The sequence below is a fragment of the Cellulomonas sp. SG140 genome (assembly GCF_025770785.1).
Taxonomy (GTDB): Bacteria; Actinomycetota; Actinomycetes; order Actinomycetales; family Cellulomonadaceae; genus Cellulomonas.
The window spans coordinates 327,369-440,689 of the sequence record NZ_JANZLA010000002.1; the positions used below are offsets into that span (position 1 = coordinate 327,369).

General features: G+C 73.0%; 105 protein-coding genes, 3 tRNA genes, 1 other RNA gene and 1 riboswitch (2 of these 110 cut by a window edge). Of the genes, 53 read left to right on the forward strand and 56 right to left on the reverse strand.

The genetic code is table 11. From position 1 onward, the window contains the following. On the forward strand, window positions 1–640 hold the 3' portion of the coding sequence (locus tag N0B34_RS05320; RefSeq protein ID WP_263730271.1) for an ABC transporter permease. It extends 419 nt beyond the left edge of the window; only the last 640 of its 1,059 coding nucleotides appear in the window; its start codon lies off the left edge, out of view; the stop codon is at window positions 638–640. Window positions 641–656: 16 nt separating this feature from the next. Here the strand turns inward: N0B34_RS05320 and N0B34_RS05325 are convergent, their stop codons facing one another. The 5 genes from N0B34_RS05325 to galE are packed head-to-tail and all read right to left on the reverse strand — an operon-like array spanning window position 657 to window position 5,339. Further along, window positions 657–1,337, reverse strand: a complete 681-nt coding sequence (locus tag N0B34_RS05325) for a LysE family transporter (protein ID WP_263730273.1) — start codon at window positions 1,335–1,337, stop codon at window positions 657–659. Further along, window positions 1,334–2,071 (reverse strand): hypothetical protein, encoded by a 738-nt coding sequence (locus N0B34_RS05330; RefSeq protein WP_263730274.1) that lies wholly within the window; start codon window positions 2,069–2,071, stop codon window positions 1,334–1,336. Before N0B34_RS05330 ends, N0B34_RS05325 begins: the two co-directional genes overlap by 4 nt. Next, entirely contained in the window at window positions 2,068–3,108 is a 1,041-nt protein-coding gene (locus N0B34_RS05335; RefSeq protein ID WP_263730275.1) for a LacI family DNA-binding transcriptional regulator, read from the reverse strand. Before N0B34_RS05335 ends, N0B34_RS05330 begins: the two co-directional genes overlap by 4 nt. Window positions 3,109–3,152: 44 nt before the next feature. Further along, a complete protein-coding gene (gene galK / locus N0B34_RS05340) occupies window positions 3,153–4,346 on the reverse strand; it encodes a galactokinase (protein WP_263730276.1) in 1,194 nt (397 codons plus the stop codon). A gap of 21 nt (window positions 4,347–4,367) precedes the next feature. Further along, window positions 4,368–5,339, reverse strand: coding sequence for a UDP-glucose 4-epimerase GalE (gene galE, locus N0B34_RS05345; RefSeq protein WP_263730277.1), 972 nt, complete (start codon window positions 5,337–5,339; stop codon window positions 4,368–4,370). Between the two features lie 245 nt (window positions 5,340–5,584). Between galE and N0B34_RS05350 the strand changes: the two genes are divergently transcribed. Further along, on the forward strand, window positions 5,585–6,376 hold the full coding sequence (locus N0B34_RS05350; protein ID WP_263730278.1) for a class I SAM-dependent methyltransferase: 792 nt from the start codon (window positions 5,585–5,587) through the stop codon (window positions 6,374–6,376). Between the two features lie 122 nt (window positions 6,377–6,498). Here N0B34_RS05350 and N0B34_RS05355 read toward each other — a convergent pair whose 3' ends face one another. The 4 genes from N0B34_RS05355 to N0B34_RS05370 all read right to left on the reverse strand — a co-directional run bounded on the left by N0B34_RS05355 (window position 6,499) and on the right by N0B34_RS05370 (window position 8,464). Next, the gene (locus tag N0B34_RS05355; RefSeq protein WP_263730279.1) at window positions 6,499–6,798 is read right to left on the reverse strand and encodes a hypothetical protein; all 300 of its coding nucleotides are present in this window, start codon (window positions 6,796–6,798) and stop codon (window positions 6,499–6,501) included. An 878-nt stretch (window positions 6,799–7,676) separates the two neighbouring features. Continuing rightward, a tRNA-Asn gene (locus N0B34_RS05360) sits at window positions 7,677–7,749 on the reverse strand. 67 nt (window positions 7,750–7,816) lie between these two features. Next, entirely contained in the window at window positions 7,817–8,323 is a 507-nt protein-coding gene (locus N0B34_RS05365; RefSeq protein ID WP_263730280.1) for a hypothetical protein, read from the reverse strand. A gap of 67 nt (window positions 8,324–8,390) precedes the next feature. Beyond that, window positions 8,391–8,464, reverse strand: a tRNA-Ile gene (locus N0B34_RS05370). 109 nt (window positions 8,465–8,573) lie between these two features. Next, a riboswitch (cyclic di-GMP riboswitch) is annotated at window positions 8,574–8,649 on the forward strand. Between the two features lie 18 nt (window positions 8,650–8,667). Here N0B34_RS05370 and N0B34_RS05375 point away from each other — a divergent pair. After that, window positions 8,668–8,880, forward strand: a complete 213-nt coding sequence (locus tag N0B34_RS05375) for a BldC family transcriptional regulator (protein WP_263730281.1) — start codon at window positions 8,668–8,670, stop codon at window positions 8,878–8,880. Between the two features lie 91 nt (window positions 8,881–8,971). Here the strand turns inward: N0B34_RS05375 and N0B34_RS05380 are convergent, their stop codons facing one another. Genes N0B34_RS05380 through N0B34_RS05390 form a run of 3 tightly spaced genes read right to left on the reverse strand, consistent with a single transcriptional unit; the run spans window position 8,972 to window position 12,462 of the window. After that, the gene (locus N0B34_RS05380; protein WP_263730282.1) at window positions 8,972–9,508 is read right to left on the reverse strand and encodes a TetR/AcrR family transcriptional regulator; all 537 of its coding nucleotides are present in this window, start codon (window positions 9,506–9,508) and stop codon (window positions 8,972–8,974) included. Between the two features lie 13 nt (window positions 9,509–9,521). Then, the gene (locus N0B34_RS05385; protein WP_263730283.1) at window positions 9,522–11,654 is read right to left on the reverse strand and encodes a YhgE/Pip family protein; all 2,133 of its coding nucleotides are present in this window, start codon (window positions 11,652–11,654) and stop codon (window positions 9,522–9,524) included. A 46-nt stretch (window positions 11,655–11,700) separates the two neighbouring features. Next, window positions 11,701–12,462 carry an AAA family ATPase gene (locus N0B34_RS05390; protein ID WP_263730285.1) on the reverse strand — a complete coding sequence of 254 codons (762 nt, stop codon included), beginning with the start codon at window positions 12,460–12,462 and terminating at the stop codon, window positions 11,701–11,703. A 154-nt stretch (window positions 12,463–12,616) separates the two neighbouring features. Here N0B34_RS05390 and def point away from each other — a divergent pair, with 154 nt between their 5' ends. After that, window positions 12,617–13,105: a peptide deformylase gene (gene def, locus N0B34_RS05395; protein WP_263730286.1), complete on the forward strand. Its 489-nt coding sequence runs from the start codon at window positions 12,617–12,619 to the stop codon at window positions 13,103–13,105. Window positions 13,106–13,256: 151 nt separating this feature from the next. Beyond that, the gene (locus N0B34_RS05400) at window positions 13,257–13,757 is read left to right on the forward strand and encodes a DUF3145 domain-containing protein (protein ID WP_263730287.1); all 501 of its coding nucleotides are present in this window, start codon (window positions 13,257–13,259) and stop codon (window positions 13,755–13,757) included. Between the two features lie 103 nt (window positions 13,758–13,860). Here the strand turns inward: N0B34_RS05400 and N0B34_RS05405 are convergent, their stop codons facing one another. The 5 genes from N0B34_RS05405 to N0B34_RS05425 all read right to left on the reverse strand — a co-directional run bounded on the left by N0B34_RS05405 (window position 13,861) and on the right by N0B34_RS05425 (window position 18,849). Continuing rightward, window positions 13,861–15,105 carry a beta-ketoacyl-[acyl-carrier-protein] synthase family protein gene (locus tag N0B34_RS05405; protein WP_263730288.1) on the reverse strand — a complete coding sequence of 415 codons (1,245 nt, stop codon included), beginning with the start codon at window positions 15,103–15,105 and terminating at the stop codon, window positions 13,861–13,863. Window positions 15,106–15,199: 94 nt separating this feature from the next. Beyond that, window positions 15,200–15,448, reverse strand: a complete 249-nt coding sequence (locus N0B34_RS05410) for an acyl carrier protein (protein ID WP_263730289.1) — start codon at window positions 15,446–15,448, stop codon at window positions 15,200–15,202. Window positions 15,449–15,509: 61 nt separating this feature from the next. Further along, the gene (locus N0B34_RS05415) at window positions 15,510–16,517 is read right to left on the reverse strand and encodes a beta-ketoacyl-ACP synthase III (protein ID WP_263730290.1); all 1,008 of its coding nucleotides are present in this window, start codon (window positions 16,515–16,517) and stop codon (window positions 15,510–15,512) included. After that, on the reverse strand, window positions 16,514–17,488 hold the full coding sequence (locus N0B34_RS05420; RefSeq protein ID WP_263730291.1) for an ACP S-malonyltransferase: 975 nt from the start codon (window positions 17,486–17,488) through the stop codon (window positions 16,514–16,516). Before N0B34_RS05420 ends, N0B34_RS05415 begins: the two co-directional genes overlap by 4 nt. An 89-nt stretch (window positions 17,489–17,577) precedes the next feature. Further along, window positions 17,578–18,849 (reverse strand): PucR family transcriptional regulator, encoded by a 1,272-nt coding sequence (locus tag N0B34_RS05425; protein WP_412175697.1) that lies wholly within the window; start codon window positions 18,847–18,849, stop codon window positions 17,578–17,580. 148 nt (window positions 18,850–18,997) lie between these two features. Between N0B34_RS05425 and N0B34_RS05430 the strand changes: the two genes are divergently transcribed. Continuing rightward, window positions 18,998–19,684, forward strand: coding sequence for a hypothetical protein (locus tag N0B34_RS05430; RefSeq protein ID WP_263730293.1), 687 nt, complete (start codon window positions 18,998–19,000; stop codon window positions 19,682–19,684). 119 nt (window positions 19,685–19,803) lie between these two features. Here N0B34_RS05430 and aceE read toward each other — a convergent pair whose 3' ends face one another. Further along, complete coding sequence (gene aceE / locus N0B34_RS05435) at window positions 19,804–22,551, reverse strand: pyruvate dehydrogenase (acetyl-transferring), homodimeric type (protein WP_263730294.1); 2,748 nt, start codon at window positions 22,549–22,551, stop codon at window positions 19,804–19,806. Window positions 22,552–22,829: 278 nt separating this feature from the next. Between aceE and N0B34_RS05440 the strand changes: the two genes are divergently transcribed. After that, window positions 22,830–23,249, forward strand: coding sequence for a DUF3052 domain-containing protein (locus tag N0B34_RS05440; protein WP_263730295.1), 420 nt, complete (start codon window positions 22,830–22,832; stop codon window positions 23,247–23,249). Window positions 23,250–23,293: 44 nt separating this feature from the next. Here the strand turns inward: N0B34_RS05440 and N0B34_RS05445 are convergent. Continuing rightward, window positions 23,294–23,367: transfer RNA gene (locus N0B34_RS05445), tRNA-Val, on the reverse strand. 51 nt (window positions 23,368–23,418) lie between these two features. Here N0B34_RS05445 and N0B34_RS05450 point away from each other — a divergent pair. The 3 genes from N0B34_RS05450 to N0B34_RS05460 all read left to right on the forward strand — a co-directional run bounded on the left by N0B34_RS05450 (window position 23,419) and on the right by N0B34_RS05460 (window position 26,185). Further along, window positions 23,419–24,639, forward strand: coding sequence for a Nif3-like dinuclear metal center hexameric protein (locus N0B34_RS05450; RefSeq protein WP_263730297.1), 1,221 nt, complete (start codon window positions 23,419–23,421; stop codon window positions 24,637–24,639). Next, window positions 24,636–25,358, forward strand: a complete 723-nt coding sequence (locus tag N0B34_RS05455; protein WP_263730299.1) for a zinc ribbon domain-containing protein — start codon at window positions 24,636–24,638, stop codon at window positions 25,356–25,358. The genes N0B34_RS05450 and N0B34_RS05455 overlap by 4 nt, the downstream gene beginning before the upstream one ends. A 65-nt stretch (window positions 25,359–25,423) precedes the next feature. Then, on the forward strand, window positions 25,424–26,185 hold the full coding sequence (locus N0B34_RS05460) for a histidine phosphatase family protein (RefSeq protein WP_263730300.1): 762 nt from the start codon (window positions 25,424–25,426) through the stop codon (window positions 26,183–26,185). Window positions 26,186–26,239: 54 nt separating this feature from the next. Here N0B34_RS05460 and N0B34_RS05465 read toward each other — a convergent pair whose 3' ends face one another. Both N0B34_RS05465 and N0B34_RS05470 read right to left on the reverse strand, forming a co-directional pair. Then, a complete protein-coding gene (locus tag N0B34_RS05465; RefSeq protein ID WP_263730301.1) occupies window positions 26,240–28,801 on the reverse strand; it encodes an ABC transporter permease in 2,562 nt (853 codons plus the stop codon). Further along, window positions 28,798–29,589, reverse strand: a complete 792-nt coding sequence (locus N0B34_RS05470; protein ID WP_263730302.1) for an ABC transporter ATP-binding protein — start codon at window positions 29,587–29,589, stop codon at window positions 28,798–28,800. Before N0B34_RS05470 ends, N0B34_RS05465 begins: the two co-directional genes overlap by 4 nt. Before the next feature lie 102 nt (window positions 29,590–29,691). On the opposite strand from N0B34_RS05470, the gene rnpB reads away from it, so the two are divergent. Both rnpB and N0B34_RS05480 read left to right on the forward strand, forming a co-directional pair. Then, window positions 29,692–30,074: RNase P RNA component class A (gene rnpB, locus N0B34_RS05475), an RNA gene on the forward strand. Window positions 30,075–30,160: 86 nt separating this feature from the next. Further along, a complete protein-coding gene (locus tag N0B34_RS05480; protein ID WP_263730303.1) occupies window positions 30,161–30,769 on the forward strand; it encodes a PilZ domain-containing protein in 609 nt (202 codons plus the stop codon). Between the two features lie 28 nt (window positions 30,770–30,797). Here N0B34_RS05480 and ppgK read toward each other — a convergent pair whose 3' ends face one another. Further along, window positions 30,798–31,577 carry a polyphosphate--glucose phosphotransferase gene (gene ppgK / locus N0B34_RS05485; RefSeq protein WP_263730304.1) on the reverse strand — a complete coding sequence of 260 codons (780 nt, stop codon included), beginning with the start codon at window positions 31,575–31,577 and terminating at the stop codon, window positions 30,798–30,800. Then, window positions 31,574–32,446 carry a type I methionyl aminopeptidase gene (gene map / locus N0B34_RS05490; RefSeq protein ID WP_263730305.1) on the reverse strand — a complete coding sequence of 291 codons (873 nt, stop codon included), beginning with the start codon at window positions 32,444–32,446 and terminating at the stop codon, window positions 31,574–31,576. The genes ppgK and map overlap by 4 nt, the downstream gene beginning before the upstream one ends. A 55-nt stretch (window positions 32,447–32,501) precedes the next feature. On the opposite strand from map, the gene N0B34_RS05495 reads away from it, so the two are divergent. Then, complete coding sequence (locus tag N0B34_RS05495) at window positions 32,502–32,678, forward strand: SPOR domain-containing protein (protein WP_263730306.1); 177 nt, start codon at window positions 32,502–32,504, stop codon at window positions 32,676–32,678. Window positions 32,679–32,702: 24 nt separating this feature from the next. Here N0B34_RS05495 and panB read toward each other — a convergent pair whose 3' ends face one another. After that, complete coding sequence (panB, locus tag N0B34_RS05500) at window positions 32,703–33,512, reverse strand: 3-methyl-2-oxobutanoate hydroxymethyltransferase (RefSeq protein ID WP_263730307.1); 810 nt, start codon at window positions 33,510–33,512, stop codon at window positions 32,703–32,705. Next, on the reverse strand, window positions 33,509–35,203 hold the full coding sequence (locus tag N0B34_RS05505) for an NAD+ synthase (protein ID WP_263730308.1): 1,695 nt from the start codon (window positions 35,201–35,203) through the stop codon (window positions 33,509–33,511). The genes panB and N0B34_RS05505 overlap by 4 nt, the downstream gene beginning before the upstream one ends. A 92-nt stretch (window positions 35,204–35,295) precedes the next feature. Between N0B34_RS05505 and N0B34_RS05510 the strand changes: the two genes are divergently transcribed. Both N0B34_RS05510 and N0B34_RS05515 read left to right on the forward strand, forming a co-directional pair. Next, window positions 35,296–36,633, forward strand: a complete 1,338-nt coding sequence (locus N0B34_RS05510) for a glutamine synthetase family protein (RefSeq protein ID WP_263730309.1) — start codon at window positions 35,296–35,298, stop codon at window positions 36,631–36,633. A gap of 3 nt (window positions 36,634–36,636) precedes the next feature. Next, window positions 36,637–39,684: a bifunctional [glutamine synthetase] adenylyltransferase/[glutamine synthetase]-adenylyl-L-tyrosine phosphorylase gene (locus N0B34_RS05515; protein WP_263730310.1), complete on the forward strand. Its 3,048-nt coding sequence runs from the start codon at window positions 36,637–36,639 to the stop codon at window positions 39,682–39,684. 119 nt (window positions 39,685–39,803) lie between these two features. Here the strand turns inward: N0B34_RS05515 and glnA are convergent, their stop codons facing one another. Beyond that, a complete protein-coding gene (gene glnA / locus N0B34_RS05520) occupies window positions 39,804–41,228 on the reverse strand; it encodes a type I glutamate--ammonia ligase (protein ID WP_263730311.1) in 1,425 nt (474 codons plus the stop codon). 174 nt (window positions 41,229–41,402) lie between these two features. Here glnA and N0B34_RS05525 point away from each other — a divergent pair, with 174 nt between their 5' ends. After that, window positions 41,403–41,930: an RDD family protein gene (locus N0B34_RS05525; protein WP_263730312.1), complete on the forward strand. Its 528-nt coding sequence runs from the start codon at window positions 41,403–41,405 to the stop codon at window positions 41,928–41,930. Window positions 41,931–41,939: 9 nt separating this feature from the next. Here the strand turns inward: N0B34_RS05525 and N0B34_RS05530 are convergent, their stop codons facing one another. After that, window positions 41,940–42,680: a DUF4191 domain-containing protein gene (locus N0B34_RS05530; protein WP_263730313.1), complete on the reverse strand. Its 741-nt coding sequence runs from the start codon at window positions 42,678–42,680 to the stop codon at window positions 41,940–41,942. 50 nt (window positions 42,681–42,730) lie between these two features. Next, a complete protein-coding gene (gene lipA, locus N0B34_RS05535; RefSeq protein ID WP_263730315.1) occupies window positions 42,731–43,744 on the reverse strand; it encodes a lipoyl synthase in 1,014 nt (337 codons plus the stop codon). 180 nt (window positions 43,745–43,924) lie between these two features. Between lipA and N0B34_RS05540 the strand changes: the two genes are divergently transcribed. Further along, entirely contained in the window at window positions 43,925–44,443 is a 519-nt protein-coding gene (locus N0B34_RS05540; RefSeq protein ID WP_263730316.1) for a flavodoxin domain-containing protein, read from the forward strand. A gap of 67 nt (window positions 44,444–44,510) precedes the next feature. On the opposite strand, the gene lipB is transcribed toward N0B34_RS05540, so the two are convergent. Further along, window positions 44,511–45,188 carry a lipoyl(octanoyl) transferase LipB gene (gene lipB / locus N0B34_RS05545; RefSeq protein WP_263730317.1) on the reverse strand — a complete coding sequence of 226 codons (678 nt, stop codon included), beginning with the start codon at window positions 45,186–45,188 and terminating at the stop codon, window positions 44,511–44,513. A gap of 60 nt (window positions 45,189–45,248) precedes the next feature. On the opposite strand from lipB, the gene N0B34_RS05550 reads away from it, so the two are divergent. Both N0B34_RS05550 and N0B34_RS05555 read left to right on the forward strand, forming a co-directional pair. After that, window positions 45,249–46,277, forward strand: a complete 1,029-nt coding sequence (locus N0B34_RS05550; RefSeq protein WP_263730318.1) for a Gfo/Idh/MocA family oxidoreductase — start codon at window positions 45,249–45,251, stop codon at window positions 46,275–46,277. Window positions 46,278–46,336: 59 nt separating this feature from the next. After that, window positions 46,337–47,689: a hypothetical protein gene (locus tag N0B34_RS05555; RefSeq protein WP_263730319.1), complete on the forward strand. Its 1,353-nt coding sequence runs from the start codon at window positions 46,337–46,339 to the stop codon at window positions 47,687–47,689. Here N0B34_RS05555 and N0B34_RS05560 read toward each other — a convergent pair. Genes N0B34_RS05560 through lpdA form a run of 3 tightly spaced genes read right to left on the reverse strand, consistent with a single transcriptional unit; the run spans window position 47,664 to window position 51,823 of the window. Further along, window positions 47,664–48,563, reverse strand: a complete 900-nt coding sequence (locus N0B34_RS05560) for a TIGR01777 family oxidoreductase (RefSeq protein WP_263730320.1) — start codon at window positions 48,561–48,563, stop codon at window positions 47,664–47,666. The two genes, N0B34_RS05555 and N0B34_RS05560, sit on opposite strands and share 26 nt — an antisense overlap. A 29-nt stretch (window positions 48,564–48,592) precedes the next feature. Continuing rightward, window positions 48,593–50,416: a 2-oxoglutarate dehydrogenase, E2 component, dihydrolipoamide succinyltransferase gene (gene sucB / locus N0B34_RS05565; RefSeq protein WP_263730321.1), complete on the reverse strand. Its 1,824-nt coding sequence runs from the start codon at window positions 50,414–50,416 to the stop codon at window positions 48,593–48,595. 27 nt (window positions 50,417–50,443) lie between these two features. After that, on the reverse strand, window positions 50,444–51,823 hold the full coding sequence (gene lpdA / locus N0B34_RS05570) for a dihydrolipoyl dehydrogenase (RefSeq protein WP_263730322.1): 1,380 nt from the start codon (window positions 51,821–51,823) through the stop codon (window positions 50,444–50,446). A 176-nt stretch (window positions 51,824–51,999) separates the two neighbouring features. Here lpdA and N0B34_RS05575 point away from each other — a divergent pair, with 176 nt between their 5' ends. Next, entirely contained in the window at window positions 52,000–52,374 is a 375-nt protein-coding gene (locus tag N0B34_RS05575; RefSeq protein WP_263730323.1) for an oxidoreductase, read from the forward strand. 29 nt (window positions 52,375–52,403) lie between these two features. Here the strand turns inward: N0B34_RS05575 and N0B34_RS05580 are convergent, their stop codons facing one another. Next, entirely contained in the window at window positions 52,404–53,882 is a 1,479-nt protein-coding gene (locus N0B34_RS05580; RefSeq protein ID WP_263730324.1) for a leucyl aminopeptidase, read from the reverse strand. Window positions 53,883–53,945: 63 nt separating this feature from the next. Here N0B34_RS05580 and N0B34_RS05585 point away from each other — a divergent pair, with 63 nt between their 5' ends. From N0B34_RS05585 to N0B34_RS05600, 4 genes are read left to right on the forward strand one after another with little or no spacing between them, the layout of a single operon-like run. Then, on the forward strand, window positions 53,946–54,305 hold the full coding sequence (locus N0B34_RS05585; RefSeq protein ID WP_263730325.1) for a hypothetical protein: 360 nt from the start codon (window positions 53,946–53,948) through the stop codon (window positions 54,303–54,305). Then, complete coding sequence (locus tag N0B34_RS05590; RefSeq protein WP_263730326.1) at window positions 54,302–54,691, forward strand: hypothetical protein; 390 nt, start codon at window positions 54,302–54,304, stop codon at window positions 54,689–54,691. The genes N0B34_RS05585 and N0B34_RS05590 overlap by 4 nt, the downstream gene beginning before the upstream one ends. Before the next feature lie 9 nt (window positions 54,692–54,700). Beyond that, complete coding sequence (locus tag N0B34_RS05595; protein ID WP_263730327.1) at window positions 54,701–55,750, forward strand: quinone-dependent dihydroorotate dehydrogenase; 1,050 nt, start codon at window positions 54,701–54,703, stop codon at window positions 55,748–55,750. 3 nt (window positions 55,751–55,753) lie between these two features. Further along, complete coding sequence (locus tag N0B34_RS05600; protein ID WP_263730328.1) at window positions 55,754–55,960, forward strand: hypothetical protein; 207 nt, start codon at window positions 55,754–55,756, stop codon at window positions 55,958–55,960. Between the two features lie 51 nt (window positions 55,961–56,011). Here N0B34_RS05600 and N0B34_RS05605 read toward each other — a convergent pair whose 3' ends face one another. Then, window positions 56,012–56,617, reverse strand: a complete 606-nt coding sequence (locus tag N0B34_RS05605; protein ID WP_263730329.1) for a DUF3043 domain-containing protein — start codon at window positions 56,615–56,617, stop codon at window positions 56,012–56,014. An 89-nt stretch (window positions 56,618–56,706) separates the two neighbouring features. On the opposite strand from N0B34_RS05605, the gene N0B34_RS05610 reads away from it, so the two are divergent. Next, entirely contained in the window at window positions 56,707–58,059 is a 1,353-nt protein-coding gene (locus N0B34_RS05610; protein ID WP_263730497.1) for a dipeptidase, read from the forward strand. Window positions 58,060–58,089: 30 nt separating this feature from the next. Here N0B34_RS05610 and N0B34_RS05615 read toward each other — a convergent pair whose 3' ends face one another. Both N0B34_RS05615 and nadA read right to left on the reverse strand, forming a co-directional pair. Next, window positions 58,090–58,689, reverse strand: a complete 600-nt coding sequence (locus N0B34_RS05615; RefSeq protein WP_263730330.1) for a DJ-1/PfpI family protein — start codon at window positions 58,687–58,689, stop codon at window positions 58,090–58,092. Between the two features lie 11 nt (window positions 58,690–58,700). Then, the gene (nadA, locus tag N0B34_RS05620; RefSeq protein WP_263730331.1) at window positions 58,701–59,906 is read right to left on the reverse strand and encodes a quinolinate synthase NadA; all 1,206 of its coding nucleotides are present in this window, start codon (window positions 59,904–59,906) and stop codon (window positions 58,701–58,703) included. 70 nt (window positions 59,907–59,976) lie between these two features. Between nadA and N0B34_RS05625 the strand changes: the two genes are divergently transcribed. Together N0B34_RS05625 and erpA are read left to right on the forward strand one after the other, a co-directional pair. Further along, window positions 59,977–61,164: a glycerate kinase gene (locus N0B34_RS05625; RefSeq protein ID WP_263730332.1), complete on the forward strand. Its 1,188-nt coding sequence runs from the start codon at window positions 59,977–59,979 to the stop codon at window positions 61,162–61,164. 138 nt (window positions 61,165–61,302) lie between these two features. Continuing rightward, entirely contained in the window at window positions 61,303–61,653 is a 351-nt protein-coding gene (gene erpA, locus N0B34_RS05630) for an iron-sulfur cluster insertion protein ErpA (RefSeq protein ID WP_263730333.1), read from the forward strand. 83 nt (window positions 61,654–61,736) lie between these two features. On the opposite strand, the gene N0B34_RS05635 is transcribed toward erpA, so the two are convergent. Then, a complete protein-coding gene (locus N0B34_RS05635; RefSeq protein WP_263730334.1) occupies window positions 61,737–61,985 on the reverse strand; it encodes a sulfurtransferase TusA family protein in 249 nt (82 codons plus the stop codon). Continuing rightward, window positions 61,982–63,136: a cysteine desulfurase family protein gene (locus N0B34_RS05640; RefSeq protein ID WP_263730335.1), complete on the reverse strand. Its 1,155-nt coding sequence runs from the start codon at window positions 63,134–63,136 to the stop codon at window positions 61,982–61,984. Before N0B34_RS05640 ends, N0B34_RS05635 begins: the two co-directional genes overlap by 4 nt. 186 nt (window positions 63,137–63,322) lie before the next feature. Between N0B34_RS05640 and coxB the strand changes: the two genes are divergently transcribed. From coxB to N0B34_RS05655, 3 genes are read left to right on the forward strand one after another with little or no spacing between them, the layout of a single operon-like run. After that, window positions 63,323–64,192: a cytochrome c oxidase subunit II gene (gene coxB / locus N0B34_RS05645; RefSeq protein WP_263730336.1), complete on the forward strand. Its 870-nt coding sequence runs from the start codon at window positions 63,323–63,325 to the stop codon at window positions 64,190–64,192. Then, entirely contained in the window at window positions 64,192–65,994 is a 1,803-nt protein-coding gene (ctaD, locus tag N0B34_RS05650; protein WP_263730337.1) for a cytochrome c oxidase subunit I, read from the forward strand. Before coxB ends, ctaD begins: the two co-directional genes overlap by 1 nt. Further along, window positions 65,991–66,389, forward strand: coding sequence for a cytochrome c oxidase subunit 4 (locus N0B34_RS05655; RefSeq protein ID WP_263730338.1), 399 nt, complete (start codon window positions 65,991–65,993; stop codon window positions 66,387–66,389). Before ctaD ends, N0B34_RS05655 begins: the two co-directional genes overlap by 4 nt. A 17-nt stretch (window positions 66,390–66,406) precedes the next feature. On the opposite strand, the gene N0B34_RS05660 is transcribed toward N0B34_RS05655, so the two are convergent. The 6 genes from N0B34_RS05660 to N0B34_RS05685 form a co-directional block, all read right to left on the reverse strand. Continuing rightward, window positions 66,407–67,111 (reverse strand): class I SAM-dependent methyltransferase, encoded by a 705-nt coding sequence (locus N0B34_RS05660; RefSeq protein WP_263730339.1) that lies wholly within the window; start codon window positions 67,109–67,111, stop codon window positions 66,407–66,409. A 120-nt stretch (window positions 67,112–67,231) separates the two neighbouring features. Beyond that, on the reverse strand, window positions 67,232–67,852 hold the full coding sequence (locus tag N0B34_RS05665; protein WP_263730340.1) for a superoxide dismutase: 621 nt from the start codon (window positions 67,850–67,852) through the stop codon (window positions 67,232–67,234). A 171-nt stretch (window positions 67,853–68,023) separates the two neighbouring features. Further along, window positions 68,024–69,718: a cytochrome b gene (locus N0B34_RS05670; RefSeq protein WP_263730341.1), complete on the reverse strand. Its 1,695-nt coding sequence runs from the start codon at window positions 69,716–69,718 to the stop codon at window positions 68,024–68,026. Then, window positions 69,715–70,737 (reverse strand): ubiquinol-cytochrome c reductase iron-sulfur subunit, encoded by a 1,023-nt coding sequence (locus N0B34_RS05675; RefSeq protein WP_263730498.1) that lies wholly within the window; start codon window positions 70,735–70,737, stop codon window positions 69,715–69,717. Before N0B34_RS05675 ends, N0B34_RS05670 begins: the two co-directional genes overlap by 4 nt. A gap of 5 nt (window positions 70,738–70,742) precedes the next feature. After that, entirely contained in the window at window positions 70,743–71,528 is a 786-nt protein-coding gene (locus N0B34_RS05680) for a c-type cytochrome (protein ID WP_263730342.1), read from the reverse strand. Window positions 71,529–71,580: 52 nt separating this feature from the next. Continuing rightward, on the reverse strand, window positions 71,581–72,219 hold the full coding sequence (locus tag N0B34_RS05685; RefSeq protein ID WP_263730343.1) for a heme-copper oxidase subunit III: 639 nt from the start codon (window positions 72,217–72,219) through the stop codon (window positions 71,581–71,583). 179 nt (window positions 72,220–72,398) lie between these two features. On the opposite strand from N0B34_RS05685, the gene N0B34_RS05690 reads away from it, so the two are divergent. Both N0B34_RS05690 and trpD read left to right on the forward strand, forming a co-directional pair. Further along, window positions 72,399–72,827 carry a hypothetical protein gene (locus N0B34_RS05690; RefSeq protein WP_263730344.1) on the forward strand — a complete coding sequence of 143 codons (429 nt, stop codon included), beginning with the start codon at window positions 72,399–72,401 and terminating at the stop codon, window positions 72,825–72,827. Next, window positions 72,824–73,882 (forward strand): anthranilate phosphoribosyltransferase, encoded by a 1,059-nt coding sequence (gene trpD / locus N0B34_RS05695; protein WP_263730345.1) that lies wholly within the window; start codon window positions 72,824–72,826, stop codon window positions 73,880–73,882. The genes N0B34_RS05690 and trpD overlap by 4 nt, the downstream gene beginning before the upstream one ends. 109 nt (window positions 73,883–73,991) lie before the next feature. On the opposite strand, the gene N0B34_RS05700 is transcribed toward trpD, so the two are convergent. After that, complete coding sequence (locus N0B34_RS05700) at window positions 73,992–74,273, reverse strand: Lrp/AsnC family transcriptional regulator (protein ID WP_263730346.1); 282 nt, start codon at window positions 74,271–74,273, stop codon at window positions 73,992–73,994. Between the two features lie 7 nt (window positions 74,274–74,280). Beyond that, window positions 74,281–76,173 carry a DEDD exonuclease domain-containing protein gene (locus N0B34_RS05705; RefSeq protein ID WP_263730347.1) on the reverse strand — a complete coding sequence of 631 codons (1,893 nt, stop codon included), beginning with the start codon at window positions 76,171–76,173 and terminating at the stop codon, window positions 74,281–74,283. Between the two features lie 84 nt (window positions 76,174–76,257). On the opposite strand from N0B34_RS05705, the gene N0B34_RS05710 reads away from it, so the two are divergent. Continuing rightward, window positions 76,258–76,455 (forward strand): hypothetical protein, encoded by a 198-nt coding sequence (locus N0B34_RS05710; RefSeq protein WP_263730348.1) that lies wholly within the window; start codon window positions 76,258–76,260, stop codon window positions 76,453–76,455. 13 nt (window positions 76,456–76,468) lie between these two features. Here the strand turns inward: N0B34_RS05710 and N0B34_RS05715 are convergent, their stop codons facing one another. Beyond that, window positions 76,469–78,280, reverse strand: a complete 1,812-nt coding sequence (locus tag N0B34_RS05715; protein ID WP_263730349.1) for an AMP-dependent synthetase/ligase — start codon at window positions 78,278–78,280, stop codon at window positions 76,469–76,471. A 197-nt stretch (window positions 78,281–78,477) separates the two neighbouring features. On the opposite strand from N0B34_RS05715, the gene N0B34_RS05720 reads away from it, so the two are divergent. Continuing rightward, window positions 78,478–79,428, forward strand: a complete 951-nt coding sequence (locus N0B34_RS05720; RefSeq protein ID WP_263730350.1) for an ROK family glucokinase — start codon at window positions 78,478–78,480, stop codon at window positions 79,426–79,428. A 13-nt stretch (window positions 79,429–79,441) separates the two neighbouring features. Here the strand turns inward: N0B34_RS05720 and N0B34_RS05725 are convergent, their stop codons facing one another. Next, the gene (locus tag N0B34_RS05725) at window positions 79,442–79,948 is read right to left on the reverse strand and encodes a hypothetical protein (protein WP_263730351.1); all 507 of its coding nucleotides are present in this window, start codon (window positions 79,946–79,948) and stop codon (window positions 79,442–79,444) included. A 99-nt stretch (window positions 79,949–80,047) separates the two neighbouring features. Between N0B34_RS05725 and N0B34_RS05730 the strand changes: the two genes are divergently transcribed. The 3 genes from N0B34_RS05730 (at window position 80,048) to N0B34_RS05740 (ending at window position 83,489) form a co-directional block, all read left to right on the forward strand. Beyond that, the gene (locus N0B34_RS05730; protein WP_263730352.1) at window positions 80,048–80,842 is read left to right on the forward strand and encodes a lysophospholipid acyltransferase family protein; all 795 of its coding nucleotides are present in this window, start codon (window positions 80,048–80,050) and stop codon (window positions 80,840–80,842) included. A 74-nt stretch (window positions 80,843–80,916) separates the two neighbouring features. Next, the gene (locus tag N0B34_RS05735; RefSeq protein WP_263730353.1) at window positions 80,917–82,140 is read left to right on the forward strand and encodes a pyrophosphate--fructose-6-phosphate 1-phosphotransferase; all 1,224 of its coding nucleotides are present in this window, start codon (window positions 80,917–80,919) and stop codon (window positions 82,138–82,140) included. Next, window positions 82,137–83,489 (forward strand): class II 3-deoxy-7-phosphoheptulonate synthase, encoded by a 1,353-nt coding sequence (locus tag N0B34_RS05740; RefSeq protein WP_263730354.1) that lies wholly within the window; start codon window positions 82,137–82,139, stop codon window positions 83,487–83,489. Before N0B34_RS05735 ends, N0B34_RS05740 begins: the two co-directional genes overlap by 4 nt. A gap of 108 nt (window positions 83,490–83,597) precedes the next feature. Here the strand turns inward: N0B34_RS05740 and N0B34_RS05745 are convergent, their stop codons facing one another. Continuing rightward, the gene (locus N0B34_RS05745; protein ID WP_263730355.1) at window positions 83,598–85,667 is read right to left on the reverse strand and encodes a Stk1 family PASTA domain-containing Ser/Thr kinase; all 2,070 of its coding nucleotides are present in this window, start codon (window positions 85,665–85,667) and stop codon (window positions 83,598–83,600) included. Between the two features lie 59 nt (window positions 85,668–85,726). Continuing rightward, on the reverse strand, window positions 85,727–86,938 hold the full coding sequence (locus N0B34_RS05750) for a LysM peptidoglycan-binding domain-containing protein (RefSeq protein ID WP_263730356.1): 1,212 nt from the start codon (window positions 86,936–86,938) through the stop codon (window positions 85,727–85,729). 192 nt (window positions 86,939–87,130) lie between these two features. Here N0B34_RS05750 and N0B34_RS05755 point away from each other — a divergent pair, with 192 nt between their 5' ends. Then, window positions 87,131–87,544: an Rv2175c family DNA-binding protein gene (locus N0B34_RS05755; RefSeq protein WP_263730357.1), complete on the forward strand. Its 414-nt coding sequence runs from the start codon at window positions 87,131–87,133 to the stop codon at window positions 87,542–87,544. A gap of 51 nt (window positions 87,545–87,595) precedes the next feature. Here N0B34_RS05755 and N0B34_RS05760 read toward each other — a convergent pair whose 3' ends face one another. Then, on the reverse strand, window positions 87,596–88,705 hold the full coding sequence (locus N0B34_RS05760) for a polyprenyl synthetase family protein (RefSeq protein ID WP_263730358.1): 1,110 nt from the start codon (window positions 88,703–88,705) through the stop codon (window positions 87,596–87,598). A 39-nt stretch (window positions 88,706–88,744) separates the two neighbouring features. Then, window positions 88,745–89,221 carry a hypothetical protein gene (locus tag N0B34_RS05765; protein ID WP_263730359.1) on the reverse strand — a complete coding sequence of 159 codons (477 nt, stop codon included), beginning with the start codon at window positions 89,219–89,221 and terminating at the stop codon, window positions 88,745–88,747. 252 nt (window positions 89,222–89,473) lie between these two features. On the opposite strand from N0B34_RS05765, the gene N0B34_RS05770 reads away from it, so the two are divergent. The 3 genes from N0B34_RS05770 (at window position 89,474) to N0B34_RS05780 (ending at window position 92,878) form a co-directional block, all read left to right on the forward strand. Further along, window positions 89,474–90,595, forward strand: a complete 1,122-nt coding sequence (locus N0B34_RS05770) for a DUF4192 domain-containing protein (RefSeq protein ID WP_263730360.1) — start codon at window positions 89,474–89,476, stop codon at window positions 90,593–90,595. A 103-nt stretch (window positions 90,596–90,698) separates the two neighbouring features. Further along, window positions 90,699–91,094: a universal stress protein gene (locus N0B34_RS05775; protein WP_263730361.1), complete on the forward strand. Its 396-nt coding sequence runs from the start codon at window positions 90,699–90,701 to the stop codon at window positions 91,092–91,094. Window positions 91,095–91,315: 221 nt separating this feature from the next. Next, complete coding sequence (locus N0B34_RS05780) at window positions 91,316–92,878, forward strand: RNA polymerase sigma factor (RefSeq protein ID WP_263730362.1); 1,563 nt, start codon at window positions 91,316–91,318, stop codon at window positions 92,876–92,878. A gap of 190 nt (window positions 92,879–93,068) precedes the next feature. Here the strand turns inward: N0B34_RS05780 and N0B34_RS05785 are convergent, their stop codons facing one another. Next, window positions 93,069–93,329, reverse strand: coding sequence for a hypothetical protein (locus N0B34_RS05785; protein WP_263730499.1), 261 nt, complete (start codon window positions 93,327–93,329; stop codon window positions 93,069–93,071). Between the two features lie 211 nt (window positions 93,330–93,540). Between N0B34_RS05785 and N0B34_RS05790 the strand changes: the two genes are divergently transcribed. From N0B34_RS05790 to N0B34_RS05830, 9 genes are all read left to right on the forward strand, one after another. Continuing rightward, on the forward strand, window positions 93,541–95,670 hold the full coding sequence (locus N0B34_RS05790) for a DNA gyrase/topoisomerase IV subunit B (RefSeq protein ID WP_263730363.1): 2,130 nt from the start codon (window positions 93,541–93,543) through the stop codon (window positions 95,668–95,670). 34 nt (window positions 95,671–95,704) lie between these two features. After that, window positions 95,705–96,514: an ABC transporter ATP-binding protein gene (locus N0B34_RS05795; protein ID WP_263730364.1), complete on the forward strand. Its 810-nt coding sequence runs from the start codon at window positions 95,705–95,707 to the stop codon at window positions 96,512–96,514. Window positions 96,515–96,625: 111 nt separating this feature from the next. Then, a complete protein-coding gene (locus N0B34_RS05800) occupies window positions 96,626–97,105 on the forward strand; it encodes an NfeD family protein (RefSeq protein WP_263730365.1) in 480 nt (159 codons plus the stop codon). A gap of 38 nt (window positions 97,106–97,143) precedes the next feature. Next, on the forward strand, window positions 97,144–98,379 hold the full coding sequence (locus N0B34_RS05805; RefSeq protein WP_263730366.1) for an SPFH domain-containing protein: 1,236 nt from the start codon (window positions 97,144–97,146) through the stop codon (window positions 98,377–98,379). Between the two features lie 87 nt (window positions 98,380–98,466). Next, window positions 98,467–99,162, forward strand: coding sequence for a TetR/AcrR family transcriptional regulator (locus N0B34_RS05810; protein ID WP_263730367.1), 696 nt, complete (start codon window positions 98,467–98,469; stop codon window positions 99,160–99,162). Window positions 99,163–99,226: 64 nt separating this feature from the next. Further along, window positions 99,227–100,966 (forward strand): ABC transporter ATP-binding protein, encoded by a 1,740-nt coding sequence (locus N0B34_RS05815; protein ID WP_263730368.1) that lies wholly within the window; start codon window positions 99,227–99,229, stop codon window positions 100,964–100,966. Window positions 100,967–101,016: 50 nt separating this feature from the next. Continuing rightward, window positions 101,017–102,942, forward strand: coding sequence for an ABC transporter ATP-binding protein (locus N0B34_RS05820; protein WP_263730500.1), 1,926 nt, complete (start codon window positions 101,017–101,019; stop codon window positions 102,940–102,942). A 110-nt stretch (window positions 102,943–103,052) separates the two neighbouring features. Then, entirely contained in the window at window positions 103,053–104,411 is a 1,359-nt protein-coding gene (locus tag N0B34_RS05825) for an MFS transporter (RefSeq protein ID WP_263730369.1), read from the forward strand. Window positions 104,412–104,423: 12 nt separating this feature from the next. Then, a complete protein-coding gene (locus tag N0B34_RS05830; RefSeq protein ID WP_263730370.1) occupies window positions 104,424–105,263 on the forward strand; it encodes a TrmH family RNA methyltransferase in 840 nt (279 codons plus the stop codon). 4 nt (window positions 105,264–105,267) lie between these two features. Here the strand turns inward: N0B34_RS05830 and N0B34_RS05835 are convergent, their stop codons facing one another. Further along, window positions 105,268–105,834 carry a YbaK/EbsC family protein gene (locus N0B34_RS05835; RefSeq protein ID WP_263730371.1) on the reverse strand — a complete coding sequence of 189 codons (567 nt, stop codon included), beginning with the start codon at window positions 105,832–105,834 and terminating at the stop codon, window positions 105,268–105,270. A 22-nt stretch (window positions 105,835–105,856) separates the two neighbouring features. Next, window positions 105,857–106,399, reverse strand: a complete 543-nt coding sequence (locus tag N0B34_RS05840; protein WP_263730372.1) for a YbhB/YbcL family Raf kinase inhibitor-like protein — start codon at window positions 106,397–106,399, stop codon at window positions 105,857–105,859. Between the two features lie 188 nt (window positions 106,400–106,587). Here N0B34_RS05840 and N0B34_RS05845 point away from each other — a divergent pair, with 188 nt between their 5' ends. The 3 genes from N0B34_RS05845 to dnaE are packed head-to-tail and all read left to right on the forward strand — an operon-like array spanning window position 106,588 to window position 112,569. Continuing rightward, entirely contained in the window at window positions 106,588–107,403 is an 816-nt protein-coding gene (locus tag N0B34_RS05845) for a hypothetical protein (protein WP_263730373.1), read from the forward strand. After that, window positions 107,400–109,139, forward strand: coding sequence for a DNA polymerase Y family protein (locus tag N0B34_RS05850; RefSeq protein WP_263730374.1), 1,740 nt, complete (start codon window positions 107,400–107,402; stop codon window positions 109,137–109,139). The genes N0B34_RS05845 and N0B34_RS05850 overlap by 4 nt, the downstream gene beginning before the upstream one ends. Further along, a complete protein-coding gene (dnaE, locus tag N0B34_RS05855; protein ID WP_263730375.1) occupies window positions 109,132–112,569 on the forward strand; it encodes a DNA polymerase III subunit alpha in 3,438 nt (1,145 codons plus the stop codon). Before N0B34_RS05850 ends, dnaE begins: the two co-directional genes overlap by 8 nt. A 66-nt stretch (window positions 112,570–112,635) precedes the next feature. On the opposite strand, the gene N0B34_RS05860 is transcribed toward dnaE, so the two are convergent. Beyond that, window positions 112,636–113,321, reverse strand: the 3' portion of a protein-coding gene (locus N0B34_RS05860) for an AI-2E family transporter (protein WP_263730376.1). The gene runs 562 nt beyond the window's last position; only the last 686 of its 1,248 coding nucleotides appear in the window; its start codon lies off the right edge, out of view — the gene reads right to left on this strand; the stop codon is at window positions 112,636–112,638.

Consider the following 113,321-nt stretch of genomic DNA (forward strand, 5'->3'; position numbering starts at 1 on the left):
GGCGCTCTCGCTGCGGACCGCCCAGGTCGAGGACACCTCGCTGCGAACCATCCAGTTCGTCACCCCGGGCCTGCTGGGCTGGGCGGTGGCCATGAGCGCGACCTTCGGGGCGGCGGTCAACCTGGTGGCGTGGCGCACCAACGGGCTGCTGCGCCGGATGCGGCTCGCTCCCGTGTCGACCGCCTCGGTGGTGCTCGCGCGCGTCGGCGTCAGCCTCGCCGTCGCGTTCGGTCAGGTGGTGATCTTCCTCGCCGTGGCGGTGGCCTTCTTCGGCCTGAAGCTGACCGGGTGGTGGCCGATGGTGTTCCCTCTGACCCTCGTGGGGACGCTGGCCTTCCTGTCGATCGGTCTGCTCGCCGGTTCGGTCGCCAAGACGGAGGAGGCGGCCGTGGGCCTCGCCAACGTCATCGTGCTGCCGATGGCGTTCCTGTCGGGGTCGTTCTTCTCGCTGGCAGCCGCGCCCGGCTGGTTGCAGGGCGTGTCCCGGGTGCTGCCCCTGCGCTACCTGAACGAGGCGATGCTCGACACGATGGTGCGCGGCAGGGGCCCGTCGTCCGTGGTGGCGCCGGTGCTCGTCCTGCTCGCGTTCACGGCGGTGCTGACCGTGGTCTCCGCGCGGCTGTTCCGCTGGGAGCCGTGAGGGCGGCCGACGCCCGTCAGCCGCCCACGGCCGTCGCCACGGCCAGGGTCCCCACGGCCAGGGCCCCTGCCGCCGCCGTCCAGCGTCGCGCTCGCGGGCCCGCCAGCACGCCTCCGACTGCCGATCCCGTACCGGCGAGCAGCAGCTGCCAGCAGGCCGAGGCGAGCATCGCGCCGACGACGAACGCGGTCCGCTGGGGCGGGTCCGTGACGGTCCGGGCGGCCGGACCCGCCACCAGCGCCGCGAAGTACACCACCGTGGCCGGGTTGACCGCCGTCAGGCCGAGCACCGTCAGGTACGCCCGCCCGGGCCCGAGCGTGGGCCGTTCCTCCGCGGCGGTGGCCGGCGCGGCAGCGGCGGGACGCCAGGCCGGCCGGGCCAGCATCACCGCCACCACCGCCAGCACCACGGCGGACGACCAACGCAGCGTCGCGCGGTGGGCCTCGATCAGCGGGGCCAGCGCCGCGCCCGCCACCAGAGCGACCGTCGCGTACGCACCGTCGACCGTCGCCGCACCGAGCCCTGCCGCGGCGCCCACCCGCCACCCCCGCTGGGCGCCGACCATGACGATCAACGTCGACACGGCACCGACCGGCACCGCGATCGCCAGCCCGGCCACGGCTCCCGAGGCGAACGCGGTCGCAAGCCCGCTCGGCGTGCCGGCGAGCGCCACGACGGTGCTCGGCAGCCCGCTCATGGTCCGCCGACCGCGACCGCCAGGTACAGGGCGTACTCCAGGTCCCGCCCGTCGCGCTGCACGTGCAGCGTCACCTCGCGGCAGTCGGCGCCGACGGTGCGCAGCGCGTCCGCGAGGGTCGGTGCCCGGTCGGCCGACCACACGGCCAGGACGCCGCCCGGCGCCAGCAGGTGCAGCGCGGTGCGCAGGAACCGCGGCTGGTAGACGACCGCGTTCGGTGGGTGGATCAGGAAGGTCGGGCCGTTGTCCACGTCCAGCAGCAGGGCGTCGAACGAGCCGGCCGCCAGCCTCGGCAGCACGTCGACCACGTCACCCACGGTGACCGTCAGGCGGGGATCGCTCAGCGCAGCGGCGGGCAGCGGGAGCATGCCGGCGCGCGCCCACTCGACGATCGCCGCGTGGAGCTCCACCACGTGCACGGTCGCCACCCGTGGGTCGGCGAGCAGCGCCGCCGTGGTGAACCCCAGGCCGAGCCCACCCACCAGCACTCGGGCCCCAGGAGGCCCGCCCGGGTCGTGCTCCTCGAGGCCCTGGCCGTCGTCCCCCTGCCAGCAGTCGAGCGCCAGCCGGGCGAGGGCACGTTCCGTCCCGGTGTCGACCGTGTCCATCGCGAACACCCCGTCGACGATCAGCTCGGTCACCGCTCCCCGCCGCGCGAGCGCTACCTCCGCGCGCTCGTCCTGCGCGCGCGCGACGACGACGCGGTGCACCTCCCGTGCGTCGGGCGTGCTCACGAGGTGGTCCGGGCTCGGGGAGGCGCGGTGCTCGCCCGCACGACCAGCGGGGCGGGCACCACGACGCGCTCGGTGCTCAGGTCGGACCCGTCCCGGATCTGCCGCACCAGCAGCTCGACCAGCGCGGCGCCGACCCGCTCGAAGTCGTGCACCACCGTGGTCAGCGGCGGCCAGAGGTAGCCGGCGAGCGGGATGTCGTCGAAGCCGACCACCGACACGTCATCGGGCACCCGTCGTCCCGCCTCGAACAGGGCGCGCACCACACCGACCGCCATCTCGTCGTTGGCGGCGAAGACGGCTGTCACCGAGGGGTCGCGCGCCAGCCTGCGGCCGGCCTCGTACCCGGACTCCGCGCTCCAGTCGCCCACCTGAGGGGCGGGCGTGCCGACGCCGGCGGCCGTGCAGGCCGCACGCCACGCGTCGCGGCGCAGGCGTGCCGGCACGGAGTCCTCGGGGCCGGCGACGTGGTGCACCGGACGATGACCGAGGGCCAGCAGGTGCTCGACGGCCGACCGCGCACCGGCCGTCTCGTCGGCGCCCACGGTGGCGTGCCGACCGACCTGACGGGGATCGGCGACCACGACCGGGAGGTGGGACGGCAGCGCCAGCGTCTCGGGGGTCGCCGTCTCCGCGCGGATCACCACCAGCCCGTCGACGGCCTGGTTGTCCAGCCGCTGCACGGCGTCGCTCACGTCGTCCGGTGACGGCGTCAGCACGTCGACCAGGGAGATCGTGAAGCCCTCGCGCCGGGCAGCCTCGACGACCGCCTCGACGATCCGTGTCTCGCCGGTGCGTGGCAGGCGGTGCGCCACCACCCCGATCGCCTGGAAGCTGCCGTACCGCAGGGCCCGCGCCGCGTGGTTGGGGGCGTAGCCCAGGCTGGACATCGCCTCGAGCACCCGCGCCCGCGTCCCGGGCCGGACGGAGGCCGAGCCGTTCGACACCCGGGACACCGTCTGCAGCGAGACGCCGGCGAGGCGCGCGACGTCACCGATGGACGCGCGGCCGCCTCGGCCGGAACCGGTCGGGCTGGGCATGTGCCGAGCATAGGGAGGGTGCGGGGCACCCTCCGCCGTGGTGCTCAGACGACCCGCGCACCCGGTGCGGCGGTGTCCGCCACCAGGAAGCCCGGCTCACCCCACCCGCGTGCGGCGTAGGCCGCCGAGACGGCATCGGCCACCGCGGCCACGTCGACGGCCCGGACCAGGGCGATCGCCGACCCGCCGAAGCCCCCACCGGTCATCCGCGCACCCAGGGCCCCGGCCGCCCGAGCGGTCTCCACCGCCACGTCGAGCTCCTCGCACGAGACCTCGTAGTCGTCGCGCAGCGAGGCGTGCGACGCGTCCAGCAGCGGACCCGTGCCCGCCAGGGCCCCGGAGCGCAGCAGCGCGACGAACTCGCGGACGCGGGCGATCTCCGTGACGACGTGCCGCGTGCGGGCCCGCTCGACGGGGTCGGTCAGGGCGAGCAGTGCCGCGTCGAGGTCGGTGACCTCTCGCAGCGAGCCGAGCCCCAGCTTCTTCGCGGCGGACTGGCACTGCTGCCGACGCAGCCCGTACTGCCCGTCGTTCAGGCTGTGCGGCGCCCGGGTGTCGATCACCAGGATCGCCAGGCCGTCGGCCGCAGGAGCGAACGGGATGTGGTCCACCGAGAGGTCCTGGCAGTCCAGCAGCAGGGCGTGGTCGGCGCGGGACCGCAGGCTGGCCGCCTGGTCCATGCCGCCCGTCGGTGCGCCGGCGATCTCGTTCTCCGCGCGGACGCACGCAGCCGTCAGGTCGGCACGCGCGCCGTCGTCCAGCGGGCCGACGCCGGCCAGCTCGCGGACCGCCAGCACGACTGCACCCTCGATGGCGGCCGACGACGACAGCCCGGCACCGAACGGAACGCAGGACGTGACGGCTGCGTCGAAGCCGCGCACCGGCACGCCCTCGTCGCGCAGCACCCACGCCGGACCACCCGCGTAGGCGGTCCACCCGGTCGCCCGGCCGGGGCCGAGGTCGTCGAGCGACCCCTCGAAGACGGACCCGGGCGCCTGTGCCGAGACCAGCCGCACCCGGTCGTCGTCCCTCGCCCGGACCGCGGCGAACGTGCGGTGGGGCAGGGCGAGCGGCAGGCAGAGCCCGGCGTTGTAGTCGACGTGCTCACCGATCAGGTTGATGCGACCGGGGGAGGCCCACACACCGTCCGGCGGGGTGGCGAACGCCTGCGTGAAGAGCTCGGTGGCGCGGGCGGCGCCCGTGGGGTCGTCCCAGGAGGGCTGGATGGCGCTCGGCATCGGTGGCGGCGTCCTCTCGTGTCAGTCGGTGGTGGGGTGGGTCTGACGTGCGTGCCACGCGCTCGCCACCATGTCGGTGAGCGTGCGGTGGGGGTCCCAGCCGAGGTCGCGCGCGGCGAGCGCCCCGGAGGCGACGATGCGTGCCGGGTCACCCGCACGGCGCGGGCCGACGACGGGCTCGAACGGCGTCCCGGTCACCTGCGCGATGGCCGTCATGATCTGCCGCACCGAGACACCGTCGCCGGCGCCGAGGTTGTAGACGGCCTGCAGCGGGGTGCCGGCCGCGAGCGCCTGCGCGGCGGCGACGTGGGTCTCAGCCAGGTCCTGAACGTGCACGTAGTCGCGCACGCACGTTCCGTCGGGGGTCGGGTAGTCGTCGCCATTGACCACGGGCGTACGCCCGGCCAGGAGCGCGTCGAACACCAGGGGGAACAGGTTGTGCGGCGACGTGTCCACCAGGTCGTCGTGGCCGGATCCGACCACGTTGAAGTACCGCAGGGACGTGTGCCGCAGGCCGGTCGCGGTCGCCTGGTCGGCCAGCAGCCACTCGCCGATCAGCTTGCTCTCGCCGTACGGGGACTCGGGCCGCGTCGGGGTGGTCTCGGTGACGACGTCGACGTCGGGCGTGCCGTAGACCGCCGCCGACGAGGAGAAGACGATCGCCGTCACGTCGGCCGCCGCCATCGCCCCGAGCAGGTGCGCGGTGCCGGTGACGTTCTGCTCGTACGTGTGCAGGGGGCGCTGCACGGACACGCCGGCGTACTTGAACCCGGCGAGGTGCACGACGCCCTCGACGCGGTGCTCGCGCAGCGTGCGCGTCACCAGCTCGGTGTCCAGCACGGAGCCGACCACCAGGGGAGTCCCCTCGCTGACGAAGCGGCGGTGCCCGGAGGAGAGGTCGTCCAGGACCACGGCCTCGACACCGGCCGACTGGAACGCCCGAACCACGTGCGAGCCGATGTACCCGGCTCCGCCGGTGACCAACCACGTCATGTGCGTTGCGCTCCTTCCCGAGGTCGACGCCGTCATCCGAGGCTGTCGTGTCTGCCGTCACCGGACCAGGACGACCGTGTGCGAACCGTCCGTCCCGATGCGTGGCAACGTTAACACGGCGGCCGGACCGGTAGCGCGCAGCCGCGCCGAACGTCCGTCCGGACAGCGAAGAACCCCCACCAGGCAGACGACTGGTCGCCGCCCCCGCCTTCCCGCGCGCGAGGCGGTGAGCGAAGACTGGGCCGATGAGTGAGGAACGCGAAGCTCTGGCCAGGACGTTCGATTCGGCGGCGGATCTGTACATGGGCGCGCGGCCCGACTATCCGGCCCAGCTCTTCGACCGGTTGATGGTGACGACCGGTCTGAGGCCGGGTGATCGAGTCCTGGAAGTCGGCGCCGGGCCTGGCAAGGCCACGTCGGCGCTGGCTCAGCGCGGGCTGCGTGTCACCGCACTCGAGCCCGGGCCGGCGTTGGCCGCTCGCGCACGGGAGTTGCTGGCGGACTATCGGGTCGACGTCGTCGAGACAACCCTCGAGGACTGGCACGGCGAGCGGAGCGCCTACGACGCCGTGGTCGCCGCCACGTCGTGGCACTGGGTCGATCCGGAGATCCGGTACGCCGCTGCGGCGCGGGCTCTTCGTCCTGACGGGCACCTCGCGGTCTGGGGCACGGAGCACGTCTTCCCCGTCGGCGGCGACCCGTTCTTCGCGGAGCTTCAGGAGGTCTACGACGCCATCGGCAAGGGTGGACCGGCCGAGCCCCGGCGTCCGGCTCCGGGCGAGCTACCGGACCTTCGCGAGGAGATCGAGGCGTCCGGGCTGTTCCACATGGTCACGGTCGACCACTTCGACTGGACGGTCGACTACGACGCGGACAGCTACATCCGGCTGCTGCGCACCTTCTCCGGCCACATCGCGATGGCGCCCGACGACCGCCAGCGCCTCTTCAACGAGATTCGCCGTCGACTGGCCCGCCGCACGGACGGAAGGCTCCGCAGGGGCTGGGGTGCGGTCCTCAACGTTGCCCGGCGGGCCTGAGCAGGACCACGGGGAGCCCCAGAAGTCCCTAGACGTTCGCATTTGCGGAACGAAGTTGACCCAAGGCGTCTACATGCCTCGTGACGTGGCGGACCGGTGGACGGCGACGGTGCTCTGACGCGCTAGTGCCCGCCGAAGGCAGACAGCACGGTGCCGATGCCTACGAGCACCAGCCCGAGGAGTTCCAGTCGGACGCTGCCCGTGGCGACATCAGTGAGCTGTTCGCGAACGTCCGTAACGTCCCTCGCGATCGAGTCCCGATCGTTCTCGAGTTCGCGGAACTTGGCGCTGGCCTCGTCATGGTGCTCGGCCTCTCTCAAGGACAGGAGGTTCACGCTGCGGTTGAGCAACCACAGTTGCTCGTGCACATCCGCGTCGGCGTCCCACCCGGTCGTGAGCTCCGCTGTCACAGCGTCAGTCACCAGGACATCGTCTGCAGGCGTCCCGCTTCCGCGCCACGGCCGACCAAGGAGGCGCCGTGCGCGCGATACCCAGCGCCGCACGGGGACGATGGGTTCGCCACGCCGGTGCTTGCGCCAGTCTCGCCAGAGGACGTACCCGGCGAGCATCGTGCCGGCCAACGTGGACATCACCCCAGCTAGGAACACCCGCCGAGACTATGACCGGGGTGGTGGATCACCCGCGAACTACCTCTCCGGCGCGAAGACGCCGCTCTACGTTCGCCATATGGACGCAACGTCTGGCGTCGCCCGGACCATCGGCGGGACTCTCGCCGTGGTGGGATCGATCGCGTCAACGATCTGGGGTCTGTGGTTCACGTGGGTCACGTTCGCGGGCGGGCGGCTTCCTTTGCCCGGGGACGTTAGGACGAGCGGATCACTCACCCTCGGCTTGCTTGTGCTTCTCTTCGGCGTTCCCATCCTTGACACCGTCGTGTACTGGGCGGTCATGGCCATGGTGACTGTGCTGATAGCCCCCTTGTTCGCCAAGTCGCTGCTAGATGAGGCACGCGCCTCGCGAGCGAGCTCCAGCCCGCGCCGCCGCGCTCGTCGCCTCCCTGCGGCACCGCGGACGGCGCAGACGCGTCCCGCCCGGGCCGTAGTCGTACTGGAGGGAGGACAGGCGGAGTTCACGAGGGACGCGGCGGGCCACGTCAGAATCGTCGTGTCCGGGTACGGCGATCGGTTGCCGCCTGGCCTCGTGCACCGCGCAAAGGCAGCGCTGGCTACTCAGCAGGCCAAGCGTGGCGAGCGTCCGTGGTTCCCTGTGTCCAACTAGGGGGTGAACGGGGGACCGACGCTGTCGGTGACCGGTCACGACACTGCGACCTGGGGGTTTGCTCCCCCGACTGGACTCGAACCAGTAACCCTCCGATTAACAGTCGGATGCTCTGCCAATTGAGCTACGGGGGATCGCGGGCAGAACTGTATCAGCCGGCTGGGTGCGCCCCGACACGACCGGAGCCCGGCCCGGTGTCGCTCAGCGAAGCCCGGCAGCCTCGCGCACCCGCGCCTCGGCCTCGTCCAGGAGGCGTCGCACCTGCGGGTCCGTCAGGTCGACGCGCGGGCCGCCGAGCACCTGCGTGAACAGCTCGCCGTCCTCCCCGCGCCGCAGCGCCACCTGCACCTGCCCGCCTCCGGGGACGGTGACGCTCGTCGTGTGCACCACCGACTGCTGGACGCGCTCCCGGAACGTGCGGGCGAACGCCTTGCCGTCGGCGTCCTCCGGAAGCTCGACGGCCGCCGTGGCGCCCGTCACCCAGTGCACCGTCAACGTGTGGCTGGCGGTGTCCAGCGTGCCGCGCTCGATCGTCGACCACGGCACGTGCGCCACCTCGCCGACGGCCGGCACCAGGTGCAGCGCCCGGCGGCTCGCCACCGCCCACCGGTCGTCGGTCATCCGCACGGCGACCAGCAGGGCGTCCCCGTGCGCCAGGTCCAGCCGTCGGCGGACCTCGGCCGGGGGACGGTGCGAGAGCAGGGACATCGGTACCTCCGTACCGTCGGCGGGGACGCGGATGGCGTCCGGGGTGAGGCCCTGGGCGGGCCGTGCGTGGGGCAGGTGGGGCTTGAACCCACGACCGACGGATTATGAGTCCGCTGCTCTGACCGGCTGAGCTACTGCCCCTGGTGCGAGGGCAGGCTACCGCTGCGCACATTTCACCCGGTATCGGCGGTGCGTGGAGAGGGCGGTTGTTGCGCAGATGTCCTGTTTTCGGGCATAGTCCCCTGCTGTCAGCGAAAAACGGCAAACCCACCGCAAGGCGGGGACGCAAAGCCACGGGACCCACGCAGGTCAGCCGAGCTACCGAACGACAAGGAGTGCCACAGATGGCAACCACCCACACCACGCTCCCGCAGGGCGCACTCCTCACCCCTGGTGAGGTCGCGGTCATGTTCCGGGTCGACCCGAAGACCGTCACCCGGTGGGCGCAGGCGGGCAAGCTCTCCGCGGTCCGCACGCTCGGCGGGCACCGCCGGTTCCACGAGGACGAGGTCCGTCAGCTGCTCGAGGGTGTCCCGCAGCAGCGCGTGGCGGACTGAGGCCCCCGGTCGCGCAGACCGAGATCCCGCACAGCAGTCGAACGCCGGTGGTGACCGCGAGGGTCACCACCGGCGTTCGTGCGTCGACGGGTTACCGGATGGTGGCCAGGACGGCGTCCCGGACGTCCTCCAGCGAACGGTCCGGCTGGAAGACGAGCCACTCGAGCCCCGTGATCACCGTGGCGCCGAACAGCGCGGCCGCCGTGAGCGTCGAGTCCCGCTCGGGCCACGCCTGCGCGACCACGGTGCGGAACGCGCCGATCGAGTCCTCGCGGATGTTGCGGATGGACTCCTGCCACTGACGTCCTGTCCGGAACACCTCGGCGACCGCCAGCTTGGCGAAGTCGGGGTGGTCGCGGATGTGCACCAGCAGCTGCGTCACCATCGCCTCGACGGCCGCCCGACCGGTCAGGCCGTCGCTCGCCGCCTGCAGCGCGGCCGTCAGCCGGGCGACGCCCTCGGCGATGATCGTCTCGAACAGAGCCGACTTGCTGCCGAAGTTGTAGAACACGCTGCCCTTGGCCACGCCCGCGGCCGCCGCGATGTCGTCGATCGACGTCGCGGCGATGCCGCGGTCCGCCACGAGCGCGAGTGCTGCCGAGACGATGTGGTCCCTCGTGGCCGCCATGTGCGGAAGCCTGTCAGATGGACAGCACGGGGTGCAGGCGTGACAGCGTCCACGTGCGCATCCGGCCGGCACGCCACGCGGTGATCGCGAGCGACCCGACCAGCACACCGACCAGGACGAGCACCGCGACCAGCAGCCGCCCGTCGGCGCCGCCCGTGATCACCTCGCGCAGCCCGCTGACCGCGTAGCTCATGGGGAGCCACGGGTGCACCGCCTGGAAGAAGGCAGGGGTGGTCTGCACCGGGTAGGTGCCACCGGAGGAGGCGAGCTGCAGCATCAGCAGCGCCAGGACGGCCACCTTCCCTCCCGCGGGGCCGAGCACGGCCACCAGCATCTGCTGCAGGGCGAGGAACGCCGCGACGACCAGCAGCGTGAACGCCACGGTGCCTACCGCCGACGCCGGCTGCAGCCCCACCCCCCAGTGGATGACGGCGAGCATCACCGCCACCTGGGCGACGCCGATCACCATCGCCGGCAGGAACCCGGCGAACGTCGCACGCCAGCCCGACGCCGGCGTCGCCAGCGCCCGCGAGGGCAACGGCCGCAGCAGCAGCCAGGTGATCAGGGAGCCGACGAAGAGCGCCAGCGGGATGAAGAACGGCGCGAACCCCTCGCCGAACCCGGCGGCGGCGTGCACGTCGGTGCTGGCCAGCCGTACGGGCGTGCTCAGTGTCGCGGCGCGCGCCGTCTGCGTCCCCGGGTCGTCCGCCGGGATGGACGAGGCACCGGTCTGCAGCGCGCCTGCCAGCGTGGCGGAGCCGGCTCCGAGCTGGTCCGAGCCTGCGGCGACGCGCGAGGCGCCGGACGCCAGGGTGCTCGTGCCGCCCGCGAGCGTGGTGGCACCTGCTGCGAGCGCGGCGGTGCCGGCGGCGAGCTGGTCCGCACCGGCCGCGAGGTCGTGCGCCCCGGCGGCGGCCGACACCGCTCCGCCGGACACCTGCGAAGTCCCGCCGGCCAGCGCGGTGGCACCGGAGCTGAGCTGGGAGGCGGACGTGCTCAGCGTGCTCAGCCCGGAGCTCAGCTGGGCTGCACCGCCGGCGACCTTGGCCGCACCCGCCTGGAGCTGGGACAGCTGGTCGGTGGTCTGGGCGAGCTGGTCTGCCGAGGGCAACGCGGCGGCGTCCTTCTGCAGCCCGCTCAGGAGCGCGGCAGCGGTGGGGTCGACCGGCGCCCGGGCGGCGAGGTACATCATGACGGACGTGAGGCCGCCGGACAGGTCGCCGAGCTGGCTCGCCAGCGCGGAGACCTGCCCCGCGGTGCTGGTGACGCCGGCGGACACCTGTGCGGCACCCGTGGCGAGCGCGGTTGCCGACGTCGCGGCCGTCGCGCTGCCGTCGGCGAGCCGGGCGGCCCCGTCGGCGAGCGTGCGTGCGCCCGCGGCGCTGGCCTGGGCGCCCGTCGCGAGGGTCGCCGTGCCCTCCGCGAGGGCGTGCGCCCCCTTGTCCAGCGTGGCCGACCCGCTCGCTGCCGCCGAGCTGCCGGAAGCCAGGCTCGCGGCGCCCCCGGCGGCCGCGTCCGCACCGGAGGCCACCTGGTGCGCGCCCGACGACAGCGTCCCGGCTGCCGCCTGCAGCGTCAGCGCACCGTCCGAGGCGCGGGCGAAGCCGTCGCGGGCCGACCCGAGCCCGACCAGCACCTGGTCGGCGGCCTGCTGACCGATCGTCGCCCGGACGGCGTCGGACACCTGCGCCATCGCGCTCCGGCCGAGCGTCGTGGCGAGGAACGAGTTGGTGTCGTCGTACGTCACCTGCAGCTGGGCGGGATGCGGGTCGCTTCCACCGGCGGACACGACGGAGGCGGAGAAGTCGGCCGGGACGGTCAGAGCGAAGTAGTAGCGCCCGTCCCGGACGCCCGCCGCCGCGTCCCCGGCGTCCGTGCGGACCCACTTCAGCGCCTTCGAGTCGACCAGCGCCGTGGTGACCTCGTCACCCGCGTGCACGGGTGCGCCGTCCCGCACCGTGCCCGTGTCGGCGTTCACCAGGGCGACGGGCAGTCGGTCGAGGTGCCCGGTCGGGTCCCAGAAGGCCCACAGGTACAGGGCGCCGTACAGCAGCGGGACCAGCACCATCGCGGCGATGGCGAGCTTGGGCAGCAGCCCGTGGCGGAACCGGCGCAGCTCGGTGCCGGTGGAGGTGAGAGACGTCATCACAGTCCTCGGAAGTCGTGGTCGGGGGAGGCGCACCGGGTCGGTGTCAGGCGGCCGCGGGCACCGCGTGGGGGCCTGAGGCGAGCGCCACCCGCGTCGGTGGCGACGTCCAGTGCATCCGCGCGAGCTCGTCGAGGGACGCGACGGCCGCGACGACCGTGGTGCCCGACGTCGTCAGCGCCTCGAGGCAGCTCCAGACCGTCTGTCGCCGCGTGCTGTCGTGCACCTGGTCGACGTCGTCGACCAGCAGGAGGTCGGGTCGCTGCGCCATGGCCAGCGTGACGCGCAGCAGCATGGCGTCGACCTCGTCGAGGTCCCAGACCAGGGTGTCGACCTGGGGGAGGGGACGCGGCCCGAACACCGGAGCGGCCAGCCGGCCGAAGGCGGTCTGGTCGACCCGCGGCGAGCGCGCCCACCACGGTCGCAGCCACGCCAGGCGTTCGCGCACGGTCGCACCGACCGTCACCGAACCGTCGAGGTCGTCGATACCGGCGAAGCCGGCCACGGCGGCCCGTCGCTGCACAGCTCGGCGTCGCCGGGGGAGCGGCTCGCCGAGGACCTCCAGCTGCGACCCGGCGTCGGGCACCATCCGGCCCGCGAGCGTGAGGAGCAGGCTGGACCGCCCGCCACCCTGCGGCCCTTGCACCACGACCAGGCCACCGCTCGGCAGCTCGAGGTCCACCGGTCCGTAGACGACGCCCCTGCTGCCGTGCAGGGCGAGCCCGGTGGCCCGTACGGCAGTCGGGACCCGCCCGGGCGCGGAGGCGAGAGCGGTGGGGTCGGACGGATGGCGTGCGTCGGTGTTCATACGACCTCTCTCACACTGACCAGTCAGTACAAAGACCACAGTACGCCGCCCGGACGCTCCGGCCTACGTCGGGGTTCGTCTGGTGCGTCACACCCGGCAGGCGACGCAGCCGAGGGCTCACCGGCGCCCCGTCGCTTCATGGGAGGATCGAGCCATGGCCCTGCGTGAGATCCGGATCGTCGGCGACCCCGTGCTGCGCACCCCGTGCGACCCCGTGACGACCATCGACGCCCGCGTCCGCGGGCTCGTGGAGGACCTGTTGGAGACCGTCGACCAGGAGGGACGTGCCGGCCTGGCCGCCAACCAGATCGGCGTCAGCCTGCGCGCCTTCTCGTGGAACATCGACGACGAGATCGGCTACGTGCTGAACCCCGTGATCGCCGAGCTGTCGGAGGACGAGTACCAGGACGGCGACGAGGGCTGCCTCTCGGTGCCCGGCCTCTGGTACCCCACGCGGCGCGCCTGGTACGCGCGGGTGGTCGGCACCGACCTCGACGGCCACGAGGTCGTCGTGGAGGGCACGGAGCTCATGGCGCGCGCCCTGCAGCACGAGGTGGACCACCTCGACGGGATGCTGTACCTCGACCGCCTCGAGCGGTCCGTGCGCAAGAAGGCGATGCGGGCGATCCGCGAGCAGCTGTAGCCCGTCGGAGCGGGGCGCGCCGCGGTGGCGCTGGCGCACCCGGCGTGTCGTCAGGCATGCTGGCCCCGTACGCCGCGAGCGCCACGCAGCCTCCCGGGTGCTGAGCGAGGTCGTTGGGGAAGGCGAACCTCGATCCGCCCAGGAGGATGACATGGCCGGTGCTCTGACCCGCGGTGTTCTTTTCGTGCACTCAGCACCCCGCGCGCTGTGCCCCCACGTCGAGTGGGCGGCCGGCAACACGCTCGGGGTGCGCGTCAGCATGGACTGGACCGTGCAGCCGGCGGGGCCGGGCTTCTACCGCGCGGAGCTGTCCTGGCAGGGTCCGCAGGGCACCGGTGCGCGGCTCGCGTCGGCTCTGCGCGGCTGGGCGCACCTCCGGTACGAGGTGACCGAGGAGGCGAGCCACGGCGCCGACGGCGCGCGATGGAGCCACACTCCCGAGCTCGGCATCTTCCACGCCGCGACAGACGTGCACGGCAACATCGTCGTGCCGGAGGACCGCATCCGTGCCGCGCTCGAGCACGCCGGCGACGCTGCCCGGCTCCGTGCCGAGCTGGACCTCGCGCTGGGGCAGGCGTGGGACGACGAGCTCGAGCCGTTCCGGTACGCCGGCGCCGGGGCACCCGTCCGCTGGCTGCACCGCGTCGGCTGACGCAGGCGACCGAGGCCCTCTCCCGACCTGAGAACGACGACGGGCGCCGGACGACCTGGGTCGTCGGGCGCCCGTCGTGCGTCGCTGTCAGGCGGTGCCGCGGTCAGGCGGAGGTGACCACCAGGGCCACGTTGTGCCCGCCGAAGCCGAACGAGTTGTTCACGGCGGCGATCTGACCGTCCGGCAGCGGCCGCGGCTCGGACCGGACCAGGTCCAGCACCAGCTCGGGGTCGGGCTTGTCGACGTTGATCGTCGGCGGCGCCTGGCGGTCGTGCAGCGCCAGGACCGTGAAGATCGTCTCCAGCGCTCCCGCGCCGCCCAGCAGGTGCCCCGTCATCGACTTGGTGGCGGACAGGGCCACGTGGTCCGCCTCGTCGCCGAGGAGCCCCCGGATGGACCGCGCCTCGATCAGGTCGCCGACGACGGTCGAGGTGGCGTGCGCGTTGACGTGCACCACGTCGCGGGCAGCGACACCGGAGTCCTTCAGCGCGGCGCTCATCGCGCGGATCTGGCCGTCACCGCTCGGCTCGGGCGACGTGATGTGGTAGCCGTCCGAGGACAGCCCGACACCGGCGATCCGGGCGTAGACCCGGGCACCGCGGGCGGCGGCGTGCTCGGCGCTCTCCAGCACCACGATGCCGGCCCCCTCGCCGAGCACGAACCCGTCGCGGTCGACGTCGTACGGCCGGGACGCCGCCTGCGGGTCGTCGTTGCGGAGCGACAGCGTGCGGGACGCCGCGAAGGCCGCGACGGGCATGGGGTGGATCGAGGCCTCGGTACCGCCGGCGACCACGACGTCGGCCCGGCCGCTGCGGATCATCTCCACGGCGTAGCCGATCGCCTCCGCGCCGCTCGCGCACGCCGAGACCAGGGCGTGCGCACCGGCGCGCGCCCCGAGCTCGAGCGACACGAATGCCGTCGGCGAGTTCGGCATGAGCATGGGCACCGTCATCGGCAGGACGCGACGGGCGCCCTTCTCGCGCAGCGTGTCCCAGGCGTCGAGCGTGGTCCAGATGCCGCCGATGCCCGACGACACCACGACGCCGAGCCGCTCGCGGTCGACCTCGGGCGAGCCGGCGTCCGCCCACGCCTCGCGGGTCGCGATCATCGCGTACTGGGCGGAGGGGTCCAGCTTCTTCAGCTCCGGTACCGGGAGGACGTCCCGGGGCGAGACCTTGATGGTGGCCGCGAAGGTGACGGGGAGCCCGTACCGCTCCACCCAGTCGTTGTCGAAGGGTCGTGCCCCCGACTCACCGGCGAGCGCGGCGTTCCACGTGCTGGTGAGGTCACCGCCGAGGGGCGTGGTGGCCCCCATCCCGGTGACGACGACGTCGGGTACGGGTGTCATCGGATGCTCCTGGTCGTGAGGGGGACGGGGGTGTCACCGGCCGGCGCGGGCCCCGAGGGCCTCGGCACCGGCCGGTGACAGCGGCCGGAGCCGATCAGGCCTGTGCGCCGGCGATGAACGACACGGCGTCGCCGACGGTGGCGAGGTTCTTGACCTCGTCGTCGGGGATGGTGACCGAGAACTTCTCCTCGGCCAGCGTGACGATCGTCATCATCGAGAGCGAGTCGATGTCGAGGTCGTCGGTGAAGGACTTCTCGGGCAGGACGGAGTCGGTCGGCAGGCCGGTCTCCTCGCTGACGATCTCGGCCAGGCCGGCCAGGATCTCCTGCTCGGTGTACGCCATGGGGGTTCTCCTCGTGTCGGTGGTGCGGGTCGGACGAAACCTACAGCGGGTCGCGACGGCGTCAGGGCAGCACGACGACCTGGGCGGCGTACACGAGCCCCGCGCCGAAGCCGATCTGCAGGCACAGGTCGCCGGACTTCGCCTTGCCCTCGCGGCGCAGACGCTCCGTCGCCAGGGGGATCGAGGCGGCCGACGTGTTGCCGGTGTCGGCGATGTCACGTCCGACCACGACGGTCTCGGGCAGCTTCAGCTGCTTGATCAGCAGGTCGATGATCCGCATGTTCGCCTGGTGCGGCACGAAGACGTCGATCTGGTCGGCCGTCACGCCGGCGGCGTCCAGCGCCTTCTGCGCGATCGGGGCCATCTGCCAGACGGCCCACTTGAACACCGACTGACCCTCCTGCCGCAGCGTCGGCCAGCCGAGCGAGGAGTCCTCGCGCCACTGCAGCCACGAGTGCGTCTGCCGGATCAGCTGGGACTGCCCGCCGTCGGACCCCCACACCGTCGGGCCGATTCCCGGGAAGTCGGACGGACCGACGACGACGGCGCCGGCGCCGTCGCCCAGCAGGAACGAGATCGACCGGTCGGTTGGGTCGACGAACTCGCTCATCTTCTCGGCGCCGATCACCAGCACGTTGCGTGCGGCTCCGGCCCTGACGAGGGCGTCGGCCTGGCCGATGCCGTAGCAGTAGCCCGCGCACGCCGCGGAGATGTCGTACGCCGCCGCGGGCGTCGCGCCGATCCGATCGGCGACGATCGCGGCGCCGGCGGGCGTCTGGTGGAAGTAGGTGACGGTCGACAGGATCACCGCGTCGATGTCCGCGCCGGTCAGCCCCGCGTCGGCGATCGCGGCGCGGGCCGCCTCCTCGGCGAGGTCGAGCACCGAGACGTCGGCACCGGCCCGGCGCCGGGTGACGATGCCGGTGCGCTGCTGGATCCACTCGTCGGACGAGTCGATCGGGCCGACCAGCTCGTCGTTCGGCACGACGCGCTCGCCGCGTGCGCCTCCGAGACCGAGGATCCGGCTGTGCGCGGCACCGCTGGACTGCGTCAGGGTGGGACGGGTCACTGCTGCTCCTTCGCGGTGGGCGCGGCGTGCCGGAGCACGAGGTCCCGCGCGGCGTCCAGGTCGGCCGGCGACTTCAGCGCGACGGTCTCGACCCCGGGCAGCGTACGCCGGGCCAGTCCGGTCAGGACGCCGCCGGGGGCCACCTCGAGCAGCCCGGTCACGCCCTGCTCCGCCATCGTCTGCTGGCACAGGTCCCACCGGACCGGCCGCGCGACCTGCGCGACCACGCGGGCGAGGGCGTCGGCGCCGGACGAGACGAGCTCGCCGTCGGCGTTGCTCAGCAGCGGGGTGGTCGGGTCCGCGGGCACCACCTGGTCGGCTGCCGCCTGCAGGTCGGCCACCGCTGGGGCCATCACGTCGGTGTGGAACGCTCCGGCGACCTGAAGGGCGATGATCCGGGCCTTGGCCGGCGGATCTGCGGCCAGCGCAGCGAGGCGGTCCAGCGGGCCTGCCGCGACCACCTGGCCGCCACCGTTGACGTTGGCGGCCACGAGCCCGTGCCGGGCGATCGCGGCCAGCACCTCCTGCGGGTCCCCGCCGAGCACGGCGCTCATCCCGGTGGTCGGCCCGGCAGCGGCTGCCCGTGCCATCGCGGCGCCCCGGACGGCGACCAGGCGCAGCGCCTCGTCGTCGGACACCACGCCCGAGATCGCCAGTGCGGCGAGCTCTCCGACCGAGTGCCCCCCGACCCCGCCCAGCCGTCCGGCGGTCGCCCCGGTCCAGCCGCTCGTGGGCTCGAAGGCGCCGAGGACCGCTCGCAACGACGCGAGCGCCGAGGCGACCAGCAGGGGCTGGGCGACCGCCGTGTCGCGGATGGTGTCGGCGTCCGACGTGGTGCCGTGGCGGACCAGGTCGACGCCCGTCACCTCTGCGGCACGGTGGAGCGCAGGGGCCACGCCGGGCACCTCGAGCCAGGGGGCGAGCATGCCGGGGGACTGGGCACCCTGGCCGGGGCAGACGACGACGAGCACCCGACCACTGTGCCGGGTGACGTCAACCCGTCCCGGTCACGGCGGGCACCAACCTCATCGGACGCCCTTGTGAGAGTCCTACAAGGCCGTCAGCTCGAGGGCACCACGCCGTCGAGGCGTCCGAGCGCGACCGACGTCTGGAGCACGTACGAGTCGCGAGCGTCGAGCGGGTCCCAGCCCGTGATCTCCGCGACCCGGCGCAGGCGGTACCGGACCGTGTTCGGGTGCACGTAGAGCGACCGCGCGGCCGCCTCGAGCGAACGTCCGGTGCCGAGGTAGGCGGTCAAGGTGTCGAGCAGGGCGCCCTGCCCGGCGGCGAGCGGCGCGTAGGCGCGGGCGACCAGCTGGCGACGGGCGGTGGCGTCCCCGACCAGGACACGTTCGGGCAGCAGCTCGTCCGCCTGGACCGGTCGTGGGGCGTTCGCCCAGGCCGCGGCCGCCTGGAGGCCGGCCAGCGCCGCCCGCGCCGAGCGGGCGCAGTCGGCCAGGTCCTGGGCCGGCGGCCCCACCACGACGGGCCCGGGACCGAACCGGGGCAGCAGGCTGGTCACCACGGCACCGAGGTCGCCGTCGCCGGAGAGGAACACGACGAGACGGTCACCCTGGATGCCGACCAGGACGTCGGCCTCGCGACGCGTCGCGCGACGCAGGTCGGTGGCGCGGACCTCCTCCAGCGAGGACGTCGTCGTGCCGACCACCACGAGCATCGCGCCGTGGCCGCGCCAGCCGAGCGCGGCGACCCTGGACCGGAGCGAGTCGTCGACGTCGCCGCGGACCAGGGAGTCGACGACGAGCGCCTCGAGGCGGGCGTCCCACGCGCCGCGCACCTCCGCCGCACGGGCGTACACGTCCGCCGCCGAGAAGGCGACCTCCCGGGAGTAGCGCAGCACCGCCTCACGCAGCTCCCTCTCCTCGCCCGGTGCGGCGAGACGGTCGCTGTGCGCCTCGACGACGTCCACGCCGATGCGCACCAGCTGCAGCGTGTGCTGCAACGAGATCGACCGGGTGAGCTCGGGCGGCGCGCCGGAGAAGATCTCCCCGGCTCCGGCGGGTGCGCGGGTCGGGTCCGAGAACCACTGGACGAAGGCCGTGATGCCCGCCTGGGCGACCAGTCCCACCCACGACCGGTCCTCGGCGGGCAGTGCCCGGTACCACTCCAGGTCGGCGTCGAGGCGGCGCATCGTCGCCGCGGCGAGATCGCCTGCGGCCTCCCGCACGCGGCGCTGCGTCTCCGGGCTGGTGGAGGGGGACGGGGCCACCCGTGGTCCGCGCGGCGGGCGGTGCGTGCCGTCGGGGCCCCGTCCCGCTGTCGTCGACGTACGACCGTCAGCGGGTCCACCACGGGGGCTCGCAGGGTTCATGCCCGGAGCATACGGGCGCACTTGTGGGGAGTCGACAAAGCGCCCCGAACGTGTCGTCGGGCCGCGGCGGCGACCGGTGGCACCGGACGGCCCCTTGCGGTCTCCGCGTAGCCGGGTGCGGCGAGACGCCCTCGGCTATGGTCGCTGCATGGCACTCCTGCCTCGTCTCCGTCAGCTGATCCGACGCCCGTCGTCGGCATCACGCGTCGGAGCGCGTCGTCCGACGTCGAGCCAGCGTCGCGGCGACACCCTCCACGAGGACGCGCTGCGGTCCATGCTGGCGGACGACCCGAACAACGAGCGGGCCTTCCAGGCGCTCGCCGAGATCGTCCGGCGCCGGGCGTCGGAGTCGGTCGCGGACCAGGACCCGCTGACCGCACCTGCGGACGAGCAGGAGCGGCGGCACGCCGCCGACCTCGCCGTCTGGGCGCTCGCCGAGGAGTTCGCCGGCAACCCGCGCGGGTGGTACCCGCTCATCGAGCTGGCCCGGCTGTCGGTGCACGACGACCACGACGGGACCATGCGGCGCGTCGTGACGGCCGCCGAGCGCGACCCCTCGGGGCGCGCCCTGGCCCAAGGCCTGGCGCTGCTGCGCGAGGCCGGTCAGCCGGTCGAGGCGCTCGGGCTCGGCGTGGGCCACTGGCGGCCCCGTGAGCACGACCCGGAGGTGGCGCGCGAGCTCGTGCTCGCGTCCATCGAGGCGGGACGGCCGCTGGACGCCAAGCAGCACCTCGACGCGTTGTCGCTCTACCCGGACCAGGCGGCCGTGCAGGCGATGCGGGCGGAGCTGACCCAGGCGGTCGCCGAGGCGGAGCAGGCTCTCCCAGGCACGTGACCCTGGACCCCGGGTGCGCGTGCGGCTGCCCGGGTCGCAGACCGTGGCGCGCTGCGGCTGGAAGCACCGCGGCCCGCCCGGAAGCACCGGACGGGCCGCGACGGACGACGAGGTAGCCGTCAGCTGTCGCCGCCGGTGGAACCGGAGGTGCCGGCCGTGACGTCGTGGAGCCGGTACCGCTCGATGGCCTGGCCCGGCAGGGACGGGTCCACCGCACCCTCGGCGACAAGCTGCTGCAGCACCCGCACCGCGACCGACGGACCGTCGATCTTGAAGTGGCGGCGTGCGGCGGCGCGTGTGTCGGAGAAGCCGAAGCCGTCGGCACCGAGGGTGGCGTACCGGCCGGGGATCCAGGCGCGCACCTGGTCGGGGACCAGGTGGTCGAAGTCCGACGTGGCGACGAACGGACCCTCCGCACCGGCGAGCTTGGCGGTCAGGTACGGCACGCGTGCCGGCTCACCGGGGTGCAGGAAGGCGTGCTCGTCCGCGGCGAGGCCGTCGCGGCGCAGCTCGTTCCAGCTGGTCACGGACCACACCGCGGCGCGTACGCCCCAGTCCTCGGCGAGCAGCTGCTGCGCCTCGAGCGCCCACGGGACGCCCACGCCGGAGGCGAGGATCTGGGCGCGCGGGCCGTCGCCCTCGGCAGGCTGCAGCAGGTAGATGCCGCGCAGGATGCCCTCGACGTCCACGTTCTCCGGCTCCGCGGGCTGCGGCATCGGCTCGTTGTAGACGGTCAGGTAGTAGACGACGTTCGGATCGCGCCCGTCGGTCCCGTCGCCGTACATGCGCTCGATGCCGTCCCGCACGATGTGCCGGATCTCGTACCCGTACGCGGGGTCGTAGTGCACGACGTGCGGCATGGTCGCCGCGATCACCGGCGAGTGGCCGTCGGCGTGCTGGAGCCCCTCGCCGGTCAGCGTGGTGCGGCCGGCGGTGGCGCCGACCAGGAACCCGCGGGCCATCTGGTCGCCGGCGGCCCAGAACTGGTCGCCGGTCCGCTGGAAGCCGAACATCGAGTAGTAGAAGTAGAACGGGATCAGCGGCTCGCCGTGCGTCGCGTAGCTGGTGCCCGTCGCCTGGAACGCCGAGGCGGAACCGGCCTCGTTGATGCCGGTGTGCATGATCTGGCCGGACGGCGACTCCTTGTAGGAGAGCATCAGCTCGCGGTCGACCGCCATGTAGTGCTGGCCGAGCGTGTTGAAGATCTTGGCGCTCGGGAAGATGGCGTCGAGACCGAAGGTGCGGGCCTCGTCCGGGATGATCGGCACCAGCCGCGAGCCGATCGACTTGTCCTTGACCAGGTCCTTGAACAGCTGGACGAGCGCCATCGTGGTGGCCACCGGCTGCGAGCCGGAGCCCTTGGCGAGCCGCTCGTACACCTTCGGCTCCGGCAGCGTCAGCGGCTTGTACGTGGACCTGCGCTCCGGCACGAACCCGCCGAGCTGGCGACGCCGCTCCAGCATGTACTGGATCGCCTCGTCGTCCGGACCCGGGTTGTAGTACGGCGGCAGGTACGGGTTCTCCTCGAGCTGCGCATCCGTGATCGGCAGGTGCAGCGTGTCCCGCAGCGTCTTCAGCTCGTCGACCTTGAGCTTCTTCATCTGGTGCGTCGCGTTGCGGCCGGCGAACCCGGAGCCCAGGCCGTAGCCCTTGATCGTGTGGGCGAGGATCACCGTCGGCTGGCCGGTGTGCTCCCGGGCGGCCTTGTAGGCGGCGTACACCTTGCGGTAGTCGTGGCCGCCGCGCTTGAGGGCCCAGATGTCGTCGTCCGTCATGTTCTCGACGAGCTTCTTGGTCCGCGGGTCGCGACCGAAGAAGTGCTCCCGGATGAACGCGCCGTCCTCCGCCCGGTAGGTCTGGAAGTCGCCGTCCGGGGTGACGTTCATCAGGTTGACCAGCGCGCGGTCCTTGTCGGCGTTGAGCAGGACGTCCCACTCACGGCCCCAGATCACCTTGATGACGTTCCAGCCGGCGCCGCGGAACTGCGCCTCCAGCTCCTGGATGATCTTGCCGTTGCCGCGCACCGGTCCGTCCAGCCGCTGCAGGTTGCAGTTGACGACGAACGTCAGGTTGTCCAGGCCCTGCGACGACGCGAGCTGCAGCATGCCGCGCGACTCCGGCTCGTCCATCTCGCCGTCGCCGAGGAACGCCCACACGTCCTGCTGGCTGGTGTCCTTGATGCCGCGCTCGTGCAGGTACCGGTTGGTCCACGCCTGGTAGATCGCCGACGACGGGCCGAGGCCCATCGACACGGTCGGGAACTCCCACAGGTCGGGCAGCAGACGGGGGTGCGGGTAGGACGGCAGACCGCCTCCCGGGTGGGACAGCTCCTGGCGGAAGCCGTCGAGCTGCTCAGCGGTCAGGCGGCCCTCGAGGAAGGCACGGGCGTACACGCCGGGGGAGGCGTGGCCCTGGAAGTACACCTGGTCACCGCCGCCCGGGTGGTCCTTGCCACGGAAGAAGTGGTTGAGGCCGACCTCGTACAGCGTCGCCACGGAGGCGTACGACGAGATGTGGCCGCCGACCGCGACGCCCGGACGCTGCGCGCGCGTCACCATCACGGCCGCGTTCCAGCGGATCAGCCGCCGGTACTGGCGCTCCATCACCTCGTCGCCGGGGAAGTACGGCTCGTTGTGCACCGCGATCGTGTTCACGTACGGCGTGTTGAGCGAGGCCGGGATCGCCACGTTCCGCTGGCGCGCGTGCCGCAGCATGCTCATCAGCACGTAGCGGGCGCGCGGGCCGCCCTCCGAGTCGATCAGCCCGTCCAGCGACTCGAGCCACTCCCCGGTCTCCTCGGGGTCGATGTCCGGAACCTGGCTGAGAAGTCCGCCGATGAGGGGACCCGTCTCGTCGATCGACGCCACCTTCGCTCCTTGCGCTCTCGTGCGCGCTGGGACGTTGGTCGCCCCGGCGCGCATCCGGTCCCTCCGCGGGTGGCGGCTGTGGCCGCGGCGCATCGGGCAGTGTTCGACATTCTCCGCCGTCCGTGGGCCGAAAGTCACACGAGGACCCGTGCAGCAGCGTGACGTCGGCGACACCGGACGGCGCGCGGCGCCTGAGACCTCTTGCCGGGGCCAACCCGAGGTGCGTGGGCTAGCGTGTGCGGTCATCAGCAGGTCGGCCCGAAGGGAGCAGTCAGGTCGTGTCATCCACCGCGGACGACGCAGCCGCGCAGGCGGCGCATCTGGGTTTCATCTCCGGGCAGGTGATCCAGGAGTTCGGCTACGACGACGACGTCGACGAGGACCTGCGCCGGGGGCTCGAGGCCCTGACGGGTTCGGAGCTGGTCGACGAGGACTACGACGACGTCACCGACGGCGCCCTGATCTGGTTCCGGGAGGACGACGGGGACCTGACCGACGCCCTGGTGGACGCCATGACGGTGCTGGACGGCGCGGGACCGATCTGGGTGCTGACGCCCAAGGCCGGCCGTGCGGGTCACGTGTCGCACAGCGACATCGAGGAGGCCGCCACGACGTCGGGCCTGCACGCGATGTCGACCTTCTCGATCGCCCCGGACTGGTCCGCCACCCGGCTCGCGACCCGCGGCCGTGGTCGCTGACCGTTCCGCAGGGACGCGGAGCGGCGACGACGGAGCGACGAGGGTGGGCCCGGCCGGTCTCGAACCGACGACCTCCGCGGTGTAAGCGCGGCGCTCTGACCAACTGAGCTACAGGCCCCGAGGACGCCACAGCCTAGCGGTGCCCCGACCGGGCGATAGGTTGGCGGCGATGAGCGCCTCGAGCCCGCCGCCCCCAGGTACGCCGACCCTGGCGCACGTCGTCCGCGCGCTGGACCGGCGGTACCCACCGGCGACGGCACAGCCGTGGGACTCGGTGGGCCTGGTCGTCGGGGACCCGGAACAGGCCGTGCGGCGCGTGCTGTTCGCCGTCGACCCCGTCGCCGCCGTCGTGGACGAGGCGCTGGAGTGGGGCGCCGATCTGGTCGTCACCCACCACCCCCTCTTCCTGCGGCCCGTGCACTCCGTCGCCGCGACGACGTTCAAGGGGTCGGTCGTGCACCGGCTGCTGCGCGGCGGCACGGCGCTGTACAACGCCCACACGAACGCCGATGCGGCCGCCGACGGCGTCGCCGACGCCCTGGCGGCCGCGGTCGGCCTCGTGGACACCCGGCCCCTGGTTGCGGACCCGGGACCCGCGCTCGACAAGCACGTGGTGTTCGTGCCGGTAGGAGATGCGGAGCGGGTGGTCGACGCGATGGCGGCCGCGGGCGCGGGGGCGCTGGGCGAGTACAGCCGGTGCGCGTGGTCGAGCACCGGCGAGGGCACGTTCGTGCCGTCCGACGCGGCGCGGCCCGCTGTCGGGGCACCCGGGGAGCGGGCGCGCGTCGTGGAGGCGCGGGTCGAGATGGTCGCGACCCGGGACCGGCGTGCGGCGGTGGTCGCCGCGATGCGCTCGGCGCACCCGTACGAGGAGCCGGCGTTCGACGTGCTGGAGCTGGCCGCGCTGCCGGGTGGCACAGGTCTCGGTCGCGTCGGGCGACTGCCCACCCCGACGACCCTCGACGCCTTCGCACGAGCGGTCGCGTCGGCCCTGCCCGCCACACCCCAGGGTGTGCGGTACGCCGGTGCGCCCGACCTTCGCGTCGAGCGTGTCGCCGTGCTCGGCGGCTCGGGCGACAGCGAGCTCGATGCCGTCCGCGCGGCCGGGGTCGACGTGTACGTGACGTCCGATCTGCGCCACCACCCCGCCTCGGAGCAGCGTGAGCGCGCGCTCTTCGAGTCGCCGACCGGCGTCCCCGCGCTGGTCGACACCGCGCACTTCGCGTCGGAGTGGCCGTGGTTGACCCGCGCCGCGGCGGCGCTCGAGCAGGACCTCGGCGCGGCGGGCGCTACCGTGAGCACCCGCGTCAGCAGTCTGCGCACCGATCCGTGGACCGCCCGTGTGGACGGTCCGGCGCCGCTGGGCGGCGCACCCGAAGGAGACTCGTGACCACAGCCCCCGCCGCCGACCAGCACCGCCTCCTCGAGGTGCAGGAGCTCGACACACGCCTGGACCAGAACGCGCACCGCCGCCGGACCCTGCCGGTGCTCGAGCGGATCCGCGAGCTGGAGGCACAGCTCGCGGACCTGGACACGGCGCTGGTCACGTCGCGCACGGCGGCCGGCGACCTGCGCCGGGAGCTGTCGAAGGCGGAGACCGACGTCGAGCAGGTGCGCAGCCGGGCGGTGCGGGACCAGGCGCGCCTCCAGGCGGGCGCCGGCGCCAAGGACGCTCAGGCCCTGACCAGCGAGATCGAGAGCCTGGCCCGGCGGCAGGCCGACCTGGAAGAGGTCGAGCTGGCGGTGATGGAGCGCCTGGAGGCGCACACGGCCGCGCTGGCGGAGCTCGAGAAGGCGCACGAGGCGCTGGTCGAGCAGCAGTCGGCGTCCGCGACCGAGCGGGAGCAGGCGGAGCGCGAGCTCGACGACGAGGCAGCCCGGCTCCGGGAGGAGCGGCAGCGCGCGTCGGCCGGTCTGGATGCCGGTCTGCTCGCGGTGTACGAGCGGCTCCGTGCGCAGCTCGGTGGTCGAGGCGCGGCGGCGCTGCGCGGCCGGCAGTGCGACGGGTGCCGGATGGAGCTCAACCCGCTCGACCTCGAGCGGATCCGGTCGGCGCCGGAGGACCAGGTGGTCCGGTGCGAGGAGTGCGGGCGGATCCTCGTCCGCTGACGGGTGCCGGTGCCCGGCCGGGGCACCGGGTGGCGTCGCCGCCCGACCACCGTCAGAGTTCGTCCGTGAGCTCCGTGCGCCCCTCGTCAGGGGACCCGTCGTCGTCCCCGGCAGCCGACGGCTCCTCGGCTCGGCGTGGTCCTCGCCCGTCCGGGGCGGGCGTGCGGTTCGACGAGGAGGAGCCGGTCACCGTCGTGCTGGTGCGGCACGGGCAGACGGCGATGACCGTCTCACGCGGCTACTCCGGTTCGAGCGAGCCGGGACCGCCGCTGGACGAGACAGGGCGGCGCCAGGCTGCCGACGTGGCCGCGCTCGTCGACCGGGTCGGGCGCGACCTGTGGGGTGACATCGCCTACCCGAGCCGGGTGGTCGCGTCGCCGATGGTGCGCACGCAGCAGACCGCCGCCGTCGTGGCGGGACGGCTGGGGCTGCACGTCGAGACCGACGCCACGTTCCGGGAGGCAGACTTCGGAGCGTGGCAGGGGCTGACCGCCGAACAGGTCGAGGAGCGCTGGCCCGGGCAGCTCGAGCCATGGCACACGCTCGGCACCGTCCGGCCACCCGGCGGCGAGTCGATCGCGGACGTGGGTGGGCGGGTGCGCGCCGGGCTGGACCGGCTCCAGGCGGCCGGCGAGGGCCGCACCGTCGTCGTCGTCAGCCACGCGGTGGCGATCCGGGCGATGCTGGGCGTGACGATGGGGGCCGCACCGGGGTCGTGGTCGCAGCTGCGGGTGGCGCCGGCGTCCGTCAGCATCATCCGGCTGTTCAGCGACAAGCGCGACGAGATCGCGGTGGCCGGGGTGCCGAGCGAGGGCTGGGCGCGCTGAGCCGCGACGGCCGGTGGACGCGCCCCCTGTCGCGCCACCGGCCGCCGTTCCTGGCTACTCCTGCGCGACGGCGTCCAGCACGGGGAGCCGAGCCGCGCGCACCGCGGGCCAGACCGCGGCGACCACACCCACCAGCACGGCCAGCACGAGCATCCCGGCCAGGCTCGACCCCGGCACCGAGAGCTGCGACAGCCCCTGGTCGGCGTAGAGCCGGGGCAGCGAGGCGGCCAGGCCGATGCCGACCGCGAGACCGATCACCGTGCCGCACACGGCCGTCAGGACCGACTCCACGGTGATCACCCCCGACAGCTGGAGCCGTCCCAGACCGACCGCCCGCAGCAGTCCGATCTCCCGCGTCCGCTCGATCACCGAGAGCGCCAGGGTGTTGACGATCCCGAGGACGGCGATCGCCACCGACAGGCCGAGCAGCGCGTACAGGATGGCCAGCATCTGGTTGACCTGCGCGGCGAGCCCGTCGACGAACTGCTTCGAGTCCATGACGGACACGACGTAGTAGGGGCGTGAGAGGTCGGTCAGCTGCGTTCGCAAGGCGTTCAGGTCCGCGCCGGCGGCGGCCTTGACCAGGACGGTCGTGTCCGGCTGCTGCGCGGCGGGCACCAGGGTGTCGACCACCGAGGGGGAGGCCCAGAGCGCCTGCCCGACGGCGCCCGACCGTGCGATCGCCCCGATCCGCAGGGACTTCTCGCCCAGCGGGCCGGTGACGGACACGGTGTCGCCGATCTTCCAGCCCTTGTCCTTGGCGAGCAGCTTGTCGGCGACGAGCTCGCCGCCGGTGAGGGCCTGCGTCACCGAACCCTCGGTCGACGACGGCCGCAGCAGCGACCCGACCATGGTCGGCGCGACGGCGACGAGAGCCTGCCCGTCCGCGCCCGTCGGTGCGCGACCCACCGCCGCCAGCACGTGCGTCCACGGGAAGCCCTCCGCCTGCTGCACGGACGGCAGCGCCTGCACCTTCTGGAGCAGTGCGGGCGCGACCGTGTCGCTCATGCCGGTGCGCAGCACGTAGTCCGCGCTGACCTCCGAGCTGACCAGCGATCCGACCGACGCCTGGGTGCTCGCCGCGATGACGGCGGCCGCACCGACCAGCGCCATGCCGATGGTCAACGCTCCGGCGGTGTTGGCGGCGCGGCGCGGGTTCCGCACCACGTTCCCGCGGGCGAGCCGGCCGACCGGACGCAGCCACGCCACCGCGGGCGCGGCGAGCAGCCGCACGACGGCCGGCACGACGACCGGACCGACCACGAGCGTCCCGATCAGGACGAACCCCGCCCCGACGCCCAGCAGGGTGCCGGCGGAACCGAGGTGCGGGCGGACGGCCGCCAGCACCACGGCGGCCGCACCGGCGACGACGAGCACCAGGCCCGCCCAGGCGCGCAGCCGCAGCGACCGCTCGTTCACGGTCACCTCGTCGCGCATCGCCTCGACGGGCGGCACGACGGCGGCACGCCGGGCGGGCAGCGAGGCCGCGGCGACGGAGACGCCCGTGCCGACCACCAGCCCGATGAGCACGGTCGACGTGGACAGCGGCACGCGGGTGGACAGCGTCATGTCCATCCGCTGCAGCACCACGCCGATCAGCTCGACGAGGCCGAGGCCGCCAAGGACGCCGATGGCCGAGCCGATCACCCCGACGAGGGCGGACTGCGTGAGGATCGACCCGAACACCTGCCGCGGCGACGCGCCGACGGCCCGGAGCAGGGCGAACTCCCGCATCCGCTGCCGCACGGACATGGTGAACGTGTTCGCGATGATGAAGGCGCCGACGAACAGCGCGAGCAGCGCGAAGACGAGCAGGAAGGTGGACACGAAGCCGAGCTGCTTGGAGATCTGCGAGCTGGTCTCGGTGCGCATCGCCGCACCGGTCAGCGCCTGGGCGTGCGCCGCGCTCGCGACGGGGGCCAGGCGGTCCACCAGCTGCTGCTCGGTCAGTCCGGCCGACCTGTCGGCGTACACCTGGAACGAGGACGTCGTCCCGGCCGGCGCGAAGGCGGCCTGCTCCACGGTGGGGTCGAGGAGCACGATCGTCGCCCCGGCCATCGGCGCACCGAAGTCGACCGCACCGACCACGGTGACGTCGTGGACGTCCCCGAGGAGCACGACCTTGGTGCGGTCACCGACGTGCAGGCCGGAGGAGTCCAGGGTGTGCCGCTCGACGGCGATCTCGTCGCGTCCGACGGGTGCCCGGCCCGTCAGCCCGGCGACCGAGGGGTCCCGGCGGTCGTAGGCCAGTGCGAAGCTCGGCGCCTGCGTGCTCCGGACGGCGGTGCCGTTCGCGCCGACCAGCGTGATCGGCCCGGACAGCGACGGGATCACCGCCTGCACGCCGGGGACCCGCTCCAGCGTGCCGGCCAGGGAGAGCGGGAGACCGGGGGCGGCCGACCGCTCGCCGGACACGACGTTCGAGCCGTCGTCGGGCACCCGGACGTAGGCGTCGGCGGTGGTGGAGGCGCCGACGATCTCGTCGAACGTGGACGAGAGCATCTCGCGCAGCGAGAAGGTGCCGGTGACGAACGCGACGCCGAGGGCCACCGCGACGATCGACATGGCGAACTGGCCGAGGTGCGCGCGCACGGCGCGCCAGGCGATGCGCCTCATGACCGCGGCCGCGCGGCGAGGCCCTCGAGGCCGGCCAGCGTGTCGAGCACGCCGGCGGCGGTCGGGTCGGTCAGCTCGGCGACGAAGAGCCCGTCCGCGAGGAACAGCACGCGGTGCGCGTACGAGGCCGCGCGCGGGTCGTGCGTCACCATGACGACCGACTGGCCGAGCGTGTCGACGCTGCGCCGCAGGAAGCCGAGCACCTCGGCGGACGCGTGCGAGTCGAGGTTGCCGGTCGGCTCGTCGGCGAAGACGACCGCCGGCCGGGACACGAGGGCGCGCGCGCACGCGACGCGCTGCTGCTGGCCGCCGGACAGCTCGGCCGGCTTGTGCGTCAGCCGGTCCCGCAGGCCGACGGCGTCCACGACCTCGTCGAAGAGCTCCCGGTCGACGGGCCGTCGCGCGATGTCCAGCGGCAGCGTGATGTTCTCGGCCGCCGTCAGGGTCGGCACCAGGTTGAACGCCTGGAAGATGAAGCCGACCCGGTCCCGCCGCAGCTTGGTCAGCCGGCGCTCCGACATCGCCGACACCTCTTGCCCGTCCACGACCACCGTGCCGGAGGTCGGCCGGTCGAGACCCGCGAGGCAGTGCATCAGCGTCGACTTGCCCGATCCCGAGGGCCCCATGATCGCGGTGAGCTCGCCGCGGCCCAGCTCGACGTCGATGCCGCGCAGGGCGTGCACCTCGGTGGACCCGGATCCGTAGACCTTGGTCAGTGCGCGGGCGGAGGCGATGGCGTCGGCGGCCGGTGCGGCCGCGGGCGCAGGGGAGAGCTCGGAGCTCGTCATGGGGGTCACGGGACCATCTTTCCGGCGGCGCCGCCCACGATGGATCCGGGAAGTCCCTGGACGAACCCTGAGATCGTCGTCGGCTACCCTGGTCAGCGCGGATGAGTCAGTCAGGCGGCCGCGTCGGGACTCCGCAGGGAGGCCCGCCGAGGAACGTCCGGGCTCCGTAGGGCAGGGTGGTGGGTAACACCCACCCGGGGTGACCCGCGGGACAGTGCCACAGAGAACAGACCGCCGGCCCCTCCGGGGACCGGCAAGGGTGAAACGGCGGTGCAAGAGACCACCAGCGCACCGGGCGACCGGTGCGGCTCGGCAAACCCCACCCGGAGCAAGGCCAGACAGGGAGCGTTCGAGGGCTGCCCGCCCGAGCTCCCGGGTAGGCCGCTGGAGGCGTGCGGCAACGTACGTCGTAGATGGATGGCCGCCACCCGGTCGCGGGAGACCGTGACCGGGCACAGAACCCGGCGTATCGACTGACTCATCCGCAGCACCGCCGGTCCCGACCGGGGCGCGCGCCGCCGCGCGGTGGACGCTGTCGTTCGCCGGGCATTCGGCGCGCGAGGATATGCGGGTGCACGAGCTTGCCGGCTGCCGGGTCGCGACGCCGAGCGGCGACGTCGGCGGCTACGTCACCGAGTACGCCGACGGCGTGCTGCGGATGCGCGCCGACGGTGCCCTGCCCGGCCTGCACCCCGGCGACACCATCGGGGTGACGGTGCTCGACCCCGTCCGCGGCGTGTGCTCGTACGCCGGCCTGGTGGCGGCCGTCGAGGCACGTGATGACGGTGCCGCGGTCGACGTCGTCGTCGTGGAGGACCTCGCCCGTCACCAGCGCCGGGCGGCGGCCCGCGCGGCCTACCGCTGCAGCTGCGTCGCGACGCTCGAGGGCGGTGCGAGCCCGGCGAGCCTGAGGGTCACCGTGCTCGACGTCTCGGCCACGGGCGCGCGGTTCATGGCGCCCGAGGAGCTCCGCGAGGGTGCGACGCTCCGGCTGGGGCTGCCCGTCGGCGAGGAGCTCGTCGACCTCCGGCTCCGCGTGGTACGGCATGAGCCGTCCAGCACCGGGACCCGCTACGGCGCGACGCTCGTCGACCCCTCGGAGCGGACCCGGGACGTGCTCTACCGGCTCGTGCTGCGGCTGCAGCGGGAGCAGGCCCGGCACGCGGCCGAGCACCGGTAGGTCCCGGGCCCGGCGCCGCGGGGTCCGCTCAGTGCGCCCGGGCAGCCAGCCGGGCCGCGCCGACGATGCCCGCCGCGTTGCGCAGGGCAGCCGGGACGATGGGCGCCCGCAGCGTCAGGCGGGGGAGGAACTCCTGGTACTTCTTGCTCACCCCGCCGCCGACCACGAACAGCTCGGGCCAGAAGAGCTTCTCGACCACCGAGAAGTACCTCTGCAGGCGTTCGGACCACTGCTCCCAGCTGAGGTCCTCGCGGTCCCGAGCAGCGTCGGACGCGCGGGTCTCGGCGTCGAACCCGTCGATCTCCAGGTGGCCGAGCTCCGTGTTGGGCACCAGCACGCCGTCGTTGATCAGCGCGGTGCCGATCCCCGTGCCGAGCGTGACGACGATCACGAGGCCCGGCACCCCGCGGGCGGCCCCGTACTCGACCTCCGCGAAGCCGGCGGCGTCCGCGTCGTTGACGGCCAGCACGCGCCGGCCGGTGGCCGCCCGCAGCGTCTTCTCGATGTCGGTGCCGATCCACGACGGGTCGACGTTCGCCGCGGACTGCGCGACGCCGTGCAGCACCACCGCCGGGAAGGTGACGCCGATCGGCACCGTCCGGCGCAGCTTGAACGAGTCCACCACCTCGGCCACCGTGCGCGCGACGGCGTCCGGCGTGGCGGGCTGCGGTGTCGGGATCCGCACCCGGTCCGCGGCGAACTCGCCCGTGCGCAGGTCGACCGGGGCGCCCTTGATGCCGGACCCGCCGATGTCGATGCCGAACGCGGTGTGGATCTTGCTCTTGCCGAGGATCGAGTTGTCGCTCATGGCAGCGTCAGGATCTCCGCTCCGGTGTCGGTGACCAGCAGGGTGTGCTCGAACTGCGCGCTGCGCCGGCCGTCGGCCGTGACGACCGTCCAGTCGTCGTCCCACATCAGCCAGTCCGGGGTGCCGAGGTTGAGCATCGGCTCGATGGTGAACACCATGCCGGGCTCGATCACGGTGTCGTACGCCGGTGCGGCGTCGTAGTGCGGCACCACCAGGCCTGTGTGGAAGGCCGGCCCGACTCCGTGGCCGGTGTAGTCGCGGACCACGCCGTACCCGAACCGAGCCGCGTACCGCTCGATCACCCGGCCGATCACGTTGAGCTCGCGCCCCGGTGCGACGGCCTTGATGCCACGCGCGAGCGCCTCGTGCGTCCGCTCGACGAGCAGCCGTGACTCCTCGTCCACGTCACCGGCCAGGAACGTCGCGTTGGTGTCGCCGTGCACGCCGCCGATGTAGGCCGTGATGTCGATGTTGACGATGTCGCCGTCCTCGACGACCGTCGAGTCCGGGATGCCGTGGCAGATCACCTCGTTGAGGGACGTGCACAGCGACTTGGGGAAGCCGCGGTAGCCGAGGGTCGACGGGTAGGCGCCGTGGTCGAGGAGGAACTCGTGACCGACGGCGTCGAGCTCGTCCGTCGTCACCCCGGGCGCCACGTGGCGCCCGACCTCCGCCAGCGCCTGCGCCGCGATGCGCGAGGCGATGCGGACGCGCTCGACCGTCTCCGGCTCCAGCACGTTGCTGCCCGTCCAGGGTCGAGGTGCCGGCCGACCGACGTACTCCGGTCGCTCGATGGATCCGGGGACGGTCCGGCGCGGGCCCAGCCGCCCCGGGGTCAGGGGGGCTCGTGACGCGTGCACCGGCGGCATACCTGGCAGTCTACGAAAGACGACCCCACCGCCGATCCCTCGGAGGGAGCCCGCCATGGCCACCGAGTTCTACTTCAACACCCAGACGCACGAGGTGGAGGAGGGACGGCACAGCGACTGGAGCGTGCTGATGGGCCCCTACCCGACGCGCGAGGCAGCGGCCCGGGCCCTGCAGACCGCGCACGAGCGCACCGAGGCGTGGGACCGCCAGGACGAGGCCGATCGCGGCTGACCGGCACGGCCGACGGGCCGGCGCTCAGGCGCCGAACTCGTGCTCCGCGTCCGGGAAGGCGCCGGCCCGGACGTCGTCGGCGAACGCGCGTGCTGCAGCACCGAGGGCGGAGCCGAGCTCGCCGTAGCGCTTGGCGAACCGCGGCGTCCAGTCGGTCATGCCGGCCATGTCCACCCAGACGAGCACCTGGCCGTCGCAGCCTGCGCCCGCGCCGATCCCGATGGTCGGCACGCGCAGCATCGACGTGACCGACGCAGCGACCGGCGACGGCACCATCTCGAGCACCACGGCGACGGCGCCGGCGTCCACCACGGCGACCGCGTCCTCGCGCAGCCGGTCGGCCCCGTCGTCGCCGCGCCCCTGCACCCGCGGACCGCCGAGCAGGTTCTCGGACTGCGGGGTGTACCCCAGGTGCGCCACCACCGGGATGCCGGCGTCCGTCAGCGCCCGGATCTGGGCTGCCACCCGCCGGCCGCCCTCGAGCTTGACCGCTGCGGCACCGGTCTCCTTGAGGACGCGGACGCCCGTGGCCAGGGCCTGCTCCGGTCCGGCCTCGTAGGTGCCGAACGGCAGGTCGACGACGACGAAGGCCCGGTGGGCGGCACCCGCGACGGCACGTCCGGCGACGACCATCTCGTCGAGCGTGACGGGCAGCGTGCTGGTGTACCCGTGCATGGTGTTGCCGATCGAGTCGCCGACCAGCAGCAGGTCCACGCCCGCCTCGTCGAAGATGCGCGCCGTGACGGCGTCGTAGGCGGTGAGCATCACCAACCGCTCGCCGCGGTCCTTGGCGGCCTGGAGGTGCTGGACCCGCACGCGCTGCGGGGCGTTCACAGCTCGCGCCAACGCGTGGTGACGGGCAGCCGCCGGTCCCGGCCGAACGCCAGCGCGGTCACCTTCGGACCGAGCGGGTACTGCCGGCGCTTCCACTCGGCTCTGTCGGTCAGCTGAAGCACCTTGTCCACCACCTCCGGTGCGAAACCACGAGCGAGCAGCTCGGCCCGTCCCTCGGCGTTCTCGACGTACGCGTCGAGCACCGTGTCCAGCAGGTCGTACGGCGGCAGCGAGTCCTGGTCGACCTGTCCCGGCCGCAGCTCCGCCGACGGCGGCTTCGTGATCGACGACTCGGGGATCGGCGGCACCTCGTCGGGCCGGAACACGCCGTCGAGCGCGGCGTGGTTGCGCCAGCGGGCGAGGGCCCACACGCGTGACTTGTCCACGTCCTTCAGCGGCGCGAACCCGCCGACCGCGTCGCCGTAGATCGTCGAGTAGCCGACGGCCAGCTCGGTCTTGTTGCCCGTGGCGAGCACCAGGTGGCCCTCGGCGTTGGAGAGGGCCATCAGCGTGACGCCGCGGACCCTGGCCTGCAGGTTCTCCTCGGCGAGCCCCTCGAGGTGCAGCTGCCCCTGGAACGCGTCCACCATCGGCGCGATCGGCTGCACGCGGTAGTCCGCACCGATCCGTTGTGCGAGGTCGGCGGCGTCGTCCTTGGAGTGCCCGCTGGAGTAGACGGACGGCATCGAGACACCGACGACGTGCTCCCCGCCGATCGCGTCGGCCGCGATGGCGGCGCACAGCGCCGAGTCGATGCCACCGGACATCCCGAGCACCACGGAGCGGAAGCCGTTCTTGCGGACGTAGTCCGCCAGCCCTAGGACGAGCGCCCGGTACACCTCCTCGTCCGCGGTCAGGGGTGCCGCGCGCGGGCCCGGCACCTCGGGCTCGTCGTCCTCCGCCAGGTCCCAGACGAGCAGGTGCTCCACGAACTGCGGTGCATAGGCCAGCACCTGGCCGTCGCGCCCGACCACGAACGAGCCGCCGTCGAACACCAGGTCGTCCTGGCCGGCGACGAGGTTGACGTAGGCGACCGGCGCCCCGACCTCGTGCGCGCGACGCGCAGCCAGCGCCGTGCGGACGTGCCCCTTGCCCTCCTCGTACGGCGAGGCGTTCAGCACGAGGAGCAGCGAGAGGTCCTCGTCTGCGAGGGCCGTCACAGGTCCGCCGTCCTGCCAGATGTCCTCGCAGATCACCACGGCGACACGTCGGTCCAGGACGTCCAGCACGCACACCTCGTGCCCCGGGGTGAAGATCCGGCTCTCGTCGAACACGCCGTACTCGGGCAGGTGGTGCTTGTCGTACCGGGCCAGCACCTCCCCGCCCTGCAGCACCACCGCCCGGTTGGTGGCCCGGACCGCGGCCCGAGCCGCCGCGTCCGCCTGGGCGTCGTTGCGTGGGCCGAGCCGCCGTTCGCCGATGGTGCCGACCACCACGGTCAGCTCGCCCAGCCCCTCCTCGACGAGCCGGGAGGCCAGTCGTTCGAGCCCCGCCTGGGCCCCGCGCCGGAAGGACGCCCGCAGCGCGAGGTCCTCGATCGGGTAGCCGGTGAGGGTCATCTCGGGGAAGACGACCACGTGGGCACCGGCCGCGGCAGCGCGACGGGACCAGGCGAGCACCGTCTCGACGTTCCCGTCGACGTCCCCGACGCACGTGTCGATCTGGGCCAGGGCGATGCGAGGTCGGGCCATGGCTGGGAGCCTATCGAGGGGTCCGGACGGCGACCGCCGCGCCGACGTGCCAGGGGCGGCTGCACGCCTGGTCATAGGGAAGGATGTGACCCATGGACAGGCAGCAGGAATTCGTGCTCCGGACGGTCGAGGAGCGGGACATCCGGTTCGTCCGGCTGTGGTTCACGGACGTGCTCGGCATCCTCAAGTCGGTCGCCGTCGCACCCGCCGAGCTGGAGCAGGCCTTCTCCGAGGGCATCGGCTTCGACGGCTCGGCCATCGAGGGCCTGACCCGGGTGTACGAGGCCGACATGATCGCCCGCCCGGACCCGTCCACGTTCCAGGTGCTGCCGTGGCGCGGTGAACGGCACGGCACCGCCCGGATGTTCTGCGACCTGCTGACCCCGGACGGTGCGCCGTCCCTCGCGGACAGCCGCCAGGTGCTCAAGCGCGCGCTGGACCGTGCCAGCGACAAGGGGTTCACCTTCTACACGCACCCCGAGGTCGAGTTCTACCTGTTCGAGGCGCCGGCCGACCCGACGCAGACCCTCGTGCCCGTCGACCAGGGCGGCTACTTCGACCACGTCCCGCGGGGCACCGCCCACGACTTCCGTCGGGCCGCGATCACGATGCTCGAGTCCATGGGCATCTCGGTGGAGTTCTCCCACCACGAGGCCGGTCCGGGGCAGAACGAGATCGACCTGCGCTACGCCGACGCGCTCACTACTGCGGACAACATCATGACGTTCCGCACGGTGGTCAAGGAGGTGGCCCTCGAGCAGGGGGTGTTCGCGTCCTTCATGCCGAAGCCGCTGTTCGCGGCGCCCGGGTCCGGCATGCACACGCACCTGTCCCTGTTCCAGGGAGACAAGAACGCGTTCCACGAGGCCGGCGCCGACCTCGAGCTCTCCAAGACCGGCCGGTCGTTCATCGCCGGGTTGCTGCGGCACGCCGCGGAGATCACCGCGGTGACCAACCAGTTCGTCAACTCCTACAAGCGGCTGTGGGGCGGTGCCGAGGCGCCGAGCTACATCTGCTGGGGCCACAACAACCGGTCCGCGCTCGTGCGGGTGCCGCTCTACAAGCCGGGCAAGGGCAACTCGAGCCGGGTGGAGTACCGCGCGGTCGACTCGGCAGCGAACCCGTACCTGGCGTTCGCGGTGCTGCTCGCCGCCGGTCTCAAGGGCATCGAGGAGGGCTACGAGCTGCCTGAGGGTGCCGAGGACGACGTCTGGGAGCTGACCGATGCGGAGCGGCGTGCGCTCGGCATCGAGCCGCTGCCGACGTCGCTCGAGGCGGCCATCGAGGTGATGGAGCGGTCCGAGCTGGTGGCCGAGGCGCTGGGGGAGCACGTCTTCGACTACTTCCTGCGCAACAAGCGCGAGGAGTGGCGGGAGTACCGGGCGCAGGTCACCCCGTTCGAGCTGCAGCGGTTCCTGCCTCTGGTCTGACCGATGACCGTCGGCACCACGCACGGCCGCGGCCAGTCGCTCGCCGCCCGGCTGTCCCGGGCAGGCGTTGCCGACGTGCCACGAGGTGAGCGGCTGCTGACGGACCGGGCGCTGCTCGCCGTGTGGCCGCAGGCCGCCGACGACCTGCCCGAGCTGCTGGGCGCGGTCGCGGACCCGGACCAGGCGCTCCTGACCCTCGCGAAGGTGGCCGGTGCGGTCGGCCCGCACCCGGACCTGACGGCGGCCCTGGTCGCCGCCGTCACCGAGGCCGGCCCCGCGCGCGAGCGCCTGCTCTCCCTGGCCGGCGCGTCGGCGGCGCTGGGCGACGTCGTGGTCGCGCGGCCGGAGGGCCTGCGTGTGGTGCTCGACGACGTCCCGGGCGTCGAGGTCGATGCGACCTCCGTCCGCGCCGACCTGCTGCGCGCGGTGGAGGCGGACCCGTCCGCCGCGGTGCCCGTCGCCGGCCTGGCCGGCGCGCCCGGCGTCGACGCGATGCGTCGGGCCTACCGCCGGCACCTGCTCGGCATCGCCGCGGCGGACGTCACGAGCCACGACCCGCTGACCCGGCTTCCTGCGGTGGCGGCCGCGCTCGCCGACCTCGCCGGCGCCGCCCTCGAAGCCGGTCTCGCGCTGGCACGGGCGGAGTTCCCGGACGGGGCGCCCGGCGTGCGGCTGGCTGTCATCGGCATGGGCAAGGGTGGCGGTCGCGAGCTGAACTACATCTCCGACGTCGACGTGGTGTACGTCGTCGAGCCGGTGGAGGGCACCGCCGAGGACGAGGCGATCGCGGTCGGCGCGCGGCTCGCCGCGGGGCTGGCACGGGCGTGCTCGACACCGTCCGGAGAGCCTGCGCTGTGGGCGGTCGACGCGGCGCTCCGGCCGGAGGGCAAGGACGGGCCCCTGGTCAGGACCCTGGCCAGCCACCGCGCCTACTACGAGCGGTGGGCCCGGACCTGGGAGTTCCAGGCGCTGCTGAAGGCACGGCCCGTCGCGGGGGACGTCGAGCTGGGGCGCGCGTACGTCGAGATGACGCAGCCGATGGTCTGGGCCGCCGTGCGGCGGGAGAACTTCGTCGAGGACGCGCAGGCGATGCGGCGCCGGGTGGAGCGCCACGTGCCCGCCGCGGAGGCGGACCGTCAGATCAAGCTGGGCGTCGGCGGTCTGCGCGACGTCGAGTTCACCGTGCAGCTGCTGCAGCTGGTGCACGGCCGCGCCGACGAGTCGATCCGCAGCGGCAGCACGCTGACTGCGCTCGCGGCCCTGGCGGCGGGCGGGTACGTCGGGCGCGAGCACGCCGCGCAGCTGGCCGCCTGCTACCGCTTCCTGCGGGTCCTCGAGCACCGGGTGCAGATGTGGCGGATGCGGCGGACCCACCTGCTGCCGCAGGCCGAGCCGGACCTGCGCCGTCTGGCCCGGTCGGTCGGGATGCGCACGGAGGGGGCCGAGGGTCTCCTCGAACGGTGGCGGTCCGTGCGTCGCGACGTGCGGCGCCTGCACGAGGAGCTGTTCTACCGGCCGTTGCTCCCCGCCACCGCGCGGCTGTCCGAGGCGGACGTCACCCTGGCGCCGGAGGCGGCGCGGCACCGGCTGGAGGCGATCGGCTACCGGGACCCCGGGGGTGCCCTGCGGCACATCGCCGCCCTCAGCGAGGGGTTGTCCCGACGGGCGGCCATCCAGCGCCAGCTGCTGCCCGTGATGCTCGGGTGGTTCGCCGCGGGGCCGGACCCGGACGGCGGCCTGCTCGCGTTCCGGCGGCTGTCGGACGAGCTCGGCAGCACCCACTGGTTCCTCAAGCTGCTGCGCGACTCCGGCACGGCGGCCGAGCGGCTGGCTCGCGTGCTGTCGACCTCCCGCTACGTCGCCGACGCGTTGACGCGGTCACCCGAGTCGGTCGTCTGGCTGGACGACGACGCCGAGCTGGAGCCGCGCGACGCCCAGCGCCTCGAGGGGGAGGCCGACGCGATCCTGACCAGGTCGTACGAGCGCGTCGCGGCAGCCACGGCGCTCCGCGCGCTGCGCCGGCGGGAGCTGGCCCGCACGGCGACGGCCGATGTGCTCGGCGTGACCACGGGGATCAGGGCGTCGCACAGCCTCACGGTGGCGGCCGACGCGGTCCTGGCGGGTGCGCTGCGGGTGAGCCGGTGGGAGGCGCGCGCCGAGCGGGGACTGGATGCCGACCCGACCCGGATGCTCGTGGTCGCCATGGGTCGCCTCGGCGGGCGCGAGATGGGCTACTCGTCGGACGCCGACGTCCTCTTCGTCCACGACCCGCTCCCGGGGGTCGAGCCCACCCTCGCTCAGGACTTCGCCACCGCCGTGGCCAGCCAGCTGCGCGCCCTGCTCGGGGACGTCGGCCCCGAGCCGGCGCTCGCGGTGGACGCCGACCTGCGGCCCGAGGGCCGCAACGGTCCGCTGGTTCGCACGCTCGACTCCTACGCGGAGTACTACGGCCGCTGGTCCGCGACGTGGGAGGCCCAGGCGCTGCTGCGTGCGCGACCGGTCGCGGGCGACGTGGCGCTCGCCGGGCGGTTCCGCGCCCTGATCGACCGCGTGCGGTACCCCGCCGGAGGTCTGGACCCGGCGGCGGTCCGTGAGGTCCGGCGCATCAAGGCCCGGGTCGAGGCGGAGCGGCTGCCGCGCGGAGTCAGCCCGGCCCGGCACCTCAAGCTCGGGCGGGGCGGGATCAGCGACGTCGAGTGGACCGCTCAGCTGCTCCAGCTGCAGCACGCGCACGAGGTCGAGGGCCTGCGCACCACGTCCACCCTCGAGGCGCTCACGGCCGCGACCGCTGCCGGTCTGCTGGCGGAGGAGGACCGTGCGGTGCTCGCGGCGGCGTGGGAGCTCGCCTCCCGGCTGCGCGACGCGAACGTGCTGTGGTCCGGGCGCACCGACGGCCCGCACACGGACGTCCTCCCGCACGACCACACCGCGCTGTCAGGCGTCGCCCGCGTGATGGGGTACCCCGCCGGCTCGGGCGCGACGCTCGAGGAGGAGTACCTGCGCACAGCACGCCGGGCCCGGGCGGTCGTCGAGCGCGTCTTCTACGGCTGACCGTCCGGGGCAGCCGCGGGGTCAGCCGTAGACGCACGCCGGCCCGGGCACCACGAGGGTGGCCGGGCCGGCGGTACCGCTGGTCAGGGGCTCACGGGAGCAGCCGCGGCCCCTGACGATCAGACGTCGTAGTAGAGCTCGAACTCGTGCGGGTGCGGCCGCAGCCGGATCGGGTCGACCTCGGCGGAGCGCTTGTAGTCGATCCAGGTCTCGATCAGGTCCGGGGTGAACACGTTGCCGGCGGTCAGCCAGTCGTGGTCCGCCTCGAGGTTGTCGAGCACCTCGGGCAGCGAGCCCGGCACCTGCTGGATGAGCGCGTGCTCCTCCGGGGGCAGCTCGTACAGGTCCTTGTCGACCGGCTCCGGCGGCTCGATGCGGTTCTGGATGCCGTCGAGACCAGCCATCAGCATCGCCGAGAAGGCGAGGTACGGGTTGCTCGACGGGTCCGGCACGCGGAACTCGATGCGCTTGGCCTTCGGGCTCGAGCCCGTGACCGGGATGCGGATGCATGCCGACCGGTTGCGAGCCGAGTAGACCAGGTTGACGGGCGCCTCGAAGCCGGGCACCAGGCGGTGGTAGCTGTTCACCGTCGGGTTGGTGAAGGCGAGCAGCGACGGCGCGTGCTTGAGCAGGCCGCCGATGTACCAGCGGGCGATGTCGGACAGGCCGCCGTAGCCCTTCTCGTCGAAGAACAGCGGCTCGCCGTCCTTCCAGAGCGACTGGTGGACGTGCATGCCCGAGCCGTTGTCGCCGAACAGCGGCTTCGGCATGAAGGTGGCGGTGCGCCCGTTCTGGTGGGCGACGTTCTTCACCACGTACTTGAACAGCTGCACCTTGTCGGCCGACTTGGCCAGCGTGTCGAAGCGGTAGTTGATCTCCGCCTGGCCCGCGGTGCCGACCTCGTGGTGCGCGCGCTCGACCTGCAGGCCGAGCTCGTCGAGCAGCAGCGAGATCTCGTCGCGGATGTCCCCGAACTGGTCCACCGGCGCGACGGGGAAGTAGCCGCCCTTGTAGGGCGTCTTGTGGCCGAGGTTGCCACCCTCCTCCTCGCGGCCGCTGTTCCACGCGGCCTCGATGGAGTCGATGAAGTAGAAGCCGGCGTCCTGGCGAGTCTGGAAGCGCACGGAGTCGAAGATGTAGAACTCGGCCTCCGGTGCGAAGAAGGCGGTGTCCGCGATGCCGGTCGAGCGCAGGTACGCCTCTGCCTTGGCGGCGATCTGGCGCGGGTCGCGGCTGTAGGGCTCGTCGGTGTAGGGGTCGACGATCGACATGTTGATGTTCAGCGTCTTCTCCACGCGGAACGGGTCGACGTAGGCCGTCGTCACGTCCGGGATCAGCTTCATGTCCGACTCGTGGATCGCCTGGAAGCCGCGGATCGACGAACCGTCGAACATCTGACCGTTGACGAAGAAGTCGTCGTCGACGGACGCCGCGGGGACGTTGAAGTGCTGCATGACGCCGGGCAGGTCACAGAACCGGACGTCGACGAACTTGACGTCCTCGCTCTTGATGAACGCCAGGACTTCCTCTGGCTTGCTGAACATCCGCTGCTCCTCGGTTGAGTCCAGCCCGTGTGCTCGGGCCTGCGCAGAGGCTAGGCGCACGTGATGACGCGCCGGTGCCACGTCTGTTTCGGCGGTGTTACGTGAGGACGCCCGGTGTGACCGCCGTGCGACGACCCGGACGGTCGTCCGGGACCTTTCTCCTAGGCTGGCGGCGTGGCACGACGTGAGGACATGGGCTCGGGGCTCGAGGGCGACGTGACCTCCGGGGCCGGTGCCGGCACCAGGCTCGGGCTGCCCGTGTCCGGTCCGGGGTCGCCGGCACGGACCGGCCGCCGGCTGCTCGCCCTGGCGGTGGACTGGCTCGCCTGCCTGCTGATCTCGGGCGCGCTGTTCCCCAGCTCTCGGGCCGCGACGTTCTCGCTGGTGCGGGGTGACCCCACGGCGACGCTCGGCATCTTCGCGCTGGAGAACGTGCTGCTGGTCGGCACGGTCGGTCACACCCTGGGGCACCGGCTGCTCAACCTGCGCGTGCGGACGGCGCCCGCCGTCGGGGCCGGAGCGGGCACTGACCGCCGCGTCTCTTCGGGTAGTCCGGTATCCGACCCAGGCCGCCCACCAGGGCTCGTCCGGGCCGCCGTGCGGACCGTCCTGCTGCTCCTCGTGATCCCCGCCGTCGTGCAGGACGGGGAGGGCCGAGGCCTGCACGACCGCGCGGGCGGGACGGTGATCGTCCGGCGCTGAACCGGTCGGTCAGCGCCCGCGCAGACCGCGCCGGTCGGGGCGCATCCGGGTCGGGTCGATGCCCTTCGGCATCGGGAGGCGCATCCCACCCAGTGCCGTGAGCCGCTTGCTCACCTCGGCGACCTCCGCCTTGGTCAGCTGGGGACGCAGCTTCTGCACCGCACGGGGCAGCTTGCGCAGGGGTACCTGGCCGGGCTCGTCGCCCATCTGCATGACGGTGATGGGGGCGCCCGAGATCACCCGCGCGGTCCGCTTGCGCTCCTGCTCGAGCAGCTTGCCCGCGCGGCTCGCGGGCCCCTCGCTGACCAGCACGACACCGGCTCGGCCCAGGCCGCGGAACACCAGGTCCTGCGTGCGGGGGTCCACCGCCACGGGCTCCTCGGTGAAGGTCCAGCCCTTGCGGATCGTGCCGAGCGCGGCGCGCGATGCACCGGGCTGACCCTCGATCTGGGTGTAGGCAGCGGTCTCCGCGCGCCTCGCCAGCACGAACATCGCGCCCAGCGCCGCGAACGGGATGCTCAGCACCAGCATGTAGATCAGCGAGTGCACGAGGAGCCCGACCACGAGGCCGATCGCGACGATGCCGAAGAACACCGCGAGGATCAACCAGGTGATCGCCGGGTCGTGCTTCCGGGTCATCTGGTAGGCGGTCCAGACCTGGGTGTACCAGCGGACCTTCTTGGGGGCGGTGTCGGTGGTGCCGGCGGCGCCCTTGGCAGGGCGTGACGGCGGTGTGCTCGCGCGGGCCATGGGACGCGAGTCTACCGACGGCCGAACGGCCTCCTGCGCAGCGGAGAGGCTCAGCGACCAGCGGTGCGGGCGAGCACCGAGGCCGCCTCCTGGCGCGCCGTCGTGGGTTCCGCCAGGTGCTCGAGGCCGGCCGGGACGGTCGCGCCGCGCCGCGCCATGGCCTGGGCCCACAGTCGCCCGGCCCGGTACGACGAGCGCACCAGCGGGCCGGCCATCACGCCGGCGAACCCGATCCGGCGGGCCTCGTCGGACAGCTCGACGAACTCCTCGGGCCGCACCCACCGGTCCACCGGGTGGTGCCGCACCGACGGCCGCAGGTACTGGGTGATCGTGATCAGGTCGCACCCGGCCTCGTGCAGGGCGACCAGTGCCTCCCGCACCTCGTCCGTCGTCTCGCCCATCCCCAGGATCAGGTTGGACTTGGTGACCAGCCCGGCCTCACGCGCCGCGGTGAGCACGGACAGCGACCGCTCGTAGCGGAATCCGGGCCGGATCGTCTTGAAGATCCGCGGCACCGTCTCCAGGTTGTGCGCGAGCACCTGCGGGGCGGAGCCGAACACCTCGGCGAGCCGCTCGGGACGGGCGTCGAAGTCCGGGATCAGCAGCTCGACGCCGGTCCCGGGGTTGACCGCACGGATGCGGCGCACGGTCTCGGCGTAGAGCCACGCACCGCCGTCCGGCAGGTCGTCGCGGGCGACGCCCGTGACCGTGGCGTACTTCAGGCCCATTGCCTGGACGGACTCGGCCACGCGGCGCGGCTCGTCGGCGTCGAAGGGCTCCGGCCTGCCCGAGTCGATCTGGCAGAAGTCGCATCGCCGGGTGCACGTGCCGCCCCCGATGAGGAAGGTCGCCTCGCGATCCTCCCAGCACTCGAAGATGTTGGGGCAGCCGGCCTCCTCGCACACGGTGTGGAGGCCCTCGCGGCGGACGAGGTGCTTCAGCTCGTCGTACTGCGGGCCCATCGTCGCGCGGGTGCGGATCCACTCGGGTTTGCGCTCGATCGGCGTCTCTGCGTTCCGGGCCTCGACCCGCAGCATCCGGCGTCCCTCGGGTGCGATCGTCACGAAGGTCAGACTAACGCCGGCCTCGGCCGTGCCTTCCCGCGGTCCGCGGCCCGGACCCGTCGCAGGGACCTCGCAGGGACCTGGGTCCCGCGCACCCCGCCCCACCTCACGACACGCTGGAGAGGTTGGGCGCGGCGTCAGGGGAGGCCGAGCGGGGGGATCGCCCGGGAGGAGGCACGCATGCGCGTCTTGGTGTCGGTGTCGTCGCGCCACGGCGGTACGCGGGAGATGGGTCAGGTCGTCGCGGCGGTGCTGCGCGACGCGGGCCACGACGTCGCGGAGATCGGTCCGGACGAGGTCGAGGACGTCACCGGGTACGACGCCGTGGTGCTGGGTTCTGCGGTCTACGTCGGGCGGCTCGCGCTCGGTGTGCGCGACCTCGTCGACCGGCGCGCCGGGCAGCTGCGGGAGCGACCCGCGTGGCTCTTCTGGTCGGGCCCTGTCGGAGAGCCGGCGAGCGCCCCGGTGGTCCCGGACGACGTGACGGAGGTGGCCAAGGCCGTCGGCGCCCGTGGTGTGCGGATGTTCCCGGGCCGCCTCGAACGCGCCGAGCTGAACATCTCCGAGCGCGCGCTCGTCGCGCTGGTGCACGCCCAGCCGGGCGACTACCGCGACCTGGAGGAGGTCCGCGACTGGGCGCTCGGCATCGACGAGGAGCTTCGAGCGCTTGCGCGGGAGGCCGACAGCGACACCTTCTGAGGCGGCGGCCGCCGACCGGTGGTCCGGAGCGGACCGCCGCGCCGATGCGGTCGCACCAGGCGACGATCTACCCCCGTGCGAGAGCCGGCGCCGCGAGGAGCGGATCGAGCGCGGTGACGAGGTGACGGCCGACCAGGGGGGCCACCTCGTCGATCGTCACGGTGCGACCGGCCTCGGCCGAGAGGCTGGTGACGTCGGCGTCGGCGATGCCGCACGGCACGATCCGGTCGAACTGGTGCAGGTCGCAGCAGCAGTTCAGCGCGAAGCCGTGCATCGTGACACCGCGAGCGACCCGGACCCCGATCGCGGCGACCTTCCGCTCGCGTCGAGCCGACGGAGTCCCGGGCGGGTCGGCCGGGAACCACACGCCGCTGCGCCCCTCCACCCGCACCGCGGTGAGATCGAGATCGGCACAGGTGCGGATGAGCGCCTCCTCCAACGCACGGACGTACGCGACGACGTCGACCGGCTCCGCCAGCCGCACGATCGGGTAGCCGGTGAGCTGACCAGGGCCGTGCCACGTGATGCGGCCTCCGCGGTCGACGTCGACCACCGGGGTCCCGTCGACCGGGCGGTCCGCCGTGGCCGTGCGCTTGCCTGCCGTGTACACCGGCTCGTGCTCGACCAGCAGGACCGTGTCCTCCTGCTCGTCGTCGGCCACGCGGGCATGGACCCGACGCTGCAGGTCCCACGTCGGCACGTAGGGGGAGAGGGTGCCACCGAGGTCCAGGGGTTCGAACCGCATGCCGGCAGGCTAACCCGCGCCGCGCGTCGGACCCTGCGGGGGTCCCCGTAGGCTGGGTGGATGGAGTCCTTGCGGGTCGGTCTGGTCGGGTACGGCGGCTCGGGTCGGGGGATCCACGGGCGTCTGCTGCGCGAGCTCGGGCAGCGGGTGACCTGCGTGGTGACCCGGGGGCGGGCGGAGCAGGTGCACGCCGACTGGCCGGGTGCTCGCGTGGTGCCGGACGTCGCATCCCTCGTGCAGCACGCCGCGGAGCTGGACCTCGTCGTCGTCGCGAGCCCGACGGGGGACCACGTCAGCAGCGTCGCGCCGCTGCTGCAGGCGCGGCTGCCCGTCGTGGTCGACAAGCCGCTCGCACCGCGGGAGCACGAGGCGGCGGAGCTGGTGCGCCTCGCGAACGAGGTCGGTGGTCGGCTGACGGTCTTCCAGAACCGACGGTGGGACCCCGAGCAGCTCACGCTGCGCGCGGTGCTGGCCGCCGGGGAGCTGGGCCGGGTGCACAGGTTCGAGCGCCGGTGGGAACGGTTCCGGCCCCAGCCCCAGCACCGTTGGAAGGAGCAGGACGTCCAGGCGGGTGGTCTGCTGCTGGACCTCGGCGCGCACCTGGTGGACTCCGCGATCCAGCTGTTCGGCCCCGCGGTGTCCGTGACGGCGGAGCTGCGCACGCTGACCACGCCCGCGTTCGACGACGTGTTCATGGCGCTCACGCACGCCCCTGACGCCGACGGGCACTCGGTCATCAGCCACCTGCAGGCCGGCAGCCTCGTCGGTGCACCGGGGCCGCGTACCCGGGTGCTCGGTGACGAGGCTGCGTACCTCGTGACGCACTACGAGGGTGAGCCGACGCCGTTCGAGCTGCTGGACCTGTCCGTCGGCCGTCCGGGATTCGAGGGTTGGCTGGTGCGCGGCGACGAGCGGACGCCGGTCCCGCGGGCGCCCGGTGGCCACGTGGACCTGTACCGCGACGTGGTCCGTTGGGTGACGGACGGAGGTCCTCCGCCGGTCGACCCGTGGGACGCCGTCCGCACCGCACGGGTGCTGGACGCCGCCCTCGTGTCGGCGCGCGAGCACCGGGCCGTGCCGCTCGCCTGAGGCCGAACCCTGTGGACGGGGGGGCACCGTCCCGGTCGGCGCTCCGCTTTCATGTCGGCGTGCCCGACATGCCCCCGATCGACGTCGACCGTGCCCTGACGGCGCTCGGACTTCTCGCGACGGGCGGTACGGGCACGGCGGGCGGGTGGCTGGCGCGGCGACCGGAGGACGAGTCGCCGGCCTTCGAGCTCCTGGTCCTGATGGCGGCCGCCGACGAGCGGCTGGTCGACCGCGTCCACCGGTTCGCGGAGCTCCAGCACCCGCACCTGGGTCAGGTGCGTGCCGTGACACCGATCGATCCCGGCCGCACTGGGGTGCTGGTCGACCACGTCGTCGGGGTGAGCCTGGGCGCGGTCCGGCGTGCGCGCGCCCCGATGACGGACGGGGAGTGCGTGACGCTGCTCGTCCCCCTGTGCCAGGTGCTGTCGGCGCTCGGCGCCGCCGGCCTGGCGCACGGTGCCGTCGAGGCGGACAACGTCGTGGTCCAGCCGGACGGTCGGCCCGTGCTCGTCGCACCGCGACCGGGCCTGGTGGGCACCGCGCTGCCTGAGGACGACCTGTCGCGTCTGCTCTCGACGGTCGTCGGCGTGATGCCCGAGGAGGACGGTGCCCTGCTCGCGGGGCCAGCGTCCGTCCCACGGCTTCGCCCGGTGCTCGACGAGCTGCTGGCCGGCGGCTGCTCGGCGGACGAGGTCGTGGCACGGTGCTTCGCCACCGCGGAGCCGGAGGCCGTGCGGCTGCCGGACGCCGCCGCGCTGGCGGGCGCCTCCCTTGTCGCAGGGATGCGGCGTCCGTTCCCGGTCTCGGGAGGGACCGAGCGCCGACCGTTACCGCGCTCGTCGGGCGGCACGACGAGAACCACCCGACGTCGACCACCTGCCGCTGCGCCGCGGTCCGCGCGGCGCCGGGTCGTCGTCTCAGTCGCCGCCAGCGTTCTGCTGGTCGCCGCCGTCGGGATCGGCCGGCACGTCCTCGCGCACCCTGCGACGAGGGAGGTCTCGGCGACCCCGGAGCCCTTGCTCGACCGCAGCGACCCGGCCGGGGCCGCGGCGGAGCTGACGCGGCGCAGGGCCGACGTGCTGCGATCGGGTTCGGCCGACCGGGTGGCGGACGTCGCGGTGACGGGCGGGCCGGCGGCCCGGGCCGACGCCGACGTGATCGCATCGCTGGGCGGGGGCGGCGCCGAGGGGCTCAGCGCGCGTGTCGACTCCGCCTCGGTGACCGGGACGCCGACGCAGGACGAGGCTGACGTGTCGGTCAGCTCGGCGACGTCCGGCTACGTGGTCGTGGGAACCGACGGACGACGCACCACCGCCGCAGCTGCGGCGCCCCGAACCGTGCTGCTCCACCTGCGGTGGACGGCCGCCGGTTGGCGGGTGTGGTCCGTCAGCCAGCCGGGAGCTGCGCCCTGAGCCACGAGGCGGCCGTGGCGATGTCGGGGTGCTCCGGCAGGAAGCCCGACGCCGCGAGAGTCGTCGGAACGGCGCGCACCGAGCCGAGGACCTCGGGGGCGAAGTCACCGAGGACCAGCCTCAGCGCCCACGCCGGCGCCGGCAGGACGGCCGGCCGGTGCCACTCCGCCGCGAGGGCGGCGACCACGTCACGGTTGCGTGCCGGCTCGGCGACCAGGTTGGCCGGCCCCGCGACGTCGCTGCTCAGCAGGTGGGTGATCGCCCGCACCTCGTCGAGCAGCGTGATCCAGGCCCAGAACTGCCGTCCCGAGCCGAGCGGGCCGCCCAGCCCCCACCGGATGAGGGGGAGCAGCCGCCCGAGCGCCCCGCCGTTCGGGCTGAGGACGATGCCGGTCCGCAGGTGGACGACCCGGACGCCCGCGTCCGTCGCCGGCTGCGTCGCCGCCTCCCAACGGCGCACCACCTCGGCGAAGAAGGTGCTGCCGAACGGCTCCGCCTCGCTGAGCACGTCGTCACCACGGTCGCCGTAGGCGCCGATCCCCGAGGCCTGCAGCAGGATCCGCGGGGTGTCCGGGTCTGCGGCGAGCGTCGCCGAGATCAAGCCGGTGGTGCGCAGCCGCGAGCCGATCACCTGTCGTTTCCGAGCGGGTGTCAGCGGTCGGCTGCCGACGTTGACGCCGGCCAGGTTCACCACTGCGTCGACGCCGTGCAGCAGCGCTGGGTCGAGGCGGCCCCGGTCCGGGTCCCACGGCAGCTCGTCGGGGCCGGCGGGACGTCCGCGAACCAGACGGAGCACCTCGTGGCCGGAGTCCACGAGGTGGGGGAGCAGGGCGCTGCCGATCAGGCCGTGCGAACCGGCGACGACGACGCGCACGCCCTGCTCCTCCCCTCGTCCGTCGGGGCCTAGAGCCCCACCTCGGCCTCGAACGCGCCCTCCTCGATGCGGCGCTTGATCGCCATCAGGTACCGCGACGCGTCGGCCCCGTCGACCAGCCGGTGGTCGTAGGACAGGCACAGGTAGCACATCGAGCGGATGGCGATGACGTCCGCGCCGTCCTCGCCGGCGACGACGACGGGACGCTTGACGATCGCCCCGGTGCCGAGGATCGCCGAGGTGCCCCCCGGGACGATCGGCGTGTCGATGACCGCGCCGCCGGAGCCGGTGTTCGTCACCGTGAAGGTGGCGCCGCTGAGCTCGTCCGGGCCGACCTTGTTGGCCCGTGTGCGACCTGCGAGGTCCGCGATCTTGCGGGCGACGCCCGCGAGGTTGAGGTCACCGGCGTCACGGATCACCGGCACCACGAGCCCACGCTCGGTGTCCACGGCGATGCCGACGTTCTCGCTGCCGTGGTAGGTGATCTGGTTGCCCTCGAGGACCCCGTTCACCTTGGGGTAGGCCTTCAGCGCCTCCACGGCGGCCAGCACGAAGAACGGCAGGAACGTCAGGTTGACGCCTTCCCGCGCCTTGAACGAGTCCTTGGCCCGTGCGCGCAGCCGGGCCACCTTGGTGACGTCGACCTCGACCACCGTGGTCAGCTGCGCCTGCGTGTGCAGCGCCTCGACCATCCGCTCCGCGATGATCTGCCGCAGGCGGCTGGCCTTCTCGGTGGTCCCGCGCAGCGGCGAGACGGCCGGGACGGTCGCGGGCGCCGCTGCTGCGGCGGCCGGCGCTGCGGCCGGTGCGGCCGCCTGCTCCACGGCGCGTCGCGCCGCCTCCGCACGCTCCGCCTCGGCACGGGCGGCGGCCTCCAGGACGTCCTCCTTGCGGATGCGCCCTCCGACCCCGGTGCCACGCAGTGCGGCCGTGTCGACGCCCTTCTCGGCGGCGAGCTTGCGCACCAGCGGCGTCAGGTAGGCACCGGACGCGGTCTGCTCGACGGCGGGGGCGCTGACGGCAGGAACCGGGGCAGCGGGGACCGGTGCCGGGCTGGGTGCCGGCGCCGGTGCCGCGCTCGGCGCAGGTGCAGTTGCCGGTGCAGGGGCAGGGGCCGATGCCGGCGCCGGAGTCGCGGCCTGCGGTTCCGGCGTGCTGGGCGCCGGAGCCGCGGCGGCAGCGCCGCTGCCGATCACCGCGAGGACAGCGCCGACCTGTGCCGTCTCGTCCTCCTGGACCAGGATCTGCTGCACGGTGCCGGCGAACGGTGACGGGACCTCGGTGTCCACCTTGTCGGTGGAGATCTCCAGCAGCGGCTCGTCGACCTCGACGGAGTCGCCGACCTGCTTGAGCCAGCGTGTGACGGTGCCCTCGGTGACGGACTCGCCGAGCGCCGGCAGCCGCACCTCCTGGCCCGGACCGCCGGTCGACGGCGCCTCGTCGGCCGCGGCTGCGGGTGTCGGCTCGGGGGTGCCGGCGGGTGCCGACTCCTCGTGCTGCTCGGCCGGCTGCTGCGGCGGCTCCTGTGCCGTCGGCTGCTCCGCGGCGGGCTCCTCGGCAGGCGCCTGCGTGGCTCCCTGACCCGCGTCGCCGCTCGGTGCGGGTGCCGAACCGGTGCCGTCGCCGATCACGGCGAGGACCGCGCCCACCTGGGCCGTCTCGTCCTCGGGGACGAGGATCTGCTCCACGACGCCGGCGAATGGCGACGGGATCTCGGTGTCCACCTTGTCGGTGGAGATCTCGAGCAGAGGCTCGTCGACCTCGACGTGGTCGCCGACGTTCTTCAGCCAGCGGGTGACGGTGCCCTCGGTGACCGATTCACCGAGTGCGGGAAGCTGCACGTTCTGGGACATGACGACTCCGGTCTCCTTCGACTCTGCTCAGTTGTGCGCGTGCAGCGGCTTGCCGGCCAGCGCGAGGAATGCCTCGCCGATGGCCTCGTCCTGCGTCGGGTGGGCGTGCACCAGCGCGGCGACGTCCTCCGGGTAGGCCTCCCAGTTCACGATCAGCTGGGCCTCGCCGACCAGCTCACCGACGCGGGCCCCGATCATGTGGACGCCGACCACCGGACCGTCGACCTTCCGGACCAGCTTGACGAATCCCTGCGTTCCGAGGATCTGGCTCTTGCCGTTGCCGCCGAGGTTGTACTCGAGCGACACGACGTTCTCGGCGCCGTAGAGCTCGCGCGCCTTCGCCTCGTTGACGCCGACGGAGGCCACCTCGGGGTTGGAGTAGGTGACGCGGGGGATGCCCGACTCGACGATCGGAGCGGGGTTCAGGCCGGCGATCTCCTCGGCGACGAAGATGCCCTGGGCGAACCCGCGGTGCGCCAGCTGCAGCCCGGGGACGATGTCGCCGACGGCGTAGATGTTCGCCACCCCGGTGTGCAGCCGCTCGTCGGTCAGGACGAAGCCGCGGTCCACCCGCACGCCCTGCTCCTCGTAGCCGAGGCCCGAGGTGGCCGGTCCACGGCCCACGGCCACCAGCAGCACGTCGGCGTCGAACGCCTTGCCGTCCTCCAGCCACACGTGCACGCCGTCGTCGTTCTGCGTCACGCCGGCGAACCGGACGCCGACGGAGAAGTTGATGCCGCGCTTGCGGAACGCACGCTCGAACGCCTTGCAGACGGCCTCGTCCTCGTTGGGCACCAGGTGCGGAAGTGCCTCGATGATCGTCACGTCCGCACCGAACGACTTCCAGACGCTCGCGAACTCCGAGCCGATCACGCCACCACCGAGGATGATCGCGCTCTTGGGGATCCAGTCCAGCTGCAGCGCCTGGTCGGACGTGATCACCCGGCCGCCGATCTCCAGGCCCGGCAGCGAGCGGGCGTAGGACCCCGAGGCGAGGACGATGTGCTCACCGGTGAGCGTGCGGTCGCCGACCTGGACGGTGTTGGGTCCGGTCAGTGTGCCCCAGCCCTGCACGACCTCGATCTTGCGCGAGGACACCAGGCCCTGCAGGCCCTTGTACAGGCGGGAGATCACGCCGTCCTTGTACTGGTTGACCTCGCCCATGTCGATGCGCTCGAGCGTCGCGTGCACGCCGACGTGCGCCCCGTCACGCGCCTCGTCCGCGACCTCGGCTGCGTGCAGCAGCGCCTTGGTGGGGATGCAGCCGCGGTGCAGGCACGTGCCGCCGACCTTGTCCGCCTCGACGAGTGCCACGCTCTTGCCGAGCTCCGCAGCGCGCAGGGCAGCGGCGTAGCCGCCACTCCCTGCGCCTAGGACGACGATGTCGAAAGCGTGGGTGTCGGCCACAGGCTTGCTCCTCGGTTGACAAGGGATCTAGGTCCAACGTCCATCTTGTCATCACCGACCCTGGTGATCGAACCGGCGTCGGACCCGTGCTGGTGTGATCCCTGAGACATTCGTCCCATGTGTTTCTACCACCGGGAACGCCCGAAGTGCGCGCGTTGCGCCGTTAGGCTCGCCGCATGTCCTGGTTCCGTCGATCTCGCCCGGCGCGCACCGCCGGACCCGCGGCGGCGCTCACCGACCGCAAGGCGCGCGAGGCGACGGTGGCCTACCTGCGCGAGTTCGTCGCGACCCGGGTGGGGGTCGAGGCGTACGTCGAGCCGGCCACCCACGTGACCCCGAGCACCGTGATGCTCGTGGCGACGGACGGGGAGTGGACCCGGCGGCGCGTCCCGGACGCCCGGGCGGCCGGCGCGATCGCCCGAGAGCTCGGCATCCCGGTGTACGACGTGCAGCGGACCGGCTATCCCCAGCGCATGCGGGACTGGACCTCCCGCACCAGGGCGGCGCAGCGCCGCGGCGGCGCCGAACCGGCGGAGCGTCCGGGAAGCTGATCGGCCGCCGTCCGCGCGTGGCCGGGGCCTCACCGGTCGGCGCGCGCCTCGATCAGTGCGAGCAGCGTCCGGATCCCGGCACCCGTCCCGCCGAGCGGTGTGTAGCCGTGCGGCTCGCGGGAGTTGAAGGCGGGGCCTGCCACGTCGAGGTGGGCCCACGGGGTGCCCCCGACGAACTCGCGCAGGAAGATCCCGGCCGTCAGCATGCCGCCGAACCGCTCGCCGATGTTGGACAGGTCGGCGACCTGCGACTTCAGGCCTGCGCGCAGCTCCGCGGGCAGTGGCATGGGCCAGAACGGCTCACCGGACCGGTCCGCGGCCGCCACGACCTCGCCACGGACCTCGTCCGATCCCATCACCGCCGACACCCGGTCACCGAGAGCCACCACCTGGGCACCGGTGAGCGTGGCGATGTCGAGCACGACGTCGGGCTTCTCCTCGACGGCCGCCACCAGCGCGTCGGCCATGACCAGCCGGCCCTCGGCGTCGGTGTTGAGCACCTCGACCGTGGTGCCCCCGCGCATCGTCAGCACGTCCGAGGGGCGCTGCGCGGTCCCGGAGGGCATGTTCTCGGCGACGGCGAGCCAACCCGTCACCGCGACCGGCAGCCCGAGGCGCGCGGCCGCCAGCACGGTGTGCAGCACGGCGGCGGCTCCCGCCATGTCGGACTTCATGCCGACCATGCCGTCCGCCGTCTTGATCGACAGCCCGCCGGAGTCGAAAGTGATGCCCTTGCCCACCAGCGCCACGTGGCCGCGGGCCCGGGACGGTGCGTAGGTCACCTTCACCAGACGGGGTGGTCGCACCGATCCCTGCCCGACGCCCAGGATCCCGCCGAAGCCACCGGCGGCCAGGGCCTTCTCGTCCAGGACCGTCACCTTGACGCCCTTGACCTCCCGCGCCGCGGCTCGGGCGGCGTCGGCGAGCGCCGCGGGGTAGAGCTCGTTCGGCGGCATGTTGACCAGGTCGCGCGCGGCGTGGACGGCGGCCGCGAGCACCTGCGCACGGTCCAGCGCGGCAGCCGCCGCCTTGTCCTTCGCCAGCCCGGTGACCACCTGGATCTCGGCGACGGGCGACGCGGCGGACGCCGAGGTGGCCGTGCCCCGGTAGCGGGTGAAGGTGTAGGCGCCGAGCAGCGCACCTTCGGCGACCGCGGCGACCCGGGCGACGTCGTCCGCGGGCAGCGCGAGCGCGACCGAGCCGACCCCGGCGAGCTCGCGGGTCGCCGCCCCGGCCGCGCGGCGCAGCGCCTCGGCATCCGGAGCCGCGGTCCCCGTCCCGGTCAGGACGAGCACGCGAGCCGACAACCCCGTCGCCGGGACGCGCCGCACCTCACCCGTCGCACCCGTGATGCCGAGCGCCCGGGCGTCCGACGACAGCGAGGCGCGCAGGGACTCGGGCAGCCAGTCGGCGCCGAGCAGCCGGGGAGCGCCGTCGCGCTCTGCGGTGGCGACCACCAGGGCGTCGACGGACAGGCGTGCGGGGTCCTTGCCGGTCAGCGAGATCACTCCCGCATGCTAGTGCGGGCGTCGCGACTGCCCTCGCCCGGACGACGGGTACCGTGAGCCGCCGTGAGCATCCCTCTGGTCGTCCTGCTGGGCGTGCTGTGCCTGCTCCTGGCCTCGTGGGCGGGTTGGTACACCGTCCGCGACCGGCCGGTGGTGGCCCGGCAGCTGCTCGCAGCCGCCGTGGTCGAGCTGGTGCTCCTGGTGCAGGCGGCGATCGCGGGCACCCGTTGGTCGGGGGTCGCCGCTCACGTGTCGCCCGGGCTGTTCTGGACCTATGTGGCCGTGCAGCTGTTCGTCCTGCCGCTGGCGGCCACCTGGGCGTTCGCCGAGCGGACCCGGTGGAGCTCGGTGGTGCTGCTGGCGGCAGCGGTGACCGTGGGCGTGATGGAGTGGCGGCAGTGGCAGATCTGGAGCGTGGCATGAGGCGGACCTCCACCGGGCCGGGCCGTGCCCTGGTGGCCGTGTACGGCGTGCTCGCGCTGTCGGCCACGGCGCGCGCGGTGTTCCAGGTGGCCACCAAGCTCTCGCAGGCGCCGTTGGCCTATCTGCTCTCGCTGTTCGCGGCGCTCGTCTACATCGTCGCGACGGTGGCGCTGGCCACGTCGCGGCGGCGGCTCGCCTGGGCCGCCGTGCTGACCGAGCTGACCGGCGTGCTGGTCGTCGGCACCGTCTCGCTCGTCGCGCGCCAGGACTTCCCTGATGCGACCGTCTGGTCGGGTTACGGACAGGGCTACGGCTACGTCCCGTTGCTGCTGCCCTTCCTGGGCGTGCTCTGGCTGGTGCGCACAGGGCGTGGCGACGGCCGATAGGTTGGGGCCGTGTACCGGCTGCTCTTCGACCTCGTCCTGCGGCGGCTGGATCCCGAACGGGCGCACGCCTGGAGCTTCGCGCTGATCCGTGGCGTCTCGGACGTGCCCGGCCTGCGGTGGTTGGTCGGTCGGGTGCTGGGCGGACCGCCGACGGGCGCGCTGACTCTGTGGGGTCGGCGGTGGCCGTCCCGGCTGGGGCTGGCGGCGGGCTTCGACAAGGACGGGCACGGCGTCCTCGGCATGACGATGCTCGGCTTCGGGTTCGTCGAGGTCGGCACCGTGACCGCGCAGCCGCAGCCGGGCAACGAGCCGCCCCGGCTCTGGCGCGTGCTCGACCAGCAGGCGTTGCGCAACCGGATGGGGTTCAACAACGAAGGGTCGGCGGTGGTGGCCGAGCGTCTGCGGCGGCTGCGTGCGACCCGGCGCGGCCGGGCCGCTGTCATCGGCGTCAACATCGGCAAGTCACGCGTGACCCCCGTCGAGCACGCCGCGACCGACTACGCGACCAGTGCCGGCCGGCTGGCGCCGTACGCCGACTACCTGGTGGTCAACGTCTCGTCGCCGAACACGCCCGGCCTGCGGGACCTGCAGGCCGTCGACGCGCTGCGACCGGTCCTCGAGGCGACCCGGGTCGCTGCGGACGAGGCGACCGTGCGAGCGGGTCGGGGACCGTGCCCCCTGCTGGTGAAGATCGCGCCCGACCTCTCGGACGACGACGTGGACGCCGTGGCCGAGCTCGTCGCGGAGCTCGGGCTGGACGGCGTGGTGGCCGTCAACACCACCATCGCGCACGACCTCGGGCCCGGTGGGCTGTCCGGACCGCCGCTGCTCAGCCGTGGGCTCGACGTCGTCGCACGGCTGCGCGACCGTCTCGGGCCGGAGGCGGTGATCATCGGGGTCGGTGGCATCAGCACGCCGGCAGATGCGCGGGAGTACCTCGCGGTCGGCGCCACGCTGGTGCAGGCCTACACCGGCCTGATCTACCGCGGTCCGTTCTTCGCGGCGCGCATCTCGCGTGCGCTCGGCGCCGACGCGAGCCGCTCGCGGACGGAGGTCTGATCCGTGCGACCGCGGTGGCAGTGGCAGCTGCTCGACGGCACCGGCGTGGAGCTGGACCGGCCCTCGAGCCCCGTCTTCACGGCGCGGTTCGACGCGGAGACGTGGCTCGGCGAGCACTGGCGCGGCCTGTCGGCGCAGGGTGCCCGCACGGCGCGGCTGCTGCACGAGGGTGAGCCGGTACCGCCGGACGTCCCGTTGCCGACCGTCTGAGGTCTGTCGTCCGACGCGGTCCGGCGCGGGGAGGGGGTGGAGCGGCCGGGCTCAGGCGGGGTACTGCCCGTGCTTGACCAGGGCCTTCGGCAGGCGGGTGGGGCGCAGCTGGAAGGCCCGCAGGGCGGCGTACATCGCCAGACCCTTCGGGATCGCGGCCACGCCGAACTTGGCGACCAGCTTCTTGCGCAGCCCGCGCCACAGGACGTAGCCGTCGATGAAGGCGGCGATGACGTACAGGTAGAGCGCGAGCGTCACGATCGTGAAGAAGGCGGCGTTGACCCGCGCACCCACGGCGGCGAGCACCAGGAACGCCGCGGCGACCGGCATGAAGAACTCGCCGAGGCTCCACCGGGCGTCGACGTGGTCGCGCGCGTAGCGGCGGACCGGCCCTCGGTCGCGAGGCGGCAGGTGCCGCTCGTCGCCCGTCTGCATGGCCTTGTACTCGAGGTCCCGCTGGATGCGTGCCTTGGCCCGCGCATCCTTCGCGGCGGCCTTGCGATCGGTCGGCACGAGCGGGCGCTTGTTGGCGGCCTCGGCCTCCTTGCGGGACGGCGTCGGCCGACCCTTGCCGCCGGCCACGCCAGAGGCCGTGGCGGAGGGCGCGCGCGTTGCTGCCGGTTCGGCGTCGCGCTGGTCCTTGCTGCGTCCGATCACCCGGCAAGGGTAGTCGAGTACGGTGGCCGCTCGTGACCTCCGACGTGCCGCCCGCAACCCTCGCAGACTCCTCGACCACGTCGGGGCGCATCCCCTCGGCGGAGCGGGTCGCCGCGTTGCGGGCCCGGGTGCACGACCTGTTCGGAGCGGTGCAGAGCGACCTCGAGGCTCTCGTCCGGATCCCGAGCGTCTCCAACCGGGAGTTCGACCAGGCCTTCGTCGAGCAGAGCGCCGAGACCGTCGCCGCGCTGCTGCGGGGCGCCGGGCTGGCGGACGCGACGGTGCTGCGCGTGCCGGGGGGTGCTCCGGCGGTGGTGGGTCACCACCCCGCTCCGGCCGGCGCGCCCACGGTGCTGCTGTACGCGCACCACGACGTGCAGCCCGTCGGCGACGTCGGGGAGTGGCAGACGGCGCCGTTCGAGCCGACGGTGCACGGCGAGCGGCTGTTCGGGCGTGGTGCGGCGGACGACAAGGCGGGGATCGTCGCGCACGTGGGCGCCCTGCGCGCACTCTCCGGCGAGCTGGGGGTAGGCGTGACGGTGTTCGTCGAGGGGGAGGAGGAGGTCGGCTCGCCGACGTTCCTCGAGTTCCTTCGGACCCATGAGGACGCGCTGGCCGCCGACGTGATCGTCGTCGCGGACTCCTCCAACTGGAAGGTCGGTGTACCGGGGCTGACGACCTCGTTGCGAGGTCTCGCGTCGGCCGTCGTCGAGGTGTCCGTGCTGGACCACCCGGTGCACTCCGGCATGTACGGCGGACCGATCCTCGACGCGCCGACCCTGCTGGCGCGGCTCATCGCGACGCTGCACGACGACGCAGGTGAGGTGGCGGTCCAGGGGCTGGTGCGCGCGCCGGACCCGGCGGTCGACGACGACGAGGCCTCCTTGCGCGCAGACGCGGGGGTGCTCGACGGCGTCAGGCTCGCGGGCAGCGGGCCGCTGACGGCGCGCATGTGGACACGGCCGGCACTGGCCGTCATCGGCCTCGACGCGCCTCGCGTCGCCACCGCCTCGAACACCATCGCCCCTCGTGCGTCCGCGCTCCTGTCGTTGCGGCTCGCACCGGGCCAGGACCCGGACGAGGCGTTGTCGGCGCTGGAGCGCCACGTGCACGAGCACGCACCGTTCGGTGCACCCGTGGCGTTCACGCGGGTGGACAGGGGCCGACCGTTCCAGGCACCGACGGACTCGGACGCGATGCGGACAGCACGGTGGGCGCTGGCCGAGGCGTGGGGGACCGAGCCGGCCGACATCGGGATCGGCGGCTCGATCCCGTTCATCGCCGAGCTGCTCGAGGTGTTCCCCAACGCGGCGATCCTGGTCACGGGTGTGGAGGACCCGGACAGCCGGGCGCACGGGCCGAACGAGTCGGTGCACCTGGGGGAGCTGGAGCGTGCGGTGCTGGCCGAGGTGCTGCTGCTGGAGCGGCTCGCCGGACGGTGACCTGCCGGTGACCGGCCGGCGGCCGGGGGCTCAGACCGGCGGGTGCGGGTCGTACTGGATGCCGCGACGGACCCGTCGGGCCATCTGCGGCGACTCGAGCCGGGCCACGAGGTGGAGAGCCATGTCGATGCCCGCGGACACCCCGGCCGAGGTGACGACGTCGCCGTCGTCGACGAACCTCGCCTCGGTGTCGGCGAGCACGCTGGGGTCGAGGCCGGCCAGCTCGTCGAAGGCGTCCCAGTAGGTCGTGGCTGGCCTGCCCGCCAGCAGCCCGGCAGCCGCGAGGACCAGCGCCCCGGTGCACACGCTCGCCATCAGCGGCGTCGTGGCCCGCATCTGCCGGACCCACGCGAGGTGCTCCGGGCTGGCCGCGAGGACGCGCGTACCACGGCCACCGGGGTATACGAGGACGTGCAGCGGACCGAGCTCACCGGCGGGCAGGTCGGGGACGAGCGACAGACCGTGCGCGCAGCGCACGCCCGCCCCGTCCAGGGAGAACGTGACGACCTCGGGGTGGAGCTCCGAGTGCGCCGCCCACCACGCCAGCACCTCGAAGGGGCCGACGACGTCGAGCTCCTCCGCACCGTCGAAGACGAACAGCCCGATCCGCAGGGGGTGCCCGGTGCCCACGTCGACCTCCGTCAGTAGCCCGGCAGGGCCAGCATCTGGTCGAGGGCGACACGGGCCCAGTGCGCGTCGTCCGGGTCGACGACGATCCGGTGCGGTACCCGACCTGCCGCGAGCGACTCCAGCGCCCAGGTGAGGTGCGGGAGGTCGATGCGGTTCATGGTCGAGCAGAAGCAGACGGTCGAGTCGAGGTAGTGCACGGTCTTGTCCGGGTGGGCCAGCGCGAGGCGCCGGACCAGGTTCAGCTCGGTGCCGATCGCCCACGAGGTTCCCGGGGCGGCCGCGTCGAGCGCCTTGATGATGTACTCGGTCGAGCCGACCATGTCGGCCGCCTCCACCACCTCGTGCTTGCACTCCGGGTGCACGATCACCGTCGTCGCCGGGTCCGCCGCGCGGACCGCCGCGACGTTCTGCGCCGAGAAGCGCCCGTGCACGGAGCAGTGCCCCCGCCACAGGATCATCCGGGCGTCGCGCAGCTGCTGCCGGGTGAGCCCGCCACCCGGCCTGCGGGGGTCGAACACCACGCAGTCGTCCAGGCTGAGGCCCAGCTGCCGCACGGCGGTGTTGCGGCCCAGGTGCTGGTCCGGCATGAACAGCACCTTGCCGGTGCCGTCGACCCCGCCGACCCGGTCGAACGCCCAGCGCAGGGCGACGTGCGCGTTGGAGGACGTGCAGACGGTGCCGCCGTGGCGGCCCGTGAAGGCCTTGATCGCCGCGGTGGAGTTCATGTAGGTCACCGGCACCGTGGACTCCGCGACACCGGCGTCGACCAGCACGTCCCAGGCGTCCTCCACCTGGTCGATGGCGGCCATGTCGGCCATCGAGCACCCGGCGGCGAGGTCGGGCAGCACCACCTGCTGGTGGTCGGCGGTCAGGATGTCGGCCGACTCCGCCATGAAGTGCACGCCGCAGAAGACGATGAACTCCGCGTCCGGCCGGGCGGCGGCCTCGCGGGCGAGCTTGAAGGAGTCGCCGGTCACGTCCGCGAACGCGATGACCTCGTCGCGCTGGTAGTGGTGGCCCAGGACGAAGGCGCGGTCCCCGAGCTGGGCGCGCGCCACGCGCGCCCGTTCGACGAGGTCTGGGTCGCTCGCGGCCGGCAGCGCGCCGACGCACTCCACCCCGCGCTCGGACTGCAGGTCCGAGCCGCGGCCGAGGAGCAGGAGAGCGGACGGCATGGGCTCGACGAACGCACCACGCTCGGGCGTGACCAGGCTCATCGCCCGATCTTCCCATACCGCCGGCCGGCCCCTCGAGCAGGTCCGGTTGCCGACGTGCCACCATCGCGGCGTGCGCGTGCTGCTGGCTCCTGACAGCTTCGGGTCCTCCCTGACGGCCCCGGAGGCGGCGGAGGCTCTGCGGGCCGGTTGGTTGGCGGGGGCGCCGCACGACGAGATCGTCGCCTGCCCGCTGGCCGACGGCGGTCCCGGCTTCGTCGAGACGATCCACAGCTCTCTCGGTGGTCAGGTGATCCCCGTCACGGTGACGGGGCCGCTGGGGGATCCGGTGCCTGCGGTCGTGCTGCTGGTGCCTGCGCACGACGACGTCCCTGCGACGGCGTACGTCGAGACGGCCCAGGCGATCGGCCTGCCGCTGGTACCGCCGGACCGCCGGGACCCCGGCCGGACCACCACCCGAGGGGTGGGGGAGCTGCTGCGACACGCCCGCACGACCGGCGCGGCACGTGTGGTGGTGGGTCTGGGCGGGTCCTCCACCAACGACGGGGGAGCCGGGATGCTCGTCGGCCTCGGGCTGTCGGACCTAGCCGGTCGGCTCGGCTCGGGCGGCGCGGCGCTGGTCGGGCTGCAGCCGGAGGACGTCGCCGGGCTGCGCGAGCTGCGCCGGGAGTGGGAGGGCGTCGAGGTGGTCGCCGCGTGCGACGTCGACGTGCCCCTCCTGGGGCTGCAGGGTGCGAGCGCCGGGTTCGCACCCCAGAAGGGAGCGTCCCCCCAGCAGGCGCAAGAGCTGGAGGCGGCGCTGGGGCACCTGTCCCGGCTGGTCGGTGCCGCTCTGGGCAGCGTCGAACGTCCCGACCTGCTGTCCGGGGCGCCGGGCGCCGCGCGCCTGGCCGCGGTCCCGGGGGCGGGGGCAGCCGGCGGCCTCGGGTTCGGTCTTGCTGCGCTCGGAGCGCGACTGGTCGGCGGTGCGGCTCTGGTGGCCGACGAGGTGGGCCTCGCCGACCGGATCGCTGCGGCGGACGTCGTGGTGACCGGGGAGGGTCGGTTCGACTGGCAGTCCCTGCACGGCAAGGTGGTGTCCGAGGTCGCCGCACGGGCCGTGCCCTTCGCGGTCCCCGTGGTCGTCGTCGCGGGTCAGGTGCTGGTCGGTCGGCACGAGCTGGCGGAGGTCGGGGTGGCCGCCGCGTACGCGGTCGGCACGTCGCCCGACGAGGTGGAGCGAGCGCTCGCCGACCCGGCCGGCACGCTGAGGGCACGTGCGGTCCGGGTGGCGCGGACGTGGTCCCCGACACGACGCTGAGGTGCCGCGGGACCCTGGTGCGCCGCGTCCTGATGGGCGTCGTACGCTGACGGGGAACATCAACGCGCAGCCCGGTGTTGCGCGAGGGGTCGGGGCCGAGACCGGCCGCGCCGAGCACGCACCCTTTCGGGAGACAGCATGACCGAGACAACCCAGACCGCGACGCACGGCGTCCAGCTGACCGACGTGGCGGCCGCCAAGGTGCACAGCCTGCTGGAGCAGGAGGGTCGCGACGACCTCCGGCTGCGCGTGGCCGTGCAGCCCGGTGGCTGCTCGGGCCTGATCTACCAGCTCTACTTCGACGAGCGCATCCTCGGCGGCGACGCCGTCAAGGACTTCGGCGGTGTCGAGGTCGTCGTCGACCGCATGAGCGTGCCGTACCTGGAAGGCGCGACGATCGACTTCGCGGACACGATCGAGAAGCAGGGCTTCACGATCGACAACCCGAACGCCGGCAGCTCCTGCGCCTGCGGCGGCTCCTTCAGCTGACCGGCGCACCAGCGGTCGGACGGGCCCGGCACCTCGAGGTGCCGGGCCCGTCTGCGTCCGGGCTCAGACCGGCCGCTCCTCCGTCACGCGCCACCGATCCGCACCGTGACGGCGAGCGCGCCGTCCTTCGTGCGCTCGGCGCGCACCACCGTGTGCCCTCGCATCCGTGCCCAGGCGGGGACGTCCACCTCGGCGGCTGGATCGGTGGCCAGCACCGTGACCAGCGTGCCGGCGGCCGCAGCGCGTGCGACGCGGGCCAGCCGCACGATCGGTGCAGGACACACCAGCCCGCGGGCGTCGACCACCTCGCCGGTGTCGGCAGCTTCCGTCACAGTCCCACCACGCCCGCACGGTCGCGGAGCTGCCTCACGACCTCGGGGAGGACGTCGCAGAACCGCTCGACGTCGTGGCGGGCGGTGCCGCGAGGAAGGGCGATGCGCACGTTCCCGTGGGTGAGCACCCCCATGGCGGCCAGCACGTGGCTCGGCTCGAGGGCGCTGGACGTGCAGGCCGAGCCGGAGCCGACGGCGAAGCCGCGCGCATCCAGCTCCGTGACCAGGGACTCTCCGTCGAGGTAGAGGCACGAGAAGGTCACGACGTGCGGCAGCCGGTCCGTCGGCTCTCCCACCACCTCGACGTCCGGCACCTGGGTCGCGACCCGGTGGCGGACCAGGTCCACCAGCTCGCGTCGAACGGCATCGGCCTGGTCCCGATCCGCCACCGCTGCCTGGAGCGCGACGGCGGCAGCCAGGGCCGCCGGGACGCTGACGCCGCCGGGGAACCATCGGTCCTCGTCCTCCGGGCGGTCCGGGGTACGACGGACGCCGCTGCGGGTGACGAGCACGCCGATCCCGGCCGGGCCGCCGAAGTCGGCCGCACCGCCCGCGAGCAGGTCCCAGTGCGGTCCCACGTCGACGTGCCCGAGGCTCGACCCGGCGTCGACCAGCAGAGGGACGCCGGCCGCTCGCGCCGCGGCGTGCACCGGGGCCACCGGCTGCAGGGTGCCGACCTCACCGTTGGCGTGCTGGAGCGCCGCCAGCGCGATGCCGGGCTGCGCGAGGGCCACGCCGAACCCGTTCTCGTCGACCCGTCCCGTACGGTCGACGGGTACCGTCACGCGCCGACCTCCGGCACGGGCCGCGACGAACTCCGCGGCGTTGAGCACCGCGGCACGTTCCACCGCACCGACCACCACGTGGGGCCCGACCCGACGTCGCCCGAGCGCGACGTCCCTGACAGCGGCGTGCAGGGCCTCCGTGTGCGACGGGGCGAGGGCGACCTCGTCCGTACGGGCGCCGACCACCGCCGCGATCGCCTCGCGGGCGCCGTCCAGGAGCAGGCGGGCCCGGCGGCCCTCGGCGTGCAGCCTCCGCGGGTCGGCCCAGCCCTCGTCGAGCGCGGCGAGGAAGGCCTCGCGCGCGACCGGGAGCAGCGGCGCCTGTCCGCCGGCGTCGAGCACCACCCGAGGCGTCGTGTCGTCCACGACGTGCACGGTAACGGGGTTCGACCAGGCGCCGATCATGCTGACACCGCGTCGTCATATCGCGTCGCCGGGCACGACGGGGGGCCGCCCGCGCGCTACGCTGCACGCGTCGAAAGGACCAAGGTCCCAGGTGGCCGTCGTACGCGCGTCGTGCACCCACCCGGAACCGTGAGTGGAAGGTTGCCCGTGCACCCGGAAAACCACCGCCGGACGCGCCGCAGGGCCCTCGTGGGCACCGGGCTGGTGCTCATGGCAGCGGTCGCCCTGAGCGGCTGCTCGGACACCGTGTACCGAGGCTGGCTGCCCGGCAGCACCCAGCACGAGGTCACCGACCAGACCGGACGGGTCGCCAGCCTGTGGCGCGGCTCGTGGATCGCGGCGCTGCTGGTGGGCCTGCTCGTCTGGGGCCTGATCCTGTGGTGCGTCGCGGTGTACCGGAAGCGCAAGGCGGACAGCACGCTGCCCGTGCAGCTGAGGTACCACGTGCCCCTCGAGGTGATGTACGTGATCCTGCCGATCGTCATGGTCGGCGTGCTCTTCTACTACACCAACCGCGACATGACGGCGATCAACGCCAAAACCGGCGACGCCAAGGTCCATGTCCAGGTGATCGGCAAGCAGTGGAGCTGGGACGTCAACTACCAGGACGCGAACGTGTACGACAGCGGCCAGCAGGTCCAGGACCTGCAGGCGCCGGGCGCGCTCGACGAGCCCGTGACGATCTGGCTGCCGGTGGACGAGAAGGTCCTGTTCACGCTCAATTCTCGCGACGTGATCCACTCGTTCTGGGTGCCGGCCTTCCTGTACAAGATGGACGTGATCCCGGGGCGGACCAACCAGTTCGAGGTGACGCCGAAGACGGTGGGCGAGTACCGCGGCAAGTGCGCCGAGCTCTGCGGTGAGTACCACTCGCGGATGCTGTTCAACGTGAAGGTCGTGACGCGCGCCGAGTACGACGCGCACCTCGCCGACCTGAAGGCGAAGGGCCAGACCGGTCAGCTCGGGCTCGACGTGAGCCGGGCGCAGGACCTCAACAGCGTGGGGAGTGCAGGCTGATGGTGGCGACGACCGAGCTGATCCCGGGCCTGGCGCCGCGTCGGCAGACCCTGGGCCGGACCGTCGTGAAGGTGATCACCTCCACCGACCACAAGACGATCGGGTACATGTACCTGATCACGTCGTTCGTGTGGTTCATCGTGGGCGGGATCCTGGCGCTGCTGATCCGCAGCGAGCTGTTCGCGCCCGGCATGCAGGTGTTCTCCACGCCGGAGCAGTACAACCAGGCGTTCACGATGCACGGCACGATCATGCTGCTGCTGTTCGCGACGCCGTTGTTCGCGGGTTTTGCGAACGTGCTGATGCCGCTGCAGATCGGTGCTCCGGACGTCGCGTTCCCGCGGCTCAACATGTTCGCGTACTGGCTGTACCTGCTCGGCGGTCTGATCGCGGCCGCGGGATTCCTCACGCCGCAGGGCGCCGCCTCGTTCGGGTGGTTCGCCTACGCCCCGTTGTCCAACCAGGTGTACTCGCCGGGCGTGGGCGGTGACCTGTGGGTGTTCGGCCTGGCGCTGACGGGTTTCGGCACCATCCTCGGCGCCGTCAACTTCATCACCACGATCGTCACCATGCGGGCCCCCGGGATGACGATGTTCCGGATGCCGATCTTCACCTGGAACACGCTGGTGACGTCGCTGCTGGTGCTGATGGCGTTCCCGCCCCTGGCCGCGGCGCTGTTCGCGCTGGGCGCCGACCGGCGGCTCGGTGCCCAGGTGTTCAACCCGGACAACGGCGGTGCCATCCTCTGGCAGCACCTGTTCTGGTTCTTCGGGCACCCCGAGGTCTACATCATCGCCCTGCCGTTCTTCGGCATCGTGACGGAGATCCTGCCGGTGTTCAGCCGCAAGCCGGTGTTCGGGTACAAGGGCCTGGTCTACGCGACCATCTCGATCGCGGCGCTCTCGGTCACCGTGTGGGCGCACCACATGTACGTGACCGGTGCGGTCCTGCTGCCGTTCTTCTCGTTCATGACGATGCTCATCGCGGTGCCCACCGGCGTGAAGTTCTTCAACTGGATCGGCACGATGTGGCGCGGCAAGCTCACGTTCGAGACGCCGATGCTGTGGACGATCGGCTTCCTGGTGACCTTCCTGTTCGGCGGTCTGACGGGCGTGATCCTGTCCAGCCCGGCGCTGGACTTCCACCTGTCCGACACGTACTTCGTCGTGGCGCACTTCCACTACGTCGTGTTCGGCACGGTGGTGTTCGCGATGTTCGCCGGCTTCTACTTCTGGTGGCCCAAGTTCACCGGGAGGATGCTGAACGAGCGGCTGGGCAAGATCCATTTCTGGCTGCTCTTCATCGGCTTCCACACGACGTTCCTGATCCAGCACTGGCTCGGTGTGCGCGGCATGCCGCGTCGGTACGCCGACTACTCGCCGGCTGACGGGTTCACCTGGATGAACCAGGTGTCGACGGTGGGTGCCGGCATCCTGGCGATCTCGACGCTGCCGTTCCTGTACAACGTCTACACGACGTGGCGGAACGCGCCGAAGGTCGCCGTCGACGACCCGTGGGGCTACGGCAACTCGCTCGAGTGGGCCACCAGCTGCCCGCCGCCGCGCCACAACTTCGTGTCCCTGCCGCGGATCCGCTCGGAGCGTCCGGCGTTCGACCTGCACCACCCCGAGGTCGCCGCGATGGACCACGTCGAGCCGGAGCCCGGTCTGCTCGACTGGGAGGCGCAACGGACGGACAACCCCCGCGACGCCCGTCGCCGCATCGCCGAGGGCACCGCGCAGCCCGAGAAGTCCAGCACGACGGTGATCGACGACACCCAGGACCCGGAGGCTGACCGGTGAAGCTCGAGGCCCGACTCTTCCTGCGCGGGGTGCTGTTCTTCGTGCCCGTGGGCCTGGTCTACGGCTACTTCAGCCACTGGGAGTCCGTGGGCACCCTCGGCATCCCGCTGCTCGGTGGGCTGGTCGGGATGATCGGCGCCTACTTCGCGCTGGTGTCTCGCCGCATCGACCCGCGCCCGGAGGACGACGAGCTGGGCGAGATCTCCGAGGGGGCGGGTGACCAGGGTGTGTTCAGCCCGTGGTCCTGGTGGCCGCTCGTGATCGGCCTCGCGGCCGCTCTGGCCTTCCTCGGCCTGGCGGTCGGCTGGTGGCTCCTGGCGATCGCCGTGCCCGTCGGTGTGATCGGCCTGGTCGGCTGGGTGTTCGAGTTCTCGCGCGGGCAGCACGCCCACTGAGCGGTCGGGGGCCCGGGTCAGCCGGGGAGCCGCGTCGCCGCCGCGACGAAGACCGGCAGGTGCCGCACCGTCCCGCGCACCGGCTTGGGGTCGACGTACGCGGTGACGAGCTGGTCGACGTGCAGCCCCGCGGCCACGCACCACGACGAGATCTGTTCGTGGCTGAAGCCGTCGTGGCCGTCGAACGACGGCCGATCGGCGTGGTAGAGCCCACCGTCCGGCTCGAGGTCGGCGACGACGAGCCGTCCGCCCGGCCGCAGCAGGCCGGCGACGGTCCGCAGCAGACGCGGGACGTCTCGCACGTGGTGCAGCGCCATGGCGCTGAAGGCGACGTCGAGCGGCGCGAGGTCGCCGGCGTGCGGCGCACCTTCGGCGGTGGACAGGTCGACACGTGCGGTGCGCACGCGCGTGCTGCAGCCGGCTGCCGTGACGGCGGCCGAGACGTTCGCGTGCGCCAGCGCCAGGGCGTCGCCGTCGACGTCGAGGAGGACCTGCTCGTCGAACAGGTCCACCAGGTGGGGACTGACCCCGCCTGCTCCCGAGCCGATGTCCAGCCCGCGACGGTGGTGCCCGTCGCCGAGCACCAGCCGGATGTGGGCGGCCAGCGCCGCGCACCGGCGTGCCCGGCGGTCGGCGTCGGGATCGTCGGCCGCCGGCTGAGCGGGCCCGGGCGCAGCGGGCCCGCTGGGCTGGCCCGGGTGCGCCGGGCGGTCGGTGGTCATCCCCGCGACCCTAGCGGGCCGTCCGCCGACGACAGAGATCGAGCCCGGTCGGGAGGGTGCCCCGACCGGGCTCGATCGTCGTCCTGCACCTGCGCACTGCGCGCGGGTTGCTCCGTGTCGTCAGGCGGGCAGGATCAGGCTCGTCGCGCGGGCGCGGGCCAGGCGTGCGGCGGCGTCCGTCCAGTTGACGATGTTCCACCACGCCTTGACGTAGTCGGCCTTGACGTTGACGTAGTCGAGGTAGAAGGCGTGCTCCCACATGTCGAGCACGACGATCGGGATCACCCCGAGCGGGAAGTTCGACTGCTGGTCGTACAGCTGGAACACCACGAGCTTCGACCCGAGGGTGTCCCAGGCGAGGATCGACCAGCCGGAGCCCTGGATCCCGACGGCGTTCGCGGCGAAGTGCGCCTGGAACTTCTCGAAGGATCCGAAGAACTCGTCGATCGCCGCAGCCAGCTCACCCGTGGGGCGGTCGCCGCCGTCGGGGGACAGGTTCTGCCAGAACACGGAGTGGTTGACGTGCCCGCCGAGGTTGAAGGCGAGGTTCTTCTCGTGCAGGTTGACCGCGGCGAGGTCGCCCGACTCCCGGGCGGCGGCGAGCTTCTCCAGGGCGGTGTTGGCGCCCGTCACGTAGGCGGCGTGGTGCTTGTCGTGGTGCAGCTCCATGATCCGCCCGGAGATGTGCGGCTCGAGGGCCGCGTAGTCGTAGGGGAGGTCCGGGAGCGTGTAGTCAGCCATCGATCAGTGCCTTCCGTGCGTCGGACCGCGGTCGGTGCCGCGGGTGTGCGCGCGACGGCGGCCGTCGCCGAGGGCGGCGACCACCGTGCGCCTGTTCCACTCTCGCGCAGGAACCGTGATCCTGCCCGAGGTTCTGCTGTCGGCGTCGAACAACGTGCCGCGGGACACCGGTCAGTGCACCCCGGCGCTGATCTGGGCGGTCTGCTCGGCCGGTTCGAGCACCGGATGGGCGCCGTGCTCGTGGGCCGCTGCGAGCTCGCGCGGGGTGACGGGCTCGACGCGGTCCTCGTAGAAGAGCTGCGAGAGGCGCTGCCGCCGACGGTCTGCCGCGTACCCCTTGCGGCGCACGCCGCGCGAGTCCTCGGCGGGTGCGATCTGCAGCGGGCGGACGGGCTCCTGCTGCACCCGTAGCCAGCGCTCGTCCTCGTCGAGGGGCGCGTGCACCTCGATGTACTCGCCGCTGGCGAACCGGACGATGCGGCCGGTCTCGTGACCGTGCAGCACCAGCTCGCGGTCCCGGCGCTGCAGGCCGAGGCAGATGCGCTTGGTCACCAGGAACGCGATCGCGGGTGCGACGAACAGCAGGACGCGGAAGGTCCAGGTGATGTCGTTGATCGACAGGTGGAACTGGGTGGCGATCAGGTCGTTCGAGCCGGCGAGCACCAGGACGAAGAACGCCGTCAGCAGCGACACGCCGAACGAGGTGCGGAACGTCGCGTTGCGGGGCCGGTCGAGCAGGTGGTGCTCGCGGTGGTCACCGCTGGCGTAGGCCTCGACGAACGGGTACAGCGCGAGGGCCCCGAGCAGGATCGCCGGCAGGATCATCGCCGGGACGATGATGTTGAGCGGCACCGTGAAGGAGCCGAGCACCACCTCGGCCTGGCCGGGCATCAGTCGCAGGGCGCCCTCGAGGAACAGCATGTACCAGTCGGGCTGGGCGCCGGCGGAGACCGGTGACGGGTCGTACGAGCCGTAGTTCCACACCGGGTTGATCTGCATCGTCGCGCCGAGCAGCGCGATGACGCCGAAGACGACGAAGAAGAAGCCGCCGGCCTTCGCGACGTACACCGGGAAGAGCGGATAGCCGACCACGTTGGTGTTGGTCCGGCCGGAGCCGGGGAACTGCGTGTGCTTCTGCAGGAACACGAACGCCAGGTGCAGCCCGACGAGGGCGAGCAGCAGGCCGGGGATCAGCAGCACGTGCACGGTGAAGAGACGCGGGATGAGCGCCGTCCCCGGGAACTCGCCGCCGAACAGGGCGTACGAGGCGTAGGTGCCGATGATCGGTACCGCCAGGGTGATGCCCTGGGCGATGCGCAGGCCGTTGCCCGAGAGCACGTCGTCCGGCAGGGAGTAGCCGGAGAACCCGGCAGCCATGCCGAGCACCAGCAGCGTGAAGCCGATCACCCAGTTGATCTCGCGCGGCTTGCGGAAGGCACCGGTGAAGAAGATGCGCATCATGTGCGTGACGATCGCGGCCATGAAGATCAGGGCGGCCCAGTGATGGATCTGCCGCATCAGCAGGCCGCCGCGCACCTCGAACGACAGCCGCAGGGTCGAGGCGTACGCCTCCGACATCCGCGTGCCCTGCAGGGCCGTCCACGGGCCGTTGTACGTGACCTCGTTGGTGCTCGGGACGAAGAACATCGTCAGGAACACGCCCGAGATGAGCAGCGTGATGAAGGAGTAGAGGGCGATCTCGCCGAGCATGAAGGACCAGTGGTCCGGGAAGATCTTGCGCGCCAGACCCTTGACGGCGACCGCGATGCCGGTGCGCTGGTCCAGCCAGTCGGCGGAGGCCGCGGCGGGACCCTGCGAGCCGCCGGTCGCCGTCCGGCGGGATGTGGTCGTGGAGGTCGTCGTCACCGCAGCCGCTCCCAGAAGCTCGGACCGATGGGCTCGTGGAAGTCGCTCTGCGCCACGAGGTAGCCCTCGCTGTCCACCGTGATCGGCAGCTGCGGCAACGGCCGCTTCGCGGGGCCGAAGACCACCTTCGCGCCGTTGGCCACGTCGAACGTCGACTGGTGGCACGGGCACAGGAGGTGGTGCGTCTGCTGCTCGTACAGGGCCACCGGGCAGCCGACGTGGGTGCACACCTTGGAGTAGGCGACGATGCCGTTGTACGACCAGCCCTTGCGGTCGTCGGCCTCGTGCAGGTCCCGCGGGTCCAGCCGGATCAGCAGGACGATCGCCTTCGCCTTCTCGTCCATCGGGTTCGCGGCCTTGTCCAGGCCGTCGGGGATCACGTGGACCACCGAGCCGATGGTGACGTCCGCCGCGCGGATCGGCCGCCCCGTCGGGTCGGTCGTCAGGCGCAGGCCCTTCTTCCACATCGTGTGCTTGAACGTCGAGACGTTCCAGTTCCCGCCGATGTTGCCGATCAGGGGAACCACGATGGTGAGCGGGAACAGCGCGAGGGAGCCGATCATCGCGCTCTTGAGCAGGCCTCGCCGGCTCAGGCCGGAGTCGGCGGCGCCCGCCTCGAGGTTCGCGATCGCACCTTCGCGCACGGCCGGGCTCGACTCCATCAGGTGTCGTTCCTCGACCCGCTCGTGGTCGTTCATGATCGACTTGGCCCACTGGATCGCGGCGGTGCCGATGCCGAGCAGGGCGAAGGCGAGCGCGAGGCCGAGCGTCATCGTCGACCGCTGGATGCCCCCGGCGTCCGTCCCGGTCGGCAGCGCGAAGTACGCGACGAGGAACCCGATGGTGCCGAGCGTCGACAGACCGAACAGCGCGAGCACGATCCGCTCGGAGGTCTTGTTGGCCCGCGGGTCGAGGTCGCCACGGCGGGGCCGGTGCGGCGGCAGGCCGGGGTTCTGGAACCTGTCGGGCAGCTGCTCCGACGAGGCGAGCTCGTCAGAGCTCCCGCTGTACCTGTCGATGGTGCTCACGAGGACTTCGCTCCGATCCACACGGCTGCGCCGATCAGCAGGCCGATGCCGACGACCCACGCCCACAGACCCTCGGTCACCGGACCCAGGCTGCCGAGGCTCAGACCACCCGGCTGCGTGCCGCCCTGCTGACGGACGAAGGCGATGATGTCCCGCTTCTCCTGCGGGGTGATGTTCGAGTCGTTGAACACGGGCATCGACTGCGGGCCGGTCAGCATCGCCTCGTAGAGGTGGGTGTTGCTGGTGCTCCACAGGTTCGGGGCGAACTTGCCCTGGCTCAGGGCACCGCCGGCGCCGACGGCGTTGTGGCACATCGCGCAGTTGGTGCGGAAGATCGCCATGCCGGTGGCGGGATCACCCTTGCTCGCGTCGACCTGCTCGGCGGTGGGAATGGCCGGGCCGGGGCCGAGGCTCGCGACGTAGGCCGCCAGCTGCGAGATCTGCTCCGGGGTGAAGACGACCGGCTTGCGCTGGGCCTGCGGGCCGCTCATCGCCAGCGGCATGCGGCCGGTGCCCACCTGGAAGTCCACCGCCGCGGCGCCCACGCCCACCAGGGACGGAGCGGCGTTCGTGCCGGTGGCGCCCATGCCGTGGCACGTGGCGCAGTTGGCCGCGAACAGCTTCTCGCCGTTGGTGACGTCGTTCGCCGATGCTGCCTGCGGTGCTGCGCTTGCCGGAGCGGGTTGCAGGGCGGCGTACAGCCCGCCCACGAGCAGCAGCGCCAGCAGGAGCAGCACCACCGGCGCGCGCCGGTCGTGCCTGCGGGCCGCGAGTGCCTTCACTGATGGGTCCTCGTCTCGCGTGGGGGAACGGGTGTCACAGGAGCACCAGCGGTCACTGGAGCAGGTAGATGATCGAGAACAGCGCGATCCAGACCACGTCGACGAAGTGCCAGTAGTACGACACGACGATCGCGGTGGTGGCCTCGTGGTGGCCGAAGCTCTTCGCGGCGAACGAGCGCCCGAGCAGGAACAGGAACGCGATCAGGCCGCCGATCACGTGCAGGCCGTGGAACCCGGTGGTCAGGTAGAAGACGGATCCGTACGGCGTCGAGGAGATGGAGATGCCCTCGTGCACCAGGGAGGCGTACTCGTAGACCTGTCCGCCGATGAACACCGCACCCATCAGGTACGTCAGGGCGATCCACTCGTTCAGGCCCCATCGGTTCACCTGCCACAGCGCCCCGGAGCGACGGGGCTGGAAGCGCTCGGCCGCCCACACGCCCATCTGGCAGGTGACGGAGGACAGTAGCAGCACCGTGGTGTTGACCACCGCGTAGGGCACGTTCAGGTGCGCCGCACCCTCGGTGAACACCTTCGGGACGGCCGCCCGCGTGGAGAAGTACATGGCGAAGAGCCCGGCGAAGAACATCAGCTCGGACGCGAGCCACACGATCGTGCCGACCGACACCGGGTTCGGGCGGTTGACGGTCACATGGGGTGTGGTGCGCGGGGCAGCCGTGGCGGTCGACACCGCGCCATTATGGCGGATCAGCGCTTCGCATGGGTCCTAAGGCCCACGACGGATGGCTTCGAAGTGTCACCTCGTCAGAATCCGCGCGGGCCCGGGGACGCGGCCGGACGCCGGAGCCTCCGACCGGGCGGGCGTGCCAAGATTCGGCTATCCCGCACGACGACGAACGAGGACGGCCCATGAGCAGCGTCGAGCCTGAGAACGAGGAGACCGTGACCGGTCCCCGGATCCTGCTGTACAGCGACGACGTGGACGCGCGCGCCCAGGTGCGGCTCGGCGTCGGCCGTCGGCTCGGACGGGGCGAGCCGGACATCGAGTGGGTCGAGGTCGCCACGGCCGAAGCCGTCTACTCGGCTGTCGAGGGCGGCGAGCTGGACCTGGTGATCCTCGACGGCGAGGCGGACAAGGTCGGCGGGATGGGCGTTGCTCGTCAGCTCAAGGAGGAGGTCTACGACTGCCCGCCCGTGCTGGTGCTGACCGGTCGCCCGCAGGACGCGTGGCTCGCCTCGTGGTCCAACGCTGACGCGGTGATCAGCCGCCCGCTCGACCCGGTGCTGCTGCACCGTGCCGTGCAGTCCCTGCTGACGGGCAGCGCGCTCGCCCGATGACCGAGACCGCCGCGACCTTCACGTGGCCGGACGTCCTCGCGGAGCTGATCGCCCGCCGCGACCTCAGCGCCGACCAGACCCGCTGGGCCATGGGCGAGATCATGCGGGGCGAGGCACCGACCGCGTGCATGGCGGGGTTCCTGGTGGCACTTCGCGCCAAGGGCGAGACGGTGGCCGAGCTGACCGGTCTCGCGGACGAGATGCTGGCGCACTCCCAGCGGTTCGTGGTCCCCGGTCGCTCGCTCGACATCGTCGGGACGGGTGGGGACCGCGCGTTCACGGTCAACGTGTCCACGATGGCCGCGCTGGTGATCGCCGGGGCGGGTGTCACCGTGGTCAAGCACGGGAACCGGGCCGCGTCCTCGGCGTCCGGGTCCGCCGACGTGCTGGAGGCGCTCGGCATCCGCCTCGATCAGCCGCTGGACCGGGTCGGTCCGATCGCCACCGAGGTGGGCATCACGTTCTGCTTCGCGGGGCTGTTCCACCCCTCGATGCGGCACGCCGGGCCGGTGCGCCGCGCTCTAGGCGTCGCGACGGCGTTCAACTTCCTCGGCCCGCTGACCAACCCCGCGCAGCCGCAGGCCGCCGCGATCGGCGTGGCCGATGCGCGGATGGCCCCCCTGGTCGCCGGTGTGCTCGCCACCCGGGGCACCGACGCGCTGGTGTTCCGGGGGGAGCGTGACGGTCTGGACGAGCTCGCGGCCACCGGCCCGTCGCGGGTCTGGGAGGTGCGCGGCGGCGTGGTGACGGAGAGCGTCGTCGACTGGGTGGCGGACCTCGGCCTCGCGCCCGTCACGCTCACCGACCTGCGTGGTGGTGACCCGCAGCACAATGCGGGCGTCGTGCTGGAGCTGCTGGACGGCAAGCGCGGGCCGGTGCGCGAGACCGTGCTGCTCAACGCGTCAGCCGGCCTGGTCGCCGACGGCACGCTGCCCGGCACCGCCGACGGCACCCTGACGGAGCGCTTCCGGGCGGCGATGGGCCACGCCGAGCGGTCGGTGGACGACGGCTCGGCCGCCGGGGTCCTGGACCGCTGGCGCACGGTGGGCGTCTGAGCGGAAGGCGCAGCGTCCTCGCAGGCGCTGGTCGTGCACGGCGAGTCGTGGACGACCGGCCGGTGCCCCGTCTTCCGGCCGCGGTGCGACCCGCGGAGAGGGGCTGAGCTCAGTCCTCGAGGCCGAGTGCGAAGGCCTTGTCCAGGTCGTGCTCGGAGTAGGTGCGGAACGCGATGTACGTCTGCGTCCGCAGGACCCCTTCCACCTTGCTGACCTTGTCGGCGATGACGTCCGCCAGCTCGTCGTGCTCCCGCACCCGCACCATGGCGATGAGGTCCACCTCGCCGGTGACCGAGTAGACCTCGGTCACCCCGTGGATCTCCGCGATCGCGGCTGCGACCTCCGGGATCCGGGCTGCGTCGGTGTCGATGAGGACGATCGCGGTGAGCATGTCGTCATCATGCCGTGCGACGGGTGCCCTCCGCCGCACGCGAGCGCGTCGGACGGTCGGGTGGTCTCGCGCCGCTCGTCGCGGCCTCGCTGAGCTCGTCGACGAGGGACTGGTCGCCGGTCGGCGGCAGGGCGAGCGCGACCGCCACGGCCGCCGCCGCATCCCGGACGGCCTGGGCCGAGGGGAGGGGGCACGACCACTCGTCGGAGATCTCCACGAGCCGGACCCCGGGCTGCTCGAGCCAAGCGAGCAGCAGATCCGTCTCCTCCGGGTGCGCGGCGCCCGCCGGTGCCACGGGAGCGTCGACGTGCTCGCCGGTCGCCTGCAGGGTGGCGATCGCCAGGCGCGGGTCCACGTGGCGGTCGACGCGTGCGGTCCCGGCGAGCCGTCCGTGGCGGACGAGCACGATCTCCCAGCCGTGGTCGTCCGTCCGACGGGCCGCGACCAGCTCGGCGCACCGAGCCAGGGGGGTGGTGCGCTGCACGCGGGTCGCGCCGCGCAGGTAGGCCGTCAAGCGGTCTCGCTCGGCGGCTGCCTCCTCGAACCTCTCCTGCGCGACCAGGGTTCCGATGCGGGTCCCGACGTGCTGGACGACGGCGCCGGGGTCTCCCGTCATCGCGGTCCGCAGGGGCTCGGTCGCAGCGGCGTACTGCGCCACGTCCTGCGAGCCGATGCAGGGCGCACCGCAACGGCCGAGCTCCGCCAGCACGCACGCGGACGCGTCGGGCGGTGCCACGGCGGGCAGCCGACGGGTGCACCGGCGGACCGGGAAGGCCTCGTGCAGCGCCTCGACGGCGAGCTGCGCTGCGGCACCGGAGGCGAAAGGACCGAGGAAGGCGGCGCCCGGCTCGTCCCGGACCTGCCGCACCACCGAGAGCCGGGGGAAGGGTTCCGACGTCAGCCGCACCCACGGCATGCGCTCGGGGGAGCGGGACCGCCGGTTGTAGCGGGGGGCGTGCTCGGCGATCAGCCGCAGCTCGCGCACCCGGGCCTCGAGCGGGGTGGCGCAGACGACGGGGTCGACGCGTACCGCCAGCCGCACCATCTCGGACATGCGCGCGCGCCGTTCGGCGGACGTGAAGTACGTGCGGACCCGGCGGCGCAGGGAGGTGGTCGAGGTCCCGACGTAGAGCACCTCGTCACGGGGACCGCGGAACAGGTACACCCCCGGCGCGTCCGGCAGTCCGTCCGCCAGCGTCCGCTTGCGACGGACGTCGGTCGGCACCGGGTCGGCGGCGTCCGCCAGGTCCTCCAGGTGGGTGACGCCGAGCGGCCCCATCCGGTCGAGCAGCGCGTGCAGCACGTCCACGGTCGCCCGTGCGTCGTCGAGCGCGCGATGGTTCGGCGTGGTCGTGGCCCGGAACAGTGCCGCGAGGGAGGACAGCTTGTGGTTCGGAGCCTCGTCCCGGGTCACCACGCGGCGGGCGAGCCGGACGGTGTCGACCACGCGGAAGCCGGGCCAGGCATGTCCCGTCGCCGAGGCTGCGGCCCTCAGGAACCCCACGTCGAACGGGGCGTTGTGCGCCACCAGGACAGCGCCCCGGGCGAACTCGAGGAACGACGGCAGAACCTGCTCGATGCGCGGTGCTCCGACCAGCATCGACGTCGTGATCCCCGTCAGCACCTGGATGTAGGGCGGCACCGGACTACCCGGGTCGACGAGCGTCTGGAGCTCGCCGAGCACCTCGCCGCCGCGCACCTTGACGGCGCCGATCTCGGTGATCGCGCTGTCGCCCGGGCGCCCGCCGGTGGTCTCCAGGTCCACCACGACGAACGTGACCTCGGCCAGCGGGGTGCCGACGTCGTCGAGCGTCGGCTGCGTCGCCGTGGTCCCGGCCGGACGCGCGCCGCCGGCAGCAGGACCGGCCCACAACGGTCGCGGGCGGTGGTCCGTGTGCATGGCGGGCACGCTAGCCAGGGGCACCGACAGCCCCGCCGAGGCGCACCGGACGGACGTGTCGGTGGCTCTCGTTAGCGTCGCGCCATGATCATCGACTGCGACGCGTGCACGGCGGGCCCCGCCGCGTGCGCCGACTGCGTGGTGACGTTCCTGATGGTCCCGGCCGGTACGCCGTCTGGCGTGGGAGGCGCGGTCGAGCTCGACGCCGGCGAGCGTGCCGCTCTCGACGTGCTGGCCGCGTCAGGGCTGGTGCCGCCGCTCCGGATCGACCTGACCGGCTGAGCGAACGGCACGCTCAGCCGTGCACCGGACCCTCGTACAGCGCGTCGACCTCGTGGGCGAAGTCCTTGAGGACCTCGGCGCGCCGCACGCTGAGCTTCGGGGTCAGGTAGCCGTTCGCGATGGTGAGGTCGCCCTCGAGGATGCGGTACTTGCGGATCGACTCCGCTCGCGACACCGCCTGGTTGGTCCTCGCGACGGCCTTGTCCAGCGAGGCCAGCACGTCGGGGTCCTTGGCTGCGTCCTGCAGCGACATCGGCGGCTTGCCGTGCGCGGCGAGCCATCCCGGGACGCCTTCGGGGTCGAGCGTGATGAGGGCTCCGATGAACGGTCGCTGATCGCCGACCACCACGACCTGGCTGACCAACGGGTGCCCGCGCAGCCTGTCCTCCAGCACTGCGGGGGCCACGTTCTTGCCGCCGGCGGTGACGATGATCTCCTTCTTCCGGCCGGTGATCCGCAGGTAGCCCTCGTCGTCGAGGGCCCCGAGGTCACCGGTGCGGAACCAGCCGTCGACGAGCGCCGCGGCCGTCGCCTCCGGGTTGTTGTGGTACCCGCGGAAGACACCGATCCCGCGGACCTCCACCTCGCCGTCGGCCGCGATCCGCACAGAGGTGCCGGGCAGCGCGGGACCGACCGTGCCGATCTTCGACCGGTCGGGCAGGTTCACCGTCGCGGGCGCCGTGGTCTCGGTCAGGCCGTACCCCTCGAGCACGTGCAGCCCCGTGCCGCGGAAGAAGTGCCCCAGCCGCTCGCCGAGCGGCGCGCCGCCGGAGATCGCCCACCGCGCCTGCCCGCCGAGCGCCGCCCGGATCCGCCGCAGCACGAGGACGTCGGCCACGAGGTGCTGGAGCTGCAACCACCGGCTCGGTCCGCCCGGGGTGTCGAGCGCCCGGGAGTAGACGATCGCCGTCTTCGCGGCACGCTGGAAGATGCCGCCCTTGCCGCCGGCTGCCGCCTTCTGCTCGGCGGAGTTGTAGACCTTCTCGAACACTCGTGGCACCGACAGCACGAAGGTGGGCCGGAACGCCTCGAGGTCGGGCAGCAGCGTCTTGGTGTCGGCGGTGTGCCCGAGCGTCGCCCCGGCCGCGACGGTCAGCACGTGCACGAACCGCGCGAACACGTGCGCGAGCGGCATGAAGAGCAACGTGCGGGAACCGTCGCCCTGCACCACCACGTTCAGCTTCTCGACGGCGTTCACCGTGAGCTCGTAGAAGTTCCCGTGCGTCAGCTCGGCGCCCTTGGGCCGGCCGGTGGTTCCCGACGTGTAGATGATCGTGGCCAGGTCGTCCAGGTGAGCGAGGTGGCGGCGCTGCTCGACTTCCTCGACCGGGACGTGGGCGCCGTCACGCACCAGCGCGGCCACCGCGTCGTGGTCGATCACCAGCACGTCCCGCAGTTGCGGCACCTCGGCGCGGACCTGGTCGACCAGCTCGGCGTGGGCGGCCGTCTCCACCACCAGCAGGGAGACGGTGGAGTCGGACAGGATCCAGTGCACCTGCTCGGCCGAGGACGTCTCGTACACCGGCACGGTGACGGCGCCGGCCCGCCAGATCGCCCAGTCGAGGAGCGACCACTCGTAGCGGGTGCGGGACATGATGCCGACCCGGTCGCCCGGCTGCACCCCACGGGACACGAGCCCGCGGGCGACCGCCGTGATCTCGGCGTCCAGCGCGCGAGCCGTCGTCGTGGCCCACGGACCGCCGTCGGGGGACCGTCGCTCCATGAGGACCCGGTCCGGCGTCGCCGCGACCCGCTCCGCGAAGAGGTCGTTCAGGTTCCGCGACCGATCGACCTCGACCACGAGCGGGGAGGAGGACTCGTCCATGCTGACTCCAGTGGCAGACGACGACGTGTATCGCGAGGATACGGGACGTTCGACCCCCTCTCTCGGGCAGACCTGGCACTTGTCGCGGGGGGCCGCACGTCGTCGGCGGCAGGCTGCGGCTCGCCCCGCCCCGCGGGCGCTAGCGTGGGCCCGCGCATCGGGACGTCGGTGCGGACGGACGAGGGAACGGGCACCACATGCACGCCATCGGTGTGGACATCGGCGGGACCAAGATCGCTGCGGGCGTCGTCGACGACGACGGTCGGATCCTGGCGCAGACCCGGCGGGACACGGACCCGACCGATGCGACCACCGTGGACCGGGGTGTGGTCGACGTCTGCCGAGAGCTGATGGCCGACTACGAGGTGGGCGCGATCGGTCTGGCCGCTCCGGGCTTCATCGGGGCCGACCGTGCGACGGTGGGCTTCACGCCGAACCTTCCGTGGCGAGACCACCCGCTGCGTGACGCCGTGGCGACGGCGCTGCGGACCGAGGTGCCGATCGTCGTCGAGAACGACGCCAACGCCGCCGGCTGGGCCGAGTACCGGTTCGGCGTGGCAGACGGTGTCACCGACATGGTCACGCTCACGTTGGGCACCGGGCTCGGCGGCGCCATCGTCTCGGGCGGGCGCCTGGTGCGCGGCCGTTGGGGTGTGGCCGCCGAGATCGGCCACCTCCGCGTGGTGCCCGAGGGGCACGTGTGCGGGTGCGGTCAGCGCGGCTGCTGGGAGCAGTACGTGTCCGGCAGCGCGCTCGTGCGGGACGCGCATGCGATCGCGCAGCAGCGCCCGGACCGGGCGGCCCGGCTGCTCGAGCTCGCGGGCGGCAAGTGGCGCAAGATCACCGGGCTGCACGTCACGCAGGCCGCCGAGGAGGGCGACGAGCTGGCCATCGAGCTGCTCGCGGACATCGGCCGGTGGGTCGGTCAGGGTGCCGCGTCCGTCGCGGCGCTCCTGGACCCCGAGCTGTTCGTGGTCGGCGGTGGGCTCTCCGCAGCCGGCGAGCTGGTGATGGCGCCTGCACGTACCGCGTTCCTCGAGCACCTGTCCGCGCGTGGGCATCACCCGGAGGCGCGCTTCGCCATCGCCTCGATGGGCAACGAGGCCGGCATGGTGGGCGCGGCCGACCTGGCGCGGCTCGAGTCCTAGCGGGGGTCGCGCCTCAGACGACCGCGCCGGAGTCGTCGTCCCCCTCGTCGCGCCGGTGCGGCATGCGCCAGACGAGCACGCCGAGCCCTGCGACGAACGTGGCTCCGGCGATCGCCAGGAGCCACCCCGGCGCGTCCGGCCAGGCGAGCACGAGGACGACGAAGAGGACGGGCATCCCGATCGCCGCGGTCCAGGCAAGCGTGAGCAGGGGATCGCCACCGAGCACGGGACCCGGGTCGGGCGGGACGAAGTGCTCGCTCGCGTCGACGGCCGCCTCGGCCGCGTCCTGCTGCGCGCTGCCGTCCCAGTCCCGACCGGTCAGCTCGGCCGCTGCAGGAGGCTGGTGGACGCCGGCGGCGTGCTGCTCCCGATCGGCGTCCGGCCGGTGGTCCGCGCGGTCGACGTGTGCCGACGGTGTCTCGAGGTCGGCGAGCTCTGCGACGATCTGTGCCCAGCGTGCGTCGACGGCGGCCTGGTCCGGCTCGCCGGCGTCGGCGTCGTCGTCGGGACGCTGCGGCATGGATGCACTCTAGAGTCGGACCCAGCAGTCGGCGTGGTGCCCCAGGGCATCGCGACAGGGACGTCGAGCTGCGCCGCTGCCCGGTCGAGGAGTTGAGCGTTGTTCTACTGGTTGATGAAGCGCATCTTCGTCGGACCCCTGCTGCGGCTGGTGTACCGGCCGTGGGTCCGTGGCGTGGAGAACGTGCCGACGGATGGTCCCGCCATCCTGGCGAGCAACCACCTGGCCGTCATCGACTCGTTCTTCCTGCCGCTCGTGCTCTCGCGCGAGATCGTCTTCATCGGCAAGCAGGAGTACTTCACCGGCCGCGGCATCAAGGGCCGGCTGACCGCGGGCTTCATGCGCGGCGTCGGCACCATCCCGGTGGACCGCGGGGGTGGCAAGGCGGGGGAGGCGGCGCTGCGGACGGGACTGCGCCGGTTGGGCGAAGGCGGGCTCTTCGGCATCTATCCCGAGGGCACGCGCAGCCCCGACGGCCGGCTCTACCGAGGCAAGACGGGCGTGGCGCGGCTCGCGCTGGAGTCCGGCGCTCCGGTGATCCCCGTCGCGATGGTCGGCACCAACATCGCGCAGCCGATCGGCCGCACGATCCCCAAGGTGATGCGGATCGGCATCGTGATCGGCGAGCCGCTCGACTTCAGCCGCTACCGCGGCATGGAGAACGACCGGTTCATCCTCCGGTCCGTGACCGACGAGATCATGTACGCCCTGATGAGCATCTCGGGCCAGGAGTACGTGGACGTCTACGCGGCGACCCAGAAGGCCCGGATCGCCACCGGCCACCCGGCGGTGACGGGTGACGCGACGGACCACCTGCCGGCCGCTCCCGGCGGGCGTCCGGTGCCCGACGTCCAGGTTCCGGTCGAGCCGCCGACCGCGGAGGCCGGTCAGTAGGATGGCCGGCGCGCCTGGCGCGTCCCCGTGCAGCCGCGGCTGCATACCCGTGCTCGATCGAGAGGTGTTCCCCCATGTCGGTCCGTCGCGTCGCTCTCCTCACCGCAGGCGGCTTCGCCCCGTGCCTGTCCTCGGCCGTCGGCGGGCTGATCGAGCGCTACACGGAGATCGCCCCCGAGATCGAGATCATCGCCTACCAGCACGGCTACCACGGCCTGCTGCGCGGGGAGAAGATCGTGGTGGACGAGGAGGGCCGCAAGAAGGCCGGCATCCTGCACCGCTTCGGCGGCTCGCCCATCGGGAACTCCCGGGTGAAGCTGACCAACGCCAAGGACTGCGTCAAGCGCGGCCTGGTCAAGGAGGGTGAGAACCCGCTGCACGTGGCGGCCGAGCAGCTCAAGGCCGACGGGGTCGACGTGCTGCACACCATCGGTGGCGACGACACCAACACCACCGCCGCGGACCTGGCCGCCTACCTCGCCGAGAACGACTACCCGCTGACGGTCGTGGGGCTGCCCAAGACGATCGACAACGACGTCGTGCCGATCCGCCAGTCCCTCGGCGCATGGACCGCCGCCGAGGAGGCGGCGGGCTTCGCGGCGAACATCATCGGCGAGCACCGCTCCGGCCCCCGGATGCTGATCGTGCACGAGGTGATGGGTCGGCACTGCGGGTGGCTGACCGCCGCCGCCGCGTCCGAGTACCGCAAGTGGCTCGACCTGCAGGAGTGGGTGCCGAGCCTGGGCCTGACGCGTGAGCGCTGGGACATCCACGCCGTCTTCCTGCCCGAGCTGGCGCTCGACATCGACGCCGAGGCGGCGCGCCTCAAGGCGATCATGGACACCCAGGGGAACGTCAACATCTTCTTGTCCGAGGGCGCCGGGATGAACGAGATCGTCGCCCAGAAGGAGGCCGCGGGCGAGGAGGTCGCTCGGGACGCCTTCGGTCACGTCAAGCTCGACACGATCAACCCGGGCCAGTGGTTCGCCAAGCAGTTCGCCGCCAAGCTCGGCGCCGAGAAGGTCATGGTCCAGAAGTCCGGCTACTACTCGCGCGCCGCCGCCGCGAACGCCGAGGACCTGCGCCTCATCAAGTCGATGACGGACCTGGCCGTCGAGTGCGCGCTGCGCGGCGAGGCCGGCGTCATCGGTCACGACGAGGAGAACGGCGACCGTCTGCGTGCGATCGAGTTCCCGCGGATCGCCGGCGGCAAGGCGTTCGACGTCACGCAGCCCTGGTTCGGCCGGCTGCTGGCGGACATCGGCCAGCCGCTGGTCGCAGCGGCTTCCCACGCATGAGCGTGGAGCCGGACCCCGGGGTTCTGGAGGGTCTGGACGCCTGGGAGGGCCTCTCGGCCGAGCAGCAGCCCTCGTGGCCGGACGCCACGCGGCTTCGGCAGGTGCGCGAGAAGCTCGCGACCCTGCCGCCGCTCGTCTTCGCCGGTGAGGCGGATGCGCTGCGGGCCAAGCTCGCCGCGGCGGGCCGTGGCGAGGCGTTCCTGCTCCAGGGCGGGGACTGCGCCGAGATCTTCGCCGAGGCGACCGCGGACCGGATCCGCCACAAGATCATGACGGTCCTCCAGATGGCCGTGGTGCTCACGTACGGCGCCAGCCTGCCCGTCATCAAGATGGGCCGGATGGCCGGCCAGTACGCCAAGCCGCGCAGCGCCGACACCGAGACGCGGGACGGCGTGACCCTGCCGGCCTTCCGTGGGGACATCGTGAACGGCTACGCCTTCACGCCAGCGGACCGGACCCCGGACCCGGAGCGACTGCTCGAGGCCTACCACACGTCGGCGTCGACCCTGAATCTGATCAGGGCGTTCACCACCGGCGGCTTCGCCTCCCTGCTCCGGGTGCACGAGTGGAACCGCGGCTTCACCGCCAACCCGGCGTACTCCCGCTACGAGGAGATCGCGGCGGAGATCGACCGGGCGATCCGGTTCATGGCTGCCTGCGGCGCGGACTTCGACGCCCTGCGGGCCGTCGACTTCTACGCCAGCCACGAGGGTCTGCTGCTGGACTACGAGCGGCCCCTGACGCGGATCGACTCGCGCACCGGCCTGCCGTACGACTGCTCGGGCCACTTCCTGTGGATCGGCGAGCGCACCCGCAAGCTGGACGGTGCGCACATCGACTACTTCTCCCGCGTGCAAAACCCGCTCGGCGTCAAGCTCGGCCCGACGACCACGGGTGACGAGGCGCTGGCCCTGATGGACCGGCTGAACCCGAACGGCGAGCCGGGCCGCCTGACCTTCATCACGCGGATGGGCGCGGGCCTGGTCCGCGACCGGCTGCCTGCCCTGGTGGCGAAGGTCACCGCCGACGGTCGGCCGATCACGTGGGTATGCGACCCGATGCACGGCAACGGCATCGTCTCCTCGTCCGGCTACAAGACGAGGCGCTTCGCGGACGTGATCGACGAGGTGGCCGGCTTCTTCGAGGTGCACCGGGCCCTCGGGACGGTCCCCGGAGGCCTGCACATCGAGCTGACCGGCGACGACGTCACCGAGGTGCTCGGCGGCACCGAGGAGATCGACGAGGAGGGGCTGTCGCGGCGCTACGAGACCCGCGTCGACCCCCGGCTGAACCACCAGCAGTCGCTCGAGCTGGCCTTCCAGGTGGTGGAGCTGCTCCGTCGCTCATGAGAGTGGCGCGCGTACGACGAGGCCCCGTTCCCCGCTGGGGAGACGGGGCCTCGTCACGGTCGGGGACCGTCGTCGGGGAGGCTCGCTCCGCGGCTGGCGGCCGCTGGGTCAGACCACCGACAGCGTGATCGTCGAGCCGCGTGGGGCCGTCTTCCCGTTGCCGCCAGCCGGTGTCTGGTCGTAGACGGTGTTCAACGGGTGCGCGCCCAACGGATAGGTGACCGCCACGGTGAACCCGGCGTCCTGCAGGGTCTTCGTCGCCTTGTCGGCCTTCATCTGGATCACGTTGGGCACCGGAAGCATCTCCTGGCCCTTGCTGACGGTGGCCTGGACGGTGTCCCCGCGGTGCGCGGTGCTGCCCGCCTTCGGCGACTGGTCCATCACGGTGCCGGCCGGCACGGTGTCGCTGAACGCCTCGCTGGCGGCCACCTTCAGGCCGTCGGCGGCGAGCTGTGCGGTGGCCTGGTCGAGGGTCGCACCGACGACGGTGGTCACCGTCACCGGTGCCGGCCCCTTGGACAGGGAGAGGGTCACCGTGGTGCCGCGCTTCACCTGGGTCTTGGGGTCCGCGGCGGCACCGTCCGGCAGCGTCGCGGACAGCACCGACCCGATCGCGGCGGTGTCGTGCCACTGCTCCGGTCCGTAGGCGACCGAGAGGCCGGCCGCCTTCAGGACCTTCTCGGCAGCCGCCTGCATCGCTCCGACGACGCCGTCGGGGATCGTGACCATGTCGACGCCGCGCGAGACGGTGTAGGTGACGGTGCCGGCCTTGCGCACGGGCTGCCCGACCGCGGGGTTCGCCCTGAACACCTGGCCGGCCGGAGCGACGTCGTCGAAGGCCTCGGTCCGGACGCCGTGCAGACCGTGGCTGGCGAGGACGGCGAGCGCCTGCTGCTCCGACTGGGCGGTGATCTGCGGGACGGTCGTGTAGGCGCCGGGCCCCTGTTCGACGTACCACCAGCCGCCGTACGCGATGCCGCCGACCAGCAGCACCGCGAGCAGGAGCGCCGGCCACCGGCGCCGCCGTGAGCGTCGTGGCGCGGGGACGTCTGCTGTGGCCGGCGACCCGCCGGCGGACGGCCCGGGCGTCGTCGTCCCGAGCCCGATCGGCAGGGCGACGGTGCTGCCCGCACCGTTGACGGTGGCCAGGGTGGTGGTGACCTGCTCGTCGCGGCCGGCTGCGACCCCGAGACGCTCGACGCCGTCGCCCTCGCCGCTGAACGTGCTCAGAGCCGATGCAAGGTCCTCGTCGGAGCTCTCGGGCGCGTGCTGCGCGGGGACGGCAGGGGACACGTCCGCGTGCCGGCCCAGCACCACCGGGTCCAGCGCAGCGCGCGTGCGCCGCAGGCGCGCCAGGGCGGCTCCCGCGTCGACGGGTCGGTCGGCCGGGTCGCGGGCCGTGAGCGCGGCGACGAGCTCGTCGACCTCGCTCGGCAGCCACGGCACCAGGTCGGACGGCGCCGGCACGTCGCTGTTCACGTGCTGGAACGCCACCTGGATCGGGGTGGCCCCGGTGAAGGGCTGGCGGCCCGTCAGCATCTCGTAGAGCAGGATGCCGGTGGCGTACACGTCCGTGCGGGCGTCGCTCGCGCCGCGGACCACGAGCTCGGGTGCGAGGTAGGCCACGGTTCCCAGCACCGTCCCCGTGGTGGTGGACGTCACCTCGGTGACCGCGCGGGCCAGGCCGAAGTCGGCGAGCTTGACGCGGTCGTCCTCGGCTGCCAGCAGCACGTTCTCCGGCTTGACGTCTCGGTGGACCAGGCCGTTGCGGTGCGCCGCGGTCAGGGCGTCGAGGACCGCCTCGCCGATCCGCAAGGCCTCACCGACGCTCAGGGCACCCTGCTCGCCGATCCGACGACGCAGGTTCACGCCCGTGACGAGCTCCATGGTCAGGTAGCTCGTCTCGCCGTCGACGCCTTGGTCGAAGACGCTGACCAGGCCGGGATGGGCCAACCGTGCCGCGGTGCGGGCCTCCCGCCGGAAGCGGGCGATGAAGTCCGCGCCGGACGCACCGTCGGCCAGGTGCGGATGCATCACCTTGAGCGCGACGTCGCGGTCCAGCCGGCGGTCGACCGCCACGTAGACCGTCGCCATGCCACCGCGGGCGAGGCGGGAGACCACCTCGTACCGGCCGTCGACCAGGCGGCCGACGAGCGGATCGGTGACGGTGGCTCCCACGGTGGCGAGTCTACGGGCGCGTTCCGCGGCCCCGGCGGAGGCGTGCAGCGCGGGCGCGGTCAGCGGAAGCGCGTCATCAGGGTCTGGACGTTGGCGACGTAGCGGCGCGTGTCCGGGTACATCCCGCTCTTCTGCACGGATGCGAGCCCCTGGTAGTAGCCCGCGATGGCGCTCGGCAGGTCCGGCGCCGTGCGGACGAGGGACCGCAGGATCAGCACTCCGGCGGTGACGTTGTCCTGGGGGTTCAGCAGGTTGAGGGACCGGCCCGCCATCTGCGACGCCCACTCGCCCGACGAGGGGATCACCTGCATGGTGCCGATGGCGTTGGCCGGCGACACGGACGTCTGGTCGAACCCGGACTCCTGGTAGGCGACGGCGAGTGCGAGGGCCGGGTCCACACCGAGGGTGCGTGCCGTGGATGCCACCAGGGCGCGCATCTGTGCGGGCGAGGGCACGCCTGTCGCGAGCAGTGCGGCCTTGTTCACGTTCGCCGCGCCGACGACGACGGCCGGGTAGGTCCGGCCGGCGAAGGTGTCACCGACCAGCGGCTTCGCGGTGGCGACGGTGGCGCCCGGCACGTCCAGACCCTGCCCGATGCGGATGAGCCCCCGCGAGTCCAGCCCGTTGGCCGCCGCGACCGCGGCGACCGTGGTGCCGAACCGCGAGGCGATCGACGACAGGGTGTCGCCGGCGGCGACGGTGTACCGGCTGACCGAGGTCGGGGCGTTGACGGCCTTGATCGTCGGGACGGTCGCGACCGTCGCGGACACCGCGGTGACTGCGGCAGCCGGAGCGCCGCTCGCGGACGGGATGGTCAGGACCTGGCCGATCCGGATGAACGCTCTGCCGTCGAGGTGGTTCGCCGCGACGATGGCCGCCACCGAGCTACCGGTGCGCGCGGCGATGTGGGACACGGTGTCGCCCTTGACCACCGTGTACGTGGTGCGGACCGTGCCGGTGGTCGTCGAGGCCGCTGCGCGGGGTGCCGGGGCGACCGCGGCGGGAGCCGCTGCCCCGGGGATGCTGAGGACCTGCCCGGCTCGGATGCGCGAGGCGTCGGCGAGCGCGTTGGCCCGGCTGATCGCCGCCACGCTCACGCCTGCACGCTGCGCGATGTGGCTCACGGTGTCACCGGGCCGCACGGTGTACTGCGTGTCGGCGTGGGCGGGCGCCGCGACGGCGACGGTGACGGCGGTGAGCGCGAGGGTGGCCCCCGTGCCCGTCGCGGCACGTCGGCGTGCCGTGGCACGCGCTGTTGCTGTGTCGGTCATGGCGAAGGACCCCCGGCGACAAGATGGTCGGCGCCCCGTGACGCCTGTGACAGATGTGACAGATGTGCACGCTAGTGGAGGGTGAGCCGGTGTGAAAGGTCGAGGTCCGAAGCGTCCCGGTTCGGGGCGTCGGCAGGTGTGCGGATCGGCGTCGCGCGTCGCTGCCCACCTCCGCACTCGTAGGCTGACCTCGTGACTGACGCGCCTGCTGCGCCCGACGACCTGGTCGACGAGTGGCTGACCCTTCCCGACGTGGCCGACCGGCTGGGGGAGGACGTGGCCAAGGTGCGGCGCCTCGTCCAGGAGCGGCGGCTGATCGCGGTCCGTCGCGGGGAGCCGCCCGTCCTCTGCGTCCCGGCGCGCTTCCTCGTGCCGGGTCACCTCGCCAACCCGGCCAACCCCGGCGTCCCCGGCGCGGGGGCGGCGTGGACCGTGCTGGCGGCGCTGCAGGGCACCTTCACCGTGCTGGCGGACGTCGGTTTCACGGACGAGCAGGCGATCGTCTGGCTGTTCACCCCCACCGACGAGCTGGGCGGCACCCCGATGGACGCCCTCCTGGCGGGACGCAAGTCGTTGGTGAGGCGGCTCGCCCAGGCCGAGCTCTGAGCGCGTCCGCGGTCTGCGACCCTTCGGCGGCGCGGCGAGCGTTCGGCTCCCTCAGCGCCGGCGGTCGACCGCCTGCCGCGCCAGCTCCACGAGGTGGGAACGGGCCGGTTCCCGCCAGCCGCTCGACTCGATGAGCCCGAAGGCACGCCTCGACAGCTGGTCGATCAGCCCTTCCACCTCGGCGGGTGCACCGGAGGCGGCGATGGCGTCCGCCAGCTGCGCCGTCCGCGACGCGTCCATCGTCGCGTCGCCCAGGTGCTCCGTCAGCAACCGGCGGGTCGTCTCGTCCCCGGAGGCGAGGGCCCGGGCGACCAGGACCGTCCGCTTGCCCTCTCGCAGGTCGTCACCGGCCGGCTTGCCCGTCACCGCCGGATCGCCGAAGACACCGAGCAGGTCGTCGCGCAGCTGGAACGCCTCGCCCAGCGGGAGGCCGATCGCCGCGCAGCGGTCGAGCGCCGCGGCATCGGCGCCCGCGACCGCCGCGCCGAGCAGCATGGGCTGCTCGACGCTGTAGCGCGCCGACTTCGCCCGGAGCACCTGCCACGCGCGGCGCTCGATCACGGCGGGGTCGTCGCCCCAGGGCTGGACCTGTGCCGCCAGGTCCAGGTACTGACCGACCGTCACGCCCGACGTCATGCGGGAGAAGAACGAGCGGACGGTTGCCGCATCCGCCGGCGGCAAGGGTTCGACGGCTTCGGCGAGCTCGGCGTCGCAGGCCACGAGCGCGAGGTCACCGAGCAGGATCGCGGCGGACATCCCGTACCGGTCACCGTCGCCGGCAAGGTGGAGCCGCGCGTGCCGAGCCGCGAACGCCCGGTGCGCGGTCGGGCGCCCGCGCCGGGTGTCGGAGTCGTCCATCACGTCGTCGTGGAACAGCGCCGCTGCCTGGAAGAGCTCGAGGGCCGCGCCGACACGCAGGGCGCAGAGCTCCTCGGAGCTGCCCGTGACGCCGCCGTGCGCGCGCCAGGACCAGTAGGCGAACGCAGCTCGGAGGCGCTTGCCACCGCCGAGCATGGTGCGCAGAGCCTCGACGAGCGGTGCCGCCTCGTGCCCGGTCTCGGCCAGGTCGGTCTCGAGCCGATCGAGGTGCGCCCGCAGGAGGCCGTCCACCTGGCGCCGCACGTCCTCGTCGTCGAGCAGGGGCGGTGCCGAGGCGCTCACCAGGTCAGCGTAGGGGAGCGGCGACCGGCCCCGGGCGGCTCAGACGTGCACACGGCCCCCGAGCGTGAGCGTGCGCACGCCGTCCCGGTCGAGCACGCCGACCAGCACCAGCTCGGTGCCGTCGGAACGGGAGAACGAGCTCTGAGCCGCGAGCCCGGGGTCGGGCTGGGCCGGCGGTGCCTCGTGGAAGCCCGCCGCGAGCAGCGGCCCACGCACTGCCGCCAGCAGTCCCGCCGCGTCCTGGGCGCTGCGCAGGTTCAGGCTGATCTGCGTCAGGCCGCCGGCGATCGGCTGTGCCGACGAGACGAGCACGGTGGCCCCCTCCGGCACGGGGACCAGCTGGGTGGGGAAGCCCTTGACGAGGGTGCCGACGCTCGTCCCGCTGCCCGCCTGCTCGGTGAGCAGCGGTTCGGTCGGCGAGGGGGACGACGGGCTCGAGGGGGACCCGAGTCGTGCCGGCGCGCTCGACGCGCACCCGGTGAGGGTCAGGGCCGCCACGACCAAAGCACCGGTCACCGCGATCCTCGGGCCCCTGGCACGGGGTCCCTGGGCGGTCGTGTGCGGCACCGGGACAGGCTACGCGGCGGGGCCCATCGGCTGCCGCCGGGGAGGTGTCGCAGGAGCGCTGGTACGGCGGGGTCGCGACACCTCAGGGACCGAGAGTCGCGCCGCCGTGCGAGACGACCTCGACGCCTGTGCACGAGCGGCGACCGCTGGACCCTGTGGACAGAGCTGGGTCGGCCGACGGGTCCGGTGTGGGGTGACCGCATGAGCCTCTCCACCCTGCGTCTGTCCGAGCCCCGTGAGCTGTTGGCACTGATCCCGCACCAGCTCGGCTTCCGCCCGGCGCGCAGCGCCGTCGCCGTCAGTCTCCGTCCGCCGCGCGGGCAGGTCGGCCTGGTGATCCGGGTCGACCTGGCCGACCTGGCAGAGCGAGCCGACGGCCCACGACTCGCTCGGGCGCTCGTCTCCCACCTCGACCGGGACGGAGCGGACCGCTGCGTGCTCGTGCTCTACACCGGCAACGACCCGCGGGGCGGTGGCGAGCCGGCCGTCGTCCCGGCCGTCGAGCACTTCCGCGAGGCCGCGGCAGCGCCGTTCGGCGACGTACCCGTGTGGGTGGTCACCGATCACGGCTACCTGGCCCTCGACTGCGCCGACTCCTGCTGTCCGGTCGGCGGGCGACCGCTTGCGGAGCTGGACGCCACGCAGGTGGGTGCGCAGATGGTGCTCGCCGGTTCGGCCGTCGCCGGTTCCCGGGACGACGTGGCGCGCATCAGGTCGGCAGGTGCCGACGCACGGAAGGCCGTCGCGCGCGTGCGGCGACGATGGGTCGCGCGACGGGCCGCCGCGAGCTCGGACGCGGCGCTGGAACGATGGCGGCTGGACTGCGTCCGGGCCTGGCGGCGCGCGGTGGCGGAGGCTGACGACAGCACCGTGCGGATCGGTGGTTCCGCGCTCGGGCGGCTCGAGGCCGGTCTGGCCGACCCGCGCGTGCGGGACGCGGTGCTGGTGGCACTCGTCCCCGGGACGGGGTCGCTGCCCGAACGCTCGGTGACGGGAACGCGCACGTCGCCGGAGGCTGATGCCGGTCTGGCGGACGCGCTCGCGCTGGTGGTCGACCCCAGCCTCGGTGTCAGACCGCCGGCCGGTGCCACGAGGATCCACGAACGCGCGCTCGAGCGCGTGGTCGCCCACGGAGAGAGTGCGCACCAGGAACCGGCGCTGACGTTGCTCGCCCTGCTCGCCTGGTGGCGTGGGGACGGCGCGCGGGCTCAGCTCCTGCTCGCACGAGCGTTCGAGAGCGACCCGTCGTACCGCCTGGCACACCTGATCCACGATGCCGTCGCCCAGGGGGTCCCACCCGGATGGGTCCGTGCCGAGGCGTGATCCTGCCCGGCGCGAGGCCGTGCGACCGGCTCGTCGTCGGGTCGGTGAACCGGTACCGTCGCCGCAGGTGGCGCAGTGGCCGCCCGGGTTCCGAGGAGGGCGCATGGCGATCGTGGTCGGGTACCTGGCGACGGCGGAGGGTCGGGCAGCGCTCGAGGCGGCGGTTCGGGAGTCCCACCTGCGCTCCGAGCGGATCGTCGTGGTGGTCAGCACGCGACAGGACGAGCCGCCGGCGCAGCGCGCCGAGGTGGAGCAGGCGCTCGCCGCAGTCGACCGTCAGCTGGCCTCCGACGGTGTGGAGCACGAGATCAGGTTGCTTGACGGTGGGGACGTCGCGGACGACCTGATCGGCACGGCGGAGGAGACCGGGGCACACCTGGTGGTGATCGGCCTGCGCCGGCGGAGCCCGGTCGGCAAGCTGATCCTCGGCGCCAACGCACAGCGCGTGCTGTTCGACGCGCCGTGCCCCGTCCTCACCGTGAAGCCCGACCCCGCGTAGCCCGACATCCGACCGTCGGCCGTGGTGATCGGGTGGTTCCGGCGGGAATCCTCGGCGGGCTCCGTTCGTTGGACCCGGAGGCCGCAGGTTCGCCGCCGTCGATCGCCGCCACTCGCGCGGTCACCGGGCCGTGCCCGACGACGGTGGTCGGTACAATATCCATCTGTCTCCACGGATCCGTGACTCGCGGCGTTGCCGCTGAAGTCGCCGAAAGGTCGTTCGTGTCGCCCCAGACCCCGCATCCCGCGCTCCCTCGCGAGTTCGAGCACCCTGCCCTCCAGCAGCTGGTGCGCAACGGCCGTACCCATGGAGCCGTGGACGCCGTCGAGCTGCGCACCGCCTGCGAGCAGGCGGACGTGCAGGACGCACGGCGCCTGAAGGCGGTGGTCCGCGCGCTCGGCACCGTCGGCATCGAGGTTCGCCACGAGCCTCCGGCGTCCGCCCGGCGTGCCGTGGCAGCGACCAGTGCCAAGACCCGCCCGGCCGCGACGGCGACCGTGGACGCCGACGCGCCCAAGCAGACCCGCGCCCGAGCCGCAGCGCCGGCGGGAAAGAAGCCCGCGGCCGCCAAGGCCGTTCGGCCCGTCGCACCCGTGGAGTCCGCGCCTGCCGACGAGGTGGACGAGGACGAGATCGACGACACCGACATCGAGCCGGGTGCCGAGCTCGAGGGTGGCGACGTCGAGGACATCGCGGAGGTGACCGAGGTCGACGCCGACGAGGTGCCGACGGAGGTCGTCGCGGACGAGGAGGACGACTCCGACGCCGCCGCACCGGCCGCTGCCTCCGAGGAGGAGGCCAGCGAGGACAGCGGTTTCGTCTACTCCGACGCGGACGACGACGACGCGCCGGCCCAGCAGGTCGTCACCGCCGGCGCGACGGCCGACCCGGTCAAGGACTACCTGAAGCAGATCGGCAAGGTCGCCCTGCTGAACGCGGAGCAGGAGGTGGAGCTCGCCAAGCGCATCGAGGCGGGTCTGTTCGCCGAGGAGCGCCTGAACTCCGGCATCGAGATGGATGCCAAGCTGAAGCGGGACCTGCAGTGGATCGCCCACGACGGCCGTCGCGCCAAGAACCACCTGCTCGAGGCGAACCTGCGCCTCGTCGTCTCCCTGGCCAAGCGGTACACGGGCCGCGGCATGCTCTTCCTCGACCTGATCCAGGAGGGCAACCTCGGCCTGATCCGCGCGGTCGAGAAGTTCGACTACACCAAGGGCTACAAGTTCTCGACGTACGCCACGTGGTGGATCCGGCAGGCGATCACCCGCGCGATGGCCGACCAGGCGCGCACCATCCGCATCCCGGTGCACATGGTCGAGGTCATCAACAAGCTCGCGCGCGTGCAGCGCCAGATGCTGCAGGACCTCGGTCGCGAACCGACCCCGGAGGAGCTCGCCAAGGAGCTCGACATGACGCCGGAGAAGGTCGTCGAGGTCCAGAAGTACGGCCGCGAGCCCATCTCGCTGCACACGCCGCTCGGCGAGGACGGGGACAGCGAGTTCGGCGACCTGATCGAGGACTCGGAGGCCGTCGTCCCGGCGGACGCCGTCAGCTTCACGCTCCTGCAGGAGCAGCTGCACCAGGTGCTCGACACGCTCTCCGAGCGTGAGGCGGGCGTCGTGTCGATGCGGTTCGGCCTCACCGACGGCCAGCCCAAGACCCTCGACGAGATCGGCAAGGTCTACGGCGTGACGCGTGAGCGCATCCGCCAGATCGAGTCCAAGACGATGTCCAAGCTGCGGCACCCGTCGCGGTCGCAGGTGCTGCGGGACTACCTCGACTGAGGCGTACGAGCGAGCACGACGAAGGCCCGGTACCGGATGGTCCGGGCCTTCGTCGTGCCGGCGCCCTCCGGAGGTGCCTGGGCGCGGGTCACGGTGCGTGCGCAGACATGGCGGGAGACATGGCACGAGGCCCGGACCGTGATGGTCCGGGCCTCGTCGTCCGTGGTCGAGAGGCCTGCTCAGGCCGCGGTCAGGCGGTTGCCGCTCCCGCCCCCGCGCCGTGCTCGGCGAGGAGTCGGTCGGTCTCGTCCTGGACGTGCGTCGCCACCGACGCCAGCTTGTCCGCGTGCTCGCGCGCGTGGTGCGCGCAGAACAGCAGCTCGCCGACGGGCAGCAGGACGCGGACGTAGGCCTGGGCACCACACCTGTCGCAGCGGTCGGCTGCGGTCAGCGGGGCGTGCGTCTGGGTCGCGTTCACAAACCCATAGAACCATCCCGGGCACGGATCCATACCGGCGAGGGCGGGTGGTTCGCTCATCGCGTACAGAATCGTCGCGACGTGTGACCGAGCCGTGACGCCGACGTGATGGTGGAGTGACGTCGGACACATCGTGGACGGCTCCGTCCCGGGCACCGAGACGGCCCGCAGCCGCCCTCGCGTCCGGCGCGCGTCGCGGCCGGCCTGAACGGGCCCGTCAGAGGCCGCAAGTACCATCGCCCCCGTGACGACCGTCTCCTCGCAGTCCGGCTACACAGCCCGGCACCTGTCCGTGCTGGAGGGCCTCGAGGCCGTCCGCAAGCGTCCGGGCATGTACATCGGCACCACCGACAGCCGCGGGCTGATGCACTGCCTCTGGGAGATCATCGACAACGCGGTGGACGAGGCGCTCGGCGGCTTCTGCCGGCACATCGAGGTGGTGCTGCACGCCGACTCCTCGGTCGAGGTGCGGGACGACGGTCGTGGCATCCCGGTGGACGTCGAGCCGAAGACCGGACTGACGGGCGTCGAGGTGGTCTTCACCAAGCTGCACGCCGGTGGCAAGTTCGGTGGCGGGTCCTACGCGGCGTCGGGCGGTCTGCACGGTGTCGGCGCCTCCGTGGTGAACGCACTGTCGGCGCGGCTCGACGTCGAGGTGGACCGCCACGGTCGGACGCACCTGATGACCTTCCACCGCGGCGAGCCCGGCGTGTTCGACGACTCGGCCGGACGTGGGCCCGAGTCGTCGTTCCAGCCCTTCGTCTCCGGCTCCGACCTCACGGTGACCGGCAAGGTGGCCAAGGCGGTGACGGGGACGCGGGTCCGGTACTGGGCGGACCCGCAGATCTTCCCGTCCACGGCCACGTTCTCCTACGACGAGCTGGCTACCCGCGCGCGGCAGACGAGCTTCCTGGTCCCGGGCCTGGAGATCGTGCTCCGCGACGAGCGTGCCCTGCCGGGCACCCCAGGTGAGCACGGCCCCCACACGGAGACGTTCCTGCACACCGGCGGGGTCGTGGACTTCGTCGAGCACCTCGCGCCGGACCAGCCGGTGACCGACATCTGGCGCCTGGTGGGCTCCGGGGACTTCGTCGAGACGGTGCCCGTGCTCGACGAGCGTGGGCACATGGTGCCGCGTGAGGTGACCCGCACGTGCGACGTCGAGGTGGCGCTCCGGTGGGGCACCGGCTACGAGACCGACGTGCGCTCGTTCGTCAACATCATCGCCACGCCCAAGGGCGGTACCCACGTCGCGGGGTTCGAGCAGGCGCTGCTGAAGACCCTTCGGGAGCAGGTGGCCGCGAACGCCCGTCGACTGAAGGTGTCCACCAAGGACACCACGGAGCGGCTCGAGAAGGACGACATCATGGCCGGGCTGACGGCGGTAGTCACCGTCCGGCTCGCCGAACCGCAGTTCGAGGGGCAGACGAAGGAGGTGCTGGGCACCGGTCCGGTGCGGGGCATCGTCGCGAAGGTGGTCGCCACCGAGCTCAGCACCGTGCTCACCTCCACGCGCAACCCTGCAAAGACGCAGGCCGCGTCCCTGCTGGACAAGCTGGTGGGCGAGATGCACGCCCGCCTCTCGGCGCGCAAGCAGAAGGAGATCAGCCGGCGGAAGACGGCGCTGGAGTCCTCGTCGCTGCCGCCGAAGCTGGCCGACTGCCGGATCGACGACGTGGTGCGGTCGGAGCTGTTCATCGTCGAGGGTGACAGCGCGCTCGGCACCGCCAAGCTGGCCCGCTCCAGCGACTACCAGGCGCTGCTGCCGATCCGGGGCAAGATCCTCAACGTCCAGAAGGCCTCGGTCTCGGACATGCTGAAGAACGCCGAGTGTGCGGCCATCCTGCAGGTGGTCGGTGCCGGGTCGGGTCGGACGTTCGACCTCGAGGCCGCGCGCTACGGGAAGATCATCCTGATGACGGACGCGGACGTGGACGGCGCCCACATCCGGACGCTGCTGCTCACGCTGTTCTTCCGCTACATGCGACCGCTGGTGGCCGACGGTCGGGTGTACGCAGCGGTGCCTCCGCTGCACCGGATCGAGCTGCTGGGCGGGCGCCGAGACGACCCCGAGCGGTACGTGTACACGTACTCCGAGGCAGAGCTGGCCACGACGCTGAAGAAGCTCGACCGTGCCGGGAAGCGGTACTCGCCGGACATCCAGCGGTACAAGGGCCTCGGTGAGATGGACGCGCAGCAGCTGGCGGAGACGACGATGGACCCCAGGCGGCGGACCCTGCGCCGGGTGACGGTCGCGGCCGCGGAACGAGCCGAGCAGGTCTTCGAGCTGCTGATGGGCTCGGAGGTCGGCCCCCGCAAGGACTTCATCGTGGCCGGCGCCGACGCCCTCGACCGCAACCGGATCGACGCATGACCCCGTGCGTCTGCCACGATAGGTGCCCGTGCCCATGACCCCCGTCCTCGACCTGCAGTCCGTGACCATCGTCAGAGGCGCCACCACCATCCTCGACGAGCTGTCGTGGACGGTGCAGGAGGGTGAGCGCTGGGTGGTCCTGGGCCGCAACGGCGCCGGCAAGACGACCCTGCTGCAGGTGGCGTCGGGTCGGATGCACCCGACGCAGGGCACGGTCGACGTGCTGGGATCGCGGCTAGGGCGGGTGGACGTCTTCGAGCTGCGGCCCCGGATCGGACTGTCCAGCGCGGCACTCGCGGAGCAGATCCCGTCCGGCGAGACGGTCCGCGACGTGGTGCTCACCGCCGCGTACGGCATGACCGGCCGCTGGAAGGAGAGCTACGAGGACGTCGACGAGGCCCGTGCTGCCGACCTGCTGACCGTGTTCGGTGTCGACCACCTGGCCAACCGGTGGTTCGGCACCCTGAGCGAGGGCGAGCGCAAGCGCGTCCAGGTCGCCCGCTCGCTGATGGCCGACCCCGAGCTCCTGCTGCTGGACGAGCCCGCCGCCGGCCTGGACCTCGGCGGCCGTGAGGAGCTGGTCGGTGCGCTCGCCGAGCTCGCGCGGGACCACCGGTCACCGGTGCTGGTGCTGGTGACGCACCACGTCGAGGAGATCCCGCCCGGCTTCACCCATGCGCTGCTGCTGCGCGCCGGCAGGGCTCTGGCGGCGGGTCCGCTCGCCGAGGTGCTCACCGCGGCGAACCTCTCGGCGGCGTTCGACCTCGACCTCGACCTCGACCACACCGCGGGGCGCTGGAGCGCCCGTGCGCTCGTGGCGGAGGAGCACAGCGGCGCGCACTGACGCCCGGCTCCGCACCCGAAACCCCCGACGGGCAGATGCCCGCCGCCTAGGATCGATGGTGCGGCACCCGACCACCGTCGGGCGCTCGCAGGCGCCGAGGGGGTTGCTGACATGACGTGGCTGTGGTGGATCGGCATCGCGCTCGTCCTCGGCATCCTGGAGATGGTGTCGGTCGCGCTGGTGCTGGTGATGCTGGCCGGCGGCGCCCTCGCAGGCGCCCTCACGGCCGCGCTCGGGGCACCGCTCGAGCTCCAGGTGGTCGTCGCCGCGGTCGTGTCCGTGGTGCTGCTCGCGACGCTGCGGCCGTGGCTGCTGCGGCACTGGCGCAACAGGGTGCCGCTGACCGAGACCAACGCCACCGGCTACGTCGGCAGGGTCGCCCAGGTGGTGTCCCCGGTGACCGACACCGAGGGGCGCATCAAGCTCGGGGGAGTGGTCTGGACGGCGCGGACCGCCGCCGGCACCCGAATCGAGCCCGGTCAGGACGCCGTCGTCGTGCGCATCGACGGCGCGACCGCACTGATCGCTCCACCGGACCTGACGACGGGATCGGGCCCGGGCCGGGACCGCCAGACCCCGACCCGTCCCTGACCCTGCTCGTCAACTGCTCGTTCGACCCAGGAGGACCCATGAACGGCACGGACTTCGGCCAGGCCGTGGCCATCGCGGTCGCAGCACTGGTGGCGATCTTCGTCATCACCGCCCTGTTCCGCGCCGTACGGATCGTGCCGCAGGCGTCGTCGCTCATCATCGAGCGGCTCGGGCGGTACTCGCGGACGCTCGACCCCGGGCTGCACCTGCTGATCCCGTTCGTCGACCGCGTCCGGGCCGCCGTCGACCTGCGTGAGCAGGTGGTGACCTTCCCGCCCCAGCCCGTGATCACCTCCGACAACCTCGTGGTCGGCATCGACACCGTCATCTACTTCCAGGTGACGTCGCCGAAGGACGCGGTGTACGAGATCGCGGACTACATCCGCGGCATCGAGCAGCTGACGGTGACCACGCTGCGCAACGTGATCGGCTCGATGGACCTCGAGCAGACGCTGACCAGCCGCGACCAGATCAACGGCCGGCTGAACGGCGTTCTCGACGAGGCGACGGGCCGGTGGGGAATCAAGGTCAACCGGGTCGAGCTCAAGGCGATCGACCCGCCGGCGTCCGTGCAGGGCTCGATGGAGCAGCAGATGCGTGCGGAGCGTGACCGGCGCGCCACGATCCTGACCGCCGAGGGTGTCAAGCAGTCCAAGGTGCTGACCGCCGAAGGTGAGAAGCAGGCGGCGATCCTGCGGGCCGAGGGTGAGGCGCAGGCGACGATCCTGCGGGCCGAGGGCGACGCGCGCGCGATCCTCCAGGTGTTCGACGCGGTGCACCGTGGCGACGCGGATCCCAAGCTGCTGGCCTACCAGTACCTGCAGGTGCTGCCGAAGGTGGCGGCGAGCCCCTCGAACACGATGTGGTTCCTCCCCGCCGAGCTGTCGGGCGCGCTGGGTGCGCTGTCCCGGGCGTTCGGCGGCCCCGTGGAGCCGCTCGCCGAGGGTGCGGAGCCGTCGGCGCCCACGTCCGGCTCCTCGCCGTTCGCCTCCGAGCTGCCGCCCGTGTCGCTGCCCGATCCCAAGGAGGCTCTTGCCGAGGCGCGGCGGGAGTCGGCAGCGGCGACCGCCGACGCCACCGGTGCGGGGACGCTGTCCGGCCTGCCCTTCGACCCCACCGCCGAGGCGGGTCAGCGCCCGGGCGGTGCCGTCACCGGCGCACCCGCTCCGCTGGTCCCACCGAGCGCGTCCGGTGCGGCGCCCGTCGGGCCGGCCCCGGACGAGCCGCCGGCTACCGAGGTGCCCCCGGGCACGGGGGACGCCACCGAGTCGTAGGCGCCACCACGTCGCGGCGGCGGCGGACGCACCGTCCGGCACCTGAGAAGTTGCTGAGTGAGTGCTCACTCATTTAGCCTGCTCGTTGTGATCGCGACCCCGGACACCGCCGTGGCACAGGCACGCGCCAAGGGCGGACGCGCCGCGCCGCTGCCGCCGGACGAGCGGCGTCGGGCGATCCTGCGCGCGGTGCTGCCCGTGGTGCGTGAGCGCGGTGCGGACGTGACCACCCGCGAGCTGGCGGAGGCGGCCGGCGTCGCCGAGGGCACGCTGTTCCGCGTCTTCGACGACAAGGCGTCGCTGGTGCGCGACGCGGTCGGCTCCGCCGTCGACCCGTCCGACCTGTTCGAGCTGATGGACGGGATGGACGTCTCCACACCGCTGGAGGACCGGCTGGCGCTGCTTGTCTCGGCCTGGCTGCGACGGATGCAGGACGTCATGCTCTGGATGACGGTGCTGCACCAGCTCCGCAAGGACTCTGCCGACCAGCACGGTGACCAGCACGCCCATCGCGACTGGGCACGGCGGCAGGGTGAGTTCGCGGCCGGCTTCCGCCGCCGCCTGCAGACGATGCTGGAGCCCGACGCCGACCGCCTCGCGCAACCGGTCCCCATGGCCGCCGACCTGCTCGAGATCGCGCTGATCGGAGCGGCCGCCCGGACCGCGGGCGCCGCCCGAACCGGCCAGCACGTCGAACCGGTGTCCGCCCCCGCGCTCGTGGGCTTCGTCCTCAACGGGATCCTCGGTCCCGCGGACCGCCCGGAGCCCGCTCCTCGGCGCTGATCGGCGCCGCACCGCACCACGACCCAGCCCGCACGGCACAGCCCACACCCAGGGGGAGTCCTGCATGTTGATCCGACTGCTCCGCGAGCACCTGCGTCCCTACCGGGGCGCGGCCGTCGCGGTGCTGCTGCTCCAGGTGGCCCAGGTGGTCGCCACGCTCTACCTGCCCTCGCTGAACGCCGACATCATCGACAACGGCGTCGCCAAGGGTGACACCCACGAGATCTGGCGGCTCGGCGTGATCATGGTCGCCGTCAGCCTCGCCCAGGTCGTGTGCTCGATCGGTGCGGTGTACTACGGCGCCCGGACCGCGATGGCGCTCGGCCGGGACCTGCGCGGGCGGCTGTTCGCCCAGGTGCAGTCCTTCTCGCAGCAGGAGATGGGCAAGTTCGGCGCCCCGACGCTGATCACCCGCACCACCAACGACGTGCAGCAGGTGCAGATGGTGGTGCTGATGTCGTTCACGCTCATGCTGATGGCGCCGATCATGCTGGTCGGCGGCGTGATCATGGCTCTGCGGCAGGACGTGGTGCTGTCCGGGGTCCTGCTCGTGGTGGTGCCCGTGCTCGTCGTCATCGTCGCGCTGATCGTCAGCCGGATGGTGCCGTACTTCCGGCAGATGCAGGGCCGGATCGACGCGATCAACCGCGTGATGCGGGAGCAGCTGGCCGGTGTCCGGGTGATCCGGGCGTTCGTCCGCGAGCGCCGCGAGGCGGAGCGGTTCGACGTGGCCAACACCAACCTGTTCGAGGCCTCGCTGCGCACCGGCCTGCTGATGGCGCTGATGTTCCCCGTGGTGATGTTCGTGATGAACGCGACCACCGTGTCGGTGCAGTGGTTCGGCGCGCGGCGGATCGATGCGGGCGACATGCAGATCGGCGCCCTGACCGCCTTCATCACCTACATCATGTTCATCCTGATGGCGGTCATGATGAGCTCGTTCATGTTCGTCATGATCCCCAGGGCGATGGTCTCCGCCGAGCGGATCGCCGAGGTGGTCGACACCCCGACGACCGTGGTGCCGCCGCTGGTGCCCGTCCCGCTGCCGAGCGGCGTCGTCGGACGGCGGCTGGAGCTGCGGGACGTGGAGTTCCGCTACCCGGGCGCGGAGGACGCGGTGCTCCAAGGCGTCGACCTGGTCGCGGAGCCCGGGCAGACGACGGCGATCATCGGGTCGACCGGCTCGGGCAAGACGACGCTGCTCAACCTGGTGCCGCGGCTGTACGACGTCACGGGTGGCCGCGTGCTGATCGGTGGGGTCGACGTGCGCGACCTCGCGGCCGACCAGCTGTGGGGGCAGATCGGCCTGGTGCCGCAGAAGCCCTACCTGTTCTCCGGCACGGTGCGCTCCAACCTGCAGTTCGGCACGCCGGACGCCGACGACGACGCCCTCTGGCACGCCCTCGAGGTGGCCCAGGCGCGCGACTTCGTCGAGGCGCTCGAGGGTGGTCTGGACGCGCCGATCGCCCAGGGCGGCACCAACGTGTCCGGCGGCCAGCGACAACGGCTCGCGATCGCCAGGGCCCTGGTGCGGCGACCGGGCATCTACCTGTTCGACGACTCGTTCTCCGCCCTCGACTACGCGACGGACGCCGCACTGCGGACGGCGCTCGTACCGGAGACGCAGGACGCCACCGTGCTCGTGGTCGCGCAGCGCGTGGCCACCATCCGCAACGCGGACCGGATCGTCGTCATGGACGAAGGACGCGTCGTGGGCGTCGGGACGCACTCCGAGCTGCTGGAGGGCAACCCGACCTACCAGGAGATCGTGTACTCCCAGCTGAGCGTGGAGGAGGCGGCGTGAGCGGGCAGACGCAGGGCCGGGCGCCCGTGGCACCGCCGCGGCGCGGGCCGATGGGCGGGCACGGCCCGATGGGGATGGGCATGCCGGGGGAGAAGTCGAAGGACTTCGGCAGCTCGGCGAAGCGGCTCGCGCGCCGGCTCGGGCCCGAGCGGGTGCGGCTTACCGGTGTGATCGTGCTCGGCGTGCTGTCCGTCGCGGCCGCCGTCGCGGGCCCCAAGCTGCTGGGCCGCGCGACCAACGTGATCTTCGAGGGGCTCGTCGGACGCCGTCTGCCCGCCGGGGTGAGCAAGGAGCAGGCCGTCGCCGCCCTGCGTGCGCAGGGGCAGGGCAAGGTCGCGGACATGCTGCAGGCGATGACGCACGTCGTGCCGGGCCAGGGCGTCGACTTCACCAGGCTGGGCAAGATCCTCGTCGTCGTCATGGCGGTCTACGTCGCGTCGTTCCTGTTCGGCTGGGTGCAGGGCCGGCTGACCGCACGGATCGTGCAGAACACGGTGCTGCGGATGCGCGCCGACGTGGAGTCGAAGCTGTCACGGCTGCCGCTGTCCTACTTCGACAAGCAGCCGCGCGGCGAGCTGCTGTCCCGGGTGACCAACGACATCGACAACGTCGCGCAGACGATGCAGCAGACGCTGTCGCAGCTGATCACCTCGGTGCTCACGGTGGTCGGCGTGCTGGTGATGATGCTGACCATCTCGTGGCAGCTGACCCTGATCGCGCTGGTCACCATCCCGCTGACCATCGGCATCGCCGGTGCGATCGCGGCGCGGTCCAAGCCGCAGTTCATCCAGCAGTGGCGGTGGACCGGCGAGCTGAACGCCCACATCGAGGAGATGTTCACCGGCCACGCGCTGGTGACGGTGTTCGGCCGGCAGAAGGAGGCGGCCGCGACGTTCGAGGACCGCAACCGCAAGCTGTTCGACTCCTCGTTCCGCGCGCAGTTCATCTCCGGGATCATCCAGCCGGCCCTCGGGTTCGTCGCGAACCTCAACTACCTGCTGGTGGCCGTGGTGGGCGCGCTGCGGATCACGTCCGGCGCTATGACGCTGGGCGACGTCCAGGCGTTCATCCAGTACAGCCGGCAGTTCAGCCAGCCGATCACGCAGATCGCGTCGATGGCGAACCTGCTGCAGTCCGGCGTCGCGTCGGCCGAGCGGGTGTTCGAGCTGCTCGACGCGCCGGAGCAGGGTCCGGACCCGCTACCGGCGGCCACGCTGCCGGCGCCGGTGCGCGGCCGGGTGGCCTTCGAGCACGTGTCCTTCCGGTACGACCCGGAGACGCCGCTGATCGACGACCTGTCCCTGGTGGCGGAGCCGGGTCAGACGATCGCGATCGTCGGCCCGACGGGCGCCGGCAAGACGACGCTGGTCAACCTGCTGATGCGGTTCTACGAGGTGGACGGCGGGCGGATCACGCTCGACGGCGTGGACACCCGGACGCTGACGCGGGACGAGCTGCGCTCGCAGATGGGCATGGTGCTGCAGGACACCTGGCTCTACGAGGGCACCATCGAGGACAACATCGGCTACGGCGTGGACTCCGCGACGCACGAGCAGGTGGTGGAGGCGGCGGCGGCCACGCACGTCGACCGGTTCGTGCGGACCTTGCCCGACGGCTACGCGACGACGATCGACGACGAGGGCGGCACGGTCTCCGCCGGTGAGAAGCAGCTGCTGACCATCGCGCGGGCGTTCCTGTCCGACCCGACGATCCTGATCCTCGACGAGGCGACGAGCTCGGTGGACACCCGCACGGAGGTGCTGGTGCAGCACGCGATGAACGCGCTGCGGCAGGGCCGGACGTCGTTCGTCATCGCGCACCGGCTGTCGACCATCCGCGACGCCGACCTGATCCTGGTGATGGAGCACGGCGCGATCGTCGAGCAGGGCAGCCACGAGGAGCTCCTCGCGGCGGACGGTGCCTACGCCCGGCTGTACGCCAGCCAGTTCGCGGCGGCGACGAGCCCGGTCGACTGACACCGTCGCCCTGGCGGCGCGGTGAGAGGGGGCCCGGTCGGCGGACCGGACCCCCTCTCGCGAGTCACCAGGGATGTGGGCGCCGGGGCGCGGGGCACTAGGCTGCCTGCGTGGCGGTCGCATCGTTTCGATCTGAGGACGGGACGGTCCCTCGCCTGCGTCGCGACCGCCTGACCCTCACGCTCTACGGCTCGTTCGTCACGTGGGGCTGGCTGCTGTACAGCTTCAACCCGAGCGTGCCGCTGCTGGCGCACGAGCGCGGGCTCAGCTCGGCGCAGGCCGGGCTCCACGGCACCGCGATGGCGCTCGGCGGCCTGGTCGCCGCCGTGCTGGCACCGCGCTCCGTCCAGTGGTGGGGGCGGCGCACCGCCGTCGTGGCGGCCGGGGTGACCGTGGCCGTCGGCGTCGTCGGCCTGGTGCTGGGACCGGCGCTGGTGTGGACGCTGCTGGCGATGCTGGTCCTGGCGACCGGCGGCAACGTGCTGATCGCGTCGAGCCAGGTGGGTCTGGCCCTGCGGCACGGACGGGTGGCGACGGCGGCGATCACCGAGGCGAACGGTGTGGGCTCCGGGGTGGGGCTGTTCGGTCCGCTCGCCGTCGGTGCCGCGGTCGCGGCCGGCTGGGGATGGCGGCCGGCCGTGCTGGTCACCGCCGGAATCGCCCTGGTGGGAGCCGCCTTCGTGCTCCGGTTGCCGAGCTCAGCCGCGCTCAGCACGCGCGGTTCACGGTCCAGGGCGCCGTCGTCGGACGGACCGGTTCTCCCGCTCGCCGCGCCGGTCCCGGTGACGGTCGGAGCGGAGGCCGGGGAGCTCGACGAGGAGACCGCGCTGCTGACCCACGACGAGCCGGCCGTGCTGCCGAGCTCGGCGGTGCTGCCGCCGAGCGCCGTCCCGCACGTGCGCTACCGCCCCGCGGCGGCCGCGATGCTGTTCATCGTCTCCCTGGTTGCGGCCATCGCCATCGAGAACGCGACGACCTACTGGGCCACCGCTCTGCTGATCGACCGCACCGGCGCCCGCGCCGGCATCGCGACCGCGGCGACCGCCGGCCTCGTCGCGGGCATGACGGCGACCAGGTTCGTCGTCGGACCCCTGTCCCTGCGGATGCGGCCGGCGGTGTTGCTGACCGGTGCATTCCTGGTGGCGATCGCGGGCTGGGCCGTGGTGTGGAGCACGACGTCGACCGCGGTCGCGATGGCGGGACTGGTGCTGGCGGGGCTCGGGTACGGAGCGCAGTACCCGCTGTCGATCGCGTTGATGCTCGGTGCGTCGCCGGGCCACGGTGACCGGGTGCAGGGCTACGCCACCCTCGCGGGGGGCGCCGCGATCGGGGTCGCCCCACTACTGCTCGGTGCGCTGGCCGACACCTTCGGCATGCACACGGCATTCGTCGTCGTCCCGCTCCTGGCCTGCGCCGGTGCGGCCGCCGCAGCGCTGGGCGGGCGTGCGCTGCGCCGGGCCGAGGGCTGACAGGATCACGGTGTGCTGCACCCGGAGCTGCTGACCGTCGAGGACCCCGCCGATCCACGGCTGGCCGACTACGTCTCCTTGACCGACGTCGCGCTGCGCTCCCGGCACGAGCCTGCCAAGGGGCTGTACATCGCGGAGAGCTCCACGGTGCTGGCCCGGGCGCTCGCCGCCGGGCACCGGCCGCGCTCGGTGCTGGCCGCGCCCCGGTGGGTGCCGGAGGTCGAGCGGATGCTCGCGGAGGCGCCCGGTGCCGGGGATGCCCCGGTGCCGGTGTACGTCGCCGCCGAGCCCGTGCTGGAGGCGATCACCGGCTTCCACGTGCACCGGGGGGCGCTCGCCGCGATGCACCGCCCGCCGTTGCCGCCCGTGGACGACGTGGTGGCGGGTGCGCGGCGGGTGGCGGTGCTCGAGGACATCGTCGACCACACCAACGTCGGTGCGGCGTTCCGCTCGGCCGCCGCGCTGGGGGTCGACGCCGTGCTGGTCACCCCGCGGTGCGCCGACCCGCTGTACCGACGCTCGGTGCGGGTGTCGATGGGGACGGTGTTCCAGGTGCCGTGGACGCGGGTCGACCCGTGGCCGGAGGGTGTCGCCGCGTTGCGCACCGCCGGCTTCGTCACCGCCGCCCTGGCGCTGGACGACTCCGCCATCAGCCTCGACGAGCTGGTGGCGGACCCCCCGGACCGGCTCGCGATGGTGCTCGGTGCCGAGGGTGACGGGTTGAAGGCGCGCACCGTCGCGGCGTGCGACCTGGTGGTGCGGATCCCGATGGCGGGTGGGGTGGACTCCTTGAACGTCGCGGCCGCGGCGGCCGTGGCGTTCTGGGCGACGCGCGTCGGGCGTCCTGCGTAGCGGTTCAGGCGAGCGCGAGCCCGTCGACCACCTCGACGCCGGGAGCGGACGCCAGCAGCGCGCCCGGGAGCAGCAGCTTCGAGCGACGCAGACCGCTGCCGATGATCACCGGCTCCCCGCTGTCCGGGTGCGGCTGCTGCACGGACGCGTCGACGAGCACGCGGTACTCGGGCGGCAGGCCGAGAGGCGTGATGCCGCCGTACTCCATCCCGGAGTCGGCCACCGCCCGGTCCATCGGGAGGAACGAGGCCTTGCGGACGTCGAGCAGCCGCTTCACCGCGTTGTTCACGTCGGCCCGGGTGGTGGCGCGCACGGCCGCGGCCGCGATGCGCTCGTCGCCGGCACGGCGTCCGGCCACCAGCACGCAGTTCACCGACGCGGACAGCGGCAGGCCGTACGCCTCGGTCATGGCGGCGGTGTCCGCCAGGTCGGGGTCGATCTCGGCGACCCGGACCTCGTCGGCGACCTCAGGACGCGTCGACGCCCAGGACGTGAGGGCCGCGGCCGTCGACGGTGCGAGCAGGTCGGGACGGTCCAGGGCGCGCAGCCAGGTGAGGGAGACGGGAGCCATGGCGGGAGGGTAGCCGCCCGGTTCAGCGCTGGTAGGTGCCGACCAGGACGGCACGGGCGATCGTGTGGAACACGAGCGCGCAGCTGGCGGCACCGGGCGGGGTGTCGGCCGCGAGGCCGAGGTCGGCGGTGTCCAGCGCGTGCACGACGAAGTAGTAGCGGTGCACGTGGTCACCGGGTGGGGGAGCGGCGCCGACGTACCCGGGGACGCCGTCGTCACCGCGCAGCTGGATCGCGCCGGAGGGGAGGCCGTGGCCGTCGGGACGGCCCGCGCCGCGGTCGAGTGACGTGACGTTCGCCGGCACGCCGAGCACGGTCCAGTGCCACCAACCGGCGACGCCGGGGGCGTCGGGGTCGAAACAGCTGACGGCGAAGGCGACGGTCTCCGGTGGGAAGCCGGACCAGCTCAGCTGCGGCGAGACGTTGTCGCCACGAGGGGTGTTGGTCGCGGCGTCGGGCAGGCGGGCGCCGTCGGCGACGTCGTCCGAGCGCAGCGTGAACGCCGGGACCTGGGGCAGGAGGGCGTAGGGATCGGGTGCGACGGGGCGGTTCAGGGAGAGTGCCACGGGTCCCATCGTGGCCGGTCCGGCGGCGGTCCGCTCGGTGGCACGGCGCCCGGGCGGCGGGTGTCCACAGGGCTGAGCAGGCGGATTGACACCCGGGTCGGGACGGCGTGTACTGGTGCTGTTCGAACACACGTTCGAACGCATGACCGGCTGCAGCGCTGCACGCGGTCGGGAGGAGGAATTCTGACATGCCAGTCGCCCTGGATCGCGAGGAGCGGGCGGCTCGGGCCCGCGCCGCGCTGGCGAGGGCGGAGCTCCGCACCGGTGCACGCAGCGTGCTCGGCATCGGTGGCGGCGTCGTCGGCGGGGTCGCGGCCGACGACGAGGGCCGTCCCGTGCAGCCGACGGCCTCGCTGCTCACCAGCGAGCGGCCACCGATGGACGTTCCTGCAGAGCTGGCGCCGGTGCTCCCCGGCGGCCTGCGCCGCGGCGACACCACGGTGGTGACGGGGTCGACCTCCCTGGTGCTGACGATGCTGGCGCACGCCTGCCGGCACGGGGCGTGGGCGGCTGCGGTGGGACGGCCGGACCTGGGGCTGCTCGCTGCCGCGCAGGCGGGGGTGGACCTCGCGCGTCTCGCGATGGTGCCGGACCCGGGAGCACAGGCGGCGACGGTGGTGGCAGCGCTGCTCGACGGGATCGACGTGGTGGTCGTAGGAGCGGCGGCGGTGCTCACCGACACCGAGCGGCGGCAGCTGTCCGCTCGCGCCCGGGAGCGCGGCACCGTGCTGCTGCCCACCTGTGCCTGGCCGGGTGCGAGCACCGTGCTCTCCGTGCGCGAGCTCGGCTGGACGGGTGTCGGGGCCGGCGAGGGTCGGCTGCGCTCGCACCGGCTGCGGGTGCAGCGCTCCGGACGTGGTGGGGCCGCGGTGCCGCGCTCGCTTGACGTGGTGCTGCCGCTGGGCGCGCCCGATCCGGACGGGCCGGTGCCGGTGCGCAGCCCGGCCCTGGTTCCTGCGGGTGCCGGCACCGAGGAGCGGACCGACCTGAGGCTGGTCGGATGAGCACCCGGACGACGGTCGTGTGGGTGCCGGACTGGCCGGTGGTGGCAGCCGCCGCGGTCGCGCAGGTGCCCGGGCACGTGCCCGTCGCCGTGCACGACGGGCGGGCGGTGACCGCCGTGTCCGCACTGGCACGTGAGGAGGGTGTGCGACGCGGCATGCGTCGTCGCCAGGCGCAGGGATGCTGCCCCGAGCTGGTGCTGCTGCCCGCGGACGACGCGCGTGACGTGCGGCTGTTCGAGCCCGTGGCCGCAGCGGCGCAGACCGTGGTCGCCGGCGTCGAGGTGGCCCGGCCGGGACTGCTGCTGCTGCCGGCCGGTGGGGCCAGCCGCTACCACGGCTCGGAGGACGTGCTGGCGGCCCGGCTGGTCGACGCCGTGGCGGCTGCCACCGGGTACGAGTGCGGCGTCGGCACCGCCGACGGGCTGCTCGCCGCCGTGCTCGCCGCCCGCACCGGGGCCGTGGTGGAGCCCGGTGCCTCGCCGGTGTTCCTCGCGGCGCACGGGGTGGGTGAGCTGGTGCACGCCGCCGTCACCGACGAGCAGGCGGCTGCGGTCGGCGAGCTGGTGGACCTGCTGCACCGGTTGGGGCTGCGCACGCTCGGTGAGCTGGCGGCGTTGCCCGCGGCGGCGGTGCACGCGCGGTTCGGCCGGCTCGGCAGCTGGGCGCACCTGCTGGCACGAGGCTCGGACGAGCGACCGCCGGTGCGGCACCGGCCCGAGCCGGACCTCGAGGTCAGCGCCGAGCTGGACCCCCCGCTGCACCGGGTGGACGCGGCGGCGTTCGCCGGCCGACGGCTGGCGGAGCAGCTGCACGAGGACCTGGTCAGGCGTGGCGTCAGCTGCGGACGGCTGCAGATCGCCGCACGCACCGACGAGGGTGTCGACCTGGTGCGGACCTGGCGCACCGATCTCGGCGGATGGGGCGGGCTGACGCCGGCGCGCATCACCGACCGGGTGCGCTGGCAGCTGGACGGCTGGCTGACCGCCACCGCCGTCGCGACAGCACGTGACCACGCCCGGGACCGGTACCGCGGCCGGCCGGGCACGGTGCTCGACGGCCTCGCTGAGCCTGGCAGCCAGGTGCACGGGCGGTCATGGTCGGACAGGCGGCGCGACGACGAACCGGCGCCGGACCTGCCAGGGACGGACGACGACCGACCCGTGGGTCTGGTCCGGCTGACCCTCACCGCGCTGGACGTCGCCGCTGCCGGTGCCGAGCAGGGGCGGCTGTGGGGTGGTCCCTCCGGCGGCGACCTGCGCGCTCACCGGGCGCTGGACCGGGCGCAGTCCCTGGTGGGCGGCAGCGGGGTGCTCACGGGGGTGCTGCAGGGCGGCCGGGACGTGCGGGAGCAGGTCTACCTGCAGCCCTGGGGCGAGCACACCGTCCCGCACCGGGCAGCGGACCTGCCGTGGCCGGGCAGGTTGCCCGAGCCGGCTCCGGCCAGCGTGCCGGCGGAGCCGGTGCCCGTGCGGCTCGCCGACCCTGCCGGTCTGGAGGTGCGGATAGACGACCGGGCCCGGATGAGCGGGCCACCCGCTCGGGTGCACTGGCCGACCGACGGCGCCGGGACGGTGGTCGGCTGGGCGGGGCCGTGGATGCTCACCGAGCGGTGGTGGCAGCACCCGGACCGTCCTGCGCAGGTGCGCGTCCACCTGCAGGTGACGCTCGACGACGGCCGGGCGCTGCTCCTCGCCGGTGCGGGGGACGGCTGGGTGTGCGAGGCGACGTATGACTGAGCGGTACGCCGAGCTGCACGCCCACTCGGCGTTCAGCTTCCTGGACGGCGCCAGCCAGCCGGAGGAGCTGGCCGCCGAGGCGGCCCGGCTCGGGCTGACCGCGCTGGCGCTCACCGACCACGACGGCCTGTACGGCGTGGTGCGGTTCTCCCAGGCGGCCCGCGCCGTCGGGCTGCCGACCGTGTTCGGCGCCGAGCTGCACCTGCCGGCACCGGACGGTCGCCGCCACCCGCGCGAGCGCACCCGTGCCACCCCCGGCCGACCGGTGCTCGACCCGCCGACCGGTGTGCCGGACCCCCGATCCACCCATCTGCTGGTGCTCGCCCGGGGTCCGGGCGGCTACCGGGCGCTGTCCCGGGCGATCGCCGAGGCGCACCTGCGCACCGGGGTCAAGGGTGCCGCCGACCACCGGCTCGAGGAGCTGGCGGCCGTGGCGGACGGGCAGTGGCTGGTGCTCACCGGCTGTCGCAAGGGTGCGGTACGGCGGGCCCTGTCCGGAGGAGACCCGTCCGGGGTGACCGGGGTGGCGCCGGGGGGACCGGCGGCGGCCCGTGCCGAGCTCGACCGGCTGGTGGCGCTGTTCGGACGTGACAACGTCGCTGTCGAGGTCACCGCGGCCCACGACGCGTACGACGACGACCGCGCCGACGCCCTGGCGGGGCTCGCGGCCGACGCCGGCCTGCCGCTGGTCGCCACCGGCGGGGTGCACTACGCCGCACCGCGCGACGGTGACCTCGCCGCCGCACTGGCCGCGGTGCGGGCGCGCTCGTCGCTGGACGACCTGGACGGCTGGCTGCCCGGTGCACCCGCCGCGTACCTGCGGTCCGCGGCAGAGATGGCCGTGCTGCACCGTCGGCACCCCGCCGCGGTGCCGACGGCCGCGGCACTGGCCGCCGAGTGCGCGTTCGACCTGTCCCTGGTCGCCCCGAAGCTGCCGCCGTACCCGGTGCCGCCCGGTCACACGGAGGCGAGCTGGCTGCGTGAGCTGGTGCGCCGCGGGGCCGCGGAGCTGTACGGGCCGCCCGAGGCGGAGCGGGTGCCGGGCGCCTACGCCCAGCTGGAGCACGAGCTGCGCGTGATCGAGGACCTCGGGTTCCCGGGCTACTTCCTCGTCGTCTACGAGCTGGTCGACTTCTGCCACCGCAACGGGATCCTCGCGCAGGGCAGAGGGTCGGCCGCCAACTCCGCGGTCTGCTACGCGCTGCGGATCACCGCCGTGGACGCGGTGCGGCACGGGCTGCTGTTCGAGCGGTTCCTTGCTCCCGAGCGGGACGGTCCGCCGGACATCGACGTGGACATCGAGTCGGCGCGTCGTGAGGAGGTGATCCAGCACGTCTACGCCATGCACGGGCGCACGCACGCCGCCCAGGTGGCCAACGTCATCTCCTACCGGCCGCGCTCGGCGGTGCGTGACGCGGCCCGCGCGCTGGGGTACGACGTCGGTCAGCAGGACGCCTGGAGCACGTCGATCGAACGCTGGGGGAGCCTGCGCGGACCGCAGGCGCCGAGCCCGTGGTGGACCCTGTCGCGGTCGCAGCCGGTGGCGGCCGAGGCGGTCGCCGGGACGGTGACGGCGGACGGCCACGACGTGGTCCCGGCGCAGCGGCCACCGTCGGCCGCGGAGCAGGAGGAGATCCCCGACCAGGTGATCGACCTGGCCGAGCGGTTCCTGCGACTGCCCCGGCACCTCGGCATCCACTCGGGCGGCATGGTGATGTGCGACCGCCCGGTGATCGAGGTGTGCCCCGTGGAGTGGGCGCGGATGGAGGGGCGCACCGTGCTGCAGTGGGACAAGGAGGACTGTGCGGACGCCGGTCTGGTGAAGTTCGACCTGCTCGGCCTGGGGATGCTGACCGCCCTGCGGCTGGCGTTCACCCAGGTGCGGGTGCACGAGGGGGTCGAGCTCGACCTGCACGGGCTGCCGCACGAGGACCCGGGCGTGTACCGCCTGCTGTCCGCAGCGGACACCGTCGGGGTGTTCCAGGTGGAGTCCCGGGCCCAGATGGCCACGCTGCCGCGGCTGGCGCCGAAGAGCTTCTACGACATCGTCGTCGAGGTCGCCCTGATCCGCCCCGGACCCATCCAGGGCGGGTCGGTGCATCCCTACATCGAACGAGCCCGCGGCCGGCAGAAGGTCGACTACCTGCACCCGCTGCTGGAACCGGCGCTGGCCAAGACGCTGGGCGTGCCGCTGTTCCAGGAGCAGCTGATGCAGATGGCCATCGACGCCGCCGGCTTCAGCGCTGCGGAGGCGGACCAGCTGCGGCGCGCGATGGGGTCGAAGCGGTCGATGGAGCGGATGGAGGCGCTGCACGCCCGGCTGCTGGACGGCATGGCCGAACGAGGGATCGACCGCGGGACGGGTGAGCAGATCTTCGACAAGCTCAAGGCCTTCGCCGACTTCGGCTTCCCGGAGTCGCACGCGTACTCGTTCGCCTTCCTGGTGTACGCCAGCGCGTGGCTGAAGATGTACCACCCGGCCGCGTTCTACGCGGGTCTCCTCGCGGCGCAGCCGATGGGCTTCTACTCACCGCAGAGCCTGGTGGCGGACGCGCGCCGGCACGGCCTGCAGGTGCTGCGGCCGGACGTGCAGGCATCGGCCGCGCTCGCCGTGGTGGAACGGATCGGACCCACGCCTGCCGAGGGTGAGCCGCCGCTGGTGCCGCGGCCGAGCGGCACCGACGCGATGGCGCCCGTGGGGGAGCGGATCGGTGCCGACCGCTCGTTGGCCGTCCGCCTCGGCCTGGCGTCCGTGCGGTCGGTCGGTACCGAGGTGGCCGAGGCGCTGGTCGCCGAGCGGTCGGCGAACGGTCCGTTCGCCGACCTGCGCGACCTGGTCCGTCGGGTCCGGCTCAGCACCGCCCAGCTGGAGGCGCTGGCGACCGCGGGCGCCCTCGAGAGTCTCGGGACCACCCGTCGGGAGGGGCTCTGGGCGGCCGGCGCGCTGGCCCAGGAGGGCCCGGACACCCTGCCCGGGGTCAGCGTGGGCGTGACGGCGCCGATGCTGCCCGGGCTGGAGGCGGTCGAGGTGGCGACCGCCGACGTGTGGGCCACCGGCGTCTCGGTGGACTCGTACCCGACGCAGTTCGTCCGTGAGGGCCTGGACGCGGCCGGGGTGCTGCGGGTGGAGCAGGTGTACCGCGACCCGGTGCCGACGGGACGCGTGGCGGTCGCCGGCGTGGTGACCCACCGGCAGCGGCCGGGCACCGCGGGCGGGGTGACGTTCCTGTCTCTGGAGGACGAGACCGGGCTGCTCAACGTCATCTGCTCGGCGGGGCTGTGGCAGCGGTTCCGCCGTGCCGCGAGGACGTCGAAGGCGCTCGTCGTGCGCGGTCGGCTGGAGCGGGCCGACGAGGCGACCAACCTGGTCGCGGAGCACCTGAGCCCCCTGTCGCTACGGGTGCGAACGGCGTCCCGGGACTTCCGGTGAGCGGGCGCCGGCGGTGCGGTCACCACCATCGTCGGCTCGGTGCAGGGCAGCCGCCGACCCGTGGTGCTACTGCTCCTTGATCGCCTCGTCGTCGTCGATGTGCTCCGCCTGCTCCACCGGATGCGCCTCGGCCTCGGCCTCCGCCTCGTCGACCATCGGCGGGTCCATCGTGCGCAGCTTGCTGAACACCGCCCAGCTCACCGCCACGAGCGGCACGGCGATCACGGCACCGAGGATGCCGGCCGACAGCGTGCCGGTCGCGACGGCGATCGCGACCGCCACCGGGTGCAGCGACACCTGCTTGCCCATCACCAGCGGCTGGAGCACGTGGCCCTCGAACTGACCGATGCCGGCGATGCCCAGGCCGACGATGCCGGCCTGGATGGGACCGAGCGCAGCCAGCGCGACGATCATCGCCACCGCCATGGCCGTCGGCGCCCCGATCAGCGGGATGAACGCGCCCATCAGCACCAGCACGGCCAGGGGCGCCGCGAGCGGCACCTGCACCACGGTCAGCAGGATGAAGGCGAGCAGCCCGTCCACCAGGGCGATGATCACGGTGCCCCGGGTGTACCCCGAGAAGGTGTACCAGCCGGCCCCGCCGGCGGTCTGCCAGCTCTCGCGCACCCGGGCCGGCAGCTGGTTGAGGAACCAGGTCCACATGTCCGTGCCGCGCGCCAGGAAGAAGATCGAGCAGAAGATCGCCAGGGCCAGCGCGGTGAACACCTCGACCACCGACGTGGCGCTGGCCG

Coding starts and splice junctions, on each gene's coding strand:
- N0B34_RS05325 (WP_263730273.1), bottom strand. CDS start 1,337: ATGAGCGGGCTGCCGAGCACCGTCGTGGCGCTCGCCGGCACGCCGAGC.
- N0B34_RS05335 (WP_263730275.1), bottom strand. CDS start 3,108: ATGCCCAGCCCGACCGGTTCCGGCCGAGGCGGCCGCGCGTCCATCGGT.
- galK (WP_263730276.1), bottom strand. CDS start 4,346: ATGCCGAGCGCCATCCAGCCCTCCTGGGACGACCCCACGGGCGCCGCC.
- galE (WP_263730277.1), bottom strand. CDS start 5,339: ATGACGTGGTTGGTCACCGGCGGAGCCGGGTACATCGGCTCGCACGTG.
- N0B34_RS05350 (WP_263730278.1), top strand. CDS start 5,585: ATGAGTGAGGAACGCGAAGCTCTGGCCAGGACGTTCGATTCGGCGGCG.
- N0B34_RS05365 (WP_263730280.1), bottom strand. CDS start 8,323: ATGTCCCTGCTCTCGCACCGTCCCCCGGCCGAGGTCCGCCGACGGCTG.
- N0B34_RS05375 (WP_263730281.1), top strand. CDS start 8,668: ATGGCAACCACCCACACCACGCTCCCGCAGGGCGCACTCCTCACCCCT.
- N0B34_RS05380 (WP_263730282.1), bottom strand. CDS start 9,508: ATGGCGGCCACGAGGGACCACATCGTCTCGGCAGCACTCGCGCTCGTG.
- N0B34_RS05385 (WP_263730283.1), bottom strand. CDS start 11,654: ATGACGTCTCTCACCTCCACCGGCACCGAGCTGCGCCGGTTCCGCCAC.
- N0B34_RS05390 (WP_263730285.1), bottom strand. CDS start 12,462: ATGAACACCGACGCACGCCATCCGTCCGACCCCACCGCTCTCGCCTCC.
- def (WP_263730286.1), top strand. CDS start 12,617: ATGGCCCTGCGTGAGATCCGGATCGTCGGCGACCCCGTGCTGCGCACC.
- N0B34_RS05400 (WP_263730287.1), top strand. CDS start 13,257: ATGGCCGGTGCTCTGACCCGCGGTGTTCTTTTCGTGCACTCAGCACCC.
- N0B34_RS05405 (WP_263730288.1), bottom strand. CDS start 15,105: ATGACACCCGTACCCGACGTCGTCGTCACCGGGATGGGGGCCACCACG.
- N0B34_RS05410 (WP_263730289.1), bottom strand. CDS start 15,448: ATGGCGTACACCGAGCAGGAGATCCTGGCCGGCCTGGCCGAGATCGTC.
- N0B34_RS05425 (WP_412175697.1), bottom strand. CDS start 18,849: ATGAACCCTGCGAGCCCCCGTGGTGGACCCGCTGACGGTCGTACGTCG.
- N0B34_RS05430 (WP_263730293.1), top strand. CDS start 18,998: ATGGCACTCCTGCCTCGTCTCCGTCAGCTGATCCGACGCCCGTCGTCG.
- N0B34_RS05450 (WP_263730297.1), top strand. CDS start 23,419: ATGAGCGCCTCGAGCCCGCCGCCCCCAGGTACGCCGACCCTGGCGCAC.
- N0B34_RS05465 (WP_263730301.1), bottom strand. CDS start 28,801: ATGAGGCGCATCGCCTGGCGCGCCGTGCGCGCGCACCTCGGCCAGTTC.
- N0B34_RS05470 (WP_263730302.1), bottom strand. CDS start 29,589: ATGACGAGCTCCGAGCTCTCCCCTGCGCCCGCGGCCGCACCGGCCGCC.
- ppgK (WP_263730304.1), bottom strand. CDS start 31,577: ATGAGCGACAACTCGATCCTCGGCAAGAGCAAGATCCACACCGCGTTC.
- map (WP_263730305.1), bottom strand. CDS start 32,446: ATGCCGCCGGTGCACGCGTCACGAGCCCCCCTGACCCCGGGGCGGCTG.
- N0B34_RS05495 (WP_263730306.1), top strand. CDS start 32,502: ATGGCCACCGAGTTCTACTTCAACACCCAGACGCACGAGGTGGAGGAG.
- N0B34_RS05505 (WP_263730308.1), bottom strand. CDS start 35,203: ATGGCCCGACCTCGCATCGCCCTGGCCCAGATCGACACGTGCGTCGGG.
- N0B34_RS05510 (WP_263730309.1), top strand. CDS start 35,296: ATGGACAGGCAGCAGGAATTCGTGCTCCGGACGGTCGAGGAGCGGGAC.
- N0B34_RS05515 (WP_263730310.1), top strand. CDS start 36,637: ATGACCGTCGGCACCACGCACGGCCGCGGCCAGTCGCTCGCCGCCCGG.
- glnA (WP_263730311.1), bottom strand. CDS start 41,228: ATGTTCAGCAAGCCAGAGGAAGTCCTGGCGTTCATCAAGAGCGAGGAC.
- N0B34_RS05530 (WP_263730313.1), bottom strand. CDS start 42,680: ATGGCCCGCGCGAGCACACCGCCGTCACGCCCTGCCAAGGGCGCCGCC.
- N0B34_RS05540 (WP_263730316.1), top strand. CDS start 43,925: ATGCGCGTCTTGGTGTCGGTGTCGTCGCGCCACGGCGGTACGCGGGAG.
- lipB (WP_263730317.1), bottom strand. CDS start 45,188: ATGCGGTTCGAACCCCTGGACCTCGGTGGCACCCTCTCCCCCTACGTG.
- N0B34_RS05550 (WP_263730318.1), top strand. CDS start 45,249: ATGGAGTCCTTGCGGGTCGGTCTGGTCGGGTACGGCGGCTCGGGTCGG.
- sucB (WP_263730321.1), bottom strand. CDS start 50,416: ATGTCCCAGAACGTGCAGCTTCCCGCACTCGGTGAATCGGTCACCGAG.
- N0B34_RS05575 (WP_263730323.1), top strand. CDS start 52,000: ATGTCCTGGTTCCGTCGATCTCGCCCGGCGCGCACCGCCGGACCCGCG.
- N0B34_RS05590 (WP_263730326.1), top strand. CDS start 54,302: ATGAGGCGGACCTCCACCGGGCCGGGCCGTGCCCTGGTGGCCGTGTAC.
- nadA (WP_263730331.1), bottom strand. CDS start 59,906: ATGAGCCTGGTCACGCCCGAGCGTGGTGCGTTCGTCGAGCCCATGCCG.
- erpA (WP_263730333.1), top strand. CDS start 61,303: ATGACCGAGACAACCCAGACCGCGACGCACGGCGTCCAGCTGACCGAC.
- ctaD (WP_263730337.1), top strand. CDS start 64,192: ATGGTGGCGACGACCGAGCTGATCCCGGGCCTGGCGCCGCGTCGGCAG.
- N0B34_RS05660 (WP_263730339.1), bottom strand. CDS start 67,111: ATGACCACCGACCGCCCGGCGCACCCGGGCCAGCCCAGCGGGCCCGCT.
- N0B34_RS05665 (WP_263730340.1), bottom strand. CDS start 67,852: ATGGCTGACTACACGCTCCCGGACCTCCCCTACGACTACGCGGCCCTC.
- N0B34_RS05690 (WP_263730344.1), top strand. CDS start 72,399: ATGAGCAGCGTCGAGCCTGAGAACGAGGAGACCGTGACCGGTCCCCGG.
- trpD (WP_263730345.1), top strand. CDS start 72,824: ATGACCGAGACCGCCGCGACCTTCACGTGGCCGGACGTCCTCGCGGAG.
- N0B34_RS05700 (WP_263730346.1), bottom strand. CDS start 74,273: ATGCTCACCGCGATCGTCCTCATCGACACCGACGCAGCCCGGATCCCG.
- N0B34_RS05705 (WP_263730347.1), bottom strand. CDS start 76,173: ATGCACACGGACCACCGCCCGCGACCGTTGTGGGCCGGTCCTGCTGCC.
- N0B34_RS05710 (WP_263730348.1), top strand. CDS start 76,258: ATGATCATCGACTGCGACGCGTGCACGGCGGGCCCCGCCGCGTGCGCC.
- N0B34_RS05715 (WP_263730349.1), bottom strand. CDS start 78,280: ATGGACGAGTCCTCCTCCCCGCTCGTGGTCGAGGTCGATCGGTCGCGG.
- N0B34_RS05720 (WP_263730350.1), top strand. CDS start 78,478: ATGCACGCCATCGGTGTGGACATCGGCGGGACCAAGATCGCTGCGGGC.
- N0B34_RS05725 (WP_263730351.1), bottom strand. CDS start 79,948: ATGCCGCAGCGTCCCGACGACGACGCCGACGCCGGCGAGCCGGACCAG.
- N0B34_RS05735 (WP_263730353.1), top strand. CDS start 80,917: ATGTCGGTCCGTCGCGTCGCTCTCCTCACCGCAGGCGGCTTCGCCCCG.
- N0B34_RS05740 (WP_263730354.1), top strand. CDS start 82,137: ATGAGCGTGGAGCCGGACCCCGGGGTTCTGGAGGGTCTGGACGCCTGG.
- N0B34_RS05750 (WP_263730356.1), bottom strand. CDS start 86,938: ATGACCGACACAGCAACAGCGCGTGCCACGGCACGCCGACGTGCCGCG.
- N0B34_RS05770 (WP_263730360.1), top strand. CDS start 89,474: ATGAGCCTCTCCACCCTGCGTCTGTCCGAGCCCCGTGAGCTGTTGGCA.
- N0B34_RS05775 (WP_263730361.1), top strand. CDS start 90,699: ATGGCGATCGTGGTCGGGTACCTGGCGACGGCGGAGGGTCGGGCAGCG.
- N0B34_RS05785 (WP_263730499.1), bottom strand. CDS start 93,329: ATGGATCCGTGCCCGGGATGGTTCTATGGGTTTGTGAACGCGACCCAG.
- N0B34_RS05795 (WP_263730364.1), top strand. CDS start 95,705: ATGACCCCCGTCCTCGACCTGCAGTCCGTGACCATCGTCAGAGGCGCC.
- N0B34_RS05800 (WP_263730365.1), top strand. CDS start 96,626: ATGACGTGGCTGTGGTGGATCGGCATCGCGCTCGTCCTCGGCATCCTG.
- N0B34_RS05805 (WP_263730366.1), top strand. CDS start 97,144: ATGAACGGCACGGACTTCGGCCAGGCCGTGGCCATCGCGGTCGCAGCA.
- N0B34_RS05815 (WP_263730368.1), top strand. CDS start 99,227: ATGTTGATCCGACTGCTCCGCGAGCACCTGCGTCCCTACCGGGGCGCG.
- N0B34_RS05820 (WP_263730500.1), top strand. CDS start 101,017: ATGGGCGGGCACGGCCCGATGGGGATGGGCATGCCGGGGGAGAAGTCG.
- N0B34_RS05835 (WP_263730371.1), bottom strand. CDS start 105,834: ATGGCTCCCGTCTCCCTCACCTGGCTGCGCGCCCTGGACCGTCCCGAC.
- N0B34_RS05845 (WP_263730373.1), top strand. CDS start 106,588: ATGCCAGTCGCCCTGGATCGCGAGGAGCGGGCGGCTCGGGCCCGCGCC.
- N0B34_RS05850 (WP_263730374.1), top strand. CDS start 107,400: ATGAGCACCCGGACGACGGTCGTGTGGGTGCCGGACTGGCCGGTGGTG.
- dnaE (WP_263730375.1), top strand. CDS start 109,132: ATGACTGAGCGGTACGCCGAGCTGCACGCCCACTCGGCGTTCAGCTTC.